Genomic DNA, 112628 nt, shown 5'->3' with positions numbered 1-112628 from the left:
GATGGTGACGATGTCCGGCACCACGCCGTCTTCCGCGCAGGCGAACAGGTGGCCGGTGCGGCCCATGCCCGACATCACCTCGTCGAGGATCAGCAGCACGCCGTACTTGTCGCACACGGCGCGGATGCGCTTCAGGTAGTCGCCCACCGGCGGCACCGCGCCGGCCGTGGCGCCGACCACGGTTTCGGCGACGAAGGCGGCCACGCTCTCCGGCCCCAGTTCGAGGATCTTGGCTTCGAGTTCGTCCGCCAGCCGTTGCGCATACTGGGCGTCCGTCTCGCCAGCGGCCTGGTCGCGGTACGCATAGCACGGCGACACATGGTGCGCAGGCACCAGCAGCGGCAGGAACGGCTCGCGCCGCCACGCGTTGCCGCCAATCGCCAGCGCGCCGAGCGTGTTGCCGTGGTAGCTCTGGCGGCGCGCGATGAAGTGGCGGCGCGCCGGCTGGCCGGTCTCGACGAAATACTGGCGCGCGAGCTTCAGCGCGGCTTCCACGGCCTCCGAGCCGCCCGAGACGAAGTAGACGTGATCGAGATCCCCCGGCGCGGCCTCGGCCAGCGTGCGCGCCAGTGTCTCGGAGACTTCCGTGGTGAAGAACGAGGTGTGGGCGTAGGCAAGCGTATCCACCTGCGCCTTGATGGCCGCCACCACGCGCGGGTGGCCGTGACCGAGGCACGACACCGCCGCGCCGCCCGAGGCATCCAGGTAACGGCGGCCGGTGCTGTCGATCAGCTCGATCCCCTGGCCGCCAACGGCCACGGGCATGGTTTGCTTGGGATTGCGATGGAATACGTGCGTCATGATGGAAGAAGCTGTCCTGTGCGGGGCGCCGAGATCAGGTGCGAGTATAGGAACAAGCGCACCCTCTTTGCAACATGTGTTTCATCGATCGATGAAAAAGAAACACTCGATCCAGCAATCGACGTGGGGACGGGGCGCCCACCTGTGCAACAATCGTTGCATTCCGCGTTCCGCCATCGCCCATGTCTCCTGACACCACCCCTGCCTCGCCCCTCTCGCTGGATGCCCTGCTGACCCAGCTCCGCGCCGATTTCCCGACGCTGAGCGCGCAGTTCCAGAGCGGCGCGCGCTACCTGCTCGACCACCCGCACGACATCGCGCTCCACTCGATGCGCAAGGTGGCCGCCAACGCCGGGGTGCAGCCAGCGACACTTGTGCGGCTGTCGCAGTCGCTCGGGTTCGAAGGCTGGCAGGGCCTGCGCGAGCTGTTCATGGAGGCGATGCGCGACCAGGGCGCGCAGCCCTACGCCAAGCGGGCGCGCAAGGTGGTGAAGGAGAGCGGCTCCAACCGGATGCTGGCCGAGATGATCGAGGTGCAGCATCACAACCTGGACGCCCTGCTGGCCAACAATGCCGAGACGCTGCCGCAGGCCGCCGACCTGCTCGCGGCGGCGCCCAATGTCTACGTGGCCGGCTTCCGCTCGTGCTTCCCGATCGCGTTCACGTTCCACTATATCTACCGGCTGTTCCGCAGTTCGGTGCATCTGGTGCGCGGCGACGCCGGCACGCTGGAGATGGAGCTGCGCGCGCTGACCGCCAAGGACGTGGTGCTGGTCACCGCCTTCGCGCCGTACTCGCAGGAGAGCCTGCGCGTGGCCTCGGCCGCGCGGGAGGCCGGTTGCAAGGTCGTGGCGCTGACCGACAGCACGGTGGCGCCCATCGCGCTGGAGGCGGACTGCACGCTGCTGTTCGCCATCGACAGCCCGTCTTTCTTCCCGTCGATCACGGCTGGCGTGGCGATGGTCGAGGCCTTGGTCGAGCAACTGCTGGCCCGCAAGGGCAAGGGTGCGATTCGCGCGCTGGAGCAGACCGAGGGCCAGCTCCACCGCACCGGCGCCTACCTGCCCGCCCAGCGCGGCTAAGCCGGCCGTCTTTCGGACTTATTCGAACGCCTCGTCGTTGGGGCTGGCGTAGGCCTTCTTCATCGGCTCGCTGAGCGGCAGGTCGAAGCTGATGTTCTTGGGCGGCACCGGCTTGGCGAACCATTTGGCGTACAGCGTGTTGATCTCGCCGCTCTTGATCAGGCCGCTGATGGCGCCGTCCACCACCTGCTTGAAGCCGGGATCGTCCTTGCGCAGCATGAACGCGTAGGCCTCGAACGACTGCGGCGTGCCGACCACGGTCCAGTCGCCGGGGTTCTGCGCCAGCGTGCGGGCGCCCGACAGCAGCACGTCATCCATCATGAACGCGGCCACCCGGCCCGACTGCAGGATCAGGAAGGACTCGCCGTAGTCCTTGGCGCTCTGGATGGTGATATTGGCCTGCTTCTCGTCGTTGAGCTTGCGCAGGATCCGCTCCGAAGTCGTGCCGGCATTGGTCACCACGGCCTTGCCCGACAAATCGCCAAAGTCATGGATCGGGCTGCCCTTCTTCACCAGCAGCCGCGTGCCGGCCACGAAGAACGTGGTCGAGAACGCCACCTGCTGCTGGCGGGACTTGAGGTTCGTGGTGACGCCGCACTCCAGGTCCACCGTGCCGTTCTGTACCAGCGAGATCCGGTTCTGCGAGGTCACCGGCACCATGCGCACCTGCAGGCTGGCCGCGCCCACTTCCTTCTTCACGCTATCGATCACCCGGTCGCAGATGTCCTGCGAGAAGCCGATCACCTTCTGGCTGGCGTCGTAGTACGAGAACGGGATCGACGAGGTCCGGTGCCCGATCGAGATCGTGCCGGACGACTTGATCTTGGTGAGCGTCGGGCTGGCGGCCACGTCGACCGCGAAGGCCGGGGCTGCGGTGGCCAGGACGGCGGCGGCAGCGATCAGGCGCAGCACCGGGCGGACGGAAATCGACTTGGGCATGGAAAACACTCCTGTTTGAATGGATGCGTCAGGTGTTGCAATGCTAGGCATTGAGCAACAAGTGTTCCATCATGGATTACCATGAAACAAATGTGTTATTCCCGGGGATGGTGCAACAAAGGAGCGAGAAGGGAGCCACAAGGGGGGCAGCCGGAAAGAAAAACGCCCCGGGTCGGGGCGTTGGTGGCACGGCGTTGGGATGGCCGGGGAATGCTGCGGCGCAGCAGTTCTACGCCCCGCACTTCTCCTTGAACGTCTTCTGCAACTGCCGGCGGCTGCGGTCGCGCTCGACGGACAGCACGTCGTTGCCCTGGCTGTTCTCCACCGGCGCGCCTGACTTGTAGCTGCGCTTGGGTGTCTCGTTCATCTGCGCCATCAGTTGCTGGCATTCGGCGTCGTCGATGGTCTGCTGGGTGGGCGCGGCGGCGCCGGGCGGGCGCGGCATGGGGCGGTAGGGCGACTCGCCTTCCTTCACGGCATCGCCAATCACGTTGTCGATGGCGGCCGTGCCGCCGGGCTGGGGCGGATTCTGGGCATAGGCCGGGAGGCAGGCACCCAGCGCGAGGAGAACGACGGCATGGCACTTCACTGCGGCAAGGCAACGGCTCGGCATGACGAACTCCTTCCCTGTGGTCGGTGCTGCCATGGTAACGCCTAACGCGTCCGGACGGCCCCAAGGGCGACCGGGGGTGCCCTACGGCGCCTCGCGGGCCAGCGCGAGGGCTTCGAGCAGCGTCTGGTGATCGCCGATATGGTTGGCCAGTAGCAGGATCAGCCGCGCGTTGGCGGCCTGGCTGGCGGCGTCGTCGAGGTCGCGATGCATGTCGATCAGCGCCTCGTAGAAATCGTCGGGGCGCGCGAGGTTCGGCGCGGTGTTGAGGGGCATCGGCGGGTCTCCTGATTGTCGCGACGGGCGGCAAGTCACGCCATCGCCATCGGCTTGGGAGCCGGGGCCACCGCTGGCCGGCCCTGCCCCGCCTGACCGATGGCCCGGTCCAGCGCAGCGCCGACGCGCGCCGCATCCACCGTCCGCCAGCGCGCGCAGACGTGCTGGTCCGGGCGGATCAGGTAGCAGGTACCCGCGCGGGCGTCGTAGCGGCGGGCGGCCAGCCCTTCCACGTCACGGACCACGGTGGCGCCGGGCCACGGATCGGCGGAGGCGGCGATGGCCGCGTCGGTCACGAAGACCAGCCGCAGCGGCGCCGCGCCCTGCTGCAAGGCTTGCAGCGCGCGGCGGGTCGCGGCATCGAGCCCGGCCGGGGCGCCGAAGATCAGCGCCACGAACTGGTCGCCCAGCCGGGACAGCAGCCACGGTTCACCGCTCATGCTGCATACCGGCGCATCGGCACAGGCCGCGCCCGGCACCATCGCCCCGGCGAAGGCCTCGCCGTCGCCATCGGCCGTATTGAGCGGCGATGCGTGCAGTACCGCCGGCACCGAGAGCCGCCCGCTGTTCACCAGTTGCCGGGCAAACCCATGGTCCCGCGCCAGCGTGAGTACAGCGTCGCGGAAGGTGCGGCTGACGGCGCTCTTGGGGGTGATGAAATCAGTCGAACGCGTGGAATGGCGGATGTTCTCGTCGGCGGCGAACTCGCGCTCGCTGGCGTAGGAGTCCAGCAGGCTGTCCGGCGCGCGGCCCGCCAGCACATAGGCGAGTTTCCAGGCGAGGTTCTCGGCATCCTGCACGCCGCTGTTGGCGCCGCGCGCGCCGAACGGCGAGACGCCATGCGCCGCATCGCCCGCGAACAGCACGCGTCCATGGCGGAAGTGGTCCATCCGCACGCAGGAGAAGGTGTAGACGCTGACCCACTCCAGCTCGAACTTCGCATCCGGGCCGAGCAGCGCCCGCACGCGCGGGATCACCCGTTCGGGTGTTTTCTCCAACACCGGGTCGGCATCCCAGCCGAGCTGGAAGTCGATGCGCCAGACGTTGTCCGGTTGCCGGTGCAGCAGCACCGACTGGTTCGGATGAAACGGCGGATCGAACCAGAACCAGCGCTCGGGCGGAAACGCGGCCTCCATCTTCACATCGGCAATCAGGAAGCGGTCCCGGAAGGTATGGCCGTGGCTCTCCAGCCCCATCAGCTTGCGCAGGCCGCTGCGCGAGCCGTCGGCAGCCACTACGTAGCGGCCGCACAGCGTGTAGCCGCCGTCGGGCGTCTCCACGGTCAGCGCCACGTGGTCATCGCGCGACTCCAGGTTCACCGCGCGGCTTTTCCAGCGGATGTCGATCAGGGGCAGCGCGCGCGCCAGATCGAGCAGATAGCCCTCGACGTAATACTGCTGGAGGTTGATGAAGGCCGGGCGCTGGTGGCCGGACTCGGGCAGGAGGTCGAACGCGTAGACCAGGCTGTCGCGCAGGAAGACCTTGCCGAGGTGCCAGCGCACGCCCTTCTCGACCATGCGCCCGGCGCAGCCGAGGCGGTCGAAGATATCCAGCGTGCGCTTGGCGAAGCAGATGGCGCGGGAGCCGGTGGAGAGCGTGCAGTCCTCGTCGATCAGCACCACCGGCACGCCATGCCGGGCGAGGTCGATGGCGGTGGCCAGCCCGACCGGGCCGGCCCCGACTACCACCACGGGGTGCGGCGCGCCGGCGGCATGGCCCGGACGCTGCTCCGCGCACGGCGCGTAGGCGTACTGCTGGCGCTGGTAATCCGGGTCGATGGCGTCCGTGGCCATGGCTCAGTCCTGCAGCGCGGCCCACATCTCCTGGTCGCGCTGGGCGGTCCAGATGCGCGGATGGGTGATGCCGGCGGCCTCGTCGAACGCGCGCGAGACATCGAACGGCAGGCAGTGCTCGTAGATGAACACCTGGCCGAACTTCGGGTCCATGGACTTGCGCGTGTGCGCCATGGCGGCCTTCAGGTCCATACGGTCCGCCACGGCCTCCTTGCCGGCTTGCAGCAGCGTGGTGACGAAGTCCTTGGTGTAGGCGATGCCCTTGGCCACATCGGCGGGCGTGGTCAGCGCGGGGCCGCGGCCCGGCACCAGCTTCTGCGGCTGCAGCGCGGCCAGCGCGTCGAGCGTAGCCGGCCATTGGGCGAGCTGGGCGTCGCCGCAGTAACAGGCCGCGTCGTACTCGACCAGATCGCCCGAAAACAGCACCTTCTGCTGCGGCAGCCAGACCACGGTGTCGCCTTTGGTGTGGCCGGCGCCCAGATGGGCAATGCGTACCTCCAGCTTGCCGAGGAACAGGGTGATTTCCTTATCGAAGACCAGCGTCGGCCAGGTCAGGCCCGGCACCGTCTCCACGCCGGCAAACAGGCGCGGAAAGCGCTCGATCTCGGACTTCATATCCGCCTCGCCGCGCTCCACGATCATCTCGTAGGTGCCCCGGCTGGCGATGACCTGCTGCGCCCCTTCGGCGAAGTACGCCGACGCGCCCAGCACGCGCACCGCGTGGTAGTGCGAGAGCACCACGTACTTGATCGGCTTGTCGGTAATCTGGCGGATGCGGGCGATCAGGTCCTGCGCCATCGCCGGGGTGGCGGTGGTGTCGACGATCAGCACGCCGTCGTCGCCGATGATCACGCCCGAGTTGGGGTCGCCCTCGGCCGTGTAGGCGTAGGCGTTCTCGGACAACTGGGTGAAGGTGATCTGCTTGGCTTCCAGGTCGGCCTGGGATGCGAATGCTTTTGCCATGTCGGTCTCGATACGGGGGATAGGCCAAGCTTAGGAAGCCGACCAATCTTAGTCAATGGCAAATCGAATTGTCATTTGCTAAATCACCAGCCAGACCGCATGCCGCTGTGGCGGCGTCCGGGAAACTCCCTACCCGCCGTTCCCCCCCTCCCCGGCCAGCGCCGGCAGCGTCTCCTGGCTGGCCGCCATCACGAAGTCGATGAACCGGCGCACCCGCGCGGGCACGTGGGTGCGGTGCGGGTAATACATATAGAGGCCGACGTTGTTGCTGCGGTAGGCGGGCAGGATCGACACCAGCCGACCGGCCGCCAGATCGTCCTGCACCATGTAGGCCTGTAGCTGCCCGATGCCGATGCCGGCGCGCACCGCCTCGATCTCGGTCTCCACATCGCTGAAGGTGGCCACGGCCGGCACCTCCAGGTAGACGAGATCGCCATCGACCATCAGCTCCCACGGCAGCAGCCGGCCCGTGACCGCCCGGCGGAAGCCGGTGCAGGCGTGGCTGCGCAGGGCGTCGAGCGAGTCCGGCGTGCCATGGCGAGCCAGGTATTCGGGGGCGGCGCAGATCAGCAGCGGCAGGTCGCACAGCTTGCGGGCGACGAGGTTCTGGCCGGGGCTGGTGCCGGCGCGGAAGCCGATGTCGATCTTCGCCTCGACCAGATCGGTGAACAGGTCAGTGAGCACCACATCGAAGGTGATGCCCGGGTATTCCTCCCGGAAGGCCCGGATCAGCGGCACCAGCACGCGGGCGCCCACCGAGTGCGGCGCGGTCACGCGGACCATGCCGTCATCCTCGCTGCGGCTGCTGCGCACCTGCTCGAGCGCCTCGTCAAGCTGGCGCATGCCCGGCTCGGCCAGCTCGAACAGCCGGGCGCCCTCGGTGGTCAGGCTCAGCTTGCGCGTGGTGCGATGGAACAGCCGCACGCCGAGGTATTCCTCCAGCGTGCGCACTGCCTTGCTGACCGCCTGCGGCGTGACCTCGGCCTCCACGGCCGCCCGCGCGAAGCTCTTGGCGCGCACCACGCCCAGGAACAGCGTCAACACCCTGGCCTTGTCCATGCGTTGCCAACCTCTGGTTGTCAATGAAGCAGGCATGGTACGCCGGGCGGCATGATCTGCGGATGGTTTCCCGGAGGGATTCCATTACTATCTGGGCTTCCCCAGCATGGACCCCGGGCAGACGCCGCATGGCCCCACCCATCGACAGCATCGACAGTACCGATAGCGCCGACAGCACCGAGCGCACGCAGCGCGGCATCCAGAGCGTGGAGGTGGGCGGCCGCGTGCTGCGCGCGCTGGCCGACGCGCGCCGGCCGATGTCGCTGGCCGACCTCGCCGCCGCCGCCCAACTGGCGCCTGCGCAGGCGCACACCTATCTGGTCAGCCTGACGCGGCTCGGGCTGATCAAGCGCGACCATATCGACGGTTACTACGAGCCCGGCCCGCTGGCGCTGCGGCTCGGCATGCTTCACCTCGACCACGATCCAGCCTATCGCGCCGCCGTGCCGCGCGTGCAGGCGCTGGCCGCCCGCATCGGCTTCAGCGTGGCGATCAGCCTGCCTACGCCACAGGGGCCGACCATCGTCCATTACGCCCACGCCGGCACGCCGCTGCATGTGAACCTGCACGTCGGCACGGTCATGGCGCTCGCCGCCACCGCCACCGGCCGCACCTACTGCGCGTTCCAGCCGCCCGGGCACTGGCAGGACATCTGGGCGCGGCAGCATCCGCAGGGCGCCGACCTGCCCGGCTTCCTGCATCAGCTAGAGGACATCCGCGCGCGCGGCATGGAGCGCAGCATCGACTCGCCCAGCCCCGCCGTGAGCAGCCTCGCCGTGCCGTTGCGGGATGGCGATGGCGCGCTACGGCTGGTGCTAACGGTGATCGGCTCCACGGGTGGCATCGACGTGGACTGGACCGGCCCGGTGGCCGCCGCCCTGCGCGACGCCGCGGAGGACATCGCCTCCGCCATCGCCGCCAACATCGACAAGGCGCCCGCATGAACGACGACACGCTCCCCGGCGGCGCCAAGCCGCAACGCGGCATCCAGTCGCTCGACAACACGGGGCAGCTGCTGATGGCACTGGTCGCGGCCGGACGGCCCCTGCCGCTGGGCGAACTGGCGCGCGCGGCCGGCATGGTGCCGGCCAAGGCGTTTCCGCATCTGGTCAGCCTGCAGAAGATCGGGCTGCTGTCGCGCAATGCATCGGGGGATTTCGTGGCCGGGGCGTTGAGCCTGGATTTGGGGCTGGTGGCGCTGCAGCGGCTGTCGCCCACCCGGGAGGCCGAGCCGGAGATCATCGCCCTGGCCCATGCCACCGGGTTGTCTGTGGCGATGGCGGTGCTTGGCCCGCTGGGGCCCACCGTGATCCGGCTGGAGGAAGCGGCGCGACCCCAGCATGTGAGCCTGCGGGTTGGCACGGTGTTGTCGATGGTCAACACGGCGATCGGGCGGACCTTCGCCGCCCATCTGCCGGCCGACGTACTGGCCGGCGCGCTGGCGCAGGACGCCATCCGCATGGCCGGCACCCCGGGCGGGACGCCGGCGGGCTATGCCAACCGGCTGAAGGCGGTGAGAGCGACAGGGATCGACAACGCCGTCAGCAAGCCGGTGCCCGGCATCGACACGCTGGCCGCGCCGGTGTTCGACCATACCGGAGTGCTGGCCATCGTCATCGCGGTCATGGGCAGCAGCGGCAGCTTCGACAGCGCCACGGACAGCGGCACCGCCGCGCTGGTCCGCCAGGCCGCGCAGCGGCTGTCCTGGCGGTTCGGCGCGCCTGTGGCAGGTCCGACGATCAGCGCTCGATGACCGGCGCATGCACCGGGGCGATCGACGCGTGCGGCGTCTGCGTGCGCTGCGCGGCCTTGTGGACCATCGTGTAGGCGTAGTCGATGCCCATGCCGTAGGCGCCCGAGTGTTGCTTGGCCAGGCCGGTCACGGCGTCGTACGTTTCCTTGTTCTTCCAGTCACGCTGCCATTCCAGCAGCACCTGCTGCCACGTCACCGGCACCACGCCGGCCTGGATCATGCGTTGCATGGCGTAGTCGTGGGCTTCCTTGGTCGTGCCGCCCGAGGCGTCGGCGACCATATAGATCTCGTAGTCACCTTCCAGCATCGCGCTCAGGGCAAAGGTCGTGTTGCAGACCTCGGTCCACAGGCCGGCCACGACGATCTTCTTGCGGCCGTTGGCGGCCAGCGCGTCGCGCACCTTCTGGTCATCCCACGAGTTCATCGAGGTCCGTTCCAGCGTCTGCTGGCCCGGGAAGACGTCGAGGATTTCGGGGTAGGTGTAACCGGAGAACGACTCGGACTCCACCGTGGTGATCGTCGTCGGCACATCGAAGATCTTGGCCGCCTTGGCCAGGCCCACCACATTGTTCTTCATGGTCTGGCGGTCCATCGACTGGACACCGAAGGCCATCTGCGGCTGGTGGTCGATGATGATCAGCTGGCTGTTGCGCGGGGTCAGGACTTGCAGCTTGGCGTTGTTGGCGTTCGACATGGTGGTTTCTCCGGTAGCTAAAGGTTGATTCGTTCAGTTTTATTGCTTTTCGCTGTTCGCCGTTGTTTTGTTGTGGCGTTGCGATGAGATGAACTATACGGGGCGATAAGTGCCGAAAAGCCGCCAAAGTCTCACGCACTTATTCAAATTTTTTGAAATTGGATCTCTCTACGCCGCCGCGCGACCCCCGGGGCATGTCTACCCCACTTCCCGGGGCTCAATGTCAGGCCCTGCCGGACGTTATCGATCTCATGTCTTTCCCTCATCCGATAAAAACAGGAGAAACCATGGGTCGTCGTTACCTCGCCGGGCTGCTGCTGGCCGTTACCGCCCTCGCGGGTTGCGCAGTGGTACAGAAGCCGATTCCGGCCACCAGCGCGCTGTTCGAGAACAAGGAGAAGACCGTCGCGGTCGCCCTCGAGAAGCTGCCCGAGCCGAACCAGGTCATGCTGGGCGCGCAGGGCATCCTGGACTACGCCATCAACCGGGCCAACGCCAAGGCCATCGTCGACCGCCTGCAGAAGCAGGATTTCTCGAAGGTGAGCGGCCTGCCCAAGGAATTCGCCCAGGGCCTGGAATCGCGCCAGATCAAGGTCGTGATGATCGAGGAGCCGATCGATACGGAGTCCCTCTCCAAGTTCACGGAGGGCTCGGGCGATGGCGTGGCGCTGCGTGACTATCGCCCGCTGGCCCGGAAGTACAAGGCGGACAAGCTGCTGCTGGTGAGCGCCACCTCGCTGGGCACGGTCCGAAACTACTACGGCTTCCTGCCGCTGACCCCGCCGACGGCCCTGATCTCCCTGACCGGACAGCTGGTGGACCTGTCGACCAACAAGCTCGAATGGTATGAAAGGGTGGAAAACCACAATCCCGCCAAGGGCGACTGGGACCAGGCCCCGGAATATGAAAACCTGATGGGCGCCGTGGACGAAGGCACCCGCGCGGCCACCTCGCAGCTGCGTGGCGCGTTCTTCATGGAACGGGCCGCACCGGCGGTGCCGAAGGTGGCGGGTACGGCGGCGGCGGGATCGGCGCAGTAAAAACCCCCGCTGGAAAGCAAAAACGGCCGCGAGAGATCGCGGCCGTTATTTCTTGGGGCGCTGGACTGTCGCGCCCCGGTCGCCTCGCGCTCGAACTCGCGGATCACCGGGTTGCCGAGGATCGCATCCCTTCCCGCATCGATCAGGCGATCAATGTCCGCCTCGGGCAGGCGAAGCCTGGTCGGTACATCGCTCAGACTTGCAGCACGCGCCTTGTCGAGGGAATCGAACGAGATCCGCGTGACGAAGAATTCGACGGCGTCGCACCGCCAGTCCGGGCTGCTTGCGGCGATTTCCTGTCGCCGGGCATCCGGCATGGCGCCGCTGCGAACCCGAGGGCGGCATCCTGCAATCTGCCAGCTGGACACTCTATGAACAGTTGCGCTTCGACACGACCGGCATTCGCAGTTTCGATTGGGGAACCTATCCAATCATGCGGTTCTCGGCGGTACCCCACGCAGGTCAATGTGCATCTGATCGATCGTCCAGGCGCACCATTCCCGGGGCGTGGCGGAAGCCGCGATGGGCCCGACCGCCGGTGCCATCGGCAACGCACTGGTCGATGCCACGGGCGTGAGGCTGCGCGATATGCCACTGGGCGGCGAGACGCTGCAGGCCAGGATCGCGCCCTAAGTACCGAGGGAGGCGTTGCATCCCGCGCAACGCTGATTTGCTCCCCGTTGTGATTCAAATTGCGCTTTCCGGCGCCTAAGCTCTCCCCATTGCAACCTGTCCCTCAACGCCATGGAATCCACAACTTCCCCCCTCACGCCCGGCGCCGCGCCTGCGCCAGTCCCGATGGCCGGCGCGCTGGTCGCGCTGTTTTCGCTGTGTGCCGGCGTGCTGGTTGCCAACCTCTATTACGCCCAGCCCATCATCGAGATGATTGCGCCGACGGTGGGGCTGTCGGCCCAAAGCGCCAGCGTCATCGTGTCGCTGACCCAGATTGGCTATGCCGTCGGTCTTTTCTTTCTGGTGCCGCTGGCAGATCTTCACGAGAACCGGCGCCTGCTGCTGATCAGTGGCGTGGCCGCCGCCATCAGCCTTGTGGGCGCCGCCACCGCGTCGCAGCCAGGACTGTTCCTGCTGGTGTCGCTGTTGCTTGGCCTGAGCTCCGTGAGCGTGCAGATACTGATTCCGCTGGCGGCGCACCTTGCGCCCGAAGCGCTGCGTGGGCGCACCGTGGGCACGATCATGGGCGGCCTGCTCTCCGGAATCCTGCTGTCCCGGCCATTGTCGAGCCTGCTGGCACAGGCCTTCGGCTGGCGTGCGGTGTTCTTTATCGCCGCCGCGATGACGCTGGCGACGGTGGCCATCATCGCAGCGACGATTCCGCGCCGCATGCCCGAGCATCGCGGCACCTATGGCGGCCTGCTGGTTTCCCTGTGGCATCTGTTCACGCGCTATGCGGTGCTGCGCCAGCGCTCGCTGTACCAGGCGCTGCTGTTTGCCGCGTTCAGCCTGTTCTGGACTGCCGCACCCCTCGAGCTGGTCAGCCACTATGGCCTCTCGCAATCGCAGATTGGCGTCTTTGCACTGGTTGGCGCGCTGGGCGCTGTGGCGGCACCGATCGCCGGCCGGCTGGCAGATTCGGGCTATACGCGCATCGCCTCTTACCTGGCGATGATCGCTGCTGTCATCAGTTTCCTCCCCGGACTGGTCGGCGGCACAGGCGGCGTCTATTGGCTTGCATTGACCGGCATCGTGCTCGACTTTGCCGTGCAGATGAACATGGTGCTGGGTCAGCGTGCGATTTATGCGCTCGATGCCACCAGCCGTGGACGCCTGAACGCGCTGTACATGACCGCCATCTTCGCCGGGGGCGCGGTGGGATCGGCCGTCGCCAGCGTGCTCTACACGCATATCGGCTGGTCCGGCATCGTCGCGACGGGCAGTGGTCTTGCGCTGGTCTCGCTGCTGGCCATGGCCCTCGCTTCGCGCCGCTGAGCAGCTCGCTCCTTCTTCGAACCATTCATTGACCGGAGTCATCATCATGACATCCCATCTGTTCTCGCCCATCACAATCGGGCAGCTGCAACTGACTCACCGCGTCGCCATGGCGCCATTGACGCGCTCGCGCGCTGGCCAGCCCGGTAATGTGCCCAATGCCATGAATGTCGAGTACTACCGGCAGCGCGCCTCAGCGGCACTGATCATTACCGAGGCCACCCAGATCTCACAGCAAGGCCAGGGCTATGCGTGGACCCCTGGGATCTACACCGCCGAGCAGGTCGAGGGCTGGCGTGCCGTGGCGGACGCCGTCCATGCCGAAGCTGGCCGGATCTTCCTGCAACTGTGGCACGTTGGCCGGGTTTCGCACCCGTCGTTTCAACCCGGCGGCGCGCTGCCGGTGGCGCCGAGCGCGCTCCCGGTGCCCGGCAAGACGTTCATCGTCGACGCCGACGGGAACGGCGTGTGGGGCGACATCCCGACGCCACAGGCACTGACCGTGGAGGGTATCGCGGCGATCGTGCATGACTACCGCCGGGCCGCGCACAATGCCATGGAGGCGGGCATGGACGGCGTGGAAATCCATGCGGGAAATGGCTATCTGCTGGACCAGTTCATCAACTCTGACAGCAACCTTCGCACCGACGCCTATGGCGGCAGCATCGAGAACCGCGCGCGCCTGCTACTGGAGGTGGTGGACGCCGTGACGGCCGAGATCGGTGCGGAGCGCGTGGGCGTGCGGCTCACGCCGATGGGCCGCTTCATGGGCATGGGCGATGCCACGCCTGAGGCCACGTTCGCCTACATCGCACGCCGCCTCAACGACGAGTCGCTGGCCTATTTGCACCTGGTGGAGCCGGCGATGGTCGGTACGGTCAAGGACGAGGCGGCTGACCCACGCTGGGATGCCATCATGCGCAGGATGCGTGCCGAATTCCACGGCGTGCTGATGGTGGCTGGCGGCTACGACGGCGCCTCTGCAGAACGTGCGATTACCGACGGGCGCGCGGACATCGTCGCGTTCGGACGGCCGTTCATCGCCAATCCCGATCTGCCCCGCCGTCTCCAGACCTCGGCGGCGCTGAATGCCGCCAATCCGGCGACGTTCTTTGGCGGCACGACTGTCGGCTACACCGACTATCCGGCACTTGCCTGAGTCATTCCTGGCGGCGTGTCGGCCCGGGCAATGTCGCCAGGAATGTCAGGAACGCGGCAATCCGTCGCGAGCCGCGCTGGTTCGGCAGATACAGCGCAGAGATGGCGGAGCTTGTCTGGTCAGGATTGACAGACCATGCGTCAAACAACGGCGTCAGCCGACGATTGTCAATATCGTCATCGACGAGCCAGTCCGGCAACAGGCCGATGCCCCCGCCCGCCAGCGCGATCTCGCGTAATACCTCGGCGTTGTTGCTGCGGAAATGGCCATTGACCGGAACTGTCGTCTCACTGCCGTCCTGGCGAAAGGTCCACACCTGATCCCGCGCGCCATAGCTGAATCGCAGACAGCGATGATGGAGCAACTCGCCGGGCTCAGCGGGCACACCCTGGCTCTCCAGATAGGCCGGGCTAGCCACCACGCGACGGCGGAAGCTGCCGATCTCCCGCGCGATGACACTGTCGTAAGACGCCGGGCTGCCCAGCCGGACGGACAGGTCAATCCGCTCGCCGATCAGGTCGACGATGTCGTCGGTCAGCGTCACCTCGACCTCGAGTTTCGGAAACTTCGCCAGCCAATCGCCAAGATAGGGGGCGATGCATCGCCGCCCAAACGCCACGGGTAGCGATACGCGCAAGCGCCCAACCGGCTCCTCGCCCCGATCCGCAATCAACGCGTCGGCTTCCTCCACGGCATCCAGAATCTTCCGGGCCTGCTGGTAATAGGCTGCGCCGGCCTCCGTGACCGTGATGAGCCGCGTGGACCGATTCAGCAAGACCGCCCCCAGTGATGCCTCAAGGCCGTCGAGCGCGCGCGTGACCGACGATGTGGCCAGCTCCAGGCGTCGTGCTGCGGCGGAGAAGCCCTTCGCATCCACGGTTTCCACGAACATCTTCAGTGCAAGCAGCTTGTCCATCTTCCAGGGATGATCGATTGATAACGATTGGTCATTCGGGAAGCGTGATGCAGATCGCGATATGAACTATGCGACACGCTCGCGTTCCGGCAGATGATGCCACTCCTTGATCCGACCTGCTTTGTGAGCCAGGCGCGACACCGCGCGGAAGCTCGTCGAATCAGGGTAAGTCCCACCCGTCCCGCCCCTTGGCCTGTCGCGCCTTCCGCCCTATCATTTATCAACCGATCACTGATCGATCGATAATTTAAAGGAGGCGACGATGGCACTGACCAAACTTGCGCATTTTTCCATTCGCACCACCGACCTGGAACGGTCCTGCGCGTTCTACGAACGCGTGCTGGGCTTCCGGCGTGGCTTCCGCCCCCCGTTCGATTTTCCCGGCGCCTGGCTCTATATGGGCGATGACGAGCGTGACTACGGATGCGTGCACATCATTGGCATCGATCCCGCCAATCCTTCGGGGCTGGCGGCCTACCTCGGCGACAAGTCCCTGCCCGCATCCGGCACCGGCACGCTCGACCACATCGCCTTCCTGGCCACTGGCGTCGCGCAGATGTGGAACATCCTCCGCGCCGAGGGCATCGCCTGGCGTGACCGCACCGTCCCGAGCCTTGGCCTCCATCAGGTCTTCATTGAGGATCCTTCGGGCGTCACGATCGAGCTCAACTACCCATCCACCGAGGTGGAGGGCCTGGCATTGCCGCATCCGGCGCAAGCTACAACGGGAGTCGAGGCATGAAATCCGCACTGCAAAGGCAACCCAGGGCGATCGTCGTCGGCGGATCGCTCGGCGGTCTGTTTGCCGCCAGCATGCTTCAGCGCGAAGGCTGGGAGGTCGAGGTCTTCGAGCGGACACCCGAAGCGTTGACCGGGCGTGGCGCCGGAATCGTCACGCACCCGGAACTGTTCGAGGCACTGGCCACCGCCGGCGTGGTCGTCGACGACAGCATTGGCGTTCACGTCGATACCCGGGTCACACTCGCCCGCGATGGCGCTGTGGTATCGGATCGCCAGATGCCCCAGACATTGACGGCCTGGGGCAAGATGTATGACGTGCTGGGCAAGGCGTTTTCCGGCGCCTATCGCACCGGCGCTACCGTGACCGCGGTCGATTCTCATGCCGACCATGCGGTCGTCACGCTGCAGGACGGCTCGACGCACCGGGCCGACATGGTCATTGCCGCCGACGGCTTCCGCTCGGGGGTACGCGAACAGCTACTGCCTTCGGTCGGCCTGGAGTACGCCGGATATGTTGCCTGGCGCGGGCTGGTCGATGAGGCCGATATTTCGCCCGGCACGCACGCGGCCATTTTCGACAAGTTTGCCTTCTGCCTGCCGGCTCACGAGCAAATCCTTGGCTATCCGGTGGCAGGCGACGGCAACAGCATCGCGCCGGGCCGCCGCCGCTACAACTTCGTGTGGTATCGCGCCACGCGCGAGGAAGACGAACTCCCTGACCTGCTGACCGACGTCGCGGGCAAGACCTGGGCCAATGGCATTCCGCCGAGCCTGATCCGCCCCGAGGTGCTCGACGACATGGAAAGCGCCGCATCCGATCTGCTGGCGCCGCAGTTCGCGGAAATCGTCACGAAGACCCCCCAACCGCTATTCCAGCCGATCTTCGACCTGACCGTGCCTCGCATGGCTTTCGGCCGAATCGCGCTGCTGGGCGACGCCGCGTTCGTGGCTCGCCCGCATTGCGGCATGGGTGTCACGAAAGCGGCCGGCGACGCCATCGCACTGGTCCGCGCGCTGGCCGGACATCCGTCCGTCGAAACGGCGCTCGAGGCGTACAGCACCGAGCGCGTCCAGGTAGGCCGGGCGGTCGTCGAGCACGCACGCCATCTGGGGGCCTATATGCAGGCGCAACTCAAGGGTGAACAGGATCGCGAGATGGCCGAACGCTATCGGACGCCCGAGGCAGTCATGCGCGAGACCGCCGTCTCACGGCGCTTCTGACCTACGCCGCAAAACAACGTACCGGAGACAACATCATGCCCCAAGCCGCCGCCTATCCAATCCATCTTGATCTTGCCGAAACGGACCCGCCCGTGGTCCCGCATCCCCTCCTGAGCGAGCCAGGCTTCGCGCGTCTGCAGCGCGCGCGCCGTCGTTTTTCCTGGTCGCTCACCGCCGCGATGCTGGCGGTCTACTTCGGCTTCATTCTCACCCTGGCCTTTCGTCCGGACCTGCTTGCTGCGCCGCTGACAGCAGGCCAGCCGATGAGCGTCGGCATACCCATCGGGTTCGGCATGTTCGCCTTCACCTTCGCACTGGTGGCCATCTATGTGTATCGCAGCAACACCGTCTACGACAGGATGATTGCGCAGATCCGCGAGGGAGAACCGTCATGAACCGCGCCTTGATTGCAGCTTCCCTCCTGCTTGCGCCGCTTGTCGCGGCCACTCCCGCCCTGGCGGCCACGCCACCGGTCGGGCAGGGCCTGAACCTGATCGCCATTGCCATGTTCGTCGCGTTTGTCGCCGCCACACTGGTCGTGACACGCTGGGCGGCCAAGCGCAACCACAGCGTGGCCGACCACTACGCTGCCGGCGGCAAGATCACGGCCATGCAGAATGGCTGGGCGATTGCCGGCGACTACATGTCTGCCGCATCGCTGCTCGGCATTTCGGCGCTGGTCTTTACCAGCGGCTACGACGGCCTGATCTATTCCATCGGATTCCTGGCCAGTTGGCCCATCATCCTGTTCCTGATCGCCGAACCCCTGCGCAATCTGGGGCGCTACACGCTGGCCGATGTGCTGTCATACCGGCTCAGGCAGCGGCCTATCCGCGGCTTCTCGGCATTGAGTTCGATCGTGATCGTGCTGCTGTACCTGGTCTCGCAGATGGTGGGCGCCGGCAAGCTCGTGGAGCTGCTGTTCGGCTTCAACTACACCTCGGCGGTGGTCCTGGTCGGCGTGCTGATGGTGGTCTACGTGTTCTTCGGGGGCATGCTGGCCACGACTTGGATCCAGATCATCAAGGCCGTCATGCTGCTGGCCGGTTGCGCCTTCATGGCCTTCATGGTCATGCGCCACTTCGGCTTCAGCCTGAATACCCTGTTCGAGCACGCCATCACCGCACATGGCAAGCACGACGCCATCATGCGTCCCGGCGGCCTGGTCTCGGATCCGGTGTCAGCCGTGTCGCTGGGCCTGGCGCTGATCTTCGGCACTGCCGGCCTGCCGCACATCCTGATGCGCTTCTTTACCGTCAGCAACGTCAAGGCCGCGCGCAAGAGCGTGCTCTACGCCACCGGCATCGTCGGCATGGGCTACGCCATGATCATCGTGATCGGCTTTGGCACGATCGCGCTGGTCGCCCAGGATCCGCTGTACCACAACAGCGCCGGCGCCGTGATTGGCGGGGTCAACATGGTGGCCGTGCATCTTGCTCATGCGGTGGGTGGAAACGTCTTCCTCGGCTTTATCTGTGCGGTGGCGTTCTCGACGATCCTGGCCGTGGTTGCCGGGCTGACGCTGGCGGGCTCCTCCGCCATCTCGCACGACCTCTATGCGACGGTGATCCGCCAGGGCAAGGCGTCCGACAAGGACGAGATGCGGGTGTCGCGTATGACGACGCTGGTGCTGGGTGTGCTGTCGATCCTGCTCGGCATCCTGTTCGAGAAGCAGACCATCGCCTTCATCGTCAGCCTGACATTCTCGATCGCCGCCAGTTCCAATTTTCCCGTGCTGCTGCTGTCGATCTACTGGCGCGGGCTGACCACGCGCGGCGCGGTCGTCGGCGGCATGCTCGGACTGATCACGGCCGTAGTACTGACGATCCTGAGCCCGACCGTCTGGGTGCAGGTGCTGGGGCACGCCTCGGCCATCTATCCGTACGAATATCCGGCCCTGTTCTCCATGCTGGTGGCATTTGCCGGCATCTACGTATTCTCGGTGACCGACCGGTCGGCACGGGGGGCATGGGAACGCGCGGCGTATCAGAATCAGCGCGTGGATTGTGAGCTGGGCCTCGGCAGGAAGACCGTTAACTAGGCTGCAGCCACCATCGGGAGCGGGCGGCGCAGACCTTCTGCAGTCGCCCATCTTCCCATTTATCGGTCGATTGGTAGAATCCGGACATCATCGGCATCGCATTCGCGAGAGAGAACGTCATGGACTCAGGTACTGGATCGACCACGGAAGAGCCGCCCGTCAAGTCTGCGCGACGGCTGCTGCCCGAGGAACGCGAGAAGCAGATCGTCGAAAAGGCGATCGAACATTTCACCCGAAACGGCTTTGGCGGCAGTACCCGGGAGCTGGCCCGACAGATCGGTGTGACGCAACCCCTGCTCTATCGTTATTTCGATAGCAAGGAAGCCCTCATCGAGCGCGTGTACAACGAGGTCTTCCAATGGCGTCCTGACTGGGATCGGCAAATCACCGACCGCTCGATGCCACTGGCGGAGCGGCTCCATGCTTTTTACCTCGACTATTCATCGGTGATCCTCCGCGAAGAATGGATCCGGCTGTTCATCTTTGCCGGCCTGACGCACGAAGGCATCAACAAGAAGTACCTCGGCAAGCTGCGCAGCAAGGTCTTCCTGCCTGTGCTGGCCGAAGTCAGGGACGCATTCGGGATTGAGGCACCGCGCAAAGCTGAAGAGACTGAGGCGGAGATCGAGATGATCTGGAGCCTGCACGCGGCCATCTTCTATATCGGCGTCCGCAAGTGGATCTATGGTCTCAAGGTCCCGACCGACATGGACGCCATGATCCGTCAGAAGGTAGACATGTTCCTGCATGGCGCCCCGGCGGCAATGCGCGCATTGCGCGCAAGCGCTGGATAAACAAACCGCTGGGTCATCATGGCGCAAACCGCCAGTGTTCCAGCCAGCATACCGAGGGACGAAGAGGTGTGCGCGTGAGAGGAGAACCCCGTCGCGAAGGCGACGGCAGCCATTTCCAGCTTACGACCAAGTTTGTGATTGCATGTCATTGCGGCTACCGTTTTTTGCCTGTGCCCAGTCAGGGTGGCCCGGCTCTTGATGCCGCGCCACCCACCTTGGATATCAGTATTCGGTCACCGGCGCATGCACCGGCGCGATCGACGCGTGCGGGGTCTGCGTGCGCTGCGCGGCCTTGTGGACCATCGTGTAGGCGTAGTCGATGCCCATGCCGTAGGCGCCCGAGTGTTGCTTGGCCAGGCCGGTCACGGCGTCGTACGTTTCCTTGTTCTTCCAGTCACGCTGCCATTCCAGCAGCACCTGCTGCCACGTCACCGGCACCACGCCGGCCTGGATCATGCGTTGCATGGCGTAGTCGTGCGCTTCCTTGGTCGTGCCGCCCGAGGCATCGGCCACCATGTAGATCTCGTAGTCCCCTTCCAGCATCGCGCTCAGGGCGAAGGTCGTGTTGCAGACCTCGGTCCACAGGCCGGCCACGACGATCTTCTTGCGGCCGTTGGCGGCCAGCGCGTCGCGCACCTTCTGGTCATCCCACGAGTTCATCGAGGTGCGTTCCAGCGTCTGCTGGCCCGGGAAGACGTCGAGGATTTCGGGGTAGGTGTAACCGGAGAACGACTCGGACTCCACCGTGGTGATCGTCGTCGGCACATCGAAGATCTTGGCCGCCTTGGCCAGGCCCACCACATTGTTCTTCATGGTCTGGCGGTCCATCGACTGCACACCGAAGGCCATCTGCGGCTGGTGGTCGATGATGATCAGCTGGCTGTTGCGCGGGGTCAGGACTTGCAGCTTGGCGTTGGTGGCGTTCGACATGGTGGTTTCTCCGGTAGCTAAAGGTTGATTCATTCAGTTTTATTGCTTTTCGCTGTTCGCCGTTGTTTTGTTGTGGCGTTGCGATGGGATGAACTATACGGGGCGATAAGTGACGTAAATCCGCTGAAGTCTCACGTAGTTATTCAAATTTTTTGAAATTGGATTTTTCCACCGCGCTTTTGCACGATAGACTCCACCCGAGCCGTTCTTGACACGGCGCCGGAGCTGCCGATGGTCCGCCTGCTGATGCTGCTGCTGGGAGTCGATTACCTGCGTACCCGATGGAAGGGGCTGGCCTGGGCCGGGGCGGTCAGCATGGTGGTGGGCACCGTGCTGTTCGTCGATGCGCTGGACGGCAAACTCGATTTTCCGATCGAGCCCTTCGCCTGGCTGCTGCTGCTCGAAGGACTGGCCACGCTGGCCGTGGCCTCGACCGGCATGGGCGGGCAGCGGACGCTGCGCTACGTCAAGGGCGTCGCCTTCAGTGTGGCGGCGATTCTCGTGCTGGCCGGCCATCACCATGGCCACATGATCCTGTCGTTGATCTTTGGCACGCTGTTTCTTGCCGATGGCCTGCTGCAGGTGGCTTCGGCGCATGTCGTGCGCTTTCGCACCTGGCGTCTGGCAATGGCCGGCGGCCTGCTCGAAATCGCGCTTGCCATCTTCTTCATCCAACCCTATCCGACTCACTACGTTGGCACGGTGCCGTACTGCGTGGGGCTCGGGTTGATCTTCGGCGGCTGGAACATGTTGCTGCTGGCGTCGCGCGTACGGCGTCTGCCCGCCGGTCCTGGCTCGAGGGATGATCCGGCGTTCACGTCGGACGGGGCTGCCAGACGGCGGCTGACGACATGGCGCGGCCCGCCTGCCGCAGACGAGCGCGCGTTGATCGTTCATGTGTGGACGCCGGTGGGCACCGCCAAGGCCGAGGCGCAGCGCCAGCCGATCATCGACCGCTACATCGCCGCCGTGGACCGCGACGGCGTCATTTCGACAGGCCATGCCGCGCTGGAGTCGCCGGAGGGGATCTATATCAGCCTCTATCCGGCCGTCGAGATCGACCGCTCTCCGGACGATTTTGCTCGCCTGCTGCGCGCCACGCGCGAGAACGACGTGCCCGGATTGTTCCAGCCGGACTATCCCACCGAATCAAGCGCGTGGTGTCCGTCCACGGTGCAGGTGCGCATTCGCAACTACGATGCCGAACGCCTGCGAACCTTCTGGCACGACGATCGGCAGAACACCACCTACAACCTGACGCACCGCAACTGCTCAAGTACCGTGGCGCAAGCGCTGGACGCCGCGCTGGAGGGCGCCGCCGCGCGCGTCTGGGCGCGCCTCGATGGCTGGTGGCCGCTGTTGCGGCTGCTTCTGACGCCGGAACTGTGGGTTGCCGCCCATCTGCGCAAGCGCGCTACCACCATGGCGTGGACGCCCGGCCTGACGCTCGACTACGCGCGCGCCATGAGCATGCTGGCCGATCCGCGCCCCTTCGCTTGGGCGACGGTGCTGGACGGGCTGACTGCACGACGATCCGGGCGCCAGTCGCGCTAGTTCACCGGACGGTTCCTGACCAGCCACGCTGCCATCCGACACAGGCGCCGATGCCGCAGATAAAAAAACCCCGCACATTGCGGGGTTTTTCTTCACAAGAACGGCTGACGGAGGATCAGAACGGAATATCGTCATCCATATCTTCAAAGCCGTTCGACGGGCTTTGCTGCGGGCGGCGTTGACCGCCGCCTTGTGCGCCGCCACCCTGGGCGCCGCCCTGGGCACGGCCGCCGCCGTAGCCGCCGCCACCACCGCCTGCGCCAGCACCACCGGCGCCGCCCTGGGCTTCGCGGCTGTAGCCGCCGCCACCGCCGCCGAAGCTGCCTTCCTCACCGCCGCCCGCCGAGCGGCCGCCCAGCATCTGCATCTGGTCCGCGACGATTTCGGTGCTGTACTTGTCCTGGCCAGCCTGGTCCTGCCACTTGCGCGTGCGGATGCGGCCTTCGATATAGACCGACGAGCCCTTCTTCAGGTACTGGCCGGCGATCTCCGCCAGCTTGCCGAAGAACGCGATGCGGTGCCACTCGGTGGCTTCCTTGAACTCGCCGGACTGCTTGTCCTTGTAGCGATCGGTCGTCGCCAGGCGAATGTTCGTCACGGCGTCGCCGCTGGGCATGTAGCGGGTTTCCGGGTCGGCGCCCAGGTTACCGACGAGAATGACTTTGTTGACCGATGCCATGTAAATGTTCTCCAAGAACCGCGCCCCGCTTCCCTGCGGCGGCACGGCATGACTGATTTGCTTGTGGGTCGTCCGTCACAGGACGTAAACGACAACACGGTAAACGACATCACGCGCCCCCGGATATCCGGTCGGGCGCGTGTAGATGCTAACCCCGTTAAGACGAAAAAGCGTTTCGGACTGCTACGGATATGACAACAAGTGTGTCTAACCCGCCACTGCCGACGCACCCTCCTGCCCGCGGGCCGGTGGCGCCTTCATGCTCCACGCGATTATAAGCCAGAGCACCAGCACGGCCGCGCAACCGAGGAATACCGCGCTGCGCCCCTCGTGCTTGAGCAGCCAGCCGCCCACCACACCGCCCAGGAACAGCCCCAGCGCCTGCGTGGTGTTGTAAACCCCCAGCGCCGCGCCCCGCCCGGCCGCCGCGTAGCGCGACACCAGCGACGGCTGCATGGCCTCCAGCACGTTGAATGCAACAAAGAACAGCAGCAGTACACCCACTATCGGCCACAGGCCCTGCACCGCCGCGAACAGCAGCTGCACCACCGTCATCAGCGCCACCGAGGCCAGCAGCACCGGGCGCACCCGGCCATAGCGCTCGGCAGCCATCATCGGCCCCAGCATCAGCACGAAGGAGACCAGCACCACGGGCAGGTAGACCTTCCAATGCTGGTCCAGCGGCATACCGGCGTCGGCCAGCATGGCCGGCACGACCATGAACATCGCCACCTGGCTGGCGTGCAGCGCCAGCACGCCCACGTTCATGCGGATCAGGTCCGCATTCAGCAGCACCTGCCGGAACGGCATGCGCACCGGATGCGGCGGCGGGGGGGCCGGCACCAGGAACAGCGTCACGCCGATGGCCAGCACGCCCAGCACCGCCATCAGCCCGAAGATGCCGGACATGCCGATGCTCTTCAGCAGCGGCGAGGCAATCACCAGCGAGAGCGCGAAGGTCAGCCCGATGCTGCCGCCGACCATCGCCATGGCCTTGGTGCGATGGCGCTCGCGCGTCAGGTCGGCAATGCAGGCGGTGATGGCCGCCGAGATGGCGCCCATGCCCTGCATCGCCCGGCCAATGGTGATGCCAGCCAGGGTGTCCGAGAACGCCGCGACCAGCGCGCCGGCCACGAACAGCAGCAGCCCGGCCACCATGACCGGCTTGCGGCCGATGCGGTCGGACAGCCAGCCCAGCGGAATATGGAGGAAGGCCTGCATCAGGCCATAGATGCCCATGGCCAGGCCGATGCGCTGGGCGTCCTGTCCGTCGGGCAGGCCGCGCGCGTACTCGGCGAACACCGGCAGGATCAGGAACAGGCCCAGCATGCGCAGCGCGAAGATGCTCGCCAGCGAGAGACTGGCACGCAACTCGCTTTTCGTCATGCGGTCGCGCGCGGGCGCCGTCTGGGCGGCCGGGTCGGCAAGATTGGCGGGCTGGGGAGAAGAAGGAATCGACGGCATTGCGCTCGTGAATGGAAATCTGACTCGGTCGATGCGAAGCACCCGGATGGTGGGCCATGTGGCGCCCGTCCGCATGCCGGATGGCCAACGGGCAACCCGGGAAACCGAAGTTCGGTATATTAGCAGGTTTGCTTCCCCGCGCTTTCCGGGTCACGCGGCGGCCGAACCGCCGCCTGGCGCCTGGGTCGGAGCGGCGCTTCAGGCGTTGTGCAAGGCACTTTGAACATTCCGTGAGACCGACCTGTCCGCCCCCGGCGGCAGCGGCGGCCTGGCTGGGCAACTAATCGGTATATGGAAGAAATCAAGATCCGTGGGGCGCGTACCCACAACCTGAAGAACATCAACCTCGACCTGCCGCGCAACAAGCTCATCGTGATCACGGGGCTGTCGGGGTCCGGCAAGTCGTCGCTGGCGTTCGACACGCTCTATGCCGAGGGCCAGCGCCGCTACGTCGAATCGCTGTCCGCCTACGCCCGCCAGTTCCTGCAGTTGATGGAGAAGCCCGATGTCGATCTGATCGAGGGCCTCTCCCCGGCCATCTCGATCGAGCAGAAGGCCACCAGCCACAACCCGCGCTCCACCGTGGGCACGGTCACCGAGATCCACGACTACCTGCGCCTGCTGTTCGCGCGCGCCGGCACGCCCTACTGCCCGGACCACCACATCGCGCTCCAGGCGCAGAGCGTCTCCCAGATGGTGGACGCCGCGCTGGCCCTGCCCGAGGACACCAAGCTGATGATCCTGGCGCCCGTGGTGGCGGACCGCAAGGGCGAGCATTCGGACTTGTTCGATACGATGCAGGCCCAGGGCTTCGTGCGTTTCCGCGTGCGCTCGGGCGGCGGCACGGCCCATGAGGCCGAGGCGAAGGTCTACGACATCGACTCGCTGCCCAAGCTCAAGAAGACCGAGAAACACAGCATCGAGGTGGTGGTGGACCGCGTGAAGGTACGCGCCGACCTCAAGCAGCGCCTGGCCGAATCGTTCGAAACCGCGCTGCGGCTGGCCGACGGCCGTGCCATCGCGCTGGAGATGGATACCGGGCACGAGCACGTGTTCAGTTCGCGCTTCGCCTGCCCGATCTGCTCGTATTCCCTTCAGGAACTGGAGCCCCGGCTGTTCTCGTTCAACAACCCGATGGGCGCCTGCCAGAGCTGCGACGGGCTGGGCCAGATCACCTTCTTCGATCCGAAGCGCGTGGTGGCCTTCCCCAATCTCTCGCTGGCCTCGGGCGCCATCAAGGGCTGGGACCGCCGCAACCAGTTCTACTTCCAGATGCTGCAAAGCCTGGCGGCGTTCTACGACTTCGACACCGATACCGCGTTCGAGGACCTGCCCGCCAACGTCCAGCAGGTGGTGCTGCACGGCTCGGGCGAGGTAGAGATCCCGTTCACGTATATCAACGAGAAAGGCCGCACCACGGTGCGCGCCCATGTGTTCGAGGGGATCATCCCGAACCTGGAGCGCCGCTACCGCGAGACCGATTCGGCGGCCGTGCGCGAGGAACTCGCCAAGTACCAGAACAACCAGCCCTGCCCGTCCTGCGAAGGCACCCGGCTGCGCACCGAGGCGCGCCACGTGAAGGTGGGCGAGGACGACCAGGCGCGGGCCATCTACGAGGTCAACGGCTGGCCGCTGCGCGACGCGCTGACGTGGTTCCTGACCCTGAACCTGCACGGCGCCAAGCGCGAGATTGCCGACAAGATCGTCAAGGAAATCACTGCGCGGCTGAACTTCCTGAACAACGTGGGGCTGGACTACCTGTCGCTGGAGCGCAGCGCCGACACGCTCTCGGGCGGCGAGGCCCAGCGCATCCGGCTGGCCTCCCAGATCGGCTCCGGGCTGACCGGCGTGATGTATGTGCTCGATGAGCCATCCATCGGCCTGCACCAACGCGACAACGACCGCCTGATCGGCACGCTCAAGCATCTGCGCGACATCGGCAACTCGGTGCTGGTGGTGGAGCACGACGAGGACATGATCCGCGCCTGCGACTACGTCGTGGACATCGGCCCCGGTGCCGGGGTACATGGCGGGATGATCGTGGCCGAGGGCACGCCGCCGCAGATCGAAGAGGCGCCGGGCTCGCTGACGGGCCAGTACCTGTCCGGCAAGCGCCGCATCGAGGTGCCCAAGACGCGCGCCAATCCGGACGAGGAGCGGCTGCTGCGCATCGTCAACGCCACCGGCAACAACCTGCGCAACGTGACCGCCGAGATTCCGGTGGGGCTGCTGACCTGCATCACCGGGGTGTCCGGCTCGGGCAAGTCCACGCTGATCAACGACACGCTCTACCACGCCGTGGCGCGCCACCTGTACGGCAGCACGGCCGAGCCGGCCGCGCACGACCATATCGAAGGGCTGGAGCACTTCGACAAGGTCATCAACGTCGACCAGAGCCCGATCGGTCGCACGCCGCGCTCGAACCCCGCCACCTACACCGGCCTGTTCACGCCGATCCGCGAGCTGTTCGCGGGCGTGCCGTCGGCCAAGGAGCGCGGCTACGATCCGGGCCGGTTCTCGTTCAATGTGAAGGGCGGCCGCTGCGAGTCCTGCCAGGGCGACGGCGTGATCAAGGTGGAGATGCACTTCCTGCCCGACGTCTACGTGCCGTGCGATGTCTGCCACGGCCAGCGCTACAACCGCGAGACGCTGGAAGTCCTCTACAAGGGCAAGAGCATTTCCGAGGTGCTGGACCTGACCGTGGAGCAGGCCCACGAGTTCTTCAGCGCCGTGCCGGTGGTGCGCCGCAAGCTGCAGACACTGCTGGATGTGGGGCTGGGCTATATCCGGCTGGGCCAGTCGGCCACCACGCTGTCTGGCGGGGAGGCGCAGCGGGTGAAGCTGTCGCTCGAACTGTCCAAGCGCGACACCGGCCGCACGCTCTACATCCTCGACGAGCCGACCACGGGCCTGCACTTCCATGACATCGAGCTGCTGCTCAAGGTCATCCACAAGCTGCGCGACCAGGGCAACACGGTGGTGATCATCGAACACAACCTGGATGTCATCAAGACCGCCGACTGGCTGCTGGACATGGGCCCCGAAGGCGGCGCCGGCGGCGGGCAGGTGATCGCCAAGGGCACGCCCGAGACCGTGGCCAAGAGCCGCGCCAGCTTCACTGGCAAGTACCTCGCCCCGCTGCTCAAGCGGGGATAAGACCGCACCCCGGGCGCGCTACCGCGTCTGGGCTTCCGGCACACCGGTCACGCCGGCGGGCGGGTCTTCCTTCATCCGGCTGCGGTTCATCAGCCCGGCCTGCTCCAGCACCGGGTAGGCCGTGGCGCAGAACAGCGAGTTGAGTCGCTTCATTTCGCTGATGACGTCCAGGTGGAGCGAGCTGGTCTCGATGCTCTCCGTCGTCTGCACCGCCACGCGCTGCAAATGCGTCCGCGCGTACTTCCGCTCCAGTTCGCGGAAGTTGGCCTTCTCGCCCATCAGCTGCTGGGCGCTGCGGATATCCCCGTTCAGGAACACCGACAAACCCAGGCGCAGGTTGGCCACCAGCCGGCCATGCATCTCGGTGATCTCCTGCATGCCGGCCTCGGAGAACGCCAGGTTGTGGGCGATCTTCTTGTCCTTGGCGTCCAGGATCACCCGTTCGATCAGGTCGCCCGCATGTTCGAGGTTGATGGTCAGCGAGATGATTTCCGTCCAGCGCTGGCCGTCGTGCTCGTCCAGCGCCTCGGTACTGATCTGGGTCAGGTACAGCTTGATGGCCGTGTAGAGGTCGTCCACCTCGTTGTCGATGCGGCAGGTGGCCGTGGCGAGCTTGGCGTCGTTGGTGCGCAGCACGCGCAGCATGTTGTCCAGCATCTGCTCGATGCGGTCGCCGATGCGGAGCACCTCGCGCGCGGCATTGGACAGCGCCAGCGTGGGCGTGGGCAGCGCGGCGGGGTCGAGGTGGCGCGGCGTGACCTGGCTGTCGCCGGTGTTGCGGCCGGGCAGGATGGCCTCGCAGATCCGCGCCAGGGGCGCCGTGGCCCCCAGCAGCAGCGCGGCCAGCGCCAGGTTGAACAGCAGGTGGAAATTGACGATGAGCCGCTGCGGGTCGGTGCTGACCAGCGCCAGCAGTTCCTCGGCCTGGTTCAGCAGCGGCAGCGCGATCACGCACCCGAGCAGCCGCGACAGCAGGTTGCCCAGCGTCACGCGCTTGCCCGGCTGGTTGTTGCCCGAGGTGGTCAGCAGCGCCGAGATCCCCGACCCCAGGTTGGCGCCGAGCACCAGCGCCAGCGCCACATGGATCGACACCACGCCCGCCGACGCCAGCGCGCCGCAGAACAGCACCACGGCCAGGCTCGAATAGCAGAGGATGGTCAGCACCGCGCCAATCAGCATGTCGAGCGCGGCATCGCCGGTCAGCGTGCTGAACAGCACCTTCACGCCGGCCGCCTGCACCACGGGGCGCGTGGCGATCGAGATCAGCTCCAGCGCGAGCGTAATCAGCCCGAGCCCGATCAGCACCCGGCCCACGTGCCCGGGGCGGCTGCCCTTCCAGCTCAGGTGGAGAATCACGCCGACGAAGATCAGCAGCGGCGAGAGCCACGACAGGTCCATCGAGAAGACCTGCACCATCAGCGCGGTGCCGACGTTGGCGCCGAGCATGATGGCGAGCGCGGGCGCCACGGCGATCAGGCCCTGTCCCACGAACGAACTGACGATGACGGCGGTGGCGTTGCTGCTCTGCACAAGCCCGGTCACGCCGAGCCCGGCCGCGAAAGCCGTGAAGCGGTTCGACACGCTGACTGACAGCACATGGCGCAGATTGGCGCCATACACGCGCAGGATGCCGACCTTGACGATGTTGGTGCCCCAGACCAGGAGCGCCACGCCAGATAGAAGATGGAGAAGTACGCCCATTGCGCGTCCTTATTCCTTCGTGACCGGTGCCGATGTCAGCAATCGAGGCTCCGCCCGGTCATCATGTTGTTGTCAAGGGGGCATTATGCGCCGCGCCCCCGGACCCGGCAATGGAGGGGAAAACAACGGCGGGCGCGGGCGCAGGGCTCAGTGGCCCTCGAAATTGCAGACCGTGAACAGCGGCAGGCCGCTCTTGTGCAACAGCTTCGAGCCGCCGAGTTCAGGCAGGTCGACGATCGCCGCGCCCTCCACCACGGTCGCACCCAGACGCTCCAGCAGCTTGCGGCCGGCCATCATGGTGCCGCCGGTGGCGATCAGGTCGTCGACCAGCAACACGCGGTCGCCGGGCTTGCAGGCGTCGGCGTGGATCTCCACGGTGGCGCTGCCGTACTCGAGCTCGTACTCCTCGGCCACGGTCTGGAACGGCAGCTTGCCCTTCTTGCGGATCGGCACGAAGCCGAGGTTCAGCTCGTACGCGATGATCGAGCCGAGGATGAAGCCGCGCGCGTCGATGCCGGCCACGAGGTCCAGCTCCTGGTCCATGTAGCGGTGCACGAATACGTCGATCAGCACGCGCAGGGTCTTGGGGTTCTGCAGCAGCGGGGTGATGTCGCGGAACATCACGCCGGGCTGGGGCCAGTCCGGCACGGTGCGGATGCGGTCACGCAGGTAACCGGTGACGTCGCCGAGGTCGGGGGACTGGATGAGGGAATCTGCCATGGGGATTTGCGTCGAAATGGAAATCGCGTGCCGCCTGCGGTAACGGGCTACCACCCGCCCCGCGCAGGGCCGCCGCACAATGGCCCGGCCGGCCTGGACCGGCTCCGGACACCCGTAACCATACAGGAGACTGCAATGGCCAAGAAAATTCTGATGCTGGTTGGCGACTTCGCCGAAGACTACGAAACGATGGTGCCCTTCCAGGCACTCCAGATGGTGGGCCACGTGGTCCACGCCGTCTGCCCGGACAAGAAGGCCGGCGACCACTGCGCCACGGCCATCCACGACTTCGAGGGCGACCAGACCTACACCGAGAAGCGCGGCCACAACTTCACGCTGAACGCGACGTTTGCCGATGTCGATCCGGCTGCGTATGACGCAATCGTCATTCCGGGCGGCCGCGCCCCCGAATACCTCCGCCTGAACGACCGCGTGCTGGAGATCGTGCGCCACTTCGCCACGGCGAACAAGCCGATCGCGGCGGTCTGCCACGGCGCCCAGTTGCTGGCCGCGGCCGGCGTGCTCGAAGGCCGCACCTGCTCCGCCTACCCGGCCTGTGCGCCGGAAGTCCGGCTGGCGGGCGGCAAGTACGCCGATATTCCGGTCGATCAGGCCCATACCGACGGCAACCTCGTCACCGCGCCCGCGTGGCCGGCCCACCCGGCATGGCTGGCCCAGTTCCTGACCGTGCTCGGGACCCGGATCACCCAGTAGTCATCCAGTCGACGTACAGTAGAGCCTTCCGAACGCGGCGCCAGCCCCCGGCGCCGCCGTCGCAGGAGGCATGCCGATGTGCGAGATCTTCGTCCGGGCCAATCCCGATTCCTACCAGACCCAGTCCCGCTCGCTGCGGCTGCACGGCGTGGCCACGAGCATCCGCCTGGAAAACCTGTTCTGGGAAGTGCTGGAGGAACTGGCGCAGCGCGACGCGATGACGGTCAACCAGTTGCTGACCCGGCTCCATGACGAACTGGCCGAGCATCGCGGCGAAGTGTCGCTGTCGGCCAATTTCGCGTCATTCCTGCGTGTGTGCTGCTTGCGTTACCTGATGCTGCAGGGCGAAGGGCGGATTCCAGCCGATAGCCACGTGCCGATCCGATCACTTGACGCCCACGCGGTGCTGGACGGCCTGCCGCCGTCCTGGGGCGGCGAAGGCTCCTCCCTCAATTCCTGAGCCGCTCTCTATATATAGAGGCGCTCAATCCCGCAGCAGCCGTTCCTCGGCGGACTCCAGTGCCTCCGGCGTGCCACGCAGCACCACGATATCGCCCGGTTCCAGCACGGTCTCCGGCTGCGGATCGAAGGCGCGGATGCCGCGCCGGCGCACCGCCGTCACCTCCACCCCGATCCGCTCCAGCCCCAGCGCGCCCAGCCGGCGGCCCACGGCCGTGTGCTCGGCGCCGAGCGAGACCGAATGGAGCCGCACGGTGTCGCGCTCGATCATGTCCTCTTCGTCGTCCCGACCGTGGAAGTAGCCGCGCAGCAGGCTGTAGCGCGCGTCACGGGCCTGCTGCACGCCGCGCACCACGCGCCGCATCGGCACACCCAGCAGCACCAGCGCGTGCGAGGCCAGCATCAGGCTGCCCTCGATGATCTCGGGCACCACCTCGGTGGCGCCGGCCTTCTGGAGCGTGTCCAGCTCGGAATCGTCCACGGTCCGCACGATCACGGGCAGCGCCGGCGCCAGCTCCTGCACGTGGTGCAGCACCCGCAGCGCCGACGGCGTGTTGGCATAGGTCACAATCAGCGCGGCGGCGCGGTGGATACCAGCGGCGATCAGCGCCTCGCGGCGGCCGGCATCGCCATAGACCACGGTGTCGCCGGCCCCGGCGGCCTCGCGCACGCGGTCCGGGTCGAGGTCGAGCGCCACGTAGTTGATGCCCTCGCGCTCGAGCATATGCGCCAGGTTCTGCCCGCTGCGGCCAAATCCGCAGATGATCGCGTGCTTCTCGGTCTGCAGGCTCTGGGCGGCGATGCGGGTCATGTTCAGCGACTGCATCAGCCATTCGTTGGCGGCAAAGCGCAGCACGATGGTGTCGCTGTACTGGATCAGGAACGGCGCCGCCAGCATCGACAGCAGCATCGAGGCCAGGATGACCTGGATCAGCACCGGATCCACCAGCCCGATACCATCGATCTGGTTCAGCAGCACGAAGCCGAACTCCCCCGCCTGCGCCAGCCCCAGCCCGGTACGGATGGCCACGCCCTGCCGGGAGCCGAACAGCCGCGCCAGCACCGTGATCAGCACCAGCTTGAACAGGATCGGCACGAACAGCAGGCCCAGCACCAGCCAGATGTGGTCGATCACCACATTGATGTTCAACAGCATGCCGATGGTGACGAAGAACAGCCCCAGCAGCACGTCGCGGAACGGCTTGATGTCCTCCTCCACCTGGTGCCGGTAAGGCGTTTCCGAGATCAGCATGCCGGCCATGAACGCGCCGAGCGCCATCGACAAACCCAGCCGCTCGGTCAGCGCGGCCATGCCGAGCGTGACCAGCAGCAGGTTCAGCATGAACAGTTCCTGCGAGCGCCGCGCCGCCACCACGTGGAACCAGCGGCTCATCACGCGCTGGCCAAGGAAGAAGATCAGGCCGAGGGCCACCACGATCTTGACCGTGGCCACCCCCAGCGCCGCCGCCAGCTCGCCGGGGTCGCGCGAGAGCGCCGGGATGACGATCAGCAGCGGCACCACGGCCAGATCCTGGAACAGCAGCACGCTGATGATGTTGCGGCCGTGCTCCGCCTCCAGCTCCATGCGCTCGGAAAGCATCTTGGAGACGATGGCCGTCGAGGACATGGCCAGCGCCCCGCCCAGCGCCACCGAGGCCTGCCAGGTCAGCCCGATCCAGGCCGAGAGCGCCCATCCGGCCGCTACCACGAGCAGCATCGTCAGCACCACCTGGGAGCCGCCCAGCCCGAATACGAGCCGTTTCATCGAGCGGAGCTTGCCCAGGTTGAACTCGAGCCCGATCGAGAACATCAGGAAGACCACGCCGAATTCGGCCAGGTACTTGGTCTGGGCGGAATCGTTGGCCAGCGCGAGCGCGTGGGGACCGATCAGGATGCCCACCGCCAGGTAGCCCAGCATGGGTGGCAGTTGCAGCATGCGGAAGGCCACCACGCCAAGAACGGCGGCGGCCAGCAGCACGAGGGTCAGTTCCAGCGGAGAATGCATTCGGCGGGCTTCGGGGAAGACTTGGGGCTTGACCTGGAACGAGCCGGCCGGGCACGCGCGCCGTCCCGGCATCGGTGCCTCGCCGGGGAAACACGGCAAGCGGCGGTCGCCCGGACCCCATGGCAGAAAAGCCGGGCCGGTCGCCATCGCATTCGTTGGTATACTTCGTCGCCATGATAGCCAATTTCGATGCGGAACGAGCACTTAAGCTCGCTCGCCACACCCTCCAGATCGAAGCCGACGCCGTTTCCGCGCTGGCTGACCGACTGACGCCCGCGTTTACCAAGGCGGTCCAGATGATCCTGGGCTGCACCGGACGCGTGGTCGTGTCCGGCATCGGCAAGTCCGGCCATATCGGCCGCAAAGTGGCGGCCACGCTGGCTTCCACGGGTACGCCGTCGTTCTTCGTGCACCCGGCCGAGGCCAGCCACGGCGACCTGGGCATGATCACCCGCGACGACGTGCTGATTGCGTTCTCCAATTCCGGCGAGACGGCCGAGCTGCTGTCGATCGTCCCGATCGTCAAGCGCATCGGCGCCGGGCTGATCTCGGTCACCGGGAACCCGGAATCGAACCTCGCCAAGCTGTCCGATGCCCATCTGGACGGCGCCGTGGCCCAGGAGGCCTGCCCGCTGAACCTGGCCCCGACGGCCAGCACCACGGCGGCGCTGGCGCTGGGCGACGCCTTGGCCGTGGCCGTGCTGGACGCGCGCGGCTTTGGCGAGGAAGACTTCGCCCGTTCGCACCCGGGCGGCGCGCTGGGCCGCAAGCTGCTGACCCACGTGCGCGACGTCATGCGCACCGGCAACGGCGTGCCCGAGGTGCGTGAAAACACCCCGCTGGCCCAGGCGCTGATGGAAATCACCCGCAAGGGCCTGGCCATGACGGCCGTGGTGGACCCGGACGGCCACGCCATCGGCGTGTTCACCGACGGCGACCTGCGCCGCCTGCTGGAAACCCCGCGCGACTGGCGCACCGTGCCCATCGGCGAGGTCATGCACCGTAACCCCCACGTGGTGAACCAGGACCAGCTGGCCGTGGAAGCCGTGCAGATCATGGAAGCGAACCGCATCAACCAGCTGCTGGTGGTCGATGGCGACGGCAAGCTCGTGGGCGCGCTCCACATCCATGACCTGACCCGCGCCAAGGTCATCTGAGCGGGGCCGGCGATGCGCGACTTCTTCGGCAGGATCTCCGGTCTGGTCATGCGGCTGCTGCCGCTGCTGCTGATGGCGATGGTCGCCGGCAGCACGTTCTGGCTGGTGCAGATCAACTCGCCCCATGAGGACGAGGCCGCCCAGAACCGCGCCAAGCGCCATGAGGCGGACTACTACATGGACCGCTTCTCGGCCACGGAACTGGACACGACCGGCGCCACCAAGATGCGCTTCACCGGCGTGAAGATGATCCATTTCGAGGACGACCAGACCTACGAGGTGACCACGCCGGCCATGCGCGCCTACCAGCCGGACCGCCCCCCGGTCACGGTCAACGCGGACCGGGGCGTGATGAACTCGGAGGGCTCGGTCATCGACCTGTACGGCAATGCCTTCCTGGTACGGCAACCCGGCGTGGATCCGTCGAAGGACCCGCGCATGACCGCTGCATCGCAATATTTCCAGTTGCTGGTCAATGACGACATCGTCAAGACCGATAAAGCGGTACAACTCACGCGCGGCCCGTCGGTGATGACGGCCAACGGACTGGTCTTCAACAATGTCACGCGCGAAGTACAATTGCTCGGCAACGTACGCGGCACCATCGTCATGAATCCGCCGTCGGGGCAGGCCCGGACCACGCAGTAAGCACAACAACAAGCACGCCAGGCGCCGGCAACGGATCGCCCGTCATTCTCTCAGCTGACCAACATGACCCCATCCCTGACGACGTTGTCCTGTCGCCGCATCGTGCCCGCCCTGGCGGTGGCAATCGCCGCGCTCGGCGCGACCCTGGCCCAGCCGGCCCTGGCGGAGCGTGCCGACAAGGACAAGCCGCTGGTGCTGGAGGCCAACAACGCCAGCTATGACGACGTGAAGCAGATCTACACGCTGACCGGCAACGTCGTGCTGACCAAGGGCACGATGGTGCTGAAGTCGGACGCCGCGCAGATCCGCACCGACCCCGAGGGCTACCAGTACGCGGTGGCCACGGCCAATCCGGGCCGCCAGGCGTATATCCGCCAGAAGCGCGACGGCGTGGACGAATACATCGACGGCTGGGGCGACCGCATCGAGTACGACGGCAAGCAGGAAATGTCGAAGCTGATCGGTCATGCCCGCGCGGCGCGCATCGCCGGCGCGAAGACCGTCGACGAGATCCGCGGCGCCGTGATCACCTACGACAGCCGCAACGAGTACTACACGGCTGCCGGCGGCGACAACAACACCTCCACCGGCAACCCGTCCGGCCGCGTGCGCGCCGTGCTCTCGCCGCGCGCGGACCCGGCCAGCGGCGCCGCCGCGCCGCCGCCGCTGGAACTGAAGCCGGCGCCCGCGCCCGGCAAGCCCTGAACCCCGGACGCGCCCGCCGCGTCACGCATGCATTGACCTGATGAACGACTCCGCCACGCTCGCCCCGAACGCCTCCGCAGCCCCGTCGGCCGCCCGTACCGACAGCAGCACGCTGGTCGTGCGCCACCTGAAGAAGCGCTACGGTTCGCGCACCGTGGTCAAGGACGTCTCGCTGGACGTGAAGAGCGGCGAGGTGGTCGGCCTGCTCGGTCCGAACGGCGCCGGCAAGACCACGTCGTTCTACATGATCGTGGGCCTGGTGGCACTGGATGAGGGCGACATCGTGCTGGACGACCAGCACATCAGCGGCCTGCCGATCCACGAGCGCGCCCGCATGGGCCTGTCCTACCTGCCGCAGGAGGCCTCGGTCTTCCGCAAGCTCAACGTCGAGGAAAACATCCGCGCCGTGCTCGAGTTGCAATTGGAGAAGGGCAAGCCGCTGCCGAAGGCCGAGATCGAACGCCGCCTGGATTCGCTGCTGGATGACCTGCAGATCGCCCATCTGCGCAACAACCCGGCGCTGTCGCTCTCCGGCGGCGAGCGCCGCCGCGTGGAAATTGCCCGGGCGCTGGCCTCCGCGCCGCGCTTCATCCTGCTGGACGAGCCGTTCGCCGGCGTGGACCCCATCGCCGTGGGCGAAATCCAGCGCATCGTGAGCTTCCTGAAGGCGCGCAACATCGGCGTGCTGATCACCGACCACAACGTGCGCGAGACGCTCGGCATCTGCGACCACGCCTACATCATCAGCGAAGGCACGGTGCTGGCCGCCGGCCAGCCTGAGGAAATCATCGCCAACGAGTCCGTGCGACGCGTGTACCTGGGCGAAAATTTCCGCATGTGACCCATCGGCCGCCGCGTGCGGCCGCGCTTCTCCCGGCCTCCACGGCGACAGCCGGGGTCGATCAGGAAGTCAGAGCGATAGGCGATAGCAATTTCCGTTCCATAGTCGGAAGGATGCGCATAGAATAGGTCGCATGAAACCGTCGCTTCAGCTTCGTCTCTCGCAACATCTGGCATTGACCCCGCAGCTGCAACAGTCGATTCGATTGTTGCAGCTCTCGACGCTTGAACTCCAGCAGGAAGTGGAACAGGCGCTGACCGAAAATCCCCTGCTCGAACGCGAAAACGACTGGATCGAAAGCCCGTTGCGGGTAGCCGCCGATGGCTCGGTCAACCTCCAGAGCGCCCCCGCGCCGGCCTCCTCCGAGCCTCAGCCCAACGGCGACGCGCGCACCGATGGCGCGTCCGGCGGTGAGGACGACAACTACAACGACAACGGCAGCGAGGACTACGGCAGCGACTGGAGCCTCGACGACTTCGCCCGCCGCCCCCAGGGCGACGAGGACGAAAAGTCGCCGATGCAACTGCGCGATGCCGAACCCACGCTGCGCGAGCACCTGATGGGGCAGTTGGCCCCGCTGAAGATCTCGGTGCGCGACAAGGGCCTGGCCATCTTCCTGATCGAATCGCTCGACGATGACGGCTACCTGAGCGCCTCGCTCGAGGAAATCTGCACCGAACTGCCCGAGGAACTCGAATTCGAGATCGACGAAGTCCACGCGATCCTGACCCTGCTGCAGAGCTTCGACCCGCCCGGCGTGGGCGCGCGCAATGCCGCGGAGTGCCTCAGCCTGCAATTGCGTCGCCTGAAGCACTCGCATCGTGAGCTGGCGCTGACCATCGTCAATCATCATCTGGAACTGCTGGCCGTGCGCGACTACACGCGGCTAAAGAAAGCGCTCCAGGTGGACGAAATAGCACTGAAGGCGGCACACGAACTGATTCGCTCGCTGGCGCCGTATCCGGGGCACGCGTTCAACCGTCCCGAGGCCGACTTCGTGGTGCCCGACGTGTTCGTGCGCAAGAGCGGCAGCGGGTGGATCGCGGCGCTCAATCCGGATGTCATGCCACGGCTGCGCATCAACGACATGTATGCGCAGATCCTGCGCGGCGCGAAGGGCGAAACGGGGACGGCAGGCCTGCAGCAGAAGCTTCAGGAGGCGCGGTGGCTTATCAAGAACATCCAGCAACGATTCGATACGATCCTGCGTGTTTCGCAGGCAATTGTGGAACGTCAAAAGAACTTTTTCACGCATGGCGAAATCGCGATGCGCCCCTTGGTTTTGCGGGAAATAGCCGATACACTCGGTTTACATGAGTCGACCATTTCCCGGGTCACCACGAATAAGTACATGGCCACGCCCATGGGTACTTTCGAGTTGAAGTACTTCTTTGGGAGCCACGTCTCTACGGAGACTGGCGGCGCGGCCTCCTCCACGGCAATCCGCGCGCTGATCAAGCAACTGATAGGAGCCGAAGACCCCAGGAATCCTCTTTCCGACAGCCGGATCGCCGAACTGCTGGGTGAGCAAGGCTTCGTGGTCGCACGCCGCACGGTGGCGAAATACCGCGAAGCGCTCAAGATCCCCGCAGTCAATCTCCGCAAGACTTTGTAGCCGAGCCGCAACCGCCTGCCTGGTGCGGCTCTTTCAGAAGGAGAAGCGCTATGAACTTCAAGATCAGTGGACACCACCTCGACATCACGCCCCCGCTGCGTGAGTATGTGGAAACGAAACTGGAGCGAATTGTCAGGCATTTCGATCAGGTCATCGGCGTGAGCGTGCTGCTATCGGTGGACAACCACAAGGAGAAGGACCGGCGCCAGTACGCGGAAATCAATCTGCATCTGAAGGGGAAGGACATCTTCGTCGAAGCGCATCATGAAGATCTGTATGCGGCGATCGACTGTCTGGTCGACAAGCTCGACCGCCAGGTCATCCGCTACAAGGACCGCGTACAGGGCCACGATCGCGAGGCGGTGAAGTACCAGATGGCCGCCCAGCAACTGACGCAGCAGTAGACACCTGCAGGCAACCGAAAACAGAGCGGTTGCCGACCCTGCAGAGGACTGAAAAGAAGAGCTCAAGCCGCGCAATCAGCGCGGCTTTTTTGATGGGCGCGCGCCATGGCGGTGACGGTGCGGGCACCTGGAATGTTTCGTTACCTTATTGCCACGCCGGAGGGCGACCCGGGGCCCCCGGGAGCGGTCAAAATGGGAACAAGTGTTCGCAAGCCGCCCGCCTCGGTGTATGCTCCGCCATACAAATAACGACAGGACGGCCCCGGGACACCCCGGGTGGGCAAGCCGGCCGGCACGTCGTGGCACCGCCGCGACCCCGGCGCTGCATCGCAAAATCGCGGTGGAGCCCTGCTCTATAATGGCCGGACGCTCCAATGCGGGCGTCCCAGACAAGATCTCGGTACCCAAGTTTCGCCCCGAATCCGGCGGGACGGCCTTCGCGCCCCGGCCCGCTAACCTGACTTCTCGCGCATCGCCCATGAATCGTTTGGCCAAATTGCTGCCACCCGGCAACATCCATCTCGACGTCACCGTCACCAGCAAGAAGCGGGTGTTCGAGCAAGCCGGGCTCCTGTTCGAGAACAACCATGGCGTGGCGCGTGCTACCGTGACCGATAACCTGTTCGCGCGCGAATCGCTGGGTTCCACGGGTCTGGGTGCCGGCGTGGCCATTCCGCATGGCCGCATCAAGGGTCTCAAGCAGCCGCTGGCCGGCTTCATGCGCCTGGCCGAGCCCATTCCGTTCGAATCGCCGGACGGCAAGCCGGTGTCGCTGTTGATCTTCCTGCTCGTGCCGGAACAGGCCACGCAACAACATCTGGAAATCCTGTCGGAAATCGCCCAACTGCTCTCGGACCGCGAGATGCGCGAGGGCCTCGCCACACTGCCCACGTCGGAAGCGGTGCATGATCTGCTGACGCAGTGGCACCCCTGACTCCCGCCCCAACGGCCGCCTGAAACGGCCTGTCCGCCCCCGAAAGTCATACGCGCATGGAACTCACCGGCGTCACCTCGCAGTCGATCTTCGACGACAACGCAGCCGATATCAAGCTCTCGTGGGTCGCTGGCCTGGAAGGGGCCGACCGGGCCTTCGACGTGGAATTCGCCCGCGAAGCCACCTCGGCGGCGGACCTCGTCGGCCACTTGAACCTGATCCACCCGAACCGGATCCAGGTGCTCGGCAAGCCGGAAATCCTCTACTACCAGCGCCTCGACGACGAGCCGCGCAAGCGCCAGATGGGCGAGCTGATCCTGCTCGAGCCGCCGTTCCTCGTCGTGGCGGATGGCATGGAGCCGCCGCCAGACCTGGAGCTGCGCTGCACGCGCTCGTCCACGCCGCTGTTCACCACGCCGGTGTCGTCGGCGGCTGTGATCGACCATCTGCGGCTCTACCTGTCGCGCATCTCCGCCCCGCGCGTGACGATGCACGGCGTGTTCCTCGACATCCTCGGCATGGGCGTGCTGATCATGGGCGAGTCCGGCCTGGGCAAGAGCGAACTGGGCCTGGAACTGATCTCGCGCGGCCACGGTCTCGTGGCCGACGATGCGGTGGATTTTGTGCGACTCGGACCCGACTTCATCGAGGGCCGCTGCCCGCCGCTGCTGCAGAACCTGCTGGAAGTGCGCGGCCTGGGCCTGCTCGACATCAAGACGATCTTCGGCGAGACGGCCGTGCGCCGGAAGATGAAGCTCAAGCTCGTGGTGCAGCTCGTGCGCCGCAACGACGGCGAGTTCGAGCGCCTGCCGCTTGACTCGCAATACCTCGATGTCCTGGGCCTGCCAATCCACATGGTGAAGATCCAGGTGGCAGCCGGCCGCAACCTGGCCGTGCTGGTCGAGGCTGCGGTGCGCAATACGATACTGCGCCTGCGCGGCATCGACACCTTGCGCGACTTCATGGACCGTCAGCGCGCCGCCATGCAGGCGGACGTGGTCTCGCGCGGCCAGGGCCGCCTGCTCTGATGCGGTGGCGCGTCAACGCGCCACGGCTCTCCATCGTTTGTGCTGTAATGGGCATCGAGCCAATGGATCGGACCCATTCGTAGTGTTTCCACAGCCAAGGAGAGAAGCATGAAGAAGCTGATCGCGATGTGTTTGCTGGTGACCCCGCTGCTGGCCACGGGCGCGTTTGCCCAGAGTGCCTCGGCCCCCGCCGCCTCTGGCGCCAAGGCCCCCAACGCCCAACAGGACAAGATGAAGGCCTGCAACGCCCAGGCCACCGGCAAGAAGGGCGACGAGCGCAACAAGTTCATGAGCGACTGCCTCTCCAACAAGCCCGCCGCCGCCGCCGAACCCAAGACCCAGCAGGACAAGATGACCGCCTGCAGCAAGCAGGGCAAGGGCAAGAAGGGCGACGACTACAAGAAGTTCATGAGCGATTGCCTGTCCAAGCCGGCGGCCTGATCGTCACTTTTTGTGCGCCGGGTGTCATGACGCAGCCATCACCCGGTGCTATCCTTGCAGGGCTATGCGGATCCTCCTCATCACCGGAATCTCCGGCTCCGGCAAGTCTGTCGCCCTCAATGTCCTGGAAGATGCAGGCTACTACTGCGTCGACAACCTCCCGGCACAATTCCTGCCCGAGCTGACCAGCTACCTGGCCGAGCAGGGCTATACCCACCTGGGCGTGGCCACCGACATTCGCAGCCGCGAGTCGCTGGCGCGGCTGCCGGACACCGTGCGCCAACTGGCCGCCGCCGGCCATCAGGTGCAGGTGCTGTTCCTGACCGCCAACACCGACGCGCTGGTGCAGCGCTACTCCGAAACACGCCGCCGCCACCCGTTGTCCGGGCGCGTGGCCGAGGTACCCGCCCTGCCGGGCAGCGCCAATGCCGATGCGGCACCGCACGATACCTCGCTGATCGAAGCCATCGAGATGGAGCGCGAGCTGCTGAGCCCGCTGGCCGAATCGGCGCACCGCATCGATACCAGCAACGTCCGCACCAACACGCTGCGTAGCTGGATCAAGGAGTTGATCCGGGGCGAGAGCCAGCAGCTCACGTTGCTATTCGAATCGTTCGGCTTCAAGCATGGCGTGCCAAGTGACGCGGACATGGTCTTCGACGTGCGCTCGCTGCCCAACCCCTACTACGACCTCGCGCTGCGCCCGCTCACCGGCCGCGACGTGCCGGTGATCGACTTCCTGCAAAGCCAGCCGATGGTGCTCGCGATGGCGGAGGACATCCGCGCCTATGTGGAGAAGTGGCTGCCGAGTTTCATCGCCGATAACCGCAGCTATCTGACCGTGGCGATTGGCTGCACGGGCGGCCAGCACCGCTCGGTGTTTATCGCGGAAAGACTTGCCAACTACTTCCGGGCACATGGTAATGTGCTGGTCAGACACCGCGAGCTTGCCCCGGCAGGCTGACGCGCCAACGTCCCTCCCTGGCAGTGGAACCGGAACCGGCATCGCATGTCGTCACATCCACCAGACACTGGTCATTCGACGCATCCCGCGCCTGATCTGGACGCGCTGCCCCTGTTTCCGCTCCACACGGTACTGTTTCCCGATGGCCGCCTGCCGCTGCGCGTGTTCGAGGCGCGCTATGTGGACATGGTGCGCAACTGCATGCGCGACCACACGCCGTTCGGCGTCTGCCTGATCGCGAGTGGCAACGAGGTGGCGCAGCAGGACCAGCCCACTGTGCCCGAAGACGTGGGCTGCCTGGCCGACATCGTCGACTGCAATATGGAGCAACTGGGCGTGCTGCTGATCGAGGCGCGCGGCCGGCAACGCTTCCAGGTCCTTTCCCACACCACACGGGATGACGGCCTGATCGTGGCCCGGGTGGAGTTGCTGCCGCCCGACGAGATCGACTGCAAGCTCGAATTGCTCGGCGAATGCCTGTCGGCGCTGCGGCGCATCGTCAGCGCCATCCATGCCGAGCAGACCGATAAATCCCGCCTGCCCTTCAACGAACCGTATCGCTGGGATGACCCGAGCTGGGTCGCCAACCGGCTCTGCGAGTTGCTGCCCGTGCCGCTCAAGGCCAAGCAGATGCTGATGGCGCTGCCCGATGCCGGCATGCGCATCGAGATCGTCCACCGCTATATGCGCCAGCATCACATTGTCTGACGCCCCCCGCTGTTTCCTGAGTTTTCCCTAGAACAAACCGCCGCGCGCCTGATCTTCGAGCAGCCGCCGCACCGGTGCGGGCGTGCCGAGCGCATCGAGGTCGTCGAGCGACAGCCAGCGCCGGCTGACGCCATCGTCCGCGCCGCTGCGCAGCGCCAGCGCGCCCAGGTCCACCCGCACCGCGCGGATCAACAGGCGAAAGTGCGTGAACACGTGGGTCAGCTCGCCGGCCAGCGTGGCGGATGTCGGCACGCCGAATTGCCGGGCGACTTCGCGCGCGGCGTCCTCGGCTGCGTCGGCATCGAAGGGCACCGTGTCGACGGGCATTTCGGGCAGGCTCCACAGGCCGCCCCAGATGCCGCTGTCGGGTCGTAGATTGACGAGAACGTCGCGGCCGTGGCGGATGACCAGCATGACGGTGCTGCGCTCGGGAATCGCGGCACGCGGCTTGGGCGTCGGCAGCGTGCCGGTCAGGTTCTCGCGGCGCGCCACGCATTCCGCGGCCAGCGGGCAGGCCGCCGCATCGGCCAGACAAGCCGGCTTGCCGCGCGAGCAGATCGTCGCGCCCAGGTCCATCAACCCTTGCGTGTAGGCCACCATGTCTTCGGCCTGATGCGGGCCGGCGGGCGGCAAGGCGCGCTCGGCCAGCGCCCACATCCGCATCTCGATGGCCCGTTCGCCCGGATAGCCGTGGATGCCGAACACGCGCGCGAACACGCGCTTCACGTTGCCGTCGAGGATGGGCGAGCGCACGCCGGCGCTGAACGCGGCGATGGCAGCCGCCGTCGAGCGGCCGATGCCGGGCAGCGTGACCAGCACGGCCGGATCGGTCGGGAACTCGCCGCCGTGGTCGTCCATGACCGTCTTCGCGCAGCGGTGCAGGTTGCGCGCGCGCGAGTAGTAGCCCAGGCCGGCCCAGAGCGCCATGACGGCGTCGGCCGGCGCGGCGGCCAGCGCGGCCACGGTGGGCAGCGCGGTCACGAAGCGCTGGAAGTACTCGATCACCGCCGCCACCTGGGTCTGCTGGAGCATGATCTCGGACAGCCAGATCCGGTACGGGTCGCGCGTGTTCTGCCACGGCAGGTCGTGCCGGCCATGCGTGCGCTGCCACGTCACCACGCGGGCGCCGAAGTCGTCGGGCACGGCAATGTCGGGGCTGGCTGGGAGGGTGGGGGCGGCGGCTGACTTGCGGGGCATTGCGGGGCGGTGGGGAAAAGAAAAGCGCCGCTCTAAGGCGGCGCCACATGATACCGCGATGCGGTGCCCGGTCAGGCCGCGCGCGCGCCGTGCTCGACTGCCGGTTCGACGAGAACCTTGGCAAAGCCCTCGATCTTGGTGCTGCGCTCGTCCAGGCCGTTGAGCACCTGTTCGAGTTCGGCGATGCGGCTTTCCAGCGTGTCCGTGGCCTCGTGGATGCGTTCGATCGAATCCACCCGACGGCGCAGTTGCTTCTGATGCTCGCGCACCTGCGCCTCGAGCGGCGTCATCACGGACTTCAGCCAGATCTCGATATCGCGGTTCAGGTCTCGGAAATTCTCCAGAACCCGGCTCGCCATCGTCGCGAACGCGTTCTGCACCAACTGCGGCCGCGAACGGGTCAGCATGTTCACCGTGCCGAAGTGGTTGTTCACCAGTTGCAGCGTTTCCTGCAGCTCCACCGCGTAGCGCGAGGTGACGAACTGCATCGGCGCCGGCAGCGTGAAACCGTGCTCGGCGTTGAAGCGGCGATACATGCTGTCCACCAGTTGATGCAGGCCGGCGATCTTCTGGTCGGCATCGTGGATCAGGCCGGTCAACTGGCCGAACAGCGCCTCCATGTCCTCGCGCAGGCCGCGCGAGAAGAATCGCTCCTTCATCTGCTCGCGGGCGTCACGCATGGTGCGGCGCACGTCGCGCAACTGCAGGCTCTTGATGATGTCCGCGCTGTGGCGGCCGAAGACCAGGCGCAGCGCCTGGAACTTCGAGATGCTCTGTTCGAATTCCTCTTTCTCGCCCTGCACGCGCAGCAGCATGTGCTTGACCATCGCGTGGTTCTTGCCGCGCAGGCCGCGCAGCTCGAACAACTGCTCGACGATGTCCCGGCGGCGGCTTTGCAGCAGTTGCTGGGCGCCGCGCGACATGTCCTGCACCAGGCGCTGGACCTGATCGGACACGATCTCGCGCCGCTGCGGAATCAGCTGGTCGGACAGCACGTGCTCGAACTGCGGCAGGTTGCTGCGTACCAGCATCGGCTGGTCCTGGGTGACCTTGGCGACCAGGCCCTTCTGCGCCGACACCGGGTAGACGCGGCGCTCTTCGATGCCGAGGATCTGGGCCGTCGAGCGAACCTGCCGCGAAATCTCCGAGGCAATCTCCGGCGACGACTTGAGCGGGTCCCACAGCCCGTCGATCTTGTTCAGCACGGCCAGGCAGCCCCGGCGATGGCCGGCGCCCACGTGGCTGCGCCACAGTTCGAGGTCGCTCTTGGTCACGCCGGCGTCGGCGGCCAGCACGAAGACCACCACGTGCGCATCGGGGATCAGCCGCAGCGTCAGTTCCGGCTCGGTACCGATCGCGTTCAGGCCCGGCGTGTCGAGGATGACCAGGCCCTGGCGCAGCAGTGGGTGCGGGAAGTTGATCACCGCATGGCGCCAGCGCGAGATCTCGACCATGCCATCGGCATCGACCGACCACGCGGCGTCCGGGTCGTTCTCGTTATAGAGGCCGAGCGATTCGGCCACGGCCGGCGTCACGCGCGTGGTTTCCACCACGTGCTGGAACGCGGCCAGCATGCCCTCGGGCGACGACGGATCCAGCGGCACCGTGGTCCAATGCGAATTGGACGAGCCGGGCTCCATGAAATCGGCCGTGGAGGCGTCGTGCAGGCGCGTCTCGATCGGCAGCAGGCGAATGCTCGGCTGCTCGTTCTCGTCGTAGCGCAGCTCGGTCGGACACATCGTGGTCCGGCCCGCCGACGACGGCAGGATGCGCCGGCCGTAGTCGGCAAAGAAAATCGCGTTGATCAGTTCGCTCTTGCCGCGCGAGAACTCGGCGATGAACGCCACCTTGAGGCGGTCGCTCTTGAGAACGTTCTGAATGCGCTGGACGCGGTCATCCGCGGTAGCGTCATAGAGGTCGTACTGTTGCAGCCACGACTGGAATTCGGCGAGAGACTGAAGGACCCCGGTTCTCCAGGCGCCATATTGTTCGAATTGATGGGCGAGGCTCGTCATGGAGTTGTGCGCGTTCGCTGTTTCGGCTCGGATTTATTGGTTCGAACTCGTACGACCCGCCTCGCGCAAGGCTACCCGTTGACCCTCGGACCCCGCCACGAGACGCGCACCGGATCAATGCCACATTAGTGGGAGATTCGGCGCTTTTTGTAACTTTTTATGTCTGCGCACACGATACATGGTTTGTGTCGGATTTTGTGGAATTCACGTCCCTTGCGCGCGCCGCCGTCACAGAGTGTTGCGCGGAGCCATCGGCAATGCCGGACGACAATGTATGGACATTGGATCGTCACGCGCACCAAGCCGCCGAGACCCCCGTCAATGCTGGCAATGCGGGCAATAGAAGGTGGAACGCTGGCCCTGCACGATCTGGCGGATCGGGGTGCCGCAAACGCGACACGGCTCGCCGGCCCGGTCATAAACGAAGCAATCCAGCTGGAAGTAGCCGCTGCTGCCGTCGCTGCCGACGAAGTCGCGGAGCGTGCTGCCGCCCCGGGCGATGGCCTCGGCCAGCGTCTCGCGCACGGCCACGGCCAGCTTGTCGCAGCGCGCGAGGCTGAGCCGGCCCGCCGCCGTGGTCGGCCGGATGCCGGCCCGGAACAGGCTTTCCGAACAATAGATATTGCCCACGCCCACCACGATCTCGCCGGCCAGCAGCGCGGTCTTGATCGCCACGGACCGACCCCGCGTATGGCGATGGAGCCAGGCGCCGTCGAAGCGCGGATCGAACGGCTCGAGGCCGAGCTTGCGCAGCAGCGGATGCTCGCCGAGGTCCGCCTCTGGCAAGGGGCTCCAGATAATCGCCCCGAAACGGCGCGGGTCGCGGAAGCGCAGGGTCACCGGACGGGAATCGGGGGAATTCGGGGCTTCAGGGACATTGGGGGCATCAGGGGGGGCGTCGGGCGCGGCCAGGACGAGGTCGAGGTGATCGTGGGTGCCCGGGGATGGTGCATCGGGATAGACCCGCAGCGTGCCGGTCATGCCGAGGTGAATCAGCAGCCAGCCGGTGTCGGTGTCACCTTCCAGGCCCTCCGCGCCACATCCGGTGCCGGCCGCCGGCAGGCATTCGATCAGCAGGTACTTGCCGCGCCGCTCGACGCGCCCGATCACGCGCCCGGCCAGCCGCGCCTCCAGTTCCGGCTCCACCGGCCAGCGCAGGCCGCGGTGACGCACCGTCACGTCGACAATACGCCGCCCCACCACGTGCGGCAGCAGTCCGCGCCGCGTGACTTCCACTTCCGGCAATTCCGGCATCGCCCCAGGACCTCCTTCTCGACTTCCGTCGGCCTTCCCATCAGAACCTCTTGCCCGGTTTGGCGCTCCAACCTCGCAGGAACCAGCGGCGCGCGCGGCGCGCTGTGCGGGTTCCCAAACGCATTGGCCCCTCGCGGCAAGCAGGGCATTGTAGCGGCAGGCTACAATGCCTCTCATCCATTCCTACGCCCCCGCGCGCCCGGAGCATCGATTTCATGCCGGACTTCCGTTCGTCCCTTCAGGCCATGCGCCCGGACCTCATTCCGATGACAGCATTTCCCGCCGCGCCCGCCGGCCCCGCCAGCGGCTTGCGCCGCCATGCGCGTGCGCTGGCCGTCTCCGCCTGCCTAGCATTCGGCGCGTTCGCCACGGTGGCGCACGCCGCGCCACCCCGGGTGGCGCAGGGCGACGAAGAAGCCATCGACGTGCCGCCGCCGGCCTCCGTGACCAAGCCCCGGGCGCCGCGCACGCCGCTGCCGAATGTGTCGCTGACGCCGGACATCCTCTATCGGGTGCTGGCCGCCGAGATCTCGCTCCAGCGTGGCCTGGTCGGCACCGCCTACCGCACCTACCTGGACCTCGCGCGCCAGACGCGTGACCCGCGCCTGGCCCAGCGCGCCACGGAAATCGCGTTCAACGCGCGGATTTCGCAGCAGGCGCTGGACGCCGCCCGGCTCTGGACCGAACTGGCGCCCACCTCGCCCGCCGCGCGGCAAGTGCTTTCCACCCTGCTGGTGCTGAACGGCCGCTGGGACGAGGCCGAGCCGCTGCTGGTGCAGCAGCTGGCCAGCTCGCCGCCGGGCCATCGCCCGGAAGCCATCCTGCAGATGCAGCAGCAGATCTCGCGCACCAGCGATCCGGCCGGCGCCGTGGCCGTGCTCCAGCGCGTGACCGCCAACGACACCAAGTTCGCCGAGACGCATCTGGCCATTGCCCGCGCCAAGGAAGCGGCCGGCGACAACGCCGGCGCGCTGGCCGAGCTGGACGAGGCGCTGCGCATCAAGCCTGACCTCGAGCCCGCCGCGCTGATGGCCGCCGAACTCCAGGCCGAGAGCGCGCCGGACAAGTCCATCGCCCTGCTCAAGCGCTTCCTGGCCAAGGCACCGGCCTCGGTCAACGGCCACATCACGCTGGCCCGCCTGTACCTGCAGAAGAACGACATGGAAGCCGCGCGCGCCGAGTTCGAGGCGCTGCGCAAGGTCGCCCCGAACGACCCGCGCGTGCCGCTGGCGCTGGGCCTGACCAGCCTCCAGGCGCGCAGCTACGACGACGCCGAGCGCTACCTGCAGGAATACCTGCGCATGGCCGAGAAATCCCCGGCCGCCAATCCGGACGTAGCCTTCCAGTACCTGGCGCAGATCGCCGAGGAAAAGAAGGATTACGCGCAGGCCATCCAGTGGCTCGACCGGATCGAAGACAGCCGCCTCGCACCGGCAGCCCAGGCCAAGCGCGCGCAGCTGCTGGCGCGCATGGGCAAGCTCGACGACGCCCAGGCCGTGTTCAGCGACATGCTGGCCGATGCCGAGGACATCGCCGACCCCGGCCAGCGCGGCCAGCGCATGGCGGCGATCCGCCAGGCAGAAGTGGCCACGCTGATCGACGCCAAGGCCTACGACCGCGCGCGCAAGTCACTGGAGGAACGCGTGCGCGTGGAGCCGGACAATGCCGACTGGGTCTACGAACTGGCGATGCTCGACGAGCGCGAGAAGCGCTACGACAGCATGGAACGCGGCCTGCGCAAGGTCATCGCCATGCAGCCGGAGCAGAAGCAGGGCTACAACGCGCTCGGCTACTCACTGGCCGACCGCAACGAGCGGCTGGCCGAAGCCCGCAAGCTGCTCGAACGCGCGTCCGAGCTTGGCCCGGACGATCCCTACATCATGGACAGCCTGGGCTGGGTGAAGTATCGCCAGGGCGAACTGCAACCGGCCGCCGAACTGCTGCGCAACGCCTACTCGAAGGCGCCCGAGGCTGAAATCGGCGCGCATCTGGGCGAGGTGCTCTGGCAACTGGGCCAGCATGACGAAGCACGCCGCACCTGGACCGAGGCCGCCAAGGCGGAGCCCGAGAACCAGACCCTGATCGACACGCTGCGCCGTTACAACCAGAACGTGCTGCTGTCCAAGTAAGCTGCCAACCGGCCCGGGCCGCCCGCCATCCGATGCAATACCGTGCGATGGAGGGCGCCGGGGCGCTGTTGTGCGATGGTCGCCCTGGCGGCCATCGCCACCTCGTCATACATCCCGATTTTTCCGACCGACGACTCATGACCATGCTCCGATCCCGTCGCCTGGCCCTGTTCTGCCTTGCCGCCCCGCTCTGGCTGGCCGGCTGCGCCAGCGTGGCGCCCTCGCGCGGCTTCGACGCCGGCGAGACCGCCCGCAGCGAGCACTACTCGGGCCGTTTCGCCGCCAACTACACCCGCTATGGCCGCAACGAAGGCGTGCAGGGCAGCTTCCGCTGGGAGGAACAGGGGCGTAACGTGCGACTGGACCTCGTTTCGCCGCTGGGCCAGACGCTGGCCGTGGTGACGTCCACGCCCTCGGGCGCCACGCTCGACCTGCCCAATGAGCCGCCGCGCAACGCGCCCGAGGTGGACGCGCTGATGGAACAGGCGCTGGGCTTCTCGCTGCCCGTCTCGGGCATGCGCGACTGGCTGCACGGCCGCCCCGCGCCGGGCGCGCCGGCCAACGCCACGCGCGACGTGCGCGGCCGCCTCGACACCCTCACGCAGGCCGGCTGGACCGTGCGCTATGTGGATTGGCAGGAGCCGCCGGAAGGTGCCACCGTGGCCACCGCCCGGCCGCGTCGCATCGACATGGCGCGCGACGGCGGCCCGTCGCCGATGACCGTGCGGCTCGTGATCGACCCGGAGGCCCGCCAATGACCGCCGCCATGACCACCGATACCTCCCTGCCGCCCCCGGACCTGCGCGACTGCCCGGCGCCGGCCAAGCTCAACCTGTTCCTGCACGTGACCGGGCGCCGCCCGGACGGCTACCACACGCTCCAGACCGTATTCCAGCTAGTCGACTGGTCGGACACCCTGCACTTTCACCGCCGCGACGATGGGGTGATCGCCCGCACCACCGACATCCCCGGTGTGCCGGCGGACACCGACCTCGTGGTGCGCGCGGCGCGTGCCCTGCAGCAGGCCAGCGGCACCCGCTTCGGCGCGGACATCGCCATCGAGAAGCGGCTGCCGATGGGCGGCGGCATCGGCGGCGGATCGTCCGATGCGGCCACCACGCTACTGGCGCTGAATCACCTCTGGGGCGTGCGGCTGCCGCGCGACGAACTGATGCGGATCGGCCTCTCGCTGGGCGCCGATGTGCCGGTGTTCGTCTTCGGCCAGAACGCCTTCGCGGAAGGGGTGGGCGAGGAACTGACGCCCGTGGATTTGCCGTCCAGTTGGTTCGTCGTCATCCACCCGCGCCAGCACGTGCCCACCGCTGCAATATTTTCGGACGAACGCTTGACAAGGGATACGCCCATCTCCATAATTACCGACTTCGCTGCTTGCACAAACAAATTCGCTTTCGGTCGCAACGACCTGCAAGCGATAGCAACAGCGAAATTCGGCGAAGTTGCCCGAGCCCTTGAATGGCTGAGACAATACAGTCCCCATGCAAGGATGACCGGTTCCGGAGCCTGCGTGTTTGCCCGTTTCGACGATCAGCAAACTGCGCAGCAGGTTGTGGAACAGGTGCCATCGGAATGGGATGGCAGGTGTGTGAGTAGTTTGTCGCATCACCCGCTCGCAACATTCGCATAGCAAGTTTTCGTCTGGCGAGGTGCTTCAGTTTGGCGCCGCGACAGTCGATAAAGGTTGTGTAGGGGAGTCGCCAAGTTGGTCAAGGCACCGGATTTTGATTCCGGCATGCGAGGGTTCGAATCCTTCCTCCCCTGCCATTACTTCCTATAGTGTTCTGACGAACACTCGCAGAATCGGCTGCCGGCAATGGCCGGCGGTCACAAAATCTCCCCCAGCAGCAAGACAGGTGCCCCGAATGAGCAGCGAAGGCTTGATGGTATTTACCGGCAACGCCAACCCCAAACTCGCGGAGGCTGTCGTACAGCACCTCGGCATTCCCCTGGGCAAGGCACTGGTAGGCCGTTTCTCCGACGGCGAAGTCCAGGTCGAAATCCAGGAAAACGTTCGCGGCAAGCACGTCATCGTGCTGCAGTCCACCTGCGCGCCGACCAACGACAACCTGATGGAACTGATGGTGATGGTCGATGCCCTCAAGCGCGCCTCGGCCCGCAGCATCACCGCCGCCATGCCCTACTTCGGCTATGCCCGCCAGGATCGCCGCCCGCGTTCGGCGCGCGTGGCCATCTCGGCCAAGATCGTGGCCAACATGCTCGAAGTGGCCGGTGTAGAGCGCGTCCTGACGATGGACCTGCACGCCGACCAGATCCAGGGCTTCTTCGATATTCCCGTCGACAACATCTATGCGTCGCCCGTGCTGCTCGGCGACCTGCGCGAGAAGAACTACGGCGACCTGCTCGTCGTCTCGCCCGATGTTGGCGGCGTGGTCCGCGCCCGTGCGCTGGCCAAGCAACTGAACTGCGACCTCGCGATCATCGACAAGCGTCGTCCCAAGGCCAATGTGGCCGAGGTGATGAACATCATCGGTGAAGTGGCAGGCCGCAACTGCGTGATCATGGATGACATGATCGACACCGGCGGCACGCTGTGCAAGGCCGCCCAGGTGCTCAAGGAGCGCGGCGCGCTGAAGGTTTTCGCCTACTGTACCCATCCGGTGCTGTCGGGCGGTGCCGCAGCCCGCATCGCGGCGTCCGAGCTGGACGAAGTGGTGGTGTGCGACACCATCCCGCTGTCCGACGAAGCCCGCCAGTCCGGCAAGATCCGCCAGGTCTCCACCGCCCCGCTGCTGGCTGAGACCTTCACCCGGATCGTGAAGGGCGACTCGATCATGTCGCTGTTTGCCGACCACTGATGCGCGCTGGGTAGCCGCTGCATAGCGATACCTGCTAGAATTTTGGGCTTTACCGCATTGGCTGCCAGGTTTGGCGGCCAATGTGCTTCAAGCGGCACTACATTCTCGTCGTGCCGCTTCAGTCGAGGCTGTCTGGTCGCGGACAGCCTTCTTACTATTTGGAGTACACCATGAAAGTCATCGCTTTCGAGCGTAGCGTACAGGGAACGGGTGCGAGCCGCCGCCTGCGCAATTCCGGCAAGACCCCCGGCATCATCTATGGCGGCGCCGCCGAGCCCAAGATGATCGAACTGGATCACAACGCGCTGTGGCACGCCCTGAAGAAGGAAGCGTTCCACTCGTCGATCCTGGACCTGGAAGTGGGTGGCGCGTCCGAGAAGGCGCTGCTGCGCGCGTTCCAGATGCACCCGTTCAAGCCGCTGGTGCTGCACGTTGATTTCCAACGCGTGTCGGCCACCGACAAGATCCACGTCAAGGTGCCCCTGCACTTCATGAACCAGGAATCCGCTCCTGGCGTGAAGCTGGGCCACGGCATCGTGAACCACATCCTGAACGACCTGGAAGTGTCGTGCCTGCCGGCCGACCTGCCCGAGTTCATCGAAGTGGATCTGGGCCAGGCCGAACTGGGCCAGACCCTGCACCTGTCGGACGTGAAGCTGCCGAAGGGCGTGACCGCCATCACCCACGGTGACGACAACCCCGCCGTTGCCAGCATCTCGCTGCCGGCCGGTGGTGTGTCCGAAGCTGCTGAAGGTGGCGAAGCCGCTGGCGAAACGCCGGCTGCCTAAGCCTTCTCGCGCATCGAAGAAACCGCCGGTTCGCCGGCGGTTTTTTTTCGCGCGGGATTTTCGCCAGCGTTTTGACGTATGCTGTCTCGCGCCAGACTCTCCCGACCTTCCCGATTCATCGCATGATCAAGCTCATCGTCGGCCTCGGCAATCCCGGGGCGGAATACGAGGCCACGCGGCATAACGCCGGCTTCTGGCTCGTCGACCAACTCGCCCGCATGGGCAGCACAACGCTGCGCGTGGAGGGCCGCTTCCACGGCCTGGCCGGCCGCGCCCGGCTCTGGGACCAGGACATCTGGCTGCTCAAGCCGTCCACGTTCATGAACCGCTCCGGGCTCGCCGTGGTGTCGCTGGCGCGCTTCTACAAGATCCTGCCGGACGAGATCCTGGTCGCGCACGACGAGATGGACCTGCCTGCGGGCGCGGTCAAGCTCAAGCGCGGCGGCGGCGCAGGCGGGCACAACGGGCTCAAGGACATTGCCGCGCACCTGACCACCCAGGAGTACTGGCGCCTGCGGCTCGGCGTGGGCCATCCGCGCAATGCGCCGGGCGGCGCCGGGGCGGGCCGCGAGGATGTGGTCAACTATGTGCTCAAGCCGCCACGCAAGGAAGAGCAGGAAGCCATCGACACGGCGATCGACCGCAGCATCGGCCCGCTGGGGCTGCTGGCGCGTGGCGAGAACGAGCGCGCGATGATGGAGCTGCACACGGGCAAGTGAAGGGTATCTTCCGGCCCAGTGTCAGCAGGCAATAAAAAACCCCGCGATGCGGGGTTTTTTATATGCCGGACAACCCGGAACGGGTACGGGCCGAGTGCTGAATAATGCTCAAGCCGCATGCCGCGCGGCGGTCAGCAGCCGGTAGCGCTGCATCAGCACCTCCTGGGACTCCACGCGGTTCGGGTCCTTCGGAATGCAAGCCACCGGGCATACCTGCTGGCATTGCGGTTCGTCGAAGTGGCCGACGCACTCGGTGCACTTGTTGGGGTCGATCTCGTAGATCTCGGGCCCCATCGAAATTGCTTCGTTCGGGCACTCGGGCTCACAAACGTCGCAGTTGATGCAGTCGTCAGTGATCAATAGCGCCATGATATTTCCTTCCTGCGACCCGCCCGCGCCCGACTGGCCGCGTCGGCGGGTTCGAAGGCTCCATTCTATTCCGCTTTGCCGATCTTCTCTTGCAGCCAGCGCTCCACCGAGGGGAATACGAACTTGCTGACATCGCCGCCCAGCACGGCAATCTCGCGCACGAAGGTGCCCGAGATGAACTGGTACTGGTCCGAGGGGGTCAGGAACATCGTTTCCACGTCCGGCAGCAGGTAGCGGTTCATGCCGGCCATCTGGAACTCGTACTCGAAATCCGACACCGCGCGCAGGCCGCGCACGATCACGCGCGCATTGTTCTTGCGCACGAAGTCCTTGAGCAGGCCCGAGAAGCCTTCCACGCGCACGTTGGGATAGTGCCCGAGCACTTCCTTCGCGATACCGATGCGCTCCTCCAGCGAGAAGAACGGGCGCTTGTTGGGGCTGTGCGCCACGCCGACCACCAGCTCGTCGAAGATATTCGACGCGCGACGGACGAGATCCTCGTGTCCCCGGGTCATGGGATCGAATGTACCGGGATAGACCGCGACGACCATATTTCCTCCTTTGGGGTGCCCGCTGCCGGCCTTGTGGCCGATCGATGGATTCTGGCTGCGTGACGAGCGTTGAACAAACAACAGCGGCGTAGTGTAACGCCAAATGCGGCATTTGGAAGTCCATCCACAGGCTTTCTGCGGCGTTGCAGCACGCCCGCAAACGCTTGCCCGGCGCGGCAACTCGTCGTACGACTACCCTGCTTCGCCCTGCCCCGGCACCTTGTGCTGGAGCAGGTGGAAGTGCACCGCGCCCGCGCGGGCCTGCCGCACGATCTCGAGCGAGGCCGGCACCGGCGCATCGGGCCCGATCAGCGCGTGGTCGGTCTCCACATAGACCGCGCCACCCGGCCGCGACAGCCGTGCTGCATGCTCGAGCGCCGGCCCGAGCCAGTCCTCGGCGAACGGCGGGTCCAGGAAGATCACGTCGAAGCTGGCGCCCGGCATCTGCGCGGCCACGGCGAAGGCGTCGCCCTGGATCACCTTGACCTGCTCGGCGTCGAACCGGTACTGATTGTCGCGCAACTGGCGCGCCACACGCGGGTTGGCCTCCACCAGCGTGACGGCCGCCGCGCCACGGGACGCCGCCTCGAAGCCAAGTGCGCCGGAGCCGGCAAACAGGTCGAGGCAGGTCATCCCGGACATGTCCTGGCCGAGCCAGTTGAACAGGGTTTCCCGAACGCGGTCAGGCGTGGGCCGCAGCCCTTCGGCCTCGAGGACCGGCAGCAGCGAGCGCTTCCAGCGCCCGCCAATGATGCGGACCTGCGCCGGCGCCTGGCGAGGGGAGGGGGAAGCAGATCGCCCGCGCGGTGCGGGCGATGGTTTGGTGCGCGAATTCATGCCGTGATTGTAGAGCCTGCCGCGCCCCGCCACACCCTCTGGCGGCTGCGCGGCTTCACAATCAGAATCGTCTCAACGATCGATGCTGCGCCAACCCGGCGCCAAGTTAGCGCCAACTCAGGGTTGCACCGGGCCGCCCACGATGACCGTGGCCATGGCATCCGGATGCACGTGCTTCTGGAAAGCCGCCCGCACCTGCTCGCGCGTGACCTTGCCGATCTGCGCCGTCCAGGTGTCGAGATAGTCGAGCGGCAGGCCGTACCAGCCGATGTTCGCCACGTTGGTCAGCAGCTTGCGGTTGCTGTCGATGCGCAGCGGGAAGCCATTGACGAGGTTGTCCTTGGCGGCGCGCAGTTCGGCGTCGGTCGGGCCGGTCTGCACGTACTGCTTCAGGATCTCGCGCACCAGCCGCAGCGCCTCGTCGGTGTTCTCCTTCTTGGTCTGGAGCGTGATGCCGAACGGCCCGGGCTGCTTCGCCGGCGCGAAATAGCTGTCCACGCCGTAGGTCAGCCCGCGCTTCTCGCGCACCTGGTCAGTCAACCGCGAACTGAACCCGCCGCCGCCGAGCACGTAGTTGCCCACCAGCAGGGCGAAGTAGTCGGGGTCGCCGCGCGCGATGGCCGGCTGGCCCATCGCCACGCTGGCCTGCTGCGCCGGATGGGGGATGCGCTTCTCGCTGCCCGGAATCGTCATCTGCACGTCCGGCACCTTGGGCGCGGCCACGCCGTCGGGGAGGCCGCGCGTCAGGTCTTCGGCGATCTGCTCGGCCTGCTTGCGGTCGATGGCGCCGATCAGCGTGACCACGGCGCGCTTGGCGGTGTAGTTGTCGCGCCAGAACTTCAGCAGGTCATCACGCGAGATGGCGGCCACCGATTCCGGCGTGGCCGACACTCCGTACGGATGGTTCGGATACACGGCCTTCGACAGCGTCTTGTCGGCGATCACGCCGGGACGCGAGTCGCCCTCGCGGATCGCGGTAATCAGGCGCTGCTTCTCGCGCTCGACCACGGCCGCCGGATAGGTCGGCGCCTTGATCAGCTGCCCGGCCAGCCGTAGTGACTGCTCACGTTCGGGCGAGGCGGTCAGCGTGCGCAGGCCGATGCCGCCACGGTCGCCGCCAGCCGCGCCGCCAAAATCGGCACCCGTGTCGGCGAAGGCATCGGCCACCTGGGCTTCATTGCGCGCGGGCTGGCCGTCCTGGGCGGCCGCGCCCTTGTCGAGCAGCGCGGCGGTCAGCGTGGCCAATCCGGCCTTGCCGGGCGGGTCGTAGCGGCCGCCGGCGTCGAAATCGATATTGACATCGAGCATCGGAATCGACGGACTCGGCACGAAGAACACCTTCGCGCCGGTGGAGGCCGTCCAGTTCTCGATGGGCAGCGCGGCCTGGGCCACGGAGCCGGCCAGGAGGGCAATCGCCCCGCAGGCCACCCCGGCCAGCCGGCGCACCATCCGTGGCGAGGCAATCGTCATGACGGACAAGGACATCGTGGCTCCTCAGTGACGCAGCCCTTCCGGGGCGGCAGTCTTGGGCTTGTTGGGGTCGATCGGCTGCGGCACCAGCGTGGCCACGGTCAGGTTGTCATCGTTGAAATACTTTGCCGCCACGGCTTGCACCTGGGCTGGCGTGACTTCCTTGATCTTGTCGAGCATGCGGTCGATCTGGCGCCACGAGATGCCGGAGATCTCAGCCGTGCCGATCTCCATGCCCTGGCCGAATACCGAGTCGCGCTTGTAGATCTGGCCCGCCACCACCTGCGCCTTGACGCGCTTCAGCTCTTCCTCGGACACGCCGTTCTTCGCGATGCGCTGGATTTCCTCGCGCAGGGCTTTTTCGATCTCGTCCGTGGTGTGGCCGTTGGCCGGGGTGCCGTCGAGCACGAACAGCGATTCGCCGCGATTGATGCTGTCGTAGCCCACGTTCACGTCGTCGGCCAGGCGCTGCTCGCGCACCAGTTCGCGGGTCAGGCGGGCGTTGTCGTAGCCGTTCAGCACGGCGGACAGCACCTCCAGCGCGTACGGATCGACATCCTTCTCCACGTCATGCAGGCGCGGCACCTTGTAGGCCATGACCATGTACGGGTTCTCGGCCGGCGCCTTGACCCAGATGCGCTTGATGCCCTTCTGGGTAGCCTCGAGCTGGGTCTTGCGCAGCGGCAGCGCGCGCGGCTTGAGCTTGCCGTAGTAGCGTTCGGCCAGCGCGCGCACCTCGTCCGGCTTGACGTCGCCGGTCACCACCAGCAGCGCGTTGTTCGGCACGTACCAGGCCTTGTACCAGGCCTGCACGTCCTCCACGCGCATGTTGACGAGGTCATCCATCCAGCCGATCACCGGATGCCGGTAGGCGGCGGCGGTGTAGACCGTGGCCAGTAGCTGCTCGTAGACGGTGCCGCGCGGGGAGTCGTCGGTGCGCAGGCGGCGCTCCTCCATCACGACTTTCATCTCGCGGTCGAATTCGTCCTTCTTGATGATGAGGTTGGCCATGCGGTCGGCCTCCAGCTCCATCATCCTCGGCAGGTACTGCTTGGCGATCTGCTGGTAGTAGAGCGTGAAATCGCGGTTGGTCATGGCGTTCTCGCGACCGCCGAGCATGGCGATCTGGCGCGAGAACTCGCCCACCGGCACCTTCGGCGTGCCCTTGAACATCATGTGTTCGAGCATGTGGGCCACGCCCGTGGTGCCGCTCACCTCGTCGATGCCGCCCGTGCGGTACCAGATCTGGTGCGCCACGGTGGGCGCGCGATGGTCTTCCTTGACGATCACGCGCATGCCGTTGGAGAGCTGGAATTCGGTGGTGCCCGCCTGGGGCTGGCCCACCGCGGAAGCGGTCCGCGCTCCGGAAGGCGGGCCCTGCGGCGTGGGCGCGGTGGTCTGGGCCATCGCCGCGCCACTAAATCCGGCGAATCCGCCAAATCCGGGCAATCCTGACAGGCCGGAGAAGGCGAAAGCAGCAACCAGTGTGGGAAGGACGCGCCGCGAGAGGCGGGCGGTGGGCATTGATCGGATTCGGGCGGCGCCCGCTCCGGACAAGACAGCGCAATGGTTCATGCGACCCCGTCTGCTAGAATTTTGGCGATTGATTCTACCGGGGTATTGACCCCTTTCCCTAATGTTTAGTTTCTGGAAGAAGCGCAAGGCCGAGCCGGCCCCTGCGCCCGCCGAGCCGCCGGCTGCCGAGCCGACGCCGGCCATCACGCCGGCACCGGTGGCCTCGCCCACCGCTGCCCCCCAACCCCAGCCGTCGCCCAGCCCGGCGCCGGCGCCCTTGCCTGTCCCCGCTCCAGCTCCAACGCCTGCCCCGGTTCCGGTCCCCGTGCCGGTGCCTGTTCCTGTTCCGGTGCCTGTCCCTGTCCCGGTTCCGGCCCCCGCACCTGCCCCGGCTCCCGCTCCGGTGCCTGCCCCGGTGCCCGTGCCGGTCCCGGTTCCCGCCCAAGTGCCGCCTCCGCCGCCGGCGCCGGTCGCCTATGAGCCGCCGGTTGTCGAGGAACTCGAACTAACGCCGCCGCCAACCCAGACCGCCGAGGCCAAGCGTGGCTGGATGACGCGCCTGCGTGCCGGGCTGTCGAAGACGAGCCGAAACCTCGGCACGCTGTTCGTCGGCGTGAAGGTGGACGAGGCCCTGTTCGAGGAACTCGAAACCGCGCTGCTGATGGCCGACGCCGGCGTCGAAGCCACCGAGTTCCTGCTCGGCGAACTGCGCCGCCGCGTGAAGAACGAGCGCCTAGAGACCGCCGAAGCCGTGAAGATCGCCCTGCGCGAGCTGCTGACCGACCTGCTGCGCCCGCTCGAGAAGACCATGGAACTGGGCCGCGAGCAGCCGCTGGTGATGATGATCGCGGGCGTGAACGGCGCCGGCAAGACCACCAGCATCGGCAAGCTCTGCAAGCACTTCCAGGCCTACCACCAGTCGGTGCTGCTGGCGGCCGGCGACACCTTCCGCGCCGCCGCGCGCGAGCAACTGACGATCTGGGGCGAGCGCAACAACGTCACCGTGGTCGCCCAGGAAGGCGGCGACCCGGCGGCAGTGATCTTCGATGCCGTGAACGCGGCGCGCGCGCGCAAGATCGACATCGTGATGGCGGACACCGCGGGGCGCCTGCCCACGCAGCTGCATCTGATGGAAGAACTGAAGAAGGTGAAGCGCGTGATCGGCAAGTCGATGCCGACGGCCCCGCACGAGGTGCTGCTGGTGATCGACGCCAACACCGGGCAGAACGCCCTGTCCCAAACCCGCGCCTTCGACGACGCGCTGGGCCTGACCGGCCTGATCGTGACCAAGCTGGATGGCACGGCCAAGGGCGGCATCCTCGCCGCCATCGCCCGGCAGCGCCCGGTGCCGGTGTACTTCATCGGCGTGGGCGAGAAGGTGGAAGATCTTCAACCATTCAAGGCTGACGAATTCGCTGAAGCACTACTCGGTTGAGCACGGCTGGCTTTGGCCAGCTTCCCCTGCAAAACCAGCATGGCGAGCCCCCGGGCTCGCCATTTTCGTTTTATCGCTAGCGCCTCGCTGCGACTTGCCCCTCCGGCAGGCCCGTTTGGCTGCCGGAAGGGGCCGGACTAGCTGCGTGGCCAACGTTGACTGACATCAACCGTCGTCCCAGGGATGGCTGCTGCAATGGCTCGCCCCCCGGCATTCTTCACCTGAGGACGAGAACCATGAATGGAACGTTGAAGCCACGCAGGATGCGCGCCTGGCTCGGATCGCTTTGCGTCGCCACGCTGATGGCGGCGTGCGGCGGCGATGACAATGGCGGCGGAGGCGGAGGCACCGGCAAGGTCGATCCGCCGCCCGTGCCGCGCCAGACCATCGCCCTGTCGGGCCAGGTCTACCAGGCCGCCGGCGGGGGCAATCCCCACGGCCATGCCGCCGATGTCACCGTCAAGGTGTCCGGCGCCGATGGCAAGGCCGTGGTCGCGCAGGGCGCCACTTCGGCCAGCGGCGACTTTGCCGCGCTCGCGGTGCCAGCCGGCAATGCCGTGGTGCGGCTGTCGAAGACCGGCTACGTCGAGCAGGTGGTGCCGGTGACCGCCACGCGCGACGCACGCATCGAGGCCACGCTGCTGCCCGTCGGCACGACCCTCTCCGCGCCGGGCTTCCAGTCCGGCGGCACCTTTGCCGGCGGCGATGGCGCCAGCGTCACGGTGGCCCCCGGGTCGTTCGTGACCCCTGACGGCAAGCCGGTCAGTGGCACTGTGCAGATTGACATCACGCCCTACAGCGCGGCCGGCAATCCGGAAGGCTTCCCGGGCACGCCGTACCTGCGCCAGGACGGCGTGGACGGCATCATGGTCAGCATGGGCATGGCCGATTTCTCGTTCTCGCAGAACGGCCAGCCGCTGAAACTGGCGCCCGGCAAGACCGCGCGGATCTCCATCCCGCTCTATGCCGCCACCACGCCGGACGGCAGACTGCTCAAGCCGGGCGATACCGTGCCGGTCTGGAGCATGGACGACAGCACCGGCCAGTGGCGGCAGGCCACCGGCATCTCGGGCGTTGTCGTGGCATCGCCCGACAGTCCCACCGGGCTGGCGATGCAGGCCGATGTCGATCACTTCAGCTGGTGGAATTGCGACTACTTCCGGACCACCCGCGCCATGCGCATCAAGGTGCTCGATCCAGCCGGCGTGCCCTACTCTGGCCAGGCGTACCTGACCGCCACGTTCACCGAGGCGCCCGGGGGCTATGCCACCAGCGGCCACGCCGCGATCACGCTGGACGCCGGTATCACGTCCGTGTCCGTGCCGGACGATGCGGTCGACGGCAGGTTCTCGGTGCGCATCGGCAACCTCGGCGGCGGCGCAACCGTGAACAAGCTGCAATGGCGCGCAACCGACGAAGTGGTAGTGCGCCTGTCCGGGCTGCCCCAGATTGACTTGACACCCGGTACCGGATCGCTGGTGTTCTTCGATGCCGACAAGGCCGGCGGCAAGACCATCCAGTTCGCGCTCGCCACGCGCAACCTTGGTACGACGCCCCTGGAATGGCTGGTCGATGGTGTGCCCGGCGGCAACCCGGCAGTCGGCACGATTTCGGCCAGCGGGCGCTACCGCTCTCCGCGCGGCGCCGATCTGGACGCTGTACTGAACACCGGCGGCCGGCAGGTCTCGATCACCGTGCGCAGCACGGCCGACCATCTGGTCATGCGCCAGGCATCGGTGACGCTGGAGGCGCCGACGATCGTCATCGTCGGGCGACGCTATGGCGCAGGCGGCCGCACCACCGACGACATGACCACCTACACCGATGACAGCGGCTTGCACAGCCTGCCGACCTACCCGGTCCACAACCTGCACGACGACACCTTCCAGGCCTACTTCGGCAATGCAGGCCATCCGTTGCGGTCGGTGCAGTGGGAGCTCTCGTGCGGCATGGACATCAACTACGGCGTGAGCGACTGCGCCCCGTGGGCGCCGGGCGCTGCCATAGCCGCCGATGGCACGCTGACCATGCCCGATGTGTCGCCCATCATCCCGCCCGATCACACGATGGACCTCGTCGTCGGGGCGAGCTACGGCGTGCCGTCGCTCTGGCTGCGCGCCACCTCGGCCGACAAACCCGGTCTGCGCGGCGTCATGCAGCTCAAGGTGGTGCCGGTGGCAGACCCGGTGGGCGACAAGGTGGAGATCGTCTTGCCACTGGGCCTATCCACGCCCGGCGCGGCGGCGTCCGGGGCCGATGTGCCTAACGGCCAATACGTGGTCACCGACGGCCAGCTTGCGGTCCGCAGCACCGCCCCCGCGCTCGATGTCACGGCCCCCGTCACCTGGAGCCTCGTGTGCCTGACGAGAAGCGGCGCATCCTGCGCCTCTACCGCCTGGCGGCCGACGCTCACGCCGGACGGACGCCTGTCCGGCATGGCGGGTCAGCCGGGTCCGTGGAGCGGTGCCTATCTCTACGTGATGGCCGAATGGACGGCTGGCGGCGTCAGCAATCGCCTGACGCGCTGCATCGTCGGGCACGGTGATACGGCCTGCAAGCCGTTGGCCCCATAACCGCCAAATCGGCCAATCGGCCAATCGGCAACAAAAAAGCCCGGCATCGCTGCCGGGCTTCCTGCAAACGTCGGAACCATCCGATAAAAGCGGACTACTCGCTATCCGGCTGCGCCGCCGGCGCGGCCTTCTGGAAGGCTTCCAGCTCCATGCAGGCCGCGTGAATGCGCGCGATCTGTGGGAATCGGTCCAGATCGACGTTGAACCGGTGCGCGTTGAATACCTGCGGCACCAGGCACAGGTCGATCAGCGTCGGCGTGTCGCCAAACGCGTACCGACCCACGCGGCCGATCTGCTGGAGGTTGCCTTCGAGCGAGGCAAAGCCCTGCTCGATCCAGTGCCGGTACCACGCGTCCTTCGCCTCCTCCGCCACGCCCAGCGTGTGCTTGAGGTACTTCAGCACGCGCAGGTTGTTCAGCGGATGGATCTCGCAGGCGATTTCCTGCGCCAGTCCGCGCACGATGGCGCGGTCCAGCGGGTTGGCCGGCAGCAGCGGCGGCTCGGGGTGCGTTTCATCCAGGTATTCGATGATCGCCATCGACTGGATCAGCGGCTTGCCGTCGGCCACGAGCGTCGGCACCACGCCATCGGCGTTGAGCGCGCGATACTCGGGCTTGAGCTGCATGCCGCCTTCCTTGAGCAGGTGCACTCCCGCGTACTCGTACGGCAGGCCCTTCAGTTCCAGCGCGATACGCACGCGGAACGAAGCCGAGCTGCGGAAGTAGCTGTAGAGCTTCAGCATCGGCTCAGGCCACCTTGACGGTCAACTCGCCCACACCCTCGATGCGGCACAGCATGAGGTCGCCCTTCACCACCGGGCCCACGCCTTCGGGCGTGCCGCTGTAGATCAGGTCGCCGGGCTGCAATTCGAACAATTTCGAGAGGTACGACACCATCTCGGGCACCGACCAGATCAGGTCCGACAGATCGCCGCGCTGCTTCTCCACGCCGTTCACCGCCAGCGTGACCGCGCCCTTCTGCGGATGGCCGATCTCGGACACCGGCAGGATCGGGCCGATCGGCGCCGATTTGTCGAATGCCTTGCCGGTCTCCCAGGGGCGGCCGGTCTTCTTCGATTCGTTCTGGAGGTCGCGGCGCGTCATGTCCAGGCCGAGGGCGTAGCCGTAGACGTGGCTGGCGGCCTGCTCGACCGGGATATCCTTGCCACCCTTGCCGATGGCCACCACCAGCTCCACTTCATAGTGGCAATTGCTGGTGCCCGGCGGGTACGGGAAGGTGCCTTCGGTGCCGTCGGCCACGTAGCTCACCGCGTCGGACGGCTTGCAGAAGAAGAACGGCGGTTCACGATCCGGGTCCGAGCCCATTTCGCGCGCATGGGCGGCATAGTTGCGGCCCACGCAATAAACCCGGCGCACGGGAAAGCTTGCGCGGCTACCGCGCACGGGGACGCCAACGGGGGCTTGCGGCTCGAAAACGAACTCGGTCATCCAAACTCTCCAGACTGTTTTTCTGATGGAATCCGCGCCGGCGCGGCGCGGTAGGCCAAAAGCATACACCCATGCGTACGGCCGCATACAGTGGCGAATGAGCACCCTCCCCGCCCGCACGCGGCTGGTGCATTGCACAACTGTGGCGCTGCGGGCCGGCCCGGCCCGCACTAGTTCGCGCAGTCCCTTACCCGCCCATCCATCCGCCGTGCCCCGCCACGGCCCACCGTCCGCACCGACCCCGGGCGGACCCGCCCCGCGCTGCCTCCAGATCGGGATTTCCGGCAGGTTTTCCGCGCGCTTGTGCGCCGCAACGACGCTGGCACGTGGCTTGCGTTATCGCCTGCACGGCCAACGACGGCCGCGTGGTACCGAAGCACGAAGCTCTAAGCACCCGAACTCACAACCTGAACAACGCGTCCGCGCTGTCCACCATGGCACGCGCGGCGGGACAACGGCGTCCTGAACTGCAAGCTGGCGAAGGCGGGCTGCGGGTCGGGACGCCTTTTTCTTTTTTCGGAGCCATCGCCATGCCCTCTCGCCTCAAAGACGCCAAGCCCCTGCCCGCCGCCGTGGTCCCTGCCACTCCCGACGCAGCCCCAGCCAGCCAGAGCCGGCGCCGCGTGCTGGCCACCATCGCCGGGGCCGGCGTGATGACGCTGGTGGATCCGCTGGTGCGCAGCGGCGCCTGGGCGGCCGGCTCCGACGCCCCGGAAAAATCCGAAGTCCGCATCGGCTTCATCCCGCTGACGGACTGCGCCTCGGTGGTCATGGCGTCCACGCTCGGCCTGGACAAGAAGTACGGCATCAAGATCACGCCGAGCAAGGAAGCCAACTGGGCCAGCGTGCGCGACAAGCTCGTCAACGGCGAACTCGACGCCGCCCACGTGCTCTATGGCCTGATCTACGGCGTGCAGCTCGGCATCGGCGGCCCGAAGAAGGACATGGCCGTGCTGATGAACCTGAACCACAACGGCCAGGCCATCACGCTGTCATCGAAACTCGCCGAAAAAGGCGCGAAGGACGGCGCCAGCCTGAAGGCACTGATGATGAAGGAGCGGCGCGACTACGTGTTCGCCCAGACCTTCCCCACCGGCACCCACGCGATGTGGCTCTACTACTGGCTGGCCGCCAACGGCATCAATCCGATGCAGGATGCCAAGGCCATCACCGTCCCGCCGCCGCAGATGGTGGCCAACATGCGCGTGGGCAATATGGACGGCTTCTGCGTGGGCGAGCCGTGGGGCGCGCGCGCCATCGCCGACAAGATCGGATTTACCGTGGAAACCACCCAGGCGATCTGGAAGGACCACCCCGAGAAGACGCTCGGCACCACGGCGGAATTCGTCCAGAAGAACCCCAACACCGCACGGGCGATGGTCGCCGCCATCCTCGAAGCCTCGAAGTTTATCGACGCCTCGACCTCGAACCGCCGCAAGACCGCCGAGACCATCGCCGCCAAGTCCTATGTGAATACCGACATGGACATCATCCTGGACCGCATGTTGGGCCGCTACAGCAACGGCCTGGGCAAGACCTGGGACGACCCCGATTCGATGAAGTTCTACCAGGACGGCGCGGCCAACTACCCGTTCCTGTCCGACGGCATGTGGTTCCTCACGCAGCACAAGCGCTGGGGCCTGCTCAAGGAGCACCCGGACTACCTGGCCGTGGCCAAGCAGGTGAACCGGATCGATATTTTCAAGCAGGCCGCCGCCGCCGCGCAGGTGGCCGTGCCCAAGAGCGATTTCCGCACCGCCAAGCTGATCGACGGCGTGACCTGGGATGCCACCAAGGACCCCAAGGCCTATGCCGATGGATTCAAGATCAAAGCCTGACCTCGTCGTTTCCTTGATGTCCCGCTGCCCTCACCTCAGGAGCCAGACGTGAATGCCATTGCCCACCCCGCGCCGGAAGGCACACCCGCCATGACTTCGGACCTTGTCGACACCGACACCAAGGAGCAAACCCGCCGCCGGGCGGCGCAACTGGCCGCGCAGGAGCGGATGGCCGCCCGCCGCGAGGCGCTTGGCGCCGTCGTACGCAAGACGGTGCCGCCGCTGGTCGGCTTCGTCCTGTTCCTGCTGGTCTGGCACGGCATTGCCACGATGATTCCGGCGATTCCCACGCCGGGCGCCACCTGGAACGCCGCCGTGCCGCTCTTCTCCGATCCGTTCTATCGCAACGGGCCGAACGACCAGGGCATCGGCTGGAACATCCTCGCCTCGCTGGCGCGCGTGGCGGCGGGCTTCGGGCTGGCGGCGGTGGTCGGCATTCCGGCCGGCTTCCTGCTGGGCCGCTTCGCCTTCCTGAATGCAATGGCGGCGCCGGTGATCAGCCTGCTGCGCCCGGTTTCGCCGCTGGCGTGGCTGCCGATCGGGCTGCTGCTGTTCAAGGCGGCCAACCCGGCCGCCATCTGGGCCATCTTCATCTGCTCGATCTGGCCGATGATCATCAACACGGCCGTCGGCGTGACGCGCGTGCCGCAGGACTACCTGAACGTGGCGCGCGTGCTCGATCTATCCGAATGGAAGGTGTTCCGCAAGGTGCTGTTCCCGGCCGTGCTGCCCTACATGCTGACCGGCGTGCGGCTCTCGATCGGCACCGCGTGGCTGGTGATCGTGGCGGCCGAGATGCTCACGGGCGGCACCGGCATCGGCTTCTGGCTCTGGGACGAGTGGAACAACCTCAAGGTGGAGCACATCGTCATCGCCATCTTCATCATCGGCGTGGTGGGCCTGATCCTCGAGCACCTGCTGCTCGCGCTGGCCCGCCGCTTCAGCTACGGCAACAACTGACCGCCCCCCGAAGGAGCCATCGCCATGGAAAAGTTTGTCAGCATCGAGAACGTGGGCCAGACCTTCAAGACGCGCAAGGGGCCGTTCGTGGCCCTGCGCGACATCAACCTGGGCATTGCCGAAGGCGAGTTCATCACGCTGATCGGGCATTCGGGCTGCGGCAAGTCCACGCTGCTGAACCTGATTGCGGGCCTGACCACGCCCACCACGGGCGCGCTGATCTGCGCCGGGCGCGAGATTGCCGGACCGGGGCCGGAGCGCGCCGTGGTGTTCCAGAATCACTCGCTGCTGCCGTGGATGACGTGCTTCGAGAACGTCTACCTGGGCGTGGAGCGCGTGTTCGCCGCCACGGAGAGCCGCGCCCAGCTCAAGGCGCGCACCCAGGACACCCTGGCGCTGGTCGGCCTCACGCACGCCGAGAGCAAGTATCCGCACGAGATCTCGGGCGGGATGAAGCAGCGCGTGGGCATCGCCCGGGCACTGGCCATGTCGCCCAAGGTGCTGCTGATGGATGAGCCGTTCGGCGCGCTGGATGCGCTGACCCGCGCCCACCTGCAGGACGAACTCATCAAGATCGTCGCCCGCACCCAAAGCACCGTGGTCATGGTCACGCACGATGTGGACGAAGCGGTGCTGCTGGCGGACCGCATCGTCATGATGACGAACGGTCCGGCGGCCACGGTGGGCGAGATCCTGAAGGTGGACCTCCCCCGCCCGCGCGACCGCGTGGCGCTGGCCGACGACAAGGGCTACCACGCCTGCCGCACCGCCGTGCTGGACTTCCTCTACCGCAAGCAGCGCAACCCGGCGCTGCGCGAGGCAGCCTGACCCCGGCGGGGATGCGTGGGATGGCGGGCGTGGGCGAAGCCGCCCTGCTCCGCTATCATGAACGGCAGAACGATCCACATATCCCCTCCCGCCATGACATCTGCCGCCCCGACCCTTCCGCCGTTTTCGGCCAGCAAGTACATCAAGGAGATTGGCCGCGGGGTCAATGGCGCCCGGGCGCTGCCCCGCGAGGACGCCCAGGTGCTGTTCGATGCGATGCTGGCCGGCCGCGTCTCCGACATCGAACTGGGCGCCGTGCTGATGGCCTACCGGATCAAGGGCGAGGCGCCGCACGAGCTGGCCGGCATGCTCGAGGCCGCCCACGGACACTGCGCCGCGCTGGCGCCGCCGCCGGACAAGCCCGTGGTCGTCATCCCCAGCTACAACGGCGCGCGCAAGCAGCCGAATCTGGTGCCGCTGCTGGCGCTGCTGCTGGCGCGCGAAGGCGTGCCGACGCTGGTGCACGGCTCGCGCGAGTTCAACGGCCGGGTGACGAGCATGCAGCTGTTCGAGGCGCTCGGCGTGCCGCTCTGCGCCACCACGCAGGCCGCGCAGGACCAGTTGCGCGACGCCGCCAATCCGCTGGCCGTACTGCCGATCGATGTGCTGTCTCCAGCGCTTTCGCGCCTGCTCGACAAGCGTCCGATCATCGGCCTGCGCAATTCCTCGCACACCATCGTCAAGATGCTGCAACCGGTGGGCAGCCACACGCCGGCCGAGGCGCTGCGGCTCTATAGCTACACCCATCCGGAATACCGCGAGACGCTGACCGATTACTTCTCCCACGAGCCTGCCAACGTGCTGCTGGCGCGTGGTACCGAAGGGGAAGTGGTGGCGGATGCCCGCCGCAGCGGCCGCATCGACTGGCTGCACGACGGCCATCAGCGGACGCTGGTCGATCCGGTAGGCGGGTCGATTGGCGACGTGCCCGAACTGCCGCCGGGCACCGACGTCGGCCTGACCGCCGCCTGGATTCGCAAGGTGCTCGATGGCGACGCGCCGGTGCCGGCGCCCATCGCCACGCAGGTAGCGACCATCCAGGACTGCCTGAAGCAGGCCACGCGCGTGGCCTGGACGAGCCCGGTCTGACGATTACGGACGATTACGGACGATTAGAGCCGATTAAGGCCGGCGCGGAGGCAGCGGAATCCGCTCGGTCTCGCCCGGCACGTGCGGGAACTCGTCGTTCTCCCAGCGGCGCGCGGCGTCGTCGATGTCTTCCTTGGTGCTCGCCACGAAGTTCCAGTAGATGAAGCGATGGCCGTCGGTCGGATCGCCGCCCAGCAGCATCACGCGCGCGGCGGTGGTCGCGGTCAGCGTGGCCGGCTCGCCCGGCACCAGCACGGCGAGGTGTTCCCCCGCCAGCGCCTCGCCATCGATCGTCACATCGCCTTCCACCGGATAGAGCCCGCGCTGCACGTGCTCGGGCGGAATCACCAGCGTCGCGCCGGCTTCCATGTCGATGGCCACGTAAAGCGTGCGGCTGTACACGCGGACCGGGGATTCCGCGCCGAAGGCGTCGCCGGCAATCACGATCATCCGCACGCCGGGCAGCTCCAGCTTGGGCAACGTGGCGCCCGGGTGGTGGTGGAACGACGGCGGATCCTTCTCATGCGCCTTCGGCAGCGCCACCCAGGTCTGGATGCCATGCAGCAGCGGACCGGCCTGGCGCGCGGCGTCTGGCGAACGCTCCGAGTGCGTGATGCCGGTGCCGGCGGTCATCCAGTTCACGTCGCCAGGGCGAATCACCTGCTCGCTGCCGAGGCTGTCACGGTGCGTGATCTCGCCTTCGAACAGATACGTCACGGTCGCGAGGCCGATATGTGGATGGGGCCGCACATCCATGCCATTCCCCGGCGGCATCGACACAGGACCGAGGTGATCGAAGAAGATGAAGGGGCCCACGGTCTGCGTGGCGGCGGCGGGCAGCAGGCGGCGGACCGTGAACTCGCCGATGTCCCGCACATGGGGCTTGAGCAAGTGTTCGATGGCAGACATGACAGGACTCCTGGCAATGGGATAACAACGGGAAAACAGCGGAAAGCTGGCCACCAGTGTAGCGAAATGCGCAATACAGCATCCCGAAATCACGATGAAACCGATCGGGGCGAGTTCCCTCTAATCATGGTACGCGACGCTGGCGGCCCGCCAGCCCTTGCCAGACAAGGCGCGGACGCCGCGCCGAGGCCCATTAGACTATCCCAACAACGACATTCATTGTCCGGAACTATCAACCCTATAGAAGCTCTAACTTAGCACTCGCCGAACCTGAGTGCTAATATGCGTTGCAGTGCAGTGACTCTTCCGATTCTGGAATCGAGGCACGCCGGCAACCTACCGCCGGATGCGAAAGGAGCAATAAGCGTGACCGCAGTTCTGTCTGCCGACCCAACCAAGATTTCTGGCCGTCTGCCGATGGCCCCCAAGAATGCCGCCGCTGGCAGCCTCGCGCTCGCCTTCCCGGCCGCAGTGGGCAATCTGGATAGCTACATCCAGGCTATCCACCGGATTCCGCTGCTGACCGCCGAGGAAGAGCAGCGCCTCGCGCGCGACCTGCGCGACCATGAATCCGTCGATGCCGCCCGCCGGCTGGTGATGTCCCACCTGCGTCTGGTGGTGTCCATCGCCCGCCAGTACCTGGGCTACGGCCTGCCGCATGCGGATCTGATCCAGGAAGGCAACATCGGCCTGATGAAGGCCGTGAAGCGCTTCGACCCGGATCAGGGCGTGCGTCTGGTGTCGTACGCGATGCACTGGATCAAGGCCGAAATCCACGAATACGTGCTGAAGAACTGGCGCATGGTCAAGGTGGCGACCACCAAGGCCCAGCGCAAGCTGTTCTTCAACCTGCGCAGCCACAAGACCGGCGCACACACGTTCACGCCCGAGCAGGTGGAAGCCGTGGCGCGCGAACTGAACGTGAAGCCCGAAGAAGTGATGGAGATGGAGACCCGCCTGTCGGGCGGCGACCTGGCGCTGGAAGGCCAGATCGACGACGGCGAGGAGGAATTCGCCCCCATCGCGTATCTGGCGGACAACCACAACGAGCCGACCCGCGTGCTCGAAGCCAAGCGCCAGGACCGCATGCAGGTCGAAGGGCTGGTCGAGGCGCTGGAGCGTCTGGATGCCCGCAGCCGCCGCATTATCGAGGCACGCTGGCTGGACGTGAACGACGACGGCTCGGGCGGCGCCACGCTGCATGAGCTGGCCGACGAGTTTGGCGTCTCCGCCGAGCGCATCCGCCAGATCGAGGCGGCCGCGATGAAGAAGATGAAGGGTGCGCTGGCGGCTTTCGCCTGATCCTCCGCTCCCCGCAATGCAGAAGGGCCGGTCTTGCGACCGGCCCTTTTTTTGTCTTGCCTTCGCCTTACGACAGCAGCTGCTTCAAATCATGCGCGATCGGGTCCGGCCCCTGGCCGTGGCGCAGGAACAGGCGCAGCTGGCCGTTGGTATCGAACACATAGCTGCCGGCCGAGTGATCCACGGTGTAGTTGTTCGGCGAGGTGCCCGGCACCTTGGCGTAGAAGACCTTGAAGTCCTTGGTCACCTTCTTCAGCGCCGCCTCGTCGGCCGGGCGCAGGCCCAGGAAGCGGGCGTCGAAGGCGGGCACGTACTGGCCCAGCAGCGCACCCGTGTCGCGTTCCGGGTCCACGGTCACGAACAGCACCTGGACCTTGTCGGCGTCCGGGCCGAGCTTGTCCATCACCGCCTTCAGCTCGGCCATCGTGGTCGGGCAGACGTCCGGGCAGTGCGTGTAGCCGAAGAACATCACCACGGCCTTGCCCTTGAAGTCAGCCAGCGTGCGGGTCTTGCCGCTCGGGTCCAGCAGCGAGAAGTCCTTGCCGAACTCGGTGGCGCCCGAGATATCCACGTTCTTGAACGAGGGCTTGGGCTGCCCGCAGGCGGCCAGCAGAGCCGTGCAGAGTGCCAGCAGGCAGAGGCGGCGGAACTGGGCAAGGAGGGACGGAGAGCCGGGGAGAGTCATCGGGATACGCGGTGGTCGGGAGAGGTGCCCGGAAGTATCGCCGATCACATCGGCGCTGGCCTCCGGGCGCGGCAAGATGCCGCAGGCGGGCCATCAGACCTGCGGCACGAACTTGAAGTAGTGATCCACCAGCAACGCCGCGAACAGCAGCGAGAGGTACAGGATCGAATAGCGGAAGGTGCGTTGCGCTAGCGCGTCCGAGTAGTTGCGGAACAGCTTCCAGGCGTAGCCGAGGAACACCAGCCCCAGGCCCAGCGCGGCGGCGAGGTAGATATAGCCGCTCATGCCGTAGACGAACGGCAGCAGCGTGGCGGCGATCATCACCAGGGTGTACAGCAAAATGTGGAGCAGCGTGTACTTTTCGCCATGGGTGATCGGCAGCATCGGCAGGCCGGACTTGGCGTAGTCGGCGCGGCGATACAGGGCCAGCGCCCAGAAGTGCGGCGGGGTCCAGGTGAAGATGATCAGCACCAGGAACCACGCCTCGGCCGGCACCGTGCCGGCCACGGCGGCCCAGCCCAGCGCAGGCGGCATGGCGCCCGACAGCCCGCCGATGACGATGTTCTGCGGCGTGGCCGGCTTGAGCAGGATCGTGTAGACCACGGCGTAGCCGAGGAAGGTGGCGAAGGTCAGCCACATCGTCAGGTCATTGGCGAACACGTGCAGCAGCCACATGCCGGCGCCGCCGAGGATGGCCGAGAACACCAGCGTCTGCGCGCTGGAGATCTCACCGGTGGCGGAAGGCCGCCACGCGGTGCGGCGCATCAGCGCATCGACTTTCTGCTCGACCAGGCAGTTGATGGCGAACGCGGCACCGGCCAGCAGCCAGATGCCAGCGGCACCGCCGAGCAGCACCGACCAGGGCACCATGCCGGGCGTCGACAGGAACATGCCGATGACGGCACAGAACACGGCCAGTTGCGTGACGCGCGGCTTGGTCAGCGCGGCATATTGGCGAGCCAGGTGCCGAATTCGGCCCACGGAGGAATGAGGTTGGGTAGCGGAGACCACGGGGGGCATCTTGTCCTTCATGTGGCGCGCGCGGCTGAGGCGGATTGAGCAGCGGCGCCGGCATAACGTGTCGCGAGGGTCGCGAGGCCGATATTGTAGTGGAGACGGAGCAACAGCATCAGCAACAGGGCCGCGCCGCCGTTGTGCGCCACCGCCGCGCCAAGCGGCCAGTCGAACACGATATTGGACATGCCGGTGGCCAGTTGCAGCGCCAGCACGGCCAGCAGCCATGTGGCGTGGCGCGTCAGGCCCTCCATCCGGCGCGCGCGCAGGCCGAACCAGGCCAGGAAGCCGAGCACCACGAAGGCAAAGCCGCGATGCACCCAGTGGATGGCCACCAGCGCCGCGTGCGGGATGTAATCGCCATCGGCCGTCATGCCGAGCTGGCGCCAGAGCGTGAAGCCGTGGCGGAAGTCCATCTCGGGCACCAGCTGGCCGTTGCAGAGCGGGAAATCGGTGCAGGCCAGCACCGCGTAGTTGGTGCTGACCCAGCCGCCGAGGAAGATCTGGATCACCAGCAAGCCCAGCGCCACCCACGCCGCCCAGCGCAGCGAGGCCGCCTGCGGCGCCACCGGGTGCGGCGGGTCATTGCGGGAGCCGAGCACGATCAGCGACGACAGCAGCGCCATCGCCAGCAGCAGGTGGGTCACCACGATGATCGGCTGGAGCTTCATCGTCACGGTGAGCGCGCCGAACAAGCCCTGCACGCAGACCAGCACGAACACCCCCGTGGCGAACCACGGCGACTGCTTCAGCTCGCGCCGCTTGACCCACGCCAGCACCATCAACGAGATGATCAGCACACCCACCGCCATGGCGAAATAGCGATGGATCATCTCGATCCACGCCTTGGCCAGCGTGACCGGGCCGCTCGGCAGCGCGGTCTCGGCGGCGCGGATCGGCTCCATGGCCGCGTGCGGGTTCGAGTGGCCGTAGCAGCCGGGCCAGTCCGGGCAGCCGAGGCCGGAATCGGTCAGTCGGGTGAAGCTGCCGAACATGATCAGGTCCAGCGTGAGGAAGGCGGTGACCCAGACCAGCTTGCGATACTTGTCGCGGCTGCCCCGCACCAGCACGTACGAGAGCGGCAGCAGGGCAATCAGGATGCCAATGATGGCGAGTTGGAGCAGCATCGCAAATCAGCCAATTCGGGAAAATTTGAGCAGCTTCTTCAGGTCGCTGCTGATCTGTTTCGGGTCGGGTTCCTTCGGCCAGCGCAGCATCAGGTTGCCGAGCGGGTCGATCAGGTACACGGTGTCTTCAGCCCTGGCGCCCGGTTCGGCCGGCAGCCACTGGCGCAGCGCGGCGCCGTCCATGCGCAGGAAGCGCACGCCCGCATAGGGTTCGTTGTAGGCGCTGGACAGCCGTTCGTCCACGGTGCCCGTATCGGAAATCAGCCAGACCGGGGTAATGCGCTCGCGGTCCTGGCCCTGCCCCGCGCGGATCTGGCGCATCGTGAACAGCCGCTTGGCACACGCTTCGTCGCAGGCGGACGCGGCGGTCATCACCATCAGCCACTTGCCCCGGAAGGACGACAGCGGCACGGCCTCGCCGCGCTCGTCGGTCACGTTGAGCGGCGGCATCGGGCGCAGCGGGTCGACCAGCGTGCCGTAGTTGGTGCTGGCGCCGCTCGGCTTGACCACGTAATAGGTGAAATACGAGAAGATGACCGGCGACGCGCAGACCAGCAGCAGCATCAGCATCTGCAGGCGGCCACGGCGCGTGCGCGCATCGATGCGGGAGTCCGGCGTGGCCGTGGGGTCTTGCGATGGCATGGAGTTCGTCTGTACGTTCATCGTTCGGTTATCGGTTCGGCAGGGCGGTGTCCCGGCGCGCACGGCGCCAGCCCAGCACGGCCACCAGCACCACGGTCAGCGCGGCCAGGCCGAACCACTGGGCGGCGTAGCCATAGTGGCGGTCCGCGCCGAGGTCGGCGGCCGCCCAGTCGCGCGCGAGGCCATCGCCGGTATCGGTGGCCTGCTGCATCACCAACGGCAGTAGCGGCGCCCCGGTTTCCCGGGCGAACGCCGCCAAGTCTACATTCTGGCGGATCTTCTGCCCTGCTTCGGCCGACGCGTCTTGCCCGAGGCCGTAGACGCGCGGCGCCGTGGCCACCGCCGTGCCGTCCAGCGTGACGTCGCCATCGGGCGTGGGGAACGGGGCGATCCGCGTGCGGTCCTGGGCGTCGCGCGGCAGCCATCCGCGCAGCACCAGCACGCTGGCGCCGCCATCGGCCAGCTTCAGCGGCGTCAGCACCAGGAAGCCGGCGCGGCCGTCCGAGCCGTTGCCGTGCGGGCGGTTGTCCAGCAACACGGTGCGGGCGGCGTCGAAGCGGCCCCGGGCGCGTACGCGGCGGTCGACCACCTGCGTGGCGTCGATGCGGGCCGTGTTCAGGTCCACCGGCGCCTGCGCCGCCAGCGCGGCCAGCCGCGCGGCGCGGTCCACCTTCTCGTGGGCCCGGCGCAATTGCCAGTTGCCGAGCGCGCAGGTCACGACGACCACGGTCAGTGCCGCCACCAGCGGCACCGCCCCCGGCGAGCGCCACAGGCTCCCCCGATTGCGGGTCGTCACGAATGGCCTCGCGAGGCCACGGTGCCATAATGGCCACTTTCGTGACCCGCGGCCTCCCTTCGCTCCAGCATGCGCTTCGTCATCATCGTCGCCTTCATTCTGATCATCGGCAGCCTGGCCTCCGCGCTGTTCTTCATGATGCGCGACCGTGGCCGCACCCCCAACATGATGCGCTCGTTGATGCTGCGCGTCGGCTTCTCGGTGGCGCTGTTCCTGTTCATCCTGTTCGCCAACTGGATGGGATGGATCCACAGCACCGGCATCCATATGTCGCCCTGAGCGGATGCCAGTCCCCAAAACAAAAAGCGCCGCGCGAGGATCGTCCTCCGCGGCGCTTCGTCTTGTACCGCAGGACCGCCGCAGCGGCCCGTTCCTGCCCTTACAGCCAGTACACCACCACGTAGAGGCCGAGCCAGACCACGTCAACGAAGTGCCAATACCAGGCGGCGCCTTCGAACGCGAAGTGGTGCTGCGGCGTAAAGTGTCCGCGCAGCACGCGGCCCAGCACCACCGCCAGCATGATCGCGCCCATGGTCACGTGGAAGCCGTGGAAGCCGGTCAGCAGGAAGAACGTCGAACCATAGACCCCGGAGGTCAGCTTCAGGTTCAGTTCCGAGTAGGCGTGCATGTACTCGTAGACCTGCAGGCACATGAAGAGCGCGCCGAGCAGGATGGTCAGCACCAGGCCCTGGATCAGCTGGCTGCGCTTGCCGGCCAGCAGCGCGTGGTGCGCCCAGGTCAGCGTGACGCCGGAGGTCAGCAGCAGCGCCGTGTTGATCGTGGGGATCGGCCACGGACCCATGGTCTGGAAGCTCTCCACCGTGCCCGCCGGGCCGAGGTTGGGCCACACGGCCGCGAAGTCCGGCCAGATGATCTTGTTGTTCAGGTCGCCCAGCCACGGCATGGCGATGGTGCGGGCGTAGAACAACGCGCCGAAGAAGGCCGCGAAGAACATCACCTCGGAGAAGATGAACCAGCCCATCGACCAGCGGAACGAGACGTCGATGTTCTTGCCGTACAGGCCGCCTTCCGACTCGCGGATGGCGTCGCCGAACCAGCTCTTGAGCACGAACAGGAACCACAGCAGGCCGAAGCCGCACAGGAACGGGGCCCACGACTGGCCGTTGACCCAACCCGCGGCGCCGGCGCCGGTCATCAGCAGGCCGAAGGCCGCCGTGATGGGGTGGCGCGACGGGCCCGGTACGAAGTAGTACGGAGCATTTGCGCGATTCGCACTCATTCTTCTATCTCCAGCTCAGTGTCTCTGATTCGTTGTAGTTCCGCACCGCCGGCCGACCTCCCTGCCGGTGGTGTGCTCGTACTTCTCTTATTTTTTCGGGGACAGCTTCATCCCACCACGGTCTTCACGATGCCGATCAAAATCGCCACGAACAGCGCCGCGGCAATCAGGCCGGCGATGATCACGTGCACCGGGTTCAGCCGCGCCATGTCGGTCTCGTGCTCCGACCCCTTGCGCAGGCCGATGAACGACCACAGCACCGCGCGCACCGTCTGCGCGAACGACGCCTTGCGCTGAAGCGGATCCTGCGGCTCTGGCGTCACACCCATCTCAGCTTCCCTGCCCCGCCGGCGCCGCCGTCTGCGCCACCGGCGTGCCGATCTCGAAGAAGGTGTACGACAGCGTGATCGTCTTCACATCCTTGGGCAGGTTCGGATCGATCACGAACACCACCGGCATCTCGCGCGCCTCGCTGGCCTTGAGCGTCTGCTGCTTGAAGCAGAAGCACTCCACCTTCTTGAAGTACTCGGTGGCCTGCTTGGGCGCGTAGCTCGGGATGGCCTGCGCGGAAATATCGCGCGACTGCCCGTTGGCCACTTCGTAGACGATGGTCGTCAGCTCGCCCGGATGCACTTCCATCGAGGACTTCACCGGGCGGAACGCGAACGGCCCGCGCGCGTTGGAGTCGAACTCCACCGTGATCGTGCGGCTCTTGTCCACCTGGGTGTTCTTCTTCAGCGATCCGCCGTACAGATCGCGCGTGGTCACCACGTTGATGCCGGTGACCTCGCAGATCTTCTTGTACAGCGGCACCAGCGCATAGCCGAAGCTGAACATCAGGCCCACCACCACCAGCAGCCGCAGCAGCATGCCGCGGTTGAAGCGTCGCTCGATTGCCCGGTCTTCCGCCTTCTGCTGCGCGTCCACGTCTATCTCCGCTCAACCGCCAAGGAACACCATCTTGGCGAAGAATCCCAGGAAGAACACCACCACGATGGACAGCAGGATCAGGCCCAGCCGCCGGTTGGCGGCTCGTTGGGTGGCCTGGCGGCCCTGGCTGTCCGTGCGCGACGGGGTTTCCGGCTTCATGGCGTCAATCACTCAGCGCACCTGTGGCGGCTCTTCGAAGGTGTGGAACGGCGCCGGCGACGGCACGGTCCATTCCAGGCCCTCGGCGCCATCCCACGGCTTGTCGCCGGCAGCCTGGCCGCCCCGGTAGGACGGCAGCACCACGAAGAAGAAGAAATACACCTGCATCAGGCCGAAGCCCAGCGCGCCGATCGACGCAACCGCGTTGAAGTCCGTGAACTGGACCGCGTAGTCCGCGTAGCGACGCGGCATGCCGGCCAGGCCCAGGAAGTGCATCGGGAAGAAGGTCACGTTGAAGAAGATCAGCGAGCCCCAGAAGTGGATCTGGCCGCGCGTCTCGTTGTACATGAACCCGCTCCACTTCGGCCCCCAGTAGTAGAAGCCGGCGAACAGCGCGAACAGCGAACCGGCCACCAGCACATAGTGGAAGTGCGCCACGATGAAGTAGGTGTCCTGAATCTGGATGTCGATCGGGGCCACGGCCGGGATCAGGCCGGTGAAGCCGCCGATCGTGAACACGAAGATGAAGCCGATGGCGAACAGCATCGGCGTCTCGAAGGTCATCGAGCCGCGCCACATCGTGGCGATCCAGTTGAAGATCTTCACGGCCGTCGGCACCGCGATCAGCATCGTCGCGTACATGAAGAACAGCTGGCCGGTCACCGGCATGCCGGTGGTGAACATGTGGTGCGCCCAGACGATGAACGACAGGATGGCGATGGACGCCGTGGCGTACACCATCGAGCTGTAGCCGAACAGGCGCTTGCGCGCGAACGCCGGCACCACGTGCGAGATGATCCCGAACGCGGGCAGGATCATGATGTACACCTCGGGGTGGCCGAAGAACCAGAAGATGTGCTGGTACATCACTGGGTCACCACCGCCGGCGGCCGAGAAGAAGCTCGTGCCGAAGTGGCGGTCGGTCAGCACCATGGTGATGGCGCCAGCCAGCACCGGCATCACGGCGATCAGCAAGTAGGCGGTGATCAGCCAGGTCCAGCAGAACATCGGCATCTTCATCAGCGTCATGCCGGGCGCGCGCATGTTGAGGATGGTGACGATGATGTTGATCGAGCCCATGATCGACGAGGCGCCCATGATGTGCATGGCGAAGATGGCCATGTCCATGCCGGGGCCCATCTGCACCGAGAGCGGCGCGTAGAGCGTCCAGCCGGCGGCGGTGGCGCCGCCCGGGGCGAAGAACGAGCCGGCCAGCAGCAGCGCCGCCGGGGGCATCAGCCAGAAGCTGAAGTTGTTCATCCGCGCGAAGGCCATGTCCGAGGCGCCGATCTGGAGCGGAATCATCCAGTTCGCGAAGCCGACGAACGCCGGCATGATCGCGCCGAACACCATGATCAGGCCGTGCATCGTGGTGAACTGGTTGAACAGCTCGGGGCGGAAGAACTGCAGGCCCGGCTCGAACAGCTCCAGGCGGATCAGCAGTGCCAGCACGCCGCCGGACAGCAGCATCGTGAACGAGAACAGCAGGTACAGCGTACCGATGTCCTTGTGGTTGGTGGCGAACAGCCAGCGGCGCCAGCCATGGGGGTGATCGTGCGCATGATCGTCATGGCCGTGGCCATGTCCATGATCATGGGCGTGGTCGTGCGGATGACCCAGCGTCTCCGGGGTAGCGGTACTCATCGCGTTGACTCCTGAATTCCTGTATGCGGTGCGGCTGCGGGTCAGCCTGCGACGCGGTTGCCCGCGAGGCTGGCCTGCTTGTCGGGGGAGGTGGCCGGGGCCGGATCGGCCTTGGCCTTCGGCGCCGCCTCGGCGGTACCCGCCGTCGGTGCGCCACCGCCTTCGGGGAACTTGCCCGCGCGGGCGTTCACGAAGTCGGCCGGCTGGATTACCTCGCCAGTCCGGTTGCCCCACGCATTCCGGGTGTAGGTCATGGCCGCGGCCAGTTCCGTGTCGGACAGCTGCTTCCAGGACGGCATGCCGCCGCGTCCTTCCAGCAGGATGTGCATCTGGCCGGCCTTCGGACCGTTCACTACCTTGGAGCCGTCCAGCGCCGGGAACGCGCCGGCGCCCTTGCCGTTCGGCTGGTGGCAGACCGCGCAGTTCGACGCGTAGACCTTCTCCCCACGCACCTTCATCTCATCGAGCGTCCAGGTCTTGTTGGGATCGTCCGCCGCTGCGGCCAGCGCCTTCTTCTTCTCGTCGACCCACTTGGTGTAGTCGGCGTCCGAGACCACGCGCACGACGATCGGCATGAACGCGTGTTCCTTGCCGCACAGCTCGGCGCACTGGCCACGGTAGACGCCGATCTTCTCGGCGCGGAACCAGGTGTCGCGCACGAAGCCGGGAATCGCATCCTGCTTCACGCCGAAGGCCGGGATCATCCACGCGTGGATCACGTCGTTGGCCGTCGTGACGATGCGGATCTTCTTGTTGACCGGCACCACCAGCTCGTTGTCCACCTCCATCAGGTAGGTGTTCGACTTCGGCTGCTCGTTGTTGATCTGCTCGCGCGGCGTGGTCAGGGTGGAGACGAACGAGATGCCTTCGCCCTGTCCCTTCAGGTAGTCGTAACCCCACTTCCACTGGTAGCCGGTGGCCTTGATGGTGATGTCGGAATTGGTGGTGTCCTTCATCGCGACCACGGTCTTGGTGGCGGGAAGCGCCATTGCGATCACGATCAGGAACGGGACGATGGTCCACACCACTTCCACGGTAATGCTTTCGTGGAACGCGGCCGACTTGGCACCACGGCTCTTGCGGTGCGTGAAGATGGAATAGAACATCACGCCGAACACGGCGATGAAAATCACCGTGCAGATGATGAGCATCATCCAGTTCAGCCAGTGAATCTGTTCGGCGATCTTTGTAACGGGTTCGGTCAGGTTCAGCTGTCGGACGGCCGGGCCGCCTGGCATATCACTGACCGCGGAGGCCGCCTGGCTGGCAAGCAGGGACGCACCTGCCAGACATGCTGCGGATGCCTTCTTCCACATTTTCATTGTTTATCTACCCAATTTACAGATTCAAATCTGTCCCCGCCGTGCCCTGCCTCCCTTCCTCTCAGAAGCAATGCAGGACTGCCGCGAGTTCCTGCGCGAACTTGCGCCGCCGTATCGGGTCCAGATGACACCCCACCCGCACGACGCGCTTGTCCGACCGCAGAACCACGAGCGCCCGGAACGATTCACCCAGTTCCACCCGCACCCATCGCGGGTTGAATACCTCACGCGTGACCCGACTGGCGCTGGCTGTCTCCACGACCAGCATACCGTCGGTCACACTCACGCGTTCATAATCCGTCGCATGGCGTGCGTACGCCAGCAGGGCAATCCCCAGCCCGAGCAGCTCGAGCCCCGCGAAAGGCAGCACGAGCCAGGCCCCATGCCACGCGGCAAGGAACACCGCGATGGCAGTGGAAATACATACGATGGAGAAGTAGAACCAGCCGACCTGGCGTGGGGAGAGCGAGCAATTCCGCTTCATCAGCCAGTCGTTGCTCGGCAAGGGGGGACGTCCGTCGTGATTACCGCCGGAGTCAACTCCTGCCGTCTGGAATGCGATACCCAAGTCTTGCATCGCCCAACCACTTTGCATCGGATGCACACCCGGGACGAATGGCGCGCCCGGGCACGTGCGGAGTGCATTCCGGGGGCGTTCTTGTGCCAGGGGACCACTGCGACAAACTGGCGCATTATATGGCGCTTCGCATACTCGAACAAGGGAGGATTTGACCGGAGGGCTTGCCTAGTTCAAGTTTTTGTGCATGGCTGCAACAGCCCCGATAGTCAACACAATCGGTGTGTGCGCAATGTTGCGCGACGGTCCGGGCGACCGTCCGCACGGTGTGTCAGCGGCGTGGCGAAGCCCGTCCGATCTTGTCGATCGGCACCACCGCGCGGCCCTGATCGTCGGTGGCCTGCCGGCCACGCGGCGCCAGTTTCCACGCATGGCCGTAGACAATCTCGAAGGTCAGCGGGATCACCCCATCGCTGTTGCGCTGGCGCTCCAGCGCGTCCAGCACGGCGCGATGCCAGCGGCGCCCGCGCAGCCCGGCCGGGCCGGGGCGCCGGAAGCCGCCGAAGGACTGCACCTCGCGCAGCAGCGTCTCGGGGAACTCGTAGGTGATGGTCAGCGTCTCCATGTCCATCACGGGCGTGGACCAGCCGCTGTGGACCAGCATGTCGCCAATGTCATGCATGTCGACGAAACGGAGCGTGTGCGCATCGAGGTCGACCTCGCCGAACGCCGTGCGCAGCTCGCGCAGCGTGTCCGGGCCGAACAGCGAGAACAGCACCAGCCCCTCGTCGGCCGTCACACGATGCCACTCGGGGAACACGCGGTGCGGCTCGGGATGCCAGTGGAGCGCGAGGTTGGACCAGAGCAGATCAAAGCTGGCGCCATCAAACGGCAGTGTGGCAAGATCGCCCTGCACCAGGTCGAACATCGGACGCTTGCCGAGCATGCGGCCGATCCACCCCGGGCGGCGCTGCGGATCGCGCTGGCCGGCTTCGTGCAGCATCGCGCCGGAAATATCGAGGCCGGCGATCTGCGCATCGGGAAACCGCGCGCGCAAACCCGCCAGGCCCTGGCCATGGCCGCAGCCGATATCGAGCGCGCGCCGTGGCGCGAGCCGGATCACCTCCATGCGCTCCTGCATGCGCCGGCCGATCTCGCCGAGCAGGAAATCCAGCTTGCCGAAGGCGGCGCTGCGGCGGTCGAAGGCAAGCCGGGTCAGCCGCGCGGGCGGCAACCAGGCATCGGGAGAATCAGCGGCATGCAAGGACACGGACAATCGGAACCAGTGGGGAGCGGTCGGACGGGACCGCGAGGATCGCAAGTATACGCGCGCGCCGCCGGGGCTGCCGGGCGCTGCCTCGCTGGGCTGCTGCCGTCCCTGCTCCCGTCCTTGCTCCCCTCCGCCTGTGCGATTTGCGGCGATGTGCAGCGCGATGTGGTCTGCGCCGCCTGCGCCGGATCCCTGTTGGCGGCGCGGCCCCGCTGCCCGCGCTGTGCCAGTCCGGGCGGGGGCCATTGTCAGTCCTGCGTGCCCGAGGACCCAATCGACGCCACCGTGACGCTGGCCGACTACGCCGAGCCACTCGATCGCCTGATCCTGCGGCTCAAGTTCGGCGCCGCGCTGCCCGTCGCCGGCTGGATCGCCGCGCAGCTTGCCGAAAGCCTGCGCGCCCTGCCCGATCTTCCCAATCTTCCCGATCTCATCGTCCCCGTGCCGCTTGCGCCGCAACGGCTGGCCGCGCGCGGTTTCAACCAGGCGTGGGAGATTGCCCGCCCGCTGGCCCGGCGGCTCGGCGTGCGCGCCGATGCGACCCTGCTCACCCGCCGGCGCGACACCGCCACCCAGCTCATGCTGGACCTGCCCGCCCGCCAGGCCAATCTGCGCGATGCCTTCGCACTGGCCCGCCCCATGTGCCTCGACGGCCGCCACATCGCCGTGGTCGATGATGTGATGACCACCGGCGCCACGCTGCGCGCCGCTGCCGCCGTCCTCAAGGCCCATGGCGCCCGGCGCGTCACCGCCCTGCCCGCGCTGCGCACCCCGTAAAAATGCGACGGGATGACAGCCACCCCCTGCCGCGGTAAGCTCGGGGCCGATTTTCCAGCCATCGCACCATGTTCAACGTCGTCCTCGTCGAGCCCGAAATTCCGCCGAATACCGGCAATGTGATCCGCCTGTGCGCCAACACGGGGGCGCAGCTGCACCTCGTCAAGCCGCTCGGATTTCCGCTCGAGGACGCCCGCATGCGCCGCGCGGGCCTGGACTATCACGAATTCGCGACGATGCGCGTGCACGAGAGCTGGAACGCCCTGATGGCGGCCGAGCAGCCTGATCCGGCCCGTATGTTCGCCCTGACCACGCACGGCTCCACGCCGTTCGGGCAAGTCAGTTTCCGTCCCGGGGACTGGTTCGTGTTCGGATCGGAGACCCGCGGCCTGGCGCCCGAGCGGCGCGAGTGGTTCCCGGCCACGCAGCGCATCCGGCTGCCGATGCGGCCGGACAACCGCAGCCTGAATCTCTCCAATACCGTGGCCGTGGTGGTGTTCGAGGCCTGGCGCCAGAACGGCTTCGCCGGCGGCGCCTGACAGGAGAGGAGCGCCTGACGGCCTGGGCGACGCCTAGCCCTCGGGCTGCACGCCCGCCGCGCGGATCACCTTGGCCCAGCGGGCCGTCTCGGTGGCCATGGTCTGGCGCAGCGAGGCCGGCGCGGTACCAGCCGGCACGAAATACTGGGCGCGCATCTTCTCGCGCACGTCGGCGCTGCCGATGATCGTCACGAGTTCCCGGTAAAGGCGGTCGATCACCGGCGCCGGCGTCCCGGCTGGCGCCAGCACGGCCTGCCACGAGATGGCCTCGAAGCCCGGATAGCCCGATTCCGCCACGGTCGGCACCTGCGGCAGCAGTCCGGTACGCCCCGTGGAGGTCACGGCGAGCAGGCGCAGCTTGCCGGCCGTCACCATCGGCATGGCAATCGCGGGCACCATGAAACCGGCCTGCACCTGCCCACCGACGATGGCGGTGGTGATCTGCGGAAACCCCTGATACGGCACGTGCTGGAGGTCGATGCCAGCCATGGCCTTGAGCTGCTCCATGGCCAGGTGCGCCGCACTCCCGTTGCCCACCGACCCATAGTTCAGCGCGCCCGGCCGGGCCTTGGCCAGCGCGACGAAGTCGGCCAGCGTGTGCACCGGCAGCCGCGCATCGACCACCAGCACATTCGGCGAGGTGGCCACCAGCGTCACCGGCGCCAGTTGGCGCACCGGGTCATAACCAAGATGGCGGTAGAGCGCCGGCGCCGTGACAAGCGGGCCGTTGATCGTAAACAGCAGCGTATTGCCGTCCGGCACGGCCTTGGCGACCATGCCGGTGCCGATATTTCCGCCTGCACCGGGCCGGTTCTCCACCACCACCGGCTGGCCCAGCGCCACGGCCAGCTTCTCGGTGACGATCCGGGCGATCAGGTCTGGCGAGGAGCCCGCCGGGAACGGCACGATCATGCGGATGGGGCGCGACGGCCACGTCTCCGCCAGCGCCGGCGCGGCGCCCAGGCACAGCGTGGAAAGCGTGGCGATCATCGCCCCGAGGGCTTGGCGGCGGCTAGGCATCTAATCTTGGGGGATTTGCGGTTATTCGTCCCGCGCGTCGCGCTGGAGCAGTTGCGCCACGGCGTCGGCAGCGGACAGGCCCTCGAACAGCACCGCGCAGACCGCGCGCGTGATCGGCATCTCCACGCCATGCCGGGCGGCCAGCGCCGCCACCGCCTGGGCGCAGCGCACCCCCTCGGCCACGTGGCCGAGGTCGGCGAGCACCTGTTCGAGCGTCTTGCCGCCCGCCAATTGCTGTCCGACCTTGCGGTTGCGCGAGAGGTCGCCGGTGGCGGTCAGGATCAGGTCGCCCATCCCGGCGAGGCCCATGAAGGTTTCCACGCGGCCGCCGAGCGCCAGCCCGAACCGGGTCATCTCGGCCAGCCCGCGCGTGACCAGCGCCGCGCGCGCGTTGAGGCCCAGGCCCAGACCATCGCTGGCGCCGGTGGCAATCGCCAGCACGTTCTTGACCGCGCCGCCCACCTCCACGCCGATCAGGTCATCGCTGCCATAGATCCGCATGGCATGGTGATGGAACGCCACCTGCGCGCGGTCCGCCAGCGCATGGGACGTGCCCGCCACGGTCAGCGCGCACGGCAGCCCCTGAGCCACTTCCTTGGCGAAGCTGGGCCCGGTCAGCACGCCATATTCGATCTGGCCCGGCGTCACGCCGAGCGCATCGAGTTCCTCGCGCACCATCTGGTGCGGCATGGCGTGGGTGTCGGCCTCGAAGCCCTTGCAGAGCCAGAGCATGGCCAGCGGCGCAGGCCGTCCGGCATGGCGCGCGGCCAGCCGGCGCGTCATCTCGCGCAGGCCGGAAACCGGCGTGGCCACCACCAGGAGCCCGTCCGGGTCAGCCAGCGCATGATCCACGGCGGCATCGAAATCGGCTTCGCAGGCCAGTCGGGGGGATAACGCCACCCCGGGCAGGTAGGCCGCGTTCATGCAGGTTTGCGCGATATCGGCCAGTTGCGCGGCATCGCGGCCCCAGAGCACCACATCGTGCACGGTGGCCGCGTGGCTGGCCAGGGCAGTGCCCCAGGCCCCGGCGCCGAGGAAGGTCAGTTTCATGGCGATTCTGGCGGAATGGCGGATAACGTCAGTATGGCGGGGGAAATCAAAACGGGGCCGAAGCCCCGTTTTAAGTCGCCCGTTCTGCCTGGCACCCTGAGGCGCCGGCAAAACGAAGCGAAGCGGTTCTGGCTAGGCGCGCGGCCGCAGACAGTACAAGTGGTACGGCAAGGCCGCGCAACGACGCCAGAATCGTTTTGCCGGTGCCTCAGTGGCGCGCCTGGCTGCCGTCGGGCATCACGATGCCCGACTCGCCGCCCTGCTGGCCAGCTTCTTCCATGGCCTGCTGCAGGCGTTGCTCGTACAGTGCCTGGAAGTTGATTTCCGACAGGTGAATCGCCTGGAAGCCGGCACGCGTGATCACGTCGGCCACGTTGCCGCGCAGGTACGGGTACAGGATGGTCGGGCAGGCGATGCCCAGCAGTGGGTCCAGCTGCTCCACCGGCACGTTGCGGATGTCGAAGATGCCGGCCTGATGGGCTTCCACCAGGAACGCTACCTTGTCCTGCACCTTGGTGGTCACCGTGCCGGTCACCACGACTTCGAAAATGCCTTCCTGCAGTTGCGCGGCGGCCACGTTGACCTGCACTTCCACGGCCGGCGCTTCCGACTCGAGGAAGATGGCCGGCGAGTTCGGCTGCTCCAGCGACATGTCCTTCAGGTACACGCGCTGGATGTTGAAGAAGGGCTGATCGTCCTGCTGGGTGGCTTGTTGCTCGTCGCTCATGAAAGGCTTCCCGGTTGAATCGGTTTGGAATCGATTTTTGGTCTCTGCCGGGCGCGGGGCCCGGCTGGAAAGCGCATATGGTACATGACGCCGATGGCGATTTCACCCGCTCGCCGCCGAATCAGAATCGTCTCAGATATCCGATGGGCGGCGGGCTACCGGAGACCCGGCAGGTCAGGCGGCCAGCAGCGGCACCAGGCCGCCCTGGCGGTCCAGCGCGGAGAGGTCGTCGAAGCCACCCACATGGGTCTCGTCGATATAGATCTGTGGCACGGTGCGGCGGCCGGTGCGCGACATCATTTCCTCGCGCTTTCCCGGTTCGCGGTCGATCAGGATCTTTTCGACCGCTTCGACGCCCCGTTGCTTCAGCAGCCGTTCGGCCATCTGGCAATAGGGGCACACCACCGTGCTGTACATGACGACGCGGGCCATGCGGAATCTCCTTGTCTTCAAAATGCGGCGGCGCGGTCCGCCCCGGGCGGAACCGCGCCGCTTCGCTGCTGTAAATGGGGCTGTCGCGCTTACTTGACGACCGGCAGGCCGGCCTGTTGCCAGGCTGTCATGCCGCCTTCGAGCGCGTAGACCTCACTGTACCCGGCTTCCTTCAACGCTGCTTGGGCCTTGCCCGAGCGCTGGCCGGTCTGGCAGATCACGATGATGGGGACGGATTTGTCGCGGGCCAGGCCGCTGGCGCGCGACGGCAGGTCGGCAAGTGGCGCACTCTTCGCTTGCGGCATGTGGCCCTTGGCGAATTCGGCGGCGTCGCGGATGTCCACGACCACCGCGTTGCGCCGGTTGATCATCTGCGTGGCGGCCGCCGTATTGAGGCGCTTGCCGCCCGTACCGCTCTTGATCTGGGGCCACGCCAGCAGGCCGCCGGAGACCACGGCGATGGCGATCAGGGCCAGGTTGTTGTAATCGGCGAAGAAATTCACAATGGCATTCCGTTGGGTTGGGTCGGCGGCATTATAAAATACGCGGTTTCGCGCCCCCGTCATTATTTGCGGGCGAGCGCCGCAGGTCACTTACTACCCTGGAAGCAGCATGTACAAGCTCGTTCTCATCCGCCACGGCGAATCCACGTGGAATCTCGAAAACCGCTTCACCGGCTGGGTCGATGTCGACCTCACCGACACCGGCGCCGCCCAGGCCAAGCAGGCCGGCAAGCTGCTCAAGGAAGCGGGCTATGGCTTCGACATCGCCTACACCTCGGTCCTCAAGCGCGCCATCCGCACGCTCTGGTACGTGCAGGACGAAATGGACGAAATGTGGATTCCGGTGCGCAACGAATGGCGCCTGAACGAACGCCACTACGGCGCGCTGTCGGGCCTGAACAAGGCCGAGACTGCCGCCAAGTACGGCGACGACCAGGTGCTGGTTTGGCGCCGCAGCTACGACACCCCGCCGCCCGCGCTGCAGCCGGACGATGAACGCGCCGCGTTCAACGACCCGCGTTACGCCAACGTGCCGCGCGACCAGGTGCCGCTGACCGAGTGCCTCAAGGACACGGTGGCCCGCGTGATGCCGCTGTGGAACGAATCGATCGCTCCGGACATCCAATCGGGCAAGCGCGTGGTGATTGCCGCCCATGGCAACAGCATCCGCGCGCTGGTGAAGTACCTCGATCAGATTTCGGATGACGACATCGTCGGCCTCAACATTCCCAATGGCATCCCGCTCGTCTATGAACTGGACGCCAACCTGCGCCCGCTGCGCCATTACTACCTGGGCGACCAGGAAGCCCTGGCTGCCTCGCTGGCGGCCGTGGCCAACCAGGGCAAGGCCCGCTGACGACAGGCCGCAGCCCGCGCCCGCCCCGGTCTGGACCGGGTAGGCGCGGGCAGCTTGCCCGCGGCCATGTGTGACCGCGCCCACCCGGCGCGCAAGCCCCCGCAGGCCTTTTTCTGCGCACCCTCTTATACTGTCGGACAAATCCGGCGCCGCCGGCCTTAAGGCCGGGCACCCGGATCGCCCCCTAGCCAATCCTCATACTGTTCAGGCTGCCCCACATGCGTAAGACGCTCAAGAACATTAGCCTAGTCTCGGTCGGCGTCGTTGCCGGCGTGCTCGCGACGTTGCAGATCTCGGCGACGGCCCAGAACTCGTCCGGGCCCCTGCCGCTCGACCAGCTCCGGCTGATGTCCGACATCTTCGGCCAGATCAAGCGTGAGTACGTGGAGCCGGTGGATGACAAGAAGCTGCTGACCGAAGCCATCAAGGGCATGGTCGCCAGCCTCGACCCGCACTCGGCCTACCTGGACGAGAAGGACTTCAAGGAACTGCAGGAAGGCACGCGCGGCCGCTTCGCCGGCCTGGGCATCGAGATCTCGCAGGAAGAAGGCCTGGTCAAGGTCATCAACCCGATCGAGGACACCCCCGCCTTCCGCGCCGGCATCCAGCCGGGCGACCTGATCACCCGCATCGACGACAAGCCCGTGCGCGGCCTCCCGCTGGAGCAGGCGGTCAAGCGCATGCGCGGCGAGCCCGGCACCAAGGTCACGCTGACGATCTACCGCAAGAGCGAGGAACGCACGTTCCCGGTCTCGATCACGCGCGCGGAGATCCGCGTGCAGTCGGTCAAGACCAAGATGCTGGACAACAACACCATCGGCTGGATCCGCCTGACGAGCTTCCAGGAGCGCACGGTGTCCGACCTGGGCCGCCGCCTGCGCGAGATGGCCGAGAAGAACCCGGGCCTCAAGGGCGTGATCCTGGACCTGCGCAACAACGGCGGCGGCGTGCTGCAGGGCGCGGTCGGCGTGGCCGCGGCGTTCCTGCCCGACGATGCCACCGTGGTCTCCACCAACGGCCAGGTGCCGGACGCCAAGCGCGTCTACAAGGCTACCTTCAACAACTACCGCCTCTCGTCGCTCGAGGACGATCCACTCAAGGACCTGCCGCCGCTGTTCAAGAAGATTCCGATGATCGTGCTGACGAACGCCTACTCGGCCTCGGCATCGGAAATCGTGGCCGGCGCGCTCCAGGATCACCATCGCGCCACGCTGATGGGCAAGACCACGTTCGGCAAGGGTTCGGTGCAGACCGTGCGGCCGCTGACCAATGACACCGGCATCAAGCTGACCATCGCGTACTACTACACGCCGACGGGCAAGTCGATCCAGGCCAAGGGCATCCGCCCGGACATCCCGGTCGACCAGAACCCCGAGGGCGATCCGGACGACGCGCTGATCACGCGCGAAATCGACACCGAACGCCACCTGCACAACAAGCAGGAGTCGGAAGAGCCGGAAATGAATGCGCGCGAGCAGCGCCGGGTGGACGAACTGCGCCGCCTCGAGGAAGAAAACGCCAAGAAGACGCCGGAAGAGCGCGAGAAGGATCGCCGCAAGAAGCCGGTGGAATTCGGCACGGCCGACGACTTCATGCTCCAGCAGGCTATCGCGCAGCTCAACGGCAAGCCGGTGCAGCGTTCGAAGTCGCGGCTCGAGGCCTCGCAGGCCGCTGGCAAGCCGGACACCGATGCGGACAAGGGCAAGGCCAAGCCGGCCGCCGACAAGGCCCCGGCGAAGCCCGCCTCCAAGCCGGCAGCGAAGCCAGCCAGCCAGCCGCCCGCCAGCGCGCCGATGGGCGACCCGCTGGGCACGCCGACCGGCAAGAATCGCTGACGGCGCGCGCTCGGGCTTGGCTCCGGGCGCATCCTGAGGATTGCGACGGCCCGCGGTGTTCACCGGCGGGCCGTTCTTGTTTCTAGCGGATGCTTTCGCACATGAACGACGACCAACTGCTGCGCTACTCGCGCCATATCCTGCTGGACGAACTCGGCATCGAGGGCCAGGAACGGCTGCTGGCGGGCCATGCGCTGGTGATCGGCGCGGGCGGGCTCGGGGCGGCCGCGCTGCCCTACCTGGCCTCGGCCGGCGTGGGGCGCATCACCATCGTCGACGATGACGACGTGGACCTGACCAACCTCCAGCGCCAGATCCTTCACACCACGGCCAACGTGGGCCGGCCCAAGGTGGAGTCGGCGCGGGAAGGGCTGCTGCGGATCAATCCTGATGTCGATGTGCGGCTCGTGGCCCAGCGCGTGGGCGATGCCGAGCTGGATGCGCTGGTGGCTGCTGCCGATGTCGTGCTCGATTGTTGTGACAATTTCGCCACACGGCACGCGGTGAACCGCGCCTGCCTCGCCCATCGCAAGCCGCTGGTGTCGGGTGCCGCGCTGCGCTTCGACGGCCAGGTCAGCGTGTTCGACCTGCGCGATGCCGATGCCCCGTGCTACGGCTGCCTGTTCCCGCCCTCGGAACCCGCCCCCGAAGCCGCCTGCGCGACGATGGGCGTGTTCGCCCCGCTGGTCGGCATGGTCGGCACGGTGCAGGCGGCGGAGGCGCTCAAGCTGCTGACGGGCGTCGGCCAGACGCTGGCCGGCCGGCTGCTGATGGTCAATGCAATGTCGATGGAGTGGACCACGATGCGGCTGGCGCGCACGCCGGCCTGCGAGGTCTGCGGCGGGCACCACTAACGAAAGCGCTAGCGGGCCATCGACCCGGCGATCCCGGCGGTGGAGCCCCCTCCCCGCCGGTTCGCCTGATTGGCGCGATGTGCTGCCGGAAATGCTGGATGAAGAAAAGAATCCGAATGAGAACGGTTAATAACCCGTCCCGCACGGATGCGCGATGCCGCCAGGCACCGCGCGGTGGGCCGGCGGCTTACTGCTCGCCCGGCTCCATCTGCGACTGCAGATAGTTCTGCAGGCCAACCTTGTCGATCAGGTCGAGCTGCGTCTCCAGGTATTCGATGTGTTCCTCGGTGTCCGTGAGGATGTCCACGAGGATCTCGCGGCTCACGTAATCGCCCACCGACTCGCAGTACGCAACGCCTTCCTTGACGGTGGCGTGCGCGGTCTGCTCGAGCTTCAGGTCGCACTTGAGCATTTCGGGCGTGTCTTCGCCGAGCAGCAGCTTGTGCAGGTCCTGGAGGTTCGGCAGGCCGTCAAGCATCAGGATGCGGTCGATCAGGCGGTCGGCGTGCTTCATTTCGCCGATCGATTCCTTGTACTCGACATCACCGAGCTTCTTCAGGCCCCAGTGCCGATACATGCGGGCGTGGAGGAAATACTGGTTGATCGCGGTCAGCTCGTTCTTGAGCTGGGCGTTCAAATGCTGGATGACCTTCTTGTCACCTTTCATAGGGGGGCTCCTGTCATGACAACCGGACCCGCGCAAAAGCACGAAGGGGCGCCAAGTGGCGCCCCATTGCAGTCGGAACCGCGGTAAAGCCTGAATCGATCAGGCCACCAGCGCGGTACGCTGATCGTTCGCGACTGCCGGGTCACGAGCGTCCATTATCGCACGTGACGTAGTCGTGGAACAGGAAGAAATCTCGACGACCTGAATGGTCGACAGCGAGGAGGCACGCATCGTCTGCACGGCGGCCACGCCTTCGCACAGCACTTGCTTCGCGCAGTCGCGGCAACGGCCGCAGCAGGTGCCCACGCCGAGGGTCTCGGCGAGTTCGTCCATGGTCGAGACGCCAAGGTGAACGGCGCCATGAATCTCGTGGTCGGTAACCTGGTTGCAGATGCAAACGTACACAAATACCTCCTGGGGGCGGTGTCGGCACCGGCATGCCGAACAGCGATGGAGGCCAGAATATCAGAGAAGCAGAATGATAACAATTCCCATTAATCGCTTTGGGGGTATGGCGTCACACAGGCGATAAGCATGGACTTTCGGGGTCACTTTTCCGACAGGAAAGTGACCCCGGCTTCGCCAACATTGCAGACAGAAACCCTAAGAATCAGAGGGTTGTATGAGACTTGGGAGGATGTGCCTCAGGGCGCGATCTGCTTCAGCGCCGCCGCCAGTTCCTCGGGCTCGTAGCAGTTGAGCACGCGGTCCACCAGCGGCCCCAGGCTCTCGCAGTCAGCATGGATCACTTCCTGCTTCACGCGCAGCAACTGCGCCGGGTGCATGGAGAACTCGCGCAGGCCCATGCCCAGCAGGAGCCGCGTCATGGCCGGGTCCCCCGCCATCTCGCCGCACACGGCCACGGGCACGCCGGCCCGGTTGGCTTCCTGGATGGTGCGGGCAATCAGTTGCAGCACGGCCGGGTGGAGCGGGTCATAGAGGTGGGCCACGGCGTTGTCGGCGCGGTCGATGGCCAGCGTGTACTGGATCAGGTCGTTCGTGCCGATCGACAGGAAGTCCATCCGCTTGAGGAACAGCGGCAACAGCAGGACGGCAGCCGGGATCTCGATCATCGCCCCGACCTTCATGCTCGGGTCGTATGGCTGGCCGCGCTCGTCGAGTTGGCGCCGCGCCTGGGCGATCAGGTCCAGCGTCTGGTCGATCTCGCTCGCGTGGGCCAGCATCGGAATCAGCAGCCGCACCGGGCCGAACGCCGAGGCGCGCAGCAGCGCGCGGAGCTGGGTCAGGAACATCCCCGGCTCGGACAGCGACCAGCGAATCGCGCGCAGCCCGAGCGCCGGGTTCAGTGCGGTCTCGAAGTCGTCGCCACGCAGGTCCAGCGGCTTGTCGGCGCCGACGTCGATGGTGCGGATGGTCACGGGGAGGCCGTGCATCGCCTCCACCGCGCGACGGTAGGCGGCAAACTGCTCCTCCTCGTCGGGCATGGCGTCGCGCCGGTTCATGAACAGGAATTCGGAGCGGAACAGCCCCACGCCGACTGCGCCGGCGGCCAGCGCGGCGGTGGCGTCCTCGGCCAGTTCGATATTGGCCAGCAACTCGATCTCGAGCCCGTCCAGCGTCACGGACGGCGTGTGGCGCAGCCGTTGCAGGCGCTTCTTCTCCAGCGCGCGCTCGCTCTGGCGGTGGCGGTATTCCTCGAGGATGATTGCCGACGGATCGACGATGACCAGCCCCGCGTCGCCATCGATGATGATCCAGTCGTCCTGGCGGATCAGCTCGCTGGCGCTTTTCACGCCCACGGCGGCCGGGATGTCCAGGCTGCGCGCGACGATGGCCGTGTGCGAGGTGCGCCCGCCCAGGTCGGTCACGAAGCCATGGAACACGGTCTGGCGGAACTGGAGCATGTCCGCCGGGCCGATGTCATGCGCCACGACGATCACGCCCGGCGCGGGCTCGCCGTCCGGGGCCAGGGCCGGCACGGGCGCCGGGGCCAGCACCGGCGCGCCGGCCAGCACCTTCAGGATCCGCTCCACCACCTGCTGGATGTCGGCCTTGCGCTCACGCAGGTACTCGTCCTCGATCTCGTCAAACTGACGCATCAGTTCCTCGAGGCGGGTGGTGAGCGCCCACTCGGCGTTGTAGCGCCGCTGGCGGATCAGGGCCTCGGGCTCGCGCGAGAGCGCCTCGTCGTCGAGGATCATCGCGTGCACGTCCAGGAACGCGCCCATTTCCTCGGGCGCGTCGCGCGGCAGGTCACGCTTGAGCGTCACCAGTTCCGCGCGCACGGCGGCGCGCGCCGAACGTAATCGCTCCACCTCCGCATCGAGCCGGTCTTCATCGACCAGATAGTGCGAAACGTCGAGCGCAGCCGGTGCGAGGATGTGGGCCCGCCCGATGGCGACCCCACGCGAAACCGGAATGCCGTGCAAGGCAAAAGGCATGAACCGCTCCGTCAGGAACGTTTAGGAATTCGGTATTGTGCGTCGATACTCACTCGCCCTCGCCGAACCGGTTGGCGATCAGCGCCAGCAGCGCGTCCATCGCCTCGTTCTCGTCGGGGCCATCGGTCTCGATCGTGACCGTCGAACCAATGCCCGCCGCAAGCATCATGACGCCCATGATGCTTTTGGCATCGACCTGGCGACCGTTGCGGGACATTTTGACCTGGCTGGCGAAACTCCCCGCCAGTTGCGTCAGTTTGGCGGAGGCGCGGGCATGGAGCCCGAGCTTATTGATGATGGTTGTGTCCCTCAGCAGCATATTTGTCGGGATGATTGGCGGTTTGGTTCTGGACAGTGGTGTTGCCGACCTGCAGCACGCCCTGCGCGCCGCCGGCCAGCGCCTTGGTGGCAAGCTGGTCGAGCACCTCGGTGCGGTAGCAGATCGCGCGCACGAGCATGGGAAGATTGACGCCGGCAAGCACCTTGACCTTGCCGGGATCGGCCAGGCGCGCGGCGATATTGGCCGGCGTGGCCCCGAAAATATCGGTGAGCACCAGGGCGCCGTTGACCTCGGAGACCGCGGCCAGGCGGCGCCGGGCTTCGGCGAGCACCACGGCAGGGTCGGCGTCGGGAAGGACGTCGATGGCCTCCACGCGCGGCGGTTGGCCGCAATAGACGTGGGCAGCGCAATCCCGCAGCGCCGAAGCCAGCGGCGCGTGCGCGATGATCAGAATTCCGGCCATGATGTGAATCCGTTGGACTGCCCGAATTGTAGCAGGCGGCCTCGCGGCCAAATCCCGCGATACCGCCCGGCGTCCCCGGAGTGTGGTGCCTTAGCGTCGCCCGGTTGTCTTATTTGTTGTTGACGGCAGCTTCCAGCGCATCGACAAACATCGCGGCCACGTTGAAGCCGGTCTGCTGCGTGATTTCCTGGAAACAGGTCGGGCTCGTCACATTGACTTCAGTCAGGCAGTCGCCGATCACGTCGAGGCCCACCAGCAGCAGGCCCTGCTTGAACAGGCCCGGCGCCAGCGTCTCGGCGATCTCGCGGTCGCGCGCGCTCAGTTCCTGGGCGCGCCCCAGCCCGCCGGCCGCCAGGTTGCCCCGGATCTCGGTGCCCTGCGGAATCCGCGCCAGCGAGTACGGCACCGCCTTGCCGCCGATCAGCAGGATGCGCTTGTCGCCTTCCTTGATGGCCGGGATGTAGCGCTGGATCATCAGCGTGCGGGCGCCGTTGTCGCCCAGCGTCTCGACGATCGCGCCAAGATTCATCGCATCGGGCCCCACGCGGAAGATGCCCATGCCACCCATGCCGTCCAGCGGCTTGACGATGATGTCCTGGTGCTCGGCATGGAAGGCGCGGATGCGGTCCGCATCGCGCGTGACCAGCGTCGGCGTGACGAACTGCGGGTAGCGGGCGATGGCCAGCTTCTCCGAGTGGTCGCGAATCGCCTGCGGCTTGTTGAAGATGCGGGCACCCTGCGCCTCGGCCAGCTCCAAAAGCCACGTACTAGTCACATACTCCATGTCGAACGGCGGATCCTTGCGCATCAGCACCGCGTCGAACGTGGCCAGCGGGGTCAGCACCGGCTCGCCGAGGCGGAACCAGTCGGTGGCATCGTCCGTGACGCGCAGCGGCTGCGTCACCGCCTCCACCACGTTATTGGCCAGCGACAGCCGCGACTGGAGGCAGAACGACAGCTCGTGCCCCCGCGCCGCCGCTTCCTTCATCATGGCGTAGGTGGAGTCCTTGTACGTCTTGAAGGTCTCCAGCGGGTCGGTAATGAACAGGATGCGCATGGTGGGATCTGGGTTCCTGGCTCAGATGATCGGGTTCGGATCGGTCTTCTCGAGTTCCAGCGAGGCCGCCAGCAGCGCCAGCCGCGCCACCACGCCATACATATAGAAGCGGTTCGGCACGGCCGCGCCCGGCTTGGCGTGGCTGTCCGGAATGCCGTTCGGGGCAAACGCCAGCGGCACGAAGTGCATGCCCGGCGCGTTCAGGTTCTCGTCGTTGCCGCGGCCCGTGTGGACGCGGTAGAAGCCGCCCACCACGTAGCGGTCGATCATATAGACCACCGGCTCGGCCACCGCCTCGTTCACCTTCTCGAAGGTGTGCACGCCTTCCTGGATGATGACGTCGGAGACTTCCAGCCCCTCCTTCACCACGCTCATCTTGTTGCGTTCCTTGCGGTTCAGGCCCTTGACCTCGGACGGGTCCCGCACGGTCATGATACCCATGCCATAGGTACCGGCATCGGCCTTCACCACCACGTAAGGCGTTTCCTTGATGCCGTACTCGCGGTATTTCTTGGCGATCTTCTTCAGCACGCCTTCCACGGCATCGGCCAACTCTTCCTCGCCCACGCGCTCGTGGAAGTCCACGCCAGTGGTCCGGGCGAAGTAGGGATTGACCATCCACGGGTCGATATCAATCAGCTTGGCGAACTTCTTGGCCACCTCGTCGTAGGCGGCGAAGTGGCTGCTCTTGCGGCGCGTGGACCAGCCCGCGTGCAGCGGCGGCAGCAGATATTGTTCGTTGATGTTCTCGAGCACGGGCGGAATGCCGGCCGAGAGGTCATTGTTGAGCAGGATCGAACAGGGGTCGAAGTCCTTCAGCCCCAGCCGGCGGCCCTTGGTGCCCAGCCGCGCGAGCGGCTCCACCACCAGCGTCTGGCCGTCGGGCAGCTCGATCGGGGTGGGTTCGGTGATGTCCTCGGACAGCGACCCCAGGCGCACATTCAGGCCCGCCTGGCGCATGATCAGCGACAGCCGCGCCACGTTCTGCAGATAGAACATGTTGCGGGTGTGCCGCTCGGGGATCAGCAGCAGGTTCTTGGCGTCCGGGCAGATCTTCTCGATCGCGGCCATGGCGGCCTGGACGGCCAGCGGCAGCATTTCCGGGGCGAGGTTGTTGAACCCGCCCGGGAACAGGTTGGTATCCACCGGCGCCAGCTTGAACCCGGCATTGCGCAGGTCCACGGAACAGTAGAACGGCGGCGTATGCTCCTGCCATTCCAGCCTGAACCAGCGCTCGATGGACGGCGTCGCGTCCAGGATCTTCTTTTCGAGTTCGAGCAGCGGACCGTTCAGCGCGGTGATGAGATGCGGGACCATATCCATCCTAATTGATCGTCTTTATTGTCCGCCCCGATTGTAGAGGAACGGCCAATAGGCTGCTGACGCCCGCCGTATAACCATATGCGGCGGTCAGCATAATAATCCGGGATGTGGGGGCGGTCGGGCAAAAAAAAAGCGCGGCGTGTGCCGCGCTTTCAAATGGCCTGACAGATACGGGGAGCGTTCTGCAGGTGGAGGAAACTGCCTCACTCGCACTGTATGTGCGGCTCCCCTTAAAGACAATTGAGACTTTTTAAGATCCGATTTAAGCACTCTGCGAATACCCCGCGAGGCCTTGTCGGGGCTGGCCCTGCGCCCGTTCGGGCGGCTTTCGGGCAGAAAAAAGCCCGGCACGAGGCCGGGCGAAACTCCTGAGAGAAGATTCCCAATCAGCTCTCCAGCACAACTCTGTCGTGGATATCAGACCTCGTAGGCGGTTTCGCCGTGGGAGGTGATGTCCAGGCCTTCGCGCTCTTCCTCTTCCGGAACGCGCAGACCAATCAGCATGTCGACCAGCTTGTAGGCCACCAGGGCCACCACGCCCGACCACACGATGGTGGTCAGCACGCCTTCGAACTGGATCCAAACCTGGCCGGCGATCGAGTAATCGTCCGCCACCTTGTTGGCCACGTAGTCGTAGATGCCCGTGCCGCCCAGGCTGGGCGCGGCGAACACGCCGGTCAGCAGCGCACCCAGGATGCCGCCCACACCGTGCACGCCGAAGACGTCCAGCGAGTCGTCCATGCCGAGCAGGCGCTTCAGGCCGGTCACACCCCACAGGCACAGCAGGCCAGCCAGCAGGCCGATCACGATGGCGCCCATCGGGCCGACGAAGCCGGCTGCCGGGGTGATCGCCACGAGGCCGGCGACGGCGCCCGAGGCACCACCCAGCATCGACGGCTTGCCCTTGCCGATCCACTCGCCGAAGGTCCACGACAGCACGGCGGCGGCGGTAGCCAGCAGCGTGTTGACGAAGGCCAGGGCGGCGCCGCCGTTGGCTTCCAGGCCCGAGCCGGCGTTGAAGCCGAACCAGCCGAACCACAGCAGCGAGGCACCGACCATGGTGAAGGTCAGGCTGTGCGGACGGATCGCTTCGCGGCCGAAGCCGATGCGCTTGCCGTACATGAAGGCACCCACCAGGCCCGCGACAGCGGCGTTGATGTGCACCACGGTACCGCCGGCGTAGTCCAGCGCGCCCTTCTGGAACAGCCAGCCCGACTTGGCCGTGGCGGCGGTGCCGGCAGCGGCGTCGGTGTAGGCGTCCGGACCCGGCCAGAACCAGACCATGTGGGCCATCGGGATGTAGGCGAAGGTGAACCAGAGCACCACGAACACCAGCACGGCCGAGAACTTGGCGCGCTCGGCGAAGGCGCCGATGATCAGGCTGCAGGTGATGGCGGCGAAGGCGCACTGGAAGGCGAAGAACACCAGTTCCGGCACGACCACGCCCTTGCTGAACGTGGCGGCCACGGCGTCCACCGTCAGGCCCTTCATGAACAGCCGGTCCGTGCCGCCGAAGAAGGCGTTGCCTTCGGTGAAGGCGAAGCTGTAGCCGTAGACGGCCCACAGGATCGACACCACCGAGAAGATCACCAGGCACTGCATCAGCACCGAGAGCATGTTCTTGGAGCGGACCAGGCCGCCGTAGAACAGGGCCAGGCCGGGCAGCGTCATCAGGATGACGAAGGCCGTGCAGACCAGCAGCCAGGCGGTATCGCCCTTGTTCGGCACGGGCGCGGCGGCGGGGGCAGCCTCGGCCGGCGCAGCAGCGGCGGCGGCAGGGGCCGCGGCAGCCGGGGCGGCGGCAGCGGGGGCAGCGGCGGTGGCCGCTGCCGGGGCCGAAGCCTCGGCGGCGGGCTTGTCCTGCGCCACGGCATGGGTGGACAGGCCGAGGCCGGCCGTGCCGAGCGCCAGCGACATCGCGCCGGCCGTCAGGATTCGCTTGAACCAGGTTGTCATGAGCTTAACCTCTTGTCTCGTGTCTTTTATCTCGTGTCAGAGCGCGTCGCCGCCGGTCTCGCCGGTGCGGATGCGAATGACTTGTTCGATCGGCGCGATAAAGATCTTGCCGTCGCCAATCTTGCCGGTGCGGGCCGACTTCTCGATGGCCTCGATGGCGCGTTCCACCACGTCGTCCGGCACCGCCACCTCGATCTTCACCTTGGGCAGGAAGTCCACGATGTACTCGGCGCCCCGGTACAGCTCGGTATGGCCCTTCTGGCGGCCAAACCCCTTGACTTCGGTCACGGTGATACCGGACACGCCGACGTCCGAGAGCGCCTCGCGCACCTCGTCCAGCTTGAACGGCTTGATGACTGCAATGATGAGTTTCATCCCATTTCTCCTCGGGGCGACCCGGTCTGGCAGGCCGCCCGCCTCGATGCACTAATTAGAAAGTCTTGGTGAGCGACGCCCAGAACGTCGACTTGCCCAGGTAGCGACCGCGCGTGTTGGTGTACACGGCCTTGTCGGCGTTGGTGTCCACGTACGCAATCGCCACCGCGAAACCCTTGCCCAGGTCCTTGGTCAGACCGACCTTCCAGTCGGTGTACGACGCATCGCTGAAATTCTTCACGCCCTGGTAGCCCACGTGGGCGTTGAAGGTCAGGTCCCAGAAATTCAGCGGCACGTTGGCCGTCAGGTCGATGTAGTAGCTGTTCTTCGAGTCGTTGAACCCGAACAGGTTGGTCAGCGAGTGCGAATACTTCAGGAAGACCGGGCCCCAGCCAATGCCGGCGTACAGCTCGGTGGTGTAGGGGCGCGGGGTGTTGTAGCCGCCCGGGTAGTAGTACTCGAGCACGCCCACGTCATAGTTGAAATCGGCGCCGCCGGCGCTGAAGGTGTTCTTGAAGCCGCCGTAGAAGTCCATTTCCACGGGCGCCGAGACCGTCGAGTCGGCGTCTTCGAGCCAGCTGATGCTCGAGTTCCAGTTGCCGACATAGAAGCCGCTCGAATGCGCGTAATCGAACCCACCCTGAATGGCCGGACGGCGGTTGGTCTGGCTGATACCGCGATAGCGGTAGTCGCTGACCAGCGAGACGTTCGCCGTGAAGGTATGCGGCGATGCTTCCTCGGCGGGGGCTGCAGCCGGGGCGGCGGCCGGGGCCGGCTCGGCCGGGGCGGTCTGCGCCATGACCGGGGCGGCTGCCAGCAGAAGTGCGGCGGCGCTGGCGCTGACTGCGAGGCTGAACGTCTTCATCGGGGTTTCTCCTTTTCCTTGTGGTCTTCGCGGGCTCGATTTGAGGTGTTTGCTACCTTTGTTTGTGCCCGGGCGGCTTTTTCCGCTGCCTCGGGCATTGACGCTCCTGAGCCGATTACTGCAACAGCCGTGCCAGCCCGATTCCCCGCCTGCGGTGCATCGTCCTGGGGGGCTTCCGGATCGTTCGCGGGCGCCCGACACACCACTTTGTCGACGATCGAAGCAGACATTTCGCCCCCGCCGAATCCGTTAAAAGATGTGTCCGGGCCTTGCCGGCGCTTTCATGGCGGGCGCCGAGGGGTCATAATCCGCCCATACAGGGTCAAGTGCTGCGCGCTTGGCGCGATCCCCCAGGCGCGAAGGCGGCCGGCGGACGCATGACGGACACAAGATGGGTGCCAGGACGCACCGCGCCCCAGTCGGGTGCACCGGCATGCGTCGATCCCGGCGCTCGCCGGGTCCGTCAGCACCATTCCGGTGCGGGAGTGCGGATAGCAGCGCAGCGGACCCCGAATCCATTGCATTGGTCACCACGAGGAGTTCCACCATGAAACCGACCGATCTGTTCAACGACCTGCAGCAGAAGGTCAGTGAGGCGCTGCGCAACTCGCCGGCCAAGGACATCGAGAAAAACGTGCGCAGCATGATGACGCAGGGCTTTGCGCGCCTGGACCTGGTCACGCGCGAGGAATTCGACGTGCAGTCGCAGGTGCTGGCCCGCACGCGCGCCCGGCTCGAGGAGCTGGAAGCCCGCGTGACCGAGCTTGAGCGCCGCGCCACGCCGGGGGCAGCGCCCCAGGGCGGCGCGCCGACGGCAGGGGTATGACGCCCCGGCGCCGATCCAGCGCCACCTCAGCAGGCCAGAAAGGCCGCCGGACTCCGGCGGCCTTTTTCGTTAACACTTTCGCAAATCGGGAGCGGCCCGCACCATGAGTCTCGCCGTGCTGCGCAGCCGGGCGCTGACCGGGGTGGAGGCGCCGCCGGTGGCCGTGGAGATCCACATCGCCAACGGGCTGCCCGCGTTCAATATCGTCGGACTAGCCGACACCGAGGTGCGCGAGAGCCGCGAGCGCGTGCGTGCCGCCTTGCTCAACAGCGCCTACGAGTTTCCAGCCCGGCGCATCACCGTCAACCTCGCCCCGGCCGACCTGCCCAAGGAGTCCGGTCGCTTCGATCTGGCCATCGCGCTGGGCATCCTCGTGGCGAGCGGCCAGCTGCCGGGGGACGGGCTCGATGCCTGCGAATTTGCGGGCGAGCTGTCGCTGGCCGGCGACCTGCGCCCGGTGCGCGGCGCGCTGGTCATGGCGATGGGGCTCGCCCGCGACAACGCCCGCCGCACCGCCCAGGGCCAGCCGGCGCGCGCCTTTATCGTCGCCGACGGCAACGGCCCCGAAGCCGCGCTGGTCGATGGCCTGACCGTCCACGCGGGCGCCACCCTGCGCGATGTCTGCGACCACCTCGGCCCCCTGCCCGACCGGCGCCTGCCGCGCGCCGAGCCGCCGGGGCTGGCCGCATGGCCCGATGGCGTCAATATCGGTCCGGACATGCGCGACGTGCGCGGCCAGCTACAGGCGCGGCGGGCGATGGAGATCGCGGCGGCGGGCCAGCATTCCGCCCTGCTGGTGGGGCCGCCCGGCACCGGCAAGTCGATGCTCGCGCAACGATTCGCCGGATTGCTACCGCCGATGACGGCTGCCGAGGCGCTCGAAGCCGCCGCCGTGCTGAGCCTGACGCCGGGCGGCTTCCAGCCGGCGCAATGGGGCCGGCGCCCGTTCCGCAGCCCGCACCACACGGCCAGCGCGCCGGCACTGGTCGGCGGCGGCGGCAATCCGCGTCCCGGGGAGATCTCGCTGGCCCATCACGGCGTGCTGTTTCTCGACGAATTGCCAGAGTTCGAGCGCCGCGTGCTCGAAGTCCTGCGCGAGCCGCTGGAGACCGGCCACATCACCATTTCGCGCGCGGCGGGCCAGTCGGACTTCCCCGCGCGCTTCCAGTTCGTGGCGGCGATGAACCCGTGCCCGTGCGGCTACCTCGGCCACCCGTCGCGGCCGTGCCGCTGCACGCCGGACCAGATCCAGCGTTACCAGTCGAAGGTGTCCGGGCCCCTGCTGGACCGCGTGGACCTGCAGATCGAGGTGCCGGCGCAAAGCCAGCAGGAGATTTTCGATGGCCCGCCCGGCGAGGGCAGCGCGGCGGTTCGCGCACGGGCCGTGGCAGCGCGGGCGCGGCAGCTGGGGCGGCAAGGCATGCCGAATGGGGAGTTGTCCGGGCGCGCCATCGACGATCACTGCCCGCTGGCGGCCGACGCGCAGGCGTTGCTGCGCGGGGCGATGCAGAAGCTGGGCTGGTCGGCGCGGGCGTATTTCCGGGTGCTGAAAGTGGCCCGGACGATCGCGGACCTGGAAGACGCGGCGGTACTGACCGCCGCGCATGTGGCGGAAGCCATCCAGTACCGGCGCGCGTTGCGGGCGGGTTAGACCGGGGGTTCCACCGGCGGGGGCGGCGGCTCCTCGATTGGGGGCAGGTCAGGCGGGTGGCCGGGCGGCGGGGGCTCGGGAGGGGGCTCCCGGTGCGCGGCAGTCAGGGCGCTCAGGGCGCTCTGGGCGATCAGGGCAGAACGCAGTACAGCAGGCATCGGGGATCTCCGGCAACGGTCTCTCCCCATTGAAGCAAACCCGGCCGGCAGGCGCCAGCCGGATCGCGACCATCTTGCTGCGACTTCAGGCCGGATGCCGGCGCACGAAGAACAGCGCCGTGCCCACGGCCACCAGCACGCCGCCGAAGAAGCGGTTCTGCCAGCGCACCGCGCGGGCGTTGCGGAACAGGCCCTGCATGCGCGAGGCCAACAGCGCGTAGCCGTGCATGACGACCAGATCCACGCCGCACATCGTCGCGGCCAGGATGGCGAGCTGCGGGCCGAGCGGATGGGTCGGGTCGATGAACTGCGGCAGCACGGCCACCATGAAGATGATCCCCTTTGGGTTCGTCACGTTGGTCAGCAGACCCGTGGCGAACCGGCGGCGGCGGCTCATCACGGCGACGCGCGCGCGGCCCGGGGCGCCCTCGCCATCAACATTGCCTTCCCGCTGCGACTCGACCTTGGCCCGCCATTGCTGGATGCCGAGGTAGATCAGGTAGGCCGCGCCGATGGTCTTGACCACCACGAACGCCTCTTCGGAGGCCAGCAGCAGCGCGCCCAGCCCGCCGCCCGCGATCAGCAGGATGATCACCAGGCCCGTTTGCAGGCCCATGATCGTCGTCGTTGTCTTCTTCAGCCCGTACGAGAGCCCGTGGCTCATCGACAGCACGGCGCCCGACCCCGGCGAAATCGCGATCACCCAGCACGCGGCGAAATACGCCAGCCACACTTCCCAACGCATCTTGTTCTCCTTGGAACGTCAGTCAACTCACAGAAATCGGTCAGAACGGATGGAATCCGGTCAGGAACTGCTCCACCTGCTCGGCCTGCCGCGCGTCACGGGCGGCGTCGCCCGACTCGAGCACGACGGCCTGATACGCGCGCGTGCCGGACGCCACCAGCCGCGCGGTAAGCCGGCGCGGCGATTTGTCCTGCGGCGAGACGCCGGTTACGGTCAGCTCCACGCCCTCCAGCGCCACGGGCGGCTTGGCGGCCGACGTCACCGTGATCGCGCGCGTGCGCGCCGGGGCCTCGGGATGGGCGCCGAGGTTGGCCACGAGGCCGGCCTGCATCGACGCCAGCGCCTCGCGGCGCAGCGCGGCGTCGTCGGCGGGCAGCGTGACCACGCCCACGGCGAACAGTGTGTCGTCGATGCGGGACGCTTCCATCGTCATCGGCAGCTTGCGCCCGGCAATCGCTACGTCGCGCGCGGCGCTGGTCGGCTTGCCGGGATAGAGCGCAGCGTACTGGCCGTCGTCGGACTGGATGGTGCGCCAGTCATAGCGCGGCGAGCAGCCGGCCAGCGCCGCCAGCAGCGCGAGGACAAGGGACGGCAGGATGGCGTGGGGAAGCGAACGGAGCGGTCGGCGGGGTTGGCGGAGCATGGAGAACATTCTTATCAGGCGACGGGGCTGACGGGTGCGTCTTTGACCACTCGCACGCCCGCTGGCGCAAGCCGGTATTATCCGGGAAGCCGCGCGCGACCGCTCGTCGCCGCATCGATTTTCTGCGAGTTTCGCCCCGAGTTTGGCCCCGTCTTCTATGCGTCCACGCCTGTCCACCCTTCGTGCCCTGCCCTGGCTCGCGGCCCTGCTGCTGGCCAGCGGCGCCGCCAACGCGGCGGGCCACCTGCCTGCCGTGACCGACGTGGCCGCCCAGACCGCCGCCGCCGCCAAGTCCGGCGAGCCGCTGGTGGTGCTGGTCAGCCTGCCCGGCTGCAGCTACTGCGAGACGGTGCGCCGCAACTACCTCGCGCCGCAGGCCGCCGCCGGCGAGATCGCCGCGCGGGAAGTGGACATGACCGCCGACACGCCGATGCGCGACATCGACGGCACCATGACCACCGCCAAGAAGTGGGCGCGTGCTCACAACGTGTCCGTGGCACCGACCGTGCTGTTCCTCGACGCCAACGGCCAGCCCGTGGCCAACGCGCTGCTGGGCTTGCAGGGCGATTTCTACGGCGCCTACCTGGAGCAGGCGCTGGACACCGCGCGCGCCAAGATCGCCCGGAAGTAGAATAGCGACGTTCTTCGACGATTTTCCGCCGATCCATCTCACGGGACTGCCTCCCATGTCTGACTCCACCGTCTCCACCGCACCGAAGCGCCGCCCGATCGTGCCGATCGCCGTCGCCGTGGTCATCCTCGCCGTGCTCGGCTTTTTCGGCTTCCGCGCGCTGGCGCCGGCCAGCACCGTACCCGCCGCCACCTTCACGCTGCTCTCGGGCGAAAAGGTCAGCACGGCCGACCTCAAGGGCAAGGTCTACCTGATCAACTTCTGGGCCACGAGCTGCACCACGTGCGTCAAGGAAATGCCCGACATGATCAAGACCTACCAGCAGTTCAAGGACAAGGGCCTGGACTTCGTGGCCGTGGCGATGAACTACGACCCGCCGATGTACGTCGCCAACTTCGCCAAGACCCGCGACCTGCCGTTCAAGGTGGCAATGGACTCCGACGGCACGGCCGCCAAGGCCTTCGGTGACGTGCAACTCACCCCGACGACCTTCGTGGTCGACAAGAACGGGAAGATTCTCAAGCGCTACGTCGGCGAGCCCGAATGGGAGTCGCTCCACAAGCTGCTCGACGGCGCGCTGGCCAGCGCGGCCTGAAGCGCCCAAACGTCCGCCGTCGGCGGACATCGCTGACTGACAGAAGGCACCCCATGTGGGTGCCTTTCTTTTTTTGCGATCGGCTGCGCCCGCTCAAGTCGGATTCACTCCAGTTTGGTCAAGCTGATGCCCTCGCCGCCGCGGGCGGTCACCAACCATGGTTGATTCGTTATAGAATCAATTCTGATCAAATAAAGGGTCATGACGCCGAACTACACGAAGCCTTTCAGCCAGTTTGTAAAAAAGGCGCATAGGCCACTTCAACTGACCATCGAGGATGAAGTGGAAGTCGTTTGCAACAACCCGGAAGTCGGCCAAGCGAAAGTGGCGGATCTGGCGGGGATCTGGGTCCATAAGTTCAAGTTCAACCGCCAGGAATACTTGATGGCCTACCGGCCGCCCACTGAAGCGCAGAAAGCTGCCGGCATCGACATTGAACTGTTGCTGATTGATTTTTACCAAGTGGGCTCGCACGAGAATTTCTACGCCGAGTTGAAGATGTATCTGAAAGCAGAGAGGAAATCGTGAATATTGCAACCGCAGAAGAACTGATGAGGCATCTTGGCGAGATGCCTGCGCAGGAGCGGCTGAAGTTTTTCGCCATGGTCGGTCAACGTGCGTTCCGCGACGAGAATCTGAGCCACGAGGAGGTCTTCGGCCACCTGGCAGAGGACGACTTCACGGCAGCCGAAGCGGCGGAATATCTTGAGATCTCGATGGCCACCTTCCGCCGCTTCGTGCGCGATGGGAAGCTGACTTCGCATGCAACGGTCGGCCGTAGCCAGTTATTTTCCGTAGCGGATCTGAAGGCATTCAAGCGGCAACGCAAGGCGATCAAGGGCTGATTCCCCAGGGCGCCGGCGAATTGCGCCCAGCACCGCACTCTTGTGTTGTGGGGCCCTCACGACCCGCTTGCCTCCCAAAGCTGTATGGATATACAGTGAGCGCCAGAATTTTCTCAGCCGCCCCTGCCCCTGCCCGTGTCCCCGGATCCTGTTCTCGAAGCCGACGCCCCCGACGTCCCTGCTGACGTCCCCGCCTACCTGACCCGCCTGAACCCGGAGCAGCGTGCGGCGGCGTCGCATGCCGGGGATGCGCCGCTGCTGATCATTGCCGGCGCCGGCTCGGGCAAGACCAATACGCTGGCGCATCGCGTGGCGCACCTCGTGCTGGGCGGGGCTGATCCGCGTCGCATCCTGCTGCTCACGTTCTCGCGCCGGGCTGCCGCCGAGATGGGTCGCCGTGTGGAGCGCATCGTCGATCAGGCGCTGGGCACCAGTACCGGGGCGGGCCGGGCCGCGCTGCAATGGTCGGGCACCTTCCACGCCATCGGCGCCCGGCTGCTGCGCGAGTACGCTGAAACGCTGGGCCTGGCGCCCACCTTCACCATCAGCGACCGGAGCGATTCGGCCGACCTGATGCACGTGGTGCGGCACGACCTCGGCCTCTCCGAGCAGACCTCGCGCTTCCCGCGCAAGGAAACCTGCCTCGCGATCTATTCGCGCGTGGTCAACACCCAGCTCCCGCTGGAAGTGATTCTCAAGACGCAATTTCCCCGCTATGCGATGTGGGCGGACGCGCTCAAGGCCCTGTTCGCCGGCTACGTGGCCGCCAAGCAGAAGCAGCAGGTGCTCGACTACGACGACCTGCTGCTCTACTGGGCGCAGGCGCTGATCGAGCCGTCGCTGGCGCAGGACATGGGCGCGCGCTTCGACCACGTGCTGGTGGATGAATACCAGGACACCAATGCCTTGCAGGCGTCGATCCTGCTCGCGCTGAAGCCGGACGGGCGCGGCCTGACCGTGGTCGGCGACGACGCCCAGTCGATCTACGCGTTCCGGGGCGCCACCGTCCGCAACATCCTCGATTTTCCGCAGCATTTCTCGCCGCCCGCGCATCAGGTGACGCTGGCGCAGAACTATCGCTCCACCCAGCCGATCCTGGCCGCCGCCAACGCTGTGATCGGGCTGGCCGCAGAGCGGTTCACCAAGGATTTGTGGTCGCTGCGCGAGTCGGCCGAGAAGCCGGGCGTGGTGGTGGTCAACGATGAAGCCGATCAGGCGCGCTACGTGGTGGAGCAGGTGCTGGCGCGGCGCGAGGCCGGGCTGACGCTGATGGCGCAGGCCGTGCTGTTCCGCGCGGCCGACCACAGCGCGCAGGTCGAGATCGAACTGGCCCGCCGCAACATCCCGTTCGTGAAGTTCGGCGGCCTGAAATTCCTGGAATCGACCCACGTCAAGGACGTGATGGCCGTGGTGCGATGGCTGGAGAATCCGCGCGACCGCATGGCCGGCTTCCGCACCCTGCAGTTGCTGCCCGGCGTGGGCCCGAAAACCGCCGCGCGCGTGCTGGAGGGGCTGGAAGCGGCCACCGAGCCACTGCTGGCGCTGGAGGCCTTCGAGCCGCCGCCCGCCGCCGCGCCGGCCTGGGCCGAACTGATCGCGCTGGCGCGCGGGCTGATGGCGCCCACCTCGCCGTGGCCGTCGGAGTTCGAGCAGGTGGTGGCGTGGTACCTGCCCCATCTGGAGCGGATTCACGACGATGCCGCCGCGCGGCAGGCCGATCTCCAGCAGATCGAGCGGATTGCGGCCACCTATGCCTCGCGCGAGCGCTTCCTGACCGAGCTGACGCTCGATCCGCCGAGCGCGTCCAGCGATGAATCCGGCGTGCCGTCGCGCGACGAGGACTACCTGATCCTGTCCACGATCCATTCGGCCAAGGGCCAGGAGTGGAAGGCGGTCTACGTGCTCAATGCGGTGGATGGCTGCATGCCGTCCGACCTCGCCACGGGCACCACGGAAGAAATCGAGGAAGAACGCCGGCTGCTCTACGTGGCGATGACGCGCGCCAAGGACCACCTCGACATCGTGGTGCCGCAGCGCTTCTACGTTCATCAGCAGGTGGGATTTGGCGACCGCCACGTCTACGCGTCGCGCACGCGCTTCCTGCCGAACCGGGTGATGCCGAACTTCTACAGCCGGTCCTGGCCGCCCCCGCCGATGCCCGGCGACGCGCCGACCAAGGCCCCCCTGCCCCAGGTAGACCTGGCCAGCCGCATGCGCGATATGTGGAAGTAGCCGGCCGGGATCAGACGAGTTCGATGCCGGCCTGCCGCACCACATCCAGCAAGGCGCCGTCGCGCAGCAGCGCGGCCACGGCCTCGATGTCATCGGTCATATAGCGATCCATCGCCAGGAACGGCACGCGTGTCCGCACGAAGTGGAACACGGCGCGGCCCGCCGGCGCCAGTTGCTCCACAGCGCCGGCCAGTTCGGCGGCCTGGCACGCGGCCAGCAACTCGATGGCGAGGATGTACTGGTTGTTATCGAGGATGCGGCGCGCGTTGCGGGCCGCGATCAGCCCCATGCTCACCACGTCCTGGTTGTCGCCATTGGACGGCACGCTCTGGATGCTGGCCGGGCTGCAGATCGTCCGGTTCTCGGCGATCAGCGCCGTCGCCGGGTACTGCGCGCCGGCAAACCCGCACGACAGCCCCTCGTTGGCGGCCGCCAGGAAGGCCGGCAGGCGGTTGTTCAGGTGCGGGCTCAGCAGCCGGTTCAGGCGGCGCTCGGACACCACGCCCAGCTGCGTCGCGGCGATGGCGAGGAAGTCCATCGCGAACGCCACCTGCTGGCCGTGGAAGTTGCCGCCGTGGAACAGCGCGCCATCATCGAAAAACAGCGGGTTGTCGTTCGACGAATTGAGTTCACGCTCGACCACCGTGGCGCAATGGTCCAACGTGTCACGCACGGCGCCGAGCACCTGCGGGATGCAGCGCAGCGTGTAGGCCTTCTGGATAAAGACGCCGGTGCCGGTGTTCTTCTCGTCGCCGGCGCGCGTCTTCATCTCGGCGGACAGCTCGCCATGACCGGCCAGCCGGTCGGAATCGGCCAGCAGCGCGCGCATATTGGTGGCGGAGCGGATCTGGCCCGGGTGCGGCTTGGCGATGTCGTGGCCGTGGGCCATGAAGGCATCGGCGGAAGCGGACAAGCCCTCCAGCGCCAGCGCGGCGATGATCTCGGCCTGCGTGATCTGGGCGCGCAGCGTCTCCAGCAGCAGGCAGGACACGCCGGTCATGGCCGAGGTGCCGTTGATCAGCGCCAGCCCTTCCTTGTAGGCCAGCGCGATCGGGGCGATGCCATGCTCGCGCAGCACCTCGGCAGTGGGCGCGGTGCCGCCATCGGCGGTCAGGACCTTGCCTTCGCCGATCAGCGTGATCGCCACGTGCGAGAGCGGCGCGAGGTCGCCGCTGGCGCCGAGCGAGCCCACCTGCGGCACGGCCGGCGTGATGCCGGCGTCCAGATACTTCAGCAGTTGTTCGATGACCAGCGGGCGCACGGCCGAGTAGCCGCGCGAGAGCGCGTTGGCGCGCGCCACCATCATCGCCCGCACTTCGTCGCGCGAGAACAGCGGACCGACGCCGGCGCAGTGGCTGCGCAGCAGGTTTTCCTGCAGCGCGCGGCCGTGCTCGATATCGACCCAGTTATGGACCAGCTCGCCGAAGCCGGTGGAGACGCCATAGATCGGCACATTGGCCGACGCTACCTGCTCGAAGCGCGCGCGGGCTTCGCCCACCTTGTCGAGCACGGCGCCCGGCACTCGACCGGGGCGGCGGCCACGCGCCACGTCGACAACGGCGGGCGCGGTAAGGTGATGGCCGTCGATGTCGGCGGCAGGCAAGGCGGAGCGGGTGACTTCGGACATGGGGCGGATCAGCAATCACAGGGGCGCACGAGGCGAAGGGCCCCGAGTGTACCAAGCCCGTTACAGTCCGTAGCGCTTGATCTTGTCGTACAACGTGGCCTTGCCGACCTGCAGCAGATCCGCCGCCTGGCTCACCGCGCCGCCGGTGCGCGCGAGCGTATCGGCGATCACGGCGCGCTCGTAGTGCTCCATGCGCTCGCGCAGCGGTGCGGAGTCGTCCGCGACGTCCGGCTTGCCGCTCACGCCTTCGGGCACGCCCAGCACCAGCCGGTCCGCCGCGTTGCGCAACTCGCGCACATTGCCGGGCCACGGGCGCTGCATCAGTGACTGGCGCTGCATCTCCGAGAGGATCGGCGCGGGGCGCTGGTAGCGCACGGCCGCCACCAGCATGAAGTGCTCGAACAGCGGCACGATGTCCTCGCGGCGGTCGCGCAGCGGCGGCAGCGGAATCGTCACCACGTTGAGCCGGTAGAGCAGATCCTGGCGGAAGGCGCCCTGCGCTACCAGCCCCTCCATGTCGCCCTTGGCCGCCGCCACGATGCGCACGTCGATCGGCACCGAGGTGTTCGAACCCAGCCGCTCCAGCGTGCCCTCCTGCAACACCCGCAGCAGCTTCACCTGGAGCGCCAGCGGCATGCTCTCGATCTCGTCCAGGAACAGCGTGCCGCCCGACGCATGCTCCAGCTTGCCCACGCGGCGCTTGCCCGCGCCGGTGAAGGCGCCGGCCTCGTGGCCGAACATCTCGCTCTCGAAGATCGCCTCGGGCACCGCGCCGCAATTCAGGGCGATGAAGGGCGCGTCGCGCCGGGTGGACAGCGCGTGGAGGCTGCGCGCCACCAGTTCCTTGCCGGTGCCGGTTTCGCCGTTGATCATCACCGGCACATCGGTGGGCGCCACGTTGGCGATCAGGTCGCGCACGCGCGCCATCGCCGCCGAGCGGCCGATGATGCGCGTGCCCGCCGCCGGGCCCGCCAGCTGGCGGCGCAGCGCCACGTTCTCCAGTTCCAGCGCGCGGCGCTCGAGGGCGCGGCGCACGGTGTCGGTCAGGCGGTCGGCCCCGAACGGCTTCTCGATGAAGTCGTAGGCGCCCTCGCGCATGGCCTGCACGGCCATCGTGATGTCGCCGTGGCCGGTGACGAGGATCACCGGCACGCCGGGCGCGGCGTTGCGGCAGTGGTGCAGCAGGTCGAGCCCGCTCGCGCCGCCCAGCCGCACATCGGTCACCAGCACGCCGGGAAAGTCGGCGCTGAGGTGCGGCATGGCCGCCTCCGCCGAGGGCAGCGCCAGTACCGCGAACCCGGCCAGTTCCAGGCTCTGCGCCGTGGCCTGCCGCACCAGCGGCTCATCCTCCACAAACAGCACGCGCAATCCGTCTTGCATCGCCATCCCTTATTCCTGCTTGCCTTCTCAGGCAGTGGTGGCGGGCTGGTACGCCCGCCGCAAAGTCACCACGAATTCAGCGCCGCCGCCATCCGCGTTCTGCGCCGCCAGCTGGCCGCCGAACTCGCGCACGATCGACGAGGAAATCGCCAGCCCCAGCCCGAGCCCCTGGCCGATCTCCTTGGTGGTGAAGAACGGCTCGAACAGGCGCGGCAGCACATCGGGCGCAATGCCGGGGCCATTGTCGCGCACGGACACGCTCACCGCCTCGGGGGCGACGTACACCGTAATGTCGATGTGGCCGGCCTGCCGCGCTTCCGGTCCCTCGCCGGCAATCGCGTCCAGCGCATTGCCGACGAGGTTCAGCAGCACCTGCTCCAGCTTCAGTTCGTCCGCCCAGACGGCGATCTCGGCGCCGTCGGCCCCTTCGGTCTCATCGCCCTCCAGCCCGCGCACGGTCAGCCCCACGCCGGCCAGGCGCGGCGCCATCAGTTGCAGCACGTGGTCGATGGCCGCGCGCACGCGCACGGCGTGGCGCCGGGGCCGCGCCTTGCCGGCGAACAGCTTGAGCTGGCCGGTGATCTTGCCCATGCGGGTGGTGAGATCGGCGATGGCGCCGAGGTTGCCGGTGGCGGCGTCCAGCTGGCCGCGCTCCAGCAGCACGCGGGTGTTGTCCGAGAACGTGCGCAGCGCGGCCAGCGGCTGGTTCAGCTCGTGCGTGATGCCGGCGGCCATCTGCCCCAGCGCGGCGAGCTTGCTGGCCTGCACGAGTTCGTCCTGCGTGGCGCGCAGCTCGCCTTCGGCGCGGGTACGCTCGGCCACCTCGGCTTCGAGCTGTTCGTTGATCGCCATCAGGTCGGCCGTGCGGGCCTCCACGCGGCGTTCGAGTTCGTCATAGGCCGCTTCGAGCATGCGGCGGCTGTATTGCATGTCGCGCGCGCGCTGGCGGCGCTGGCGCAGGTTCACCAGCAGCAGGCCGACGCAGGCGTAGGCCAGCGCCGCGCCCACGGTGGCGCCGCGCGCGCTGGCCAGCACCGGGTCCAGCGGCGCCATGACCTGCATGGTCCAGCCGGCCGGACCGACATCGCGGCTGATCTCCAGATAGCGGTCGCCCCGGTCGGCGGTGAGCCCGATGCCGCCGGCCGGGCTGCCGGCCTCGCCATCGGCGCCCAGCCGCACCAGCCGCGCGTTCTCGCCCAGCACGGTGTCGCCGAGCCAGCGCGTGACCGGCGAATCCAGCGCCAGCAGCGGC

Annotated in this window: 111 protein-coding genes, 1 tRNA gene and 1 pseudogene (2 of these 113 only partly in view); 54 read left to right on the top strand and 59 right to left on the bottom strand. The window is 66.7% G+C overall.

Annotation, left to right across the window (positions count from 1 at the left end; translation table 11 throughout):
* Positions 1 to 801: the 5' portion of an aspartate aminotransferase family protein gene (locus BM115_RS06365; protein WP_092291759.1), read on the bottom strand. The gene continues 525 nt to the left of window position 1, outside the view; 801 of the gene's 1326 nt are visible here — the first part of the coding sequence; the start codon lies at positions 799 to 801; its stop codon lies off the left edge, out of view.
* 182 nt (positions 802 to 983) lie between these two features.
* On the opposite strand from BM115_RS06365, the gene BM115_RS06360 reads away from it, so the two are divergent.
* The gene (locus BM115_RS06360) at positions 984 to 1883 is read left to right on the top strand and encodes a MurR/RpiR family transcriptional regulator (protein WP_092291757.1); all 900 of its coding nucleotides are present in this window, start codon (positions 984 to 986) and stop codon (positions 1881 to 1883) included.
* A gap of 18 nt (positions 1884 to 1901) precedes the next feature.
* Here BM115_RS06360 and BM115_RS06355 read toward each other — a convergent pair whose 3' ends face one another.
* From BM115_RS06355 to BM115_RS06330, 6 genes are all read right to left on the bottom strand, one after another.
* Positions 1902 to 2822, bottom strand: a complete 921-nt coding sequence (locus BM115_RS06355) for a glutamate/aspartate ABC transporter substrate-binding protein (protein ID WP_092291756.1) — start codon at positions 2820 to 2822, stop codon at positions 1902 to 1904.
* 229 nt (positions 2823 to 3051) lie between these two features.
* Complete coding sequence (locus tag BM115_RS06350) at positions 3052 to 3435, bottom strand: hypothetical protein (protein ID WP_092445234.1); 384 nt, start codon at positions 3433 to 3435, stop codon at positions 3052 to 3054.
* An 81-nt stretch (positions 3436 to 3516) separates the two neighbouring features.
* The gene (locus BM115_RS06345) at positions 3517 to 3708 is read right to left on the bottom strand and encodes a DUF2783 domain-containing protein (protein ID WP_092291752.1); all 192 of its coding nucleotides are present in this window, start codon (positions 3706 to 3708) and stop codon (positions 3517 to 3519) included.
* A 35-nt stretch (positions 3709 to 3743) separates the two neighbouring features.
* On the bottom strand, positions 3744 to 5501 hold the full coding sequence (locus BM115_RS06340) for an FAD-dependent oxidoreductase (RefSeq protein ID WP_092291750.1): 1758 nt from the start codon (positions 5499 to 5501) through the stop codon (positions 3744 to 3746).
* A gap of 3 nt (positions 5502 to 5504) precedes the next feature.
* Positions 5505 to 6464, bottom strand: a complete 960-nt coding sequence (locus BM115_RS06335; protein WP_092291749.1) for an MBL fold metallo-hydrolase — start codon at positions 6462 to 6464, stop codon at positions 5505 to 5507.
* 129 nt (positions 6465 to 6593) lie between these two features.
* Positions 6594 to 7523, bottom strand: a complete 930-nt coding sequence (locus BM115_RS06330; RefSeq protein WP_092291747.1) for a LysR family transcriptional regulator — start codon at positions 7521 to 7523, stop codon at positions 6594 to 6596.
* A 128-nt stretch (positions 7524 to 7651) separates the two neighbouring features.
* Here BM115_RS06330 and BM115_RS06325 point away from each other — a divergent pair, with 128 nt between their 5' ends.
* Positions 7652 to 8467 carry an IclR family transcriptional regulator gene (locus tag BM115_RS06325; RefSeq protein WP_092291746.1) on the top strand — a complete coding sequence of 272 codons (816 nt, stop codon included), beginning with the start codon at positions 7652 to 7654 and terminating at the stop codon, positions 8465 to 8467.
* Positions 8464 to 9276 (top strand): IclR family transcriptional regulator, encoded by an 813-nt coding sequence (locus BM115_RS06320; protein WP_092291744.1) that lies wholly within the window; start codon positions 8464 to 8466, stop codon positions 9274 to 9276. Before BM115_RS06325 ends, BM115_RS06320 begins: the two co-directional genes overlap by 4 nt.
* On the opposite strand, the gene BM115_RS06315 is transcribed toward BM115_RS06320, so the two are convergent.
* Complete coding sequence (locus BM115_RS06315) at positions 9263 to 9970, bottom strand: hydrolase (protein ID WP_092291742.1); 708 nt, start codon at positions 9968 to 9970, stop codon at positions 9263 to 9265. The two genes, BM115_RS06320 and BM115_RS06315, sit on opposite strands and share 14 nt — an antisense overlap.
* A gap of 287 nt (positions 9971 to 10257) precedes the next feature.
* Here BM115_RS06315 and BM115_RS06310 point away from each other — a divergent pair, with 287 nt between their 5' ends.
* The 4 genes and pseudogenes from BM115_RS06310 (at position 10258) to BM115_RS06290 (ending at position 14116) form a co-directional block, all read left to right on the top strand.
* Positions 10258 to 11010, top strand: coding sequence for a hypothetical protein (locus tag BM115_RS06310; RefSeq protein ID WP_092291740.1), 753 nt, complete (start codon positions 10258 to 10260; stop codon positions 11008 to 11010).
* A 328-nt stretch (positions 11011 to 11338) separates the two neighbouring features.
* Positions 11339 to 11643, top strand: a pseudogene (locus BM115_RS06300) (xanthine dehydrogenase family protein molybdopterin-binding subunit); the annotation flags it as partial.
* Positions 11644 to 11754: 111 nt separating this feature from the next.
* On the top strand, positions 11755 to 12957 hold the full coding sequence (locus tag BM115_RS06295; protein ID WP_218158017.1) for an MFS transporter: 1203 nt from the start codon (positions 11755 to 11757) through the stop codon (positions 12955 to 12957).
* A 46-nt stretch (positions 12958 to 13003) separates the two neighbouring features.
* Positions 13004 to 14116 carry an alkene reductase gene (locus tag BM115_RS06290; protein WP_092291736.1) on the top strand — a complete coding sequence of 371 codons (1113 nt, stop codon included), beginning with the start codon at positions 13004 to 13006 and terminating at the stop codon, positions 14114 to 14116.
* 1 nt (position 14117) lies between these two features.
* On the opposite strand, the gene BM115_RS06285 is transcribed toward BM115_RS06290, so the two are convergent.
* The gene (locus BM115_RS06285) at positions 14118 to 15032 is read right to left on the bottom strand and encodes a LysR family transcriptional regulator (protein WP_092291734.1); all 915 of its coding nucleotides are present in this window, start codon (positions 15030 to 15032) and stop codon (positions 14118 to 14120) included.
* A gap of 262 nt (positions 15033 to 15294) precedes the next feature.
* Between BM115_RS06285 and BM115_RS06280 the strand changes: the two genes are divergently transcribed.
* The 5 genes from BM115_RS06280 (at position 15295) to BM115_RS06260 (ending at position 19829) form a co-directional block, all read left to right on the top strand.
* Positions 15295 to 15774, top strand: coding sequence for a VOC family protein (locus BM115_RS06280; RefSeq protein ID WP_092291732.1), 480 nt, complete (start codon positions 15295 to 15297; stop codon positions 15772 to 15774).
* The gene (locus BM115_RS06275; protein WP_092291730.1) at positions 15771 to 16994 is read left to right on the top strand and encodes an FAD binding domain-containing protein; all 1224 of its coding nucleotides are present in this window, start codon (positions 15771 to 15773) and stop codon (positions 16992 to 16994) included. Before BM115_RS06280 ends, BM115_RS06275 begins: the two co-directional genes overlap by 4 nt.
* Before the next feature lie 35 nt (positions 16995 to 17029).
* Positions 17030 to 17389: a DUF485 domain-containing protein gene (locus tag BM115_RS06270; protein ID WP_092291728.1), complete on the top strand. Its 360-nt coding sequence runs from the start codon at positions 17030 to 17032 to the stop codon at positions 17387 to 17389.
* On the top strand, positions 17386 to 19035 hold the full coding sequence (locus BM115_RS06265; protein ID WP_092291726.1) for a cation acetate symporter: 1650 nt from the start codon (positions 17386 to 17388) through the stop codon (positions 19033 to 19035). The genes BM115_RS06270 and BM115_RS06265 overlap by 4 nt, the downstream gene beginning before the upstream one ends.
* Before the next feature lie 119 nt (positions 19036 to 19154).
* Entirely contained in the window at positions 19155 to 19829 is a 675-nt protein-coding gene (locus BM115_RS06260) for a TetR/AcrR family transcriptional regulator (RefSeq protein ID WP_092291724.1), read from the top strand.
* Positions 19830 to 20051: 222 nt separating this feature from the next.
* On the opposite strand, the gene BM115_RS06255 is transcribed toward BM115_RS06260, so the two are convergent.
* Entirely contained in the window at positions 20052 to 20759 is a 708-nt protein-coding gene (locus BM115_RS06255) for a hydrolase (protein WP_092291722.1), read from the bottom strand.
* A gap of 231 nt (positions 20760 to 20990) precedes the next feature.
* Here BM115_RS06255 and BM115_RS06250 point away from each other — a divergent pair, with 231 nt between their 5' ends.
* Positions 20991 to 22313 carry an HdeD family acid-resistance protein gene (locus tag BM115_RS06250; RefSeq protein ID WP_092291721.1) on the top strand — a complete coding sequence of 441 codons (1323 nt, stop codon included), beginning with the start codon at positions 20991 to 20993 and terminating at the stop codon, positions 22311 to 22313.
* 115 nt (positions 22314 to 22428) lie between these two features.
* Here BM115_RS06250 and BM115_RS06245 read toward each other — a convergent pair whose 3' ends face one another.
* Both BM115_RS06245 and BM115_RS06240 read right to left on the bottom strand, forming a co-directional pair.
* Entirely contained in the window at positions 22429 to 22992 is a 564-nt protein-coding gene (locus BM115_RS06245) for a single-stranded DNA-binding protein (RefSeq protein WP_092291718.1), read from the bottom strand.
* Positions 22993 to 23199: 207 nt separating this feature from the next.
* Complete coding sequence (locus tag BM115_RS06240; protein WP_092291716.1) at positions 23200 to 24456, bottom strand: MFS transporter; 1257 nt, start codon at positions 24454 to 24456, stop codon at positions 23200 to 23202.
* A gap of 291 nt (positions 24457 to 24747) precedes the next feature.
* Between BM115_RS06240 and uvrA the strand changes: the two genes are divergently transcribed.
* On the top strand, positions 24748 to 27612 hold the full coding sequence (gene uvrA, locus BM115_RS06235) for an excinuclease ABC subunit UvrA (RefSeq protein ID WP_092291714.1): 2865 nt from the start codon (positions 24748 to 24750) through the stop codon (positions 27610 to 27612).
* Positions 27613 to 27630: 18 nt separating this feature from the next.
* On the opposite strand, the gene BM115_RS06230 is transcribed toward uvrA, so the two are convergent.
* Both BM115_RS06230 and BM115_RS06225 read right to left on the bottom strand, forming a co-directional pair.
* Positions 27631 to 29313 (bottom strand): Na/Pi cotransporter family protein, encoded by a 1683-nt coding sequence (locus BM115_RS06230; protein ID WP_092291712.1) that lies wholly within the window; start codon positions 29311 to 29313, stop codon positions 27631 to 27633.
* Positions 29314 to 29460: 147 nt separating this feature from the next.
* Positions 29461 to 30033: an adenine phosphoribosyltransferase gene (locus tag BM115_RS06225; RefSeq protein WP_092291710.1), complete on the bottom strand. Its 573-nt coding sequence runs from the start codon at positions 30031 to 30033 to the stop codon at positions 29461 to 29463.
* Between the two features lie 135 nt (positions 30034 to 30168).
* Here BM115_RS06225 and BM115_RS06220 point away from each other — a divergent pair, with 135 nt between their 5' ends.
* Positions 30169 to 30747 (top strand): DJ-1/PfpI family protein, encoded by a 579-nt coding sequence (locus tag BM115_RS06220; protein WP_092291708.1) that lies wholly within the window; start codon positions 30169 to 30171, stop codon positions 30745 to 30747.
* 76 nt (positions 30748 to 30823) lie between these two features.
* The gene (locus BM115_RS06215) at positions 30824 to 31207 is read left to right on the top strand and encodes a ribbon-helix-helix domain-containing protein (protein ID WP_092291706.1); all 384 of its coding nucleotides are present in this window, start codon (positions 30824 to 30826) and stop codon (positions 31205 to 31207) included.
* A gap of 24 nt (positions 31208 to 31231) precedes the next feature.
* On the opposite strand, the gene BM115_RS06210 is transcribed toward BM115_RS06215, so the two are convergent.
* Entirely contained in the window at positions 31232 to 33211 is a 1980-nt protein-coding gene (locus BM115_RS06210; protein WP_092291704.1) for a monovalent cation:proton antiporter family protein, read from the bottom strand.
* A 173-nt stretch (positions 33212 to 33384) separates the two neighbouring features.
* Between BM115_RS06210 and BM115_RS06205 the strand changes: the two genes are divergently transcribed.
* The 11 genes from BM115_RS06205 to BM115_RS06155 all read left to right on the top strand — a co-directional run bounded on the left by BM115_RS06205 (position 33385) and on the right by BM115_RS06155 (position 42656).
* Positions 33385 to 34368, top strand: coding sequence for a KpsF/GutQ family sugar-phosphate isomerase (locus BM115_RS06205; RefSeq protein WP_092292131.1), 984 nt, complete (start codon positions 33385 to 33387; stop codon positions 34366 to 34368).
* A gap of 12 nt (positions 34369 to 34380) precedes the next feature.
* Positions 34381 to 35016 (top strand): LPS export ABC transporter periplasmic protein LptC, encoded by a 636-nt coding sequence (gene lptC / locus BM115_RS06200; protein ID WP_092291702.1) that lies wholly within the window; start codon positions 34381 to 34383, stop codon positions 35014 to 35016.
* Positions 35017 to 35079: 63 nt separating this feature from the next.
* A complete protein-coding gene (gene lptA / locus BM115_RS06195; RefSeq protein WP_092291700.1) occupies positions 35080 to 35721 on the top strand; it encodes a lipopolysaccharide transport periplasmic protein LptA in 642 nt (213 codons plus the stop codon).
* A gap of 40 nt (positions 35722 to 35761) precedes the next feature.
* Positions 35762 to 36562, top strand: coding sequence for an LPS export ABC transporter ATP-binding protein (gene lptB, locus BM115_RS06190; protein WP_092291698.1), 801 nt, complete (start codon positions 35762 to 35764; stop codon positions 36560 to 36562).
* Between the two features lie 133 nt (positions 36563 to 36695).
* On the top strand, positions 36696 to 38177 hold the full coding sequence (locus BM115_RS06185; protein ID WP_092291696.1) for an RNA polymerase factor sigma-54: 1482 nt from the start codon (positions 36696 to 36698) through the stop codon (positions 38175 to 38177).
* A gap of 50 nt (positions 38178 to 38227) precedes the next feature.
* A complete protein-coding gene (gene hpf / locus BM115_RS06180) occupies positions 38228 to 38581 on the top strand; it encodes a ribosome hibernation-promoting factor, HPF/YfiA family (RefSeq protein ID WP_092291692.1) in 354 nt (117 codons plus the stop codon).
* A gap of 478 nt (positions 38582 to 39059) precedes the next feature.
* Complete coding sequence (locus tag BM115_RS06175; protein ID WP_092291690.1) at positions 39060 to 39515, top strand: PTS sugar transporter subunit IIA; 456 nt, start codon at positions 39060 to 39062, stop codon at positions 39513 to 39515.
* A gap of 56 nt (positions 39516 to 39571) precedes the next feature.
* Complete coding sequence (gene hprK / locus BM115_RS06170) at positions 39572 to 40543, top strand: HPr(Ser) kinase/phosphatase (protein WP_008650955.1); 972 nt, start codon at positions 39572 to 39574, stop codon at positions 40541 to 40543.
* 108 nt (positions 40544 to 40651) lie between these two features.
* Positions 40652 to 40984, top strand: coding sequence for a PsiF family protein (locus BM115_RS06165; protein ID WP_092291688.1), 333 nt, complete (start codon positions 40652 to 40654; stop codon positions 40982 to 40984).
* 64 nt (positions 40985 to 41048) lie between these two features.
* Entirely contained in the window at positions 41049 to 41948 is a 900-nt protein-coding gene (gene rapZ / locus BM115_RS06160) for an RNase adapter RapZ (RefSeq protein WP_092291686.1), read from the top strand.
* Between the two features lie 45 nt (positions 41949 to 41993).
* Complete coding sequence (locus BM115_RS06155; RefSeq protein ID WP_092291684.1) at positions 41994 to 42656, top strand: LON peptidase substrate-binding domain-containing protein; 663 nt, start codon at positions 41994 to 41996, stop codon at positions 42654 to 42656.
* Between the two features lie 27 nt (positions 42657 to 42683).
* Here BM115_RS06155 and mutY read toward each other — a convergent pair whose 3' ends face one another.
* From mutY to mutM, 3 genes are all read right to left on the bottom strand, one after another.
* Entirely contained in the window at positions 42684 to 43853 is a 1170-nt protein-coding gene (mutY, locus tag BM115_RS06150; protein ID WP_092291682.1) for an A/G-specific adenine glycosylase, read from the bottom strand.
* A gap of 71 nt (positions 43854 to 43924) precedes the next feature.
* Positions 43925 to 45868, bottom strand: coding sequence for a dynamin family protein (locus tag BM115_RS06145; protein WP_092291680.1), 1944 nt, complete (start codon positions 45866 to 45868; stop codon positions 43925 to 43927).
* Between the two features lie 318 nt (positions 45869 to 46186).
* Complete coding sequence (gene mutM / locus BM115_RS06140; RefSeq protein WP_092291678.1) at positions 46187 to 47122, bottom strand: bifunctional DNA-formamidopyrimidine glycosylase/DNA-(apurinic or apyrimidinic site) lyase; 936 nt, start codon at positions 47120 to 47122, stop codon at positions 46187 to 46189.
* Positions 47123 to 47337: 215 nt separating this feature from the next.
* Between mutM and BM115_RS06135 the strand changes: the two genes are divergently transcribed.
* The 7 genes from BM115_RS06135 (at position 47338) to pth (ending at position 53592) form a co-directional block, all read left to right on the top strand.
* Entirely contained in the window at positions 47338 to 49251 is a 1914-nt protein-coding gene (locus tag BM115_RS06135) for a tetratricopeptide repeat protein (protein WP_092291676.1), read from the top strand.
* Positions 49252 to 49388: 137 nt separating this feature from the next.
* A complete protein-coding gene (locus BM115_RS06130) occupies positions 49389 to 50009 on the top strand; it encodes an outer membrane lipoprotein LolB (RefSeq protein WP_304441450.1) in 621 nt (206 codons plus the stop codon).
* Positions 50010 to 50017: 8 nt separating this feature from the next.
* Positions 50018 to 50896 (top strand): 4-(cytidine 5'-diphospho)-2-C-methyl-D-erythritol kinase, encoded by an 879-nt coding sequence (ispE, locus tag BM115_RS06125; protein WP_092292127.1) that lies wholly within the window; start codon positions 50018 to 50020, stop codon positions 50894 to 50896.
* Positions 50897 to 50956: 60 nt separating this feature from the next.
* Positions 50957 to 51033 (top strand) — tRNA-Gln (locus tag BM115_RS06120).
* A 98-nt stretch (positions 51034 to 51131) separates the two neighbouring features.
* Complete coding sequence (locus tag BM115_RS06115) at positions 51132 to 52085, top strand: ribose-phosphate pyrophosphokinase (protein ID WP_092291674.1); 954 nt, start codon at positions 51132 to 51134, stop codon at positions 52083 to 52085.
* 170 nt (positions 52086 to 52255) lie between these two features.
* Positions 52256 to 52873, top strand: a complete 618-nt coding sequence (locus BM115_RS06110) for a 50S ribosomal protein L25/general stress protein Ctc (RefSeq protein ID WP_092291672.1) — start codon at positions 52256 to 52258, stop codon at positions 52871 to 52873.
* Between the two features lie 122 nt (positions 52874 to 52995).
* Positions 52996 to 53592 (top strand): aminoacyl-tRNA hydrolase, encoded by a 597-nt coding sequence (gene pth, locus BM115_RS06105; RefSeq protein ID WP_092291671.1) that lies wholly within the window; start codon positions 52996 to 52998, stop codon positions 53590 to 53592.
* Positions 53593 to 53700: 108 nt separating this feature from the next.
* Here pth and BM115_RS06100 read toward each other — a convergent pair whose 3' ends face one another.
* From BM115_RS06100 to BM115_RS06080, 5 genes are all read right to left on the bottom strand, one after another.
* A complete protein-coding gene (locus BM115_RS06100; RefSeq protein WP_092291669.1) occupies positions 53701 to 53961 on the bottom strand; it encodes a YfhL family 4Fe-4S dicluster ferredoxin in 261 nt (86 codons plus the stop codon).
* Positions 53962 to 54026: 65 nt separating this feature from the next.
* Positions 54027 to 54512 carry a pantetheine-phosphate adenylyltransferase gene (gene coaD, locus BM115_RS06095; protein ID WP_092291667.1) on the bottom strand — a complete coding sequence of 162 codons (486 nt, stop codon included), beginning with the start codon at positions 54510 to 54512 and terminating at the stop codon, positions 54027 to 54029.
* Positions 54513 to 54704: 192 nt separating this feature from the next.
* A complete protein-coding gene (rsmD, locus tag BM115_RS06090; protein WP_177219859.1) occupies positions 54705 to 55349 on the bottom strand; it encodes a 16S rRNA (guanine(966)-N(2))-methyltransferase RsmD in 645 nt (214 codons plus the stop codon).
* Positions 55350 to 55466: 117 nt separating this feature from the next.
* A complete protein-coding gene (locus BM115_RS06085; RefSeq protein WP_092291665.1) occupies positions 55467 to 56834 on the bottom strand; it encodes a M16 family metallopeptidase in 1368 nt (455 codons plus the stop codon).
* 9 nt (positions 56835 to 56843) lie between these two features.
* The gene (locus BM115_RS06080) at positions 56844 to 58394 is read right to left on the bottom strand and encodes a M16 family metallopeptidase (protein ID WP_092291663.1); all 1551 of its coding nucleotides are present in this window, start codon (positions 58392 to 58394) and stop codon (positions 56844 to 56846) included.
* 61 nt (positions 58395 to 58455) lie between these two features.
* Between BM115_RS06080 and ftsY the strand changes: the two genes are divergently transcribed.
* A complete protein-coding gene (gene ftsY, locus BM115_RS06075) occupies positions 58456 to 59769 on the top strand; it encodes a signal recognition particle-docking protein FtsY (RefSeq protein WP_369823469.1) in 1314 nt (437 codons plus the stop codon).
* Between the two features lie 236 nt (positions 59770 to 60005).
* Positions 60006 to 62342, top strand: coding sequence for a carboxypeptidase-like regulatory domain-containing protein (locus tag BM115_RS06070; protein ID WP_177219858.1), 2337 nt, complete (start codon positions 60006 to 60008; stop codon positions 62340 to 62342).
* Positions 62343 to 62436: 94 nt separating this feature from the next.
* Here the strand turns inward: BM115_RS06070 and maiA are convergent, their stop codons facing one another.
* Together maiA and BM115_RS06060 are read right to left on the bottom strand one after the other, a co-directional pair.
* Positions 62437 to 63081: a maleylacetoacetate isomerase gene (gene maiA / locus BM115_RS06065; RefSeq protein WP_177219867.1), complete on the bottom strand. Its 645-nt coding sequence runs from the start codon at positions 63079 to 63081 to the stop codon at positions 62437 to 62439.
* Between the two features lie 7 nt (positions 63082 to 63088).
* Complete coding sequence (locus BM115_RS06060) at positions 63089 to 63790, bottom strand: fumarylacetoacetate hydrolase family protein (protein ID WP_092291656.1); 702 nt, start codon at positions 63788 to 63790, stop codon at positions 63089 to 63091.
* A gap of 530 nt (positions 63791 to 64320) precedes the next feature.
* Between BM115_RS06060 and BM115_RS06055 the strand changes: the two genes are divergently transcribed.
* The 4 genes from BM115_RS06055 (at position 64321) to ybiB (ending at position 68505) form a co-directional block, all read left to right on the top strand.
* Positions 64321 to 65628 (top strand): CmpA/NrtA family ABC transporter substrate-binding protein, encoded by a 1308-nt coding sequence (locus BM115_RS06055; protein WP_092291654.1) that lies wholly within the window; start codon positions 64321 to 64323, stop codon positions 65626 to 65628.
* Between the two features lie 48 nt (positions 65629 to 65676).
* The gene (ntrB, locus tag BM115_RS06050) at positions 65677 to 66588 is read left to right on the top strand and encodes a nitrate ABC transporter permease (RefSeq protein WP_092291652.1); all 912 of its coding nucleotides are present in this window, start codon (positions 65677 to 65679) and stop codon (positions 66586 to 66588) included.
* Between the two features lie 24 nt (positions 66589 to 66612).
* A complete protein-coding gene (locus tag BM115_RS06045) occupies positions 66613 to 67416 on the top strand; it encodes an ABC transporter ATP-binding protein (protein WP_092291650.1) in 804 nt (267 codons plus the stop codon).
* Positions 67417 to 67509: 93 nt separating this feature from the next.
* Complete coding sequence (ybiB, locus tag BM115_RS06040) at positions 67510 to 68505, top strand: DNA-binding protein YbiB (protein WP_092291648.1); 996 nt, start codon at positions 67510 to 67512, stop codon at positions 68503 to 68505.
* 33 nt (positions 68506 to 68538) lie between these two features.
* On the opposite strand, the gene BM115_RS06035 is transcribed toward ybiB, so the two are convergent.
* Positions 68539 to 69414, bottom strand: a complete 876-nt coding sequence (locus BM115_RS06035; RefSeq protein ID WP_092291646.1) for a pirin family protein — start codon at positions 69412 to 69414, stop codon at positions 68539 to 68541.
* Positions 69415 to 69831: 417 nt separating this feature from the next.
* Between BM115_RS06035 and rpoH the strand changes: the two genes are divergently transcribed.
* Positions 69832 to 70716 carry an RNA polymerase sigma factor RpoH gene (gene rpoH / locus BM115_RS06030; protein ID WP_255370730.1) on the top strand — a complete coding sequence of 295 codons (885 nt, stop codon included), beginning with the start codon at positions 69832 to 69834 and terminating at the stop codon, positions 70714 to 70716.
* A gap of 67 nt (positions 70717 to 70783) precedes the next feature.
* Here rpoH and BM115_RS06025 read toward each other — a convergent pair whose 3' ends face one another.
* From BM115_RS06025 to BM115_RS06005, 5 genes are all read right to left on the bottom strand, one after another.
* Positions 70784 to 71401, bottom strand: coding sequence for an SCO family protein (locus BM115_RS06025; RefSeq protein ID WP_092291642.1), 618 nt, complete (start codon positions 71399 to 71401; stop codon positions 70784 to 70786).
* A 93-nt stretch (positions 71402 to 71494) separates the two neighbouring features.
* Positions 71495 to 72421: a heme o synthase gene (gene cyoE / locus BM115_RS06020; protein ID WP_177219866.1), complete on the bottom strand. Its 927-nt coding sequence runs from the start codon at positions 72419 to 72421 to the stop codon at positions 71495 to 71497.
* 8 nt (positions 72422 to 72429) lie between these two features.
* Complete coding sequence (locus tag BM115_RS06015; protein WP_092291640.1) at positions 72430 to 73542, bottom strand: COX15/CtaA family protein; 1113 nt, start codon at positions 73540 to 73542, stop codon at positions 72430 to 72432.
* A gap of 6 nt (positions 73543 to 73548) precedes the next feature.
* Complete coding sequence (locus tag BM115_RS06010) at positions 73549 to 74205, bottom strand: SCO family protein (RefSeq protein ID WP_092291638.1); 657 nt, start codon at positions 74203 to 74205, stop codon at positions 73549 to 73551.
* 7 nt (positions 74206 to 74212) lie between these two features.
* Positions 74213 to 74980, bottom strand: a complete 768-nt coding sequence (locus BM115_RS06005; RefSeq protein WP_092291636.1) for an SURF1 family protein — start codon at positions 74978 to 74980, stop codon at positions 74213 to 74215.
* A 69-nt stretch (positions 74981 to 75049) separates the two neighbouring features.
* Between BM115_RS06005 and BM115_RS06000 the strand changes: the two genes are divergently transcribed.
* Positions 75050 to 75259 (top strand): twin transmembrane helix small protein, encoded by a 210-nt coding sequence (locus tag BM115_RS06000; RefSeq protein WP_092291634.1) that lies wholly within the window; start codon positions 75050 to 75052, stop codon positions 75257 to 75259.
* A gap of 100 nt (positions 75260 to 75359) precedes the next feature.
* Here BM115_RS06000 and BM115_RS05995 read toward each other — a convergent pair whose 3' ends face one another.
* The 8 genes from BM115_RS05995 to BM115_RS05965 all read right to left on the bottom strand — a co-directional run bounded on the left by BM115_RS05995 (position 75360) and on the right by BM115_RS05965 (position 82062).
* Positions 75360 to 76220, bottom strand: coding sequence for a cytochrome c oxidase subunit 3 (locus BM115_RS05995; protein ID WP_092291632.1), 861 nt, complete (start codon positions 76218 to 76220; stop codon positions 75360 to 75362).
* A gap of 107 nt (positions 76221 to 76327) precedes the next feature.
* Complete coding sequence (locus tag BM115_RS05990) at positions 76328 to 76549, bottom strand: DUF2970 domain-containing protein (protein WP_092291630.1); 222 nt, start codon at positions 76547 to 76549, stop codon at positions 76328 to 76330.
* Position 76550: 1 nt separating this feature from the next.
* Positions 76551 to 77147, bottom strand: a complete 597-nt coding sequence (locus BM115_RS05985; RefSeq protein WP_092291628.1) for a cytochrome c oxidase assembly protein — start codon at positions 77145 to 77147, stop codon at positions 76551 to 76553.
* A gap of 12 nt (positions 77148 to 77159) precedes the next feature.
* On the bottom strand, positions 77160 to 77309 hold the full coding sequence (locus tag BM115_RS27260; RefSeq protein ID WP_218158021.1) for a cytochrome oxidase small assembly protein: 150 nt from the start codon (positions 77307 to 77309) through the stop codon (positions 77160 to 77162).
* 12 nt (positions 77310 to 77321) lie between these two features.
* The gene (ctaD, locus tag BM115_RS05980) at positions 77322 to 78953 is read right to left on the bottom strand and encodes a cytochrome c oxidase subunit I (RefSeq protein WP_092291626.1); all 1632 of its coding nucleotides are present in this window, start codon (positions 78951 to 78953) and stop codon (positions 77322 to 77324) included.
* A gap of 41 nt (positions 78954 to 78994) precedes the next feature.
* Positions 78995 to 80275 (bottom strand): cytochrome c oxidase subunit II, encoded by a 1281-nt coding sequence (coxB, locus tag BM115_RS05975; RefSeq protein WP_092291624.1) that lies wholly within the window; start codon positions 80273 to 80275, stop codon positions 78995 to 78997.
* A 61-nt stretch (positions 80276 to 80336) separates the two neighbouring features.
* Entirely contained in the window at positions 80337 to 80852 is a 516-nt protein-coding gene (locus BM115_RS05970) for a DUF2244 domain-containing protein (RefSeq protein ID WP_092291622.1), read from the bottom strand.
* Between the two features lie 271 nt (positions 80853 to 81123).
* Positions 81124 to 82062, bottom strand: a complete 939-nt coding sequence (locus BM115_RS05965) for a methyltransferase domain-containing protein (RefSeq protein ID WP_092292117.1) — start codon at positions 82060 to 82062, stop codon at positions 81124 to 81126.
* Between BM115_RS05965 and BM115_RS05960 the strand changes: the two genes are divergently transcribed.
* Positions 82051 to 82839, top strand: a complete 789-nt coding sequence (locus BM115_RS05960; RefSeq protein ID WP_092292119.1) for a ComF family protein — start codon at positions 82051 to 82053, stop codon at positions 82837 to 82839. The genes BM115_RS05965 and BM115_RS05960 overlap by 12 nt on opposite strands.
* Before the next feature lie 68 nt (positions 82840 to 82907).
* Entirely contained in the window at positions 82908 to 83378 is a 471-nt protein-coding gene (gene trmL / locus BM115_RS05955; RefSeq protein ID WP_092291620.1) for a tRNA (uridine(34)/cytosine(34)/5-carboxymethylaminomethyluridine(34)-2'-O)-methyltransferase TrmL, read from the top strand.
* A 33-nt stretch (positions 83379 to 83411) separates the two neighbouring features.
* Here the strand turns inward: trmL and BM115_RS05950 are convergent, their stop codons facing one another.
* The 5 genes from BM115_RS05950 to BM115_RS05930 form a co-directional block, all read right to left on the bottom strand.
* Positions 83412 to 84398: a Bug family tripartite tricarboxylate transporter substrate binding protein gene (locus BM115_RS05950; protein WP_092291618.1), complete on the bottom strand. Its 987-nt coding sequence runs from the start codon at positions 84396 to 84398 to the stop codon at positions 83412 to 83414.
* Positions 84399 to 84419: 21 nt separating this feature from the next.
* Positions 84420 to 85448 (bottom strand): NAD(P)H-dependent glycerol-3-phosphate dehydrogenase, encoded by a 1029-nt coding sequence (locus tag BM115_RS05945; RefSeq protein ID WP_092291616.1) that lies wholly within the window; start codon positions 85446 to 85448, stop codon positions 84420 to 84422.
* A gap of 208 nt (positions 85449 to 85656) precedes the next feature.
* Positions 85657 to 86175, bottom strand: a complete 519-nt coding sequence (secB, locus tag BM115_RS05940; protein ID WP_092291614.1) for a protein-export chaperone SecB — start codon at positions 86173 to 86175, stop codon at positions 85657 to 85659.
* 174 nt (positions 86176 to 86349) lie between these two features.
* Entirely contained in the window at positions 86350 to 86607 is a 258-nt protein-coding gene (gene grxC / locus BM115_RS05935; protein ID WP_092291613.1) for a glutaredoxin 3, read from the bottom strand.
* An 89-nt stretch (positions 86608 to 86696) separates the two neighbouring features.
* Positions 86697 to 87110, bottom strand: a complete 414-nt coding sequence (locus BM115_RS05930; protein WP_092291611.1) for a rhodanese-like domain-containing protein — start codon at positions 87108 to 87110, stop codon at positions 86697 to 86699.
* 109 nt (positions 87111 to 87219) lie between these two features.
* Between BM115_RS05930 and gpmA the strand changes: the two genes are divergently transcribed.
* The 3 genes from gpmA (at position 87220) to BM115_RS05915 (ending at position 90655) form a co-directional block, all read left to right on the top strand.
* The gene (gene gpmA / locus BM115_RS05925) at positions 87220 to 87966 is read left to right on the top strand and encodes a 2,3-diphosphoglycerate-dependent phosphoglycerate mutase (RefSeq protein ID WP_092291609.1); all 747 of its coding nucleotides are present in this window, start codon (positions 87220 to 87222) and stop codon (positions 87964 to 87966) included.
* A 218-nt stretch (positions 87967 to 88184) separates the two neighbouring features.
* Complete coding sequence (locus tag BM115_RS05920; RefSeq protein WP_092291607.1) at positions 88185 to 89801, top strand: S41 family peptidase; 1617 nt, start codon at positions 88185 to 88187, stop codon at positions 89799 to 89801.
* A 101-nt stretch (positions 89802 to 89902) separates the two neighbouring features.
* Complete coding sequence (locus tag BM115_RS05915) at positions 89903 to 90655, top strand: HesA/MoeB/ThiF family protein (RefSeq protein WP_092291605.1); 753 nt, start codon at positions 89903 to 89905, stop codon at positions 90653 to 90655.
* Positions 90656 to 90842: 187 nt separating this feature from the next.
* On the opposite strand, the gene bfr is transcribed toward BM115_RS05915, so the two are convergent.
* From bfr to BM115_RS05865, 10 genes are all read right to left on the bottom strand, one after another.
* The gene (bfr, locus tag BM115_RS05910; RefSeq protein ID WP_092291603.1) at positions 90843 to 91322 is read right to left on the bottom strand and encodes a bacterioferritin; all 480 of its coding nucleotides are present in this window, start codon (positions 91320 to 91322) and stop codon (positions 90843 to 90845) included.
* Between the two features lie 99 nt (positions 91323 to 91421).
* Entirely contained in the window at positions 91422 to 91727 is a 306-nt protein-coding gene (locus tag BM115_RS05905) for a (2Fe-2S)-binding protein (protein WP_092291601.1), read from the bottom strand.
* Between the two features lie 239 nt (positions 91728 to 91966).
* Positions 91967 to 93724, bottom strand: a complete 1758-nt coding sequence (ptsP, locus tag BM115_RS05900) for a phosphoenolpyruvate--protein phosphotransferase (RefSeq protein ID WP_092291599.1) — start codon at positions 93722 to 93724, stop codon at positions 91967 to 91969.
* Positions 93725 to 93773: 49 nt separating this feature from the next.
* Positions 93774 to 94043: an HPr family phosphocarrier protein gene (locus tag BM115_RS05895; RefSeq protein ID WP_092292115.1), complete on the bottom strand. Its 270-nt coding sequence runs from the start codon at positions 94041 to 94043 to the stop codon at positions 93774 to 93776.
* Positions 94012 to 94467 carry a PTS sugar transporter subunit IIA gene (locus tag BM115_RS05890; protein ID WP_092291597.1) on the bottom strand — a complete coding sequence of 152 codons (456 nt, stop codon included), beginning with the start codon at positions 94465 to 94467 and terminating at the stop codon, positions 94012 to 94014. Before BM115_RS05890 ends, BM115_RS05895 begins: the two co-directional genes overlap by 32 nt.
* A 109-nt stretch (positions 94468 to 94576) precedes the next feature.
* The gene (gshB, locus tag BM115_RS05885) at positions 94577 to 95524 is read right to left on the bottom strand and encodes a glutathione synthase (RefSeq protein WP_092291595.1); all 948 of its coding nucleotides are present in this window, start codon (positions 95522 to 95524) and stop codon (positions 94577 to 94579) included.
* 21 nt (positions 95525 to 95545) lie between these two features.
* Positions 95546 to 96841, bottom strand: coding sequence for a glutamate--cysteine ligase (gene gshA / locus BM115_RS05880; protein ID WP_092292113.1), 1296 nt, complete (start codon positions 96839 to 96841; stop codon positions 95546 to 95548).
* Positions 96842 to 97264: 423 nt separating this feature from the next.
* Positions 97265 to 98803 (bottom strand): ammonium transporter, encoded by a 1539-nt coding sequence (locus tag BM115_RS05875; protein ID WP_092291593.1) that lies wholly within the window; start codon positions 98801 to 98803, stop codon positions 97265 to 97267.
* A 36-nt stretch (positions 98804 to 98839) separates the two neighbouring features.
* On the bottom strand, positions 98840 to 99178 hold the full coding sequence (locus tag BM115_RS05870; RefSeq protein ID WP_092291590.1) for a P-II family nitrogen regulator: 339 nt from the start codon (positions 99176 to 99178) through the stop codon (positions 98840 to 98842).
* Positions 99179 to 99233: 55 nt separating this feature from the next.
* Complete coding sequence (locus BM115_RS05865) at positions 99234 to 100043, bottom strand: TorF family putative porin (protein WP_092291588.1); 810 nt, start codon at positions 100041 to 100043, stop codon at positions 99234 to 99236.
* 547 nt (positions 100044 to 100590) lie between these two features.
* Between BM115_RS05865 and BM115_RS05860 the strand changes: the two genes are divergently transcribed.
* Together BM115_RS05860 and BM115_RS05855 are read left to right on the top strand one after the other, a co-directional pair.
* Entirely contained in the window at positions 100591 to 100869 is a 279-nt protein-coding gene (locus tag BM115_RS05860; protein ID WP_092291586.1) for an accessory factor UbiK family protein, read from the top strand.
* Between the two features lie 103 nt (positions 100870 to 100972).
* The gene (locus BM115_RS05855) at positions 100973 to 102520 is read left to right on the top strand and encodes a YifB family Mg chelatase-like AAA ATPase (RefSeq protein WP_092291584.1); all 1548 of its coding nucleotides are present in this window, start codon (positions 100973 to 100975) and stop codon (positions 102518 to 102520) included.
* A 243-nt stretch (positions 102521 to 102763) separates the two neighbouring features.
* Here BM115_RS05855 and BM115_RS05850 read toward each other — a convergent pair whose 3' ends face one another.
* Together BM115_RS05850 and BM115_RS05845 are read right to left on the bottom strand one after the other, a co-directional pair.
* Positions 102764 to 103423 (bottom strand): LysE family transporter, encoded by a 660-nt coding sequence (locus tag BM115_RS05850; RefSeq protein WP_092291582.1) that lies wholly within the window; start codon positions 103421 to 103423, stop codon positions 102764 to 102766.
* Positions 103424 to 103463: 40 nt separating this feature from the next.
* Positions 103464 to 104066, bottom strand: coding sequence for a hypothetical protein (locus tag BM115_RS05845; RefSeq protein WP_092292111.1), 603 nt, complete (start codon positions 104064 to 104066; stop codon positions 103464 to 103466).
* Between the two features lie 157 nt (positions 104067 to 104223).
* Between BM115_RS05845 and BM115_RS05840 the strand changes: the two genes are divergently transcribed.
* From BM115_RS05840 to BM115_RS05820, 5 genes are all read left to right on the top strand, one after another.
* A complete protein-coding gene (locus tag BM115_RS05840; RefSeq protein ID WP_092291580.1) occupies positions 104224 to 104697 on the top strand; it encodes a thioredoxin fold domain-containing protein in 474 nt (157 codons plus the stop codon).
* 55 nt (positions 104698 to 104752) lie between these two features.
* On the top strand, positions 104753 to 105292 hold the full coding sequence (locus tag BM115_RS05835) for a TlpA disulfide reductase family protein (protein WP_092291578.1): 540 nt from the start codon (positions 104753 to 104755) through the stop codon (positions 105290 to 105292).
* A gap of 201 nt (positions 105293 to 105493) precedes the next feature.
* On the top strand, positions 105494 to 105820 hold the full coding sequence (locus tag BM115_RS05830) for a type II toxin-antitoxin system RelE/ParE family toxin (protein WP_092291576.1): 327 nt from the start codon (positions 105494 to 105496) through the stop codon (positions 105818 to 105820).
* Positions 105817 to 106137: a helix-turn-helix domain-containing protein gene (locus tag BM115_RS05825; RefSeq protein WP_092291574.1), complete on the top strand. Its 321-nt coding sequence runs from the start codon at positions 105817 to 105819 to the stop codon at positions 106135 to 106137. The genes BM115_RS05830 and BM115_RS05825 overlap by 4 nt, the downstream gene beginning before the upstream one ends.
* 135 nt (positions 106138 to 106272) lie before the next feature.
* Positions 106273 to 108369: an ATP-dependent helicase gene (locus BM115_RS05820; RefSeq protein WP_177219857.1), complete on the top strand. Its 2097-nt coding sequence runs from the start codon at positions 106273 to 106275 to the stop codon at positions 108367 to 108369.
* 10 nt (positions 108370 to 108379) lie between these two features.
* On the opposite strand, the gene cmdF is transcribed toward BM115_RS05820, so the two are convergent.
* The 3 genes in view from cmdF to BM115_RS05805 are tightly spaced (at most 60 nt apart) and all read right to left on the bottom strand, a layout consistent with a single transcriptional unit that may run on beyond the window.
* On the bottom strand, positions 108380 to 109996 hold the full coding sequence (gene cmdF, locus BM115_RS05815) for a tyrosine 2,3-aminomutase (RefSeq protein ID WP_092291570.1): 1617 nt from the start codon (positions 109994 to 109996) through the stop codon (positions 108380 to 108382).
* Positions 109997 to 110056: 60 nt separating this feature from the next.
* Positions 110057 to 111376 (bottom strand): sigma-54-dependent transcriptional regulator, encoded by a 1320-nt coding sequence (locus BM115_RS05810; RefSeq protein ID WP_092292109.1) that lies wholly within the window; start codon positions 111374 to 111376, stop codon positions 110057 to 110059.
* Positions 111377 to 111403: 27 nt separating this feature from the next.
* Positions 111404 to 112628 carry the 3' portion of a sensor histidine kinase gene (locus BM115_RS05805; protein ID WP_092291568.1) on the bottom strand. Its footprint extends 788 nt past the window's final position, so 1225 of the gene's 2013 nt are visible here — the last part of the coding sequence; its start codon lies off the right edge, out of view; its stop codon occupies positions 111404 to 111406.

Source organism: Cupriavidus sp. OV096 (assembly GCF_900115455.1).
In the GTDB taxonomy this organism is placed as follows: domain Bacteria; phylum Pseudomonadota; class Gammaproteobacteria; order Burkholderiales; family Burkholderiaceae; genus Cupriavidus.
The sequence above is the reverse complement of the archived record's forward strand: the minus strand, read 5'-3'. Positions and strand labels throughout refer to the sequence as shown.

Coding starts and splice junctions, on each gene's coding strand:
- BM115_RS06360 (WP_092291757.1), top strand. CDS start 984: ATGTCTCCTGACACCACCCCTGCCTCGCCCCTCTCGCTGGATGCCCTG.
- BM115_RS06355 (WP_092291756.1), bottom strand. CDS start 2,822: ATGCCCAAGTCGATTTCCGTCCGCCCGGTGCTGCGCCTGATCGCTGCC.
- BM115_RS06350 (WP_092445234.1), bottom strand. CDS start 3,435: ATGCCGAGCCGTTGCCTTGCCGCAGTGAAGTGCCATGCCGTCGTTCTC.
- BM115_RS06345 (WP_092291752.1), bottom strand. CDS start 3,708: ATGCCCCTCAACACCGCGCCGAACCTCGCGCGCCCCGACGATTTCTAC.
- BM115_RS06340 (WP_092291750.1), bottom strand. CDS start 5,501: ATGGCCACGGACGCCATCGACCCGGATTACCAGCGCCAGCAGTACGCC.
- BM115_RS06335 (WP_092291749.1), bottom strand. CDS start 6,464: ATGGCAAAAGCATTCGCATCCCAGGCCGACCTGGAAGCCAAGCAGATC.
- BM115_RS06330 (WP_092291747.1), bottom strand. CDS start 7,523: ATGGACAAGGCCAGGGTGTTGACGCTGTTCCTGGGCGTGGTGCGCGCC.
- BM115_RS06325 (WP_092291746.1), top strand. CDS start 7,652: ATGGCCCCACCCATCGACAGCATCGACAGTACCGATAGCGCCGACAGC.
- BM115_RS06320 (WP_092291744.1), top strand. CDS start 8,464: ATGAACGACGACACGCTCCCCGGCGGCGCCAAGCCGCAACGCGGCATC.
- BM115_RS06315 (WP_092291742.1), bottom strand. CDS start 9,970: ATGTCGAACGCCAACAACGCCAAGCTGCAAGTCCTGACCCCGCGCAAC.
- BM115_RS06310 (WP_092291740.1), top strand. CDS start 10,258: ATGGGTCGTCGTTACCTCGCCGGGCTGCTGCTGGCCGTTACCGCCCTC.
- BM115_RS06295 (WP_218158017.1), top strand. CDS start 11,755: ATGGAATCCACAACTTCCCCCCTCACGCCCGGCGCCGCGCCTGCGCCA.
- BM115_RS06290 (WP_092291736.1), top strand. CDS start 13,004: ATGACATCCCATCTGTTCTCGCCCATCACAATCGGGCAGCTGCAACTG.
- BM115_RS06285 (WP_092291734.1), bottom strand. CDS start 15,032: ATGGACAAGCTGCTTGCACTGAAGATGTTCGTGGAAACCGTGGATGCG.
- BM115_RS06280 (WP_092291732.1), top strand. CDS start 15,295: ATGGCACTGACCAAACTTGCGCATTTTTCCATTCGCACCACCGACCTG.
- BM115_RS06275 (WP_092291730.1), top strand. CDS start 15,771: ATGAAATCCGCACTGCAAAGGCAACCCAGGGCGATCGTCGTCGGCGGA.
- BM115_RS06270 (WP_092291728.1), top strand. CDS start 17,030: ATGCCCCAAGCCGCCGCCTATCCAATCCATCTTGATCTTGCCGAAACG.
- BM115_RS06265 (WP_092291726.1), top strand. CDS start 17,386: ATGAACCGCGCCTTGATTGCAGCTTCCCTCCTGCTTGCGCCGCTTGTC.
- BM115_RS06260 (WP_092291724.1), top strand. CDS start 19,155: ATGGACTCAGGTACTGGATCGACCACGGAAGAGCCGCCCGTCAAGTCT.
- BM115_RS06255 (WP_092291722.1), bottom strand. CDS start 20,759: ATGTCGAACGCCACCAACGCCAAGCTGCAAGTCCTGACCCCGCGCAAC.
- BM115_RS06250 (WP_092291721.1), top strand. CDS start 20,991: ATGGTCCGCCTGCTGATGCTGCTGCTGGGAGTCGATTACCTGCGTACC.
- BM115_RS06245 (WP_092291718.1), bottom strand. CDS start 22,992: ATGGCATCGGTCAACAAAGTCATTCTCGTCGGTAACCTGGGCGCCGAC.
- BM115_RS06240 (WP_092291716.1), bottom strand. CDS start 24,456: ATGCCGTCGATTCCTTCTTCTCCCCAGCCCGCCAATCTTGCCGACCCG.
- uvrA (WP_092291714.1), top strand. CDS start 24,748: ATGGAAGAAATCAAGATCCGTGGGGCGCGTACCCACAACCTGAAGAAC.
- BM115_RS06230 (WP_092291712.1), bottom strand. CDS start 29,313: ATGGGCGTACTTCTCCATCTTCTATCTGGCGTGGCGCTCCTGGTCTGG.
- BM115_RS06225 (WP_092291710.1), bottom strand. CDS start 30,033: ATGGCAGATTCCCTCATCCAGTCCCCCGACCTCGGCGACGTCACCGGT.
- BM115_RS06220 (WP_092291708.1), top strand. CDS start 30,169: ATGGCCAAGAAAATTCTGATGCTGGTTGGCGACTTCGCCGAAGACTAC.
- BM115_RS06215 (WP_092291706.1), top strand. CDS start 30,824: ATGTGCGAGATCTTCGTCCGGGCCAATCCCGATTCCTACCAGACCCAG.
- BM115_RS06210 (WP_092291704.1), bottom strand. CDS start 33,211: ATGCATTCTCCGCTGGAACTGACCCTCGTGCTGCTGGCCGCCGCCGTT.
- BM115_RS06205 (WP_092292131.1), top strand. CDS start 33,385: ATGATAGCCAATTTCGATGCGGAACGAGCACTTAAGCTCGCTCGCCAC.
- lptC (WP_092291702.1), top strand. CDS start 34,381: ATGCGCGACTTCTTCGGCAGGATCTCCGGTCTGGTCATGCGGCTGCTG.
- lptA (WP_092291700.1), top strand. CDS start 35,080: ATGACCCCATCCCTGACGACGTTGTCCTGTCGCCGCATCGTGCCCGCC.
- lptB (WP_092291698.1), top strand. CDS start 35,762: ATGAACGACTCCGCCACGCTCGCCCCGAACGCCTCCGCAGCCCCGTCG.
- BM115_RS06185 (WP_092291696.1), top strand. CDS start 36,696: ATGAAACCGTCGCTTCAGCTTCGTCTCTCGCAACATCTGGCATTGACC.
- hpf (WP_092291692.1), top strand. CDS start 38,228: ATGAACTTCAAGATCAGTGGACACCACCTCGACATCACGCCCCCGCTG.
- BM115_RS06175 (WP_092291690.1), top strand. CDS start 39,060: ATGAATCGTTTGGCCAAATTGCTGCCACCCGGCAACATCCATCTCGAC.
- hprK (WP_008650955.1), top strand. CDS start 39,572: ATGGAACTCACCGGCGTCACCTCGCAGTCGATCTTCGACGACAACGCA.
- BM115_RS06165 (WP_092291688.1), top strand. CDS start 40,652: ATGAAGAAGCTGATCGCGATGTGTTTGCTGGTGACCCCGCTGCTGGCC.
- rapZ (WP_092291686.1), top strand. CDS start 41,049: ATGCGGATCCTCCTCATCACCGGAATCTCCGGCTCCGGCAAGTCTGTC.
- BM115_RS06155 (WP_092291684.1), top strand. CDS start 41,994: ATGTCGTCACATCCACCAGACACTGGTCATTCGACGCATCCCGCGCCT.
- mutY (WP_092291682.1), bottom strand. CDS start 43,853: ATGCCCCGCAAGTCAGCCGCCGCCCCCACCCTCCCAGCCAGCCCCGAC.
- BM115_RS06145 (WP_092291680.1), bottom strand. CDS start 45,868: ATGACGAGCCTCGCCCATCAATTCGAACAATATGGCGCCTGGAGAACC.
- mutM (WP_092291678.1), bottom strand. CDS start 47,122: ATGCCGGAATTGCCGGAAGTGGAAGTCACGCGGCGCGGACTGCTGCCG.
- BM115_RS06135 (WP_092291676.1), top strand. CDS start 47,338: ATGCCGGACTTCCGTTCGTCCCTTCAGGCCATGCGCCCGGACCTCATT.
- BM115_RS06130 (WP_304441450.1), top strand. CDS start 49,389: ATGACCATGCTCCGATCCCGTCGCCTGGCCCTGTTCTGCCTTGCCGCC.
- ispE (WP_092292127.1), top strand. CDS start 50,018: ATGACCACCGATACCTCCCTGCCGCCCCCGGACCTGCGCGACTGCCCG.
- BM115_RS06115 (WP_092291674.1), top strand. CDS start 51,132: ATGAGCAGCGAAGGCTTGATGGTATTTACCGGCAACGCCAACCCCAAA.
- BM115_RS06110 (WP_092291672.1), top strand. CDS start 52,256: ATGAAAGTCATCGCTTTCGAGCGTAGCGTACAGGGAACGGGTGCGAGC.
- pth (WP_092291671.1), top strand. CDS start 52,996: ATGATCAAGCTCATCGTCGGCCTCGGCAATCCCGGGGCGGAATACGAG.
- BM115_RS06100 (WP_092291669.1), bottom strand. CDS start 53,961: ATGGCGCTATTGATCACTGACGACTGCATCAACTGCGACGTTTGTGAG.
- coaD (WP_092291667.1), bottom strand. CDS start 54,512: ATGGTCGTCGCGGTCTATCCCGGTACATTCGATCCCATGACCCGGGGA.
- rsmD (WP_177219859.1), bottom strand. CDS start 55,349: ATGAATTCGCGCACCAAACCATCGCCCGCACCGCGCGGGCGATCTGCT.
- BM115_RS06085 (WP_092291665.1), bottom strand. CDS start 56,834: ATGTCCTTGTCCGTCATGACGATTGCCTCGCCACGGATGGTGCGCCGG.
- BM115_RS06080 (WP_092291663.1), bottom strand. CDS start 58,394: ATGAACCATTGCGCTGTCTTGTCCGGAGCGGGCGCCGCCCGAATCCGA.
- ftsY (WP_369823469.1), top strand. CDS start 58,456: ATGTTTAGTTTCTGGAAGAAGCGCAAGGCCGAGCCGGCCCCTGCGCCC.
- BM115_RS06070 (WP_177219858.1), top strand. CDS start 60,006: ATGAATGGAACGTTGAAGCCACGCAGGATGCGCGCCTGGCTCGGATCG.
- BM115_RS06060 (WP_092291656.1), bottom strand. CDS start 63,790: ATGACCGAGTTCGTTTTCGAGCCGCAAGCCCCCGTTGGCGTCCCCGTG.
- BM115_RS06055 (WP_092291654.1), top strand. CDS start 64,321: ATGCCCTCTCGCCTCAAAGACGCCAAGCCCCTGCCCGCCGCCGTGGTC.
- BM115_RS06045 (WP_092291650.1), top strand. CDS start 66,613: ATGGAAAAGTTTGTCAGCATCGAGAACGTGGGCCAGACCTTCAAGACG.
- ybiB (WP_092291648.1), top strand. CDS start 67,510: ATGACATCTGCCGCCCCGACCCTTCCGCCGTTTTCGGCCAGCAAGTAC.
- BM115_RS06035 (WP_092291646.1), bottom strand. CDS start 69,414: ATGTCTGCCATCGAACACTTGCTCAAGCCCCATGTGCGGGACATCGGC.
- rpoH (WP_255370730.1), top strand. CDS start 69,832: ATGGCCCCCAAGAATGCCGCCGCTGGCAGCCTCGCGCTCGCCTTCCCG.
- BM115_RS06025 (WP_092291642.1), bottom strand. CDS start 71,401: ATGACTCTCCCCGGCTCTCCGTCCCTCCTTGCCCAGTTCCGCCGCCTC.
- cyoE (WP_177219866.1), bottom strand. CDS start 72,421: ATGCCCCCCGTGGTCTCCGCTACCCAACCTCATTCCTCCGTGGGCCGA.
- BM115_RS06015 (WP_092291640.1), bottom strand. CDS start 73,542: ATGCTGCTCCAACTCGCCATCATTGGCATCCTGATTGCCCTGCTGCCG.
- BM115_RS06010 (WP_092291638.1), bottom strand. CDS start 74,205: ATGAACGTACAGACGAACTCCATGCCATCGCAAGACCCCACGGCCACG.
- BM115_RS06000 (WP_092291634.1), top strand. CDS start 75,050: ATGCGCTTCGTCATCATCGTCGCCTTCATTCTGATCATCGGCAGCCTG.
- BM115_RS05995 (WP_092291632.1), bottom strand. CDS start 76,220: ATGAGTGCGAATCGCGCAAATGCTCCGTACTACTTCGTACCGGGCCCG.
- BM115_RS05990 (WP_092291630.1), bottom strand. CDS start 76,549: ATGGGTGTGACGCCAGAGCCGCAGGATCCGCTTCAGCGCAAGGCGTCG.
- BM115_RS27260 (WP_218158021.1), bottom strand. CDS start 77,309: ATGAAGCCGGAAACCCCGTCGCGCACGGACAGCCAGGGCCGCCAGGCC.
- ctaD (WP_092291626.1), bottom strand. CDS start 78,953: ATGAGTACCGCTACCCCGGAGACGCTGGGTCATCCGCACGACCACGCC.
- coxB (WP_092291624.1), bottom strand. CDS start 80,275: ATGAAAATGTGGAAGAAGGCATCCGCAGCATGTCTGGCAGGTGCGTCC.
- BM115_RS05970 (WP_092291622.1), bottom strand. CDS start 80,852: ATGCAAGACTTGGGTATCGCATTCCAGACGGCAGGAGTTGACTCCGGC.
- BM115_RS05960 (WP_092292119.1), top strand. CDS start 82,051: ATGCAAGGACACGGACAATCGGAACCAGTGGGGAGCGGTCGGACGGGA.
- trmL (WP_092291620.1), top strand. CDS start 82,908: ATGTTCAACGTCGTCCTCGTCGAGCCCGAAATTCCGCCGAATACCGGC.
- BM115_RS05950 (WP_092291618.1), bottom strand. CDS start 84,398: ATGCCTAGCCGCCGCCAAGCCCTCGGGGCGATGATCGCCACGCTTTCC.
- BM115_RS05945 (WP_092291616.1), bottom strand. CDS start 85,448: ATGAAACTGACCTTCCTCGGCGCCGGGGCCTGGGGCACTGCCCTGGCC.
- secB (WP_092291614.1), bottom strand. CDS start 86,175: ATGAGCGACGAGCAACAAGCCACCCAGCAGGACGATCAGCCCTTCTTC.
- grxC (WP_092291613.1), bottom strand. CDS start 86,607: ATGGCCCGCGTCGTCATGTACAGCACGGTGGTGTGCCCCTATTGCCAG.
- gpmA (WP_092291609.1), top strand. CDS start 87,220: ATGTACAAGCTCGTTCTCATCCGCCACGGCGAATCCACGTGGAATCTC.
- BM115_RS05920 (WP_092291607.1), top strand. CDS start 88,185: ATGCGTAAGACGCTCAAGAACATTAGCCTAGTCTCGGTCGGCGTCGTT.
- BM115_RS05915 (WP_092291605.1), top strand. CDS start 89,903: ATGAACGACGACCAACTGCTGCGCTACTCGCGCCATATCCTGCTGGAC.
- bfr (WP_092291603.1), bottom strand. CDS start 91,322: ATGAAAGGTGACAAGAAGGTCATCCAGCATTTGAACGCCCAGCTCAAG.
- ptsP (WP_092291599.1), bottom strand. CDS start 93,724: ATGCCTTTTGCCTTGCACGGCATTCCGGTTTCGCGTGGGGTCGCCATC.
- BM115_RS05895 (WP_092292115.1), bottom strand. CDS start 94,043: ATGCTGCTGAGGGACACAACCATCATCAATAAGCTCGGGCTCCATGCC.
- BM115_RS05890 (WP_092291597.1), bottom strand. CDS start 94,467: ATGGCCGGAATTCTGATCATCGCGCACGCGCCGCTGGCTTCGGCGCTG.
- gshB (WP_092291595.1), bottom strand. CDS start 95,524: ATGCGCATCCTGTTCATTACCGACCCGCTGGAGACCTTCAAGACGTAC.
- gshA (WP_092292113.1), bottom strand. CDS start 96,841: ATGGTCCCGCATCTCATCACCGCGCTGAACGGTCCGCTGCTCGAACTC.
- BM115_RS05875 (WP_092291593.1), bottom strand. CDS start 98,803: ATGACAACCTGGTTCAAGCGAATCCTGACGGCCGGCGCGATGTCGCTG.
- BM115_RS05870 (WP_092291590.1), bottom strand. CDS start 99,178: ATGAAACTCATCATTGCAGTCATCAAGCCGTTCAAGCTGGACGAGGTG.
- BM115_RS05865 (WP_092291588.1), bottom strand. CDS start 100,043: ATGAAGACGTTCAGCCTCGCAGTCAGCGCCAGCGCCGCCGCACTTCTG.
- BM115_RS05860 (WP_092291586.1), top strand. CDS start 100,591: ATGAAACCGACCGATCTGTTCAACGACCTGCAGCAGAAGGTCAGTGAG.
- BM115_RS05855 (WP_092291584.1), top strand. CDS start 100,973: ATGAGTCTCGCCGTGCTGCGCAGCCGGGCGCTGACCGGGGTGGAGGCG.
- BM115_RS05850 (WP_092291582.1), bottom strand. CDS start 103,423: ATGCGTTGGGAAGTGTGGCTGGCGTATTTCGCCGCGTGCTGGGTGATC.
- BM115_RS05845 (WP_092292111.1), bottom strand. CDS start 104,066: ATGCTCCGCCAACCCCGCCGACCGCTCCGTTCGCTTCCCCACGCCATC.
- BM115_RS05840 (WP_092291580.1), top strand. CDS start 104,224: ATGCGTCCACGCCTGTCCACCCTTCGTGCCCTGCCCTGGCTCGCGGCC.
- BM115_RS05835 (WP_092291578.1), top strand. CDS start 104,753: ATGTCTGACTCCACCGTCTCCACCGCACCGAAGCGCCGCCCGATCGTG.
- BM115_RS05830 (WP_092291576.1), top strand. CDS start 105,494: ATGACGCCGAACTACACGAAGCCTTTCAGCCAGTTTGTAAAAAAGGCG.
- cmdF (WP_092291570.1), bottom strand. CDS start 109,996: ATGTCCGAAGTCACCCGCTCCGCCTTGCCTGCCGCCGACATCGACGGC.
- BM115_RS05810 (WP_092292109.1), bottom strand. CDS start 111,376: ATGCAAGACGGATTGCGCGTGCTGTTTGTGGAGGATGAGCCGCTGGTG.